Below are 115343 nucleotides of genomic sequence, written 5' to 3'. Positions count from 1 at the left end.
CAGCGCCACCGGCAGCTGACCGCGCGACCGCCTGGTCCCGGTGCCGCGCCGCTTCCCCGTCGCGCTGGGGCTCTGACCCGCGTCTGCTCGCCCTGGACATCGCAGCGGCAGGCAGCAGGTGGGGACTGCAGGAAGTCACCTGGCAGTTCCACTCGGCGTACGCGGCACTGCTGCGCCGCACGCCGTTCACCGGAGAGCGCATCTGCTTCAGCAGCGGAGACAGCGCGGCGCGCAACACCCTCGCCCCGCCGTGGGGCATCTACCCGTTCCGGCCCGCGCGGTGCGCGGGCCTCATCGCCGAGGTCCTGGTCTTCAGCGTGACGCTCTCGTCCGACAACTTCATCGAAGAACTTCGCAAGGCCGGTCTGGACGCCCACTGGGTCCTGCCGGACGGCGCCGACCTGAAGCCGGATCAGCCGTCGTGGCCATCCAGGGCCACGACGCCGCGTCCTGGTGGCCGGGGCGGAGCTCGAGCGGATTCTGCTGGAGCTGACCGACCTGCCGACTTGGGCGAGCGGCATGGACGAGCTGCTAAGCAAGGGCACAGCCGGCTGGCAGCCGTGGCTGTACTTCACGGACGAACACAGGGTATGGGCCTGACCCGGTCGGTGAGGCTGCGCGCGGGGCGCCCTCTGCGAGATGGGCTTTCTCCCGAGCCGCAGGGACGCAGTTTGTGAGAACCGGGAAAGTACGCCCAATTCTGGCGTTGGTCCCCATGAGACAGCCTCTGACTTGGGAAGCGGCAGATCCTGAGAGCTGAGCCGAAGCACGATAGTTGACACCTTCGTAACAGTGAGCTGGCCTCAGACGCCATCCGCTTATCGATCACGGGGATGGCCTGGTCGAACAGGGTTGCTGATCGGGTGATCGCGCGAGGGTCGGCGCATGACAGCAGGGCCTCTTGGTAGTTCGGGGGTGCGATCCCAACCGAGTACCAGGAGGCCCTGTTGCCGCAGTCTTTCGCGCTCGCGTGCCTGGAGTCCAACTCGCCCTCCCTGTCGTGTGACTGTCTCGCGCACAGGTTCGGCAACGCGGCCGACCAGCCGGACCACACCCCGTGCTATGGCTCCGACATGAGGGAGGCGGAGTGGCGGGTCATCCGGGCCGTGCTGCCGGTTCCGGCCTGGTTGGAGGGGCGAGGCGGGCGGCCGGAGGGCTACTGCCACCGGCAGATGATCGACCAATGCCACGAAGTTAAGCGCTCGGCGGCGGTGTCAAGGGTGGGCGAGGTACGGGAAGGGCCTCTGCTATCCAGGGGATCGACCAAGATCTTCCTGAGAAAGCAGAGGCTCAGTGGCCCACTTTGTCACGGGCGGAACCGGTGACGTGTTCGCGCCCGGTCACATCGGTGAGTTAACCCAGGTCATCCCACCCGAGTTGGTCGATGCGGTACTGGACGAGGCCGGGGCGCGCGAGCGACGACTTCGGAGCCTCCCCTCTCGCGTCGGGGTGTACTTCGTGCTCGCGCTTGGGCTGTTCGAGCATCTGGGCACCGGACTGGTGTGGGGCAAACTCGCAGCCGGACTGGCCGCCCGGGTGCCGCAGCCCTCGGAGAAGGCACTTCGCGATCTGCGTCGGCGGGTCGGGGTGGCCCCGCTCAAGCGGCTGTTCGACGTGCTGGCCGGCCCGCTGGCCCAGCCGTCCACGCCTGGAGTGCGCTACCGCCGCTGGCGCACGGTCGCCTTCGACGGCTGCGGGAGCCTGTCCGTCCCCGACCACGAGCGCAACCGGTCCTGGCTCGGCCGCACCGAACGCCGCTACGGCCCGACCGGCTACCCCCGGCTGATGCTCATGACCCTGTGCGAAACAGGCACCCGCGGCCTGATTACAGCGGTCTTCGGCCTCGCCTCCAAGGGCGAGACCCGACTACGTCGGCGACCTGGTCGGCCACCTGACCTCGGACATGCTCCTCCTGGCGGACCGCGCCTTCGACAGCAACGAACTGCTCGCAGACATCGCAGCTCAGGGGGCGCAGTTCTTGATTCGCGCCACCAGCACCCGACGACCGCCGGTGCTGGCGCTGCTGCCCGACGGCTCCTACCTGACCCGGATCGGTGGCCTCCCGCTGCGGGTGATCGAGGCCGAGATCCACGCCTCGACCTGTTCCGCTGGCACCACCGCTACAACGTCCGACGCCGCCATTCCAGCCTAGGACAACGCAGCCCCATCGCCTACGAAACAGCACTCGCCACAACATCAACTAACCTGGCCCCAGCTGCATAACCCGTGTCCAAGATTCAGGGTCAAGGCCCAGTTTGGCTATGCCTTGAAAACGCCGCGATTGTAGCGAAGAATCCATACGACGATGGCAACGATACCCGCTGTAATGACGGACGTTACTGCGACCGAGCTGATACCGGCGTAAATTCCACCGAACCCGGCCACTCCCAGAGCTGCACCCACTGCGAGGCTGGTTTCCTGGAGAGCTCCGGCACGTGCAACATCCTTGGGTGGAACGCTTCCAAGCAGGTACGCGTCTCCGGATGCCATCGAGACCCCTACTCCTCGGCCGAGCAAGAAGCTGGCTGGCCACAAGCCGACGAAAGCAGCTACTGCAAGGCCGAGGGTGCATGTAGCCAGGCTGACCTGCAACATGTGCACTGGAGTGAATCGAGATTGCAATTTGTGGAAAGCGAATCCTCCGAGGGATACCCACAATGCCAAAACTGAGACTGGCAGGATAGACAGCAGTGAATTGGCCTCTGCGCTAAAAAGAAAGACCGATCCTGTGTAGCACGCCGAACCGACGACGAGTGCAAGCGAAGGGGCTCCCAGTCGGGAGAAGTTGAGCATTCGTACATCGATGAGCGGGTCGCGGGAGCGGAGTTGGCGTATGCAAAATACCGCCAGGATGACGCATCCGGCGACAGTCGCTAGGACGCGTCCGAGTGCCTCACCGTGACTTTGCAGACCTGCCACGAAGAGCCCGAATCCAAGAAAAGCCAGGGCTGAAGAAGCGACATCGATTTTAGTCGACGAAGCCTGCCCCAAATTGATACCGCGCAACAGCAGGGTTGCAAACAATGCACACAATAGAGCGATTGCAGCTGGCAGCCAGAACACAGAGTGTACGCGCCGACATCAACAAACGCCCGGCCAATCAGTGGTCCTGCACCAGCTCCGATGCTGTACGTGGTGATCCACAGAGAGTAGCCCAGTGTGCGCTCTGCAGTGTGAGGTAACCCTCCGAGTGACCGAGGCAACGCTGGAAACGAAGGACGCTGTTGGTTAATCCGGGGCCTGCGTGACGTCGGCCTTCAAGACCTGGTTGTGGTCTTGAAGGCCGACGTTGTCGTATGGGGTGGGTGCCGGGTGTCGTTGCAATCGAAGGGGTCGGGGGAGATCCCGGCGGAGACGGTGCGGGTGGCTCGGGCCGCATTCCCGAAAGGGAGCTTGGCGATTCGGGTCCGGGACGAGCTGGGGCCGTTGTTCACGGACGTCGAGTTCGCGGACCTGTTCCCGGTTCGGGGTAAGCCCGCCTGGTCACCGGGGCGGCTGGCGCTGGTGTTGGTGTTGCAGTTCACGGAAGGGCTGACCGACCGGCAGGCCGCGGAGGCGGTGCGGGCCAGGATCGACTTCAAGTACGCCCTCGGCCTTCAGTTCGGCGATCCCGGTTTCGACTTCACGGTGCTGACGGAGTTTCGCGACCGTCTGCTCGAAGCTGACGGTGGGCGCCGGGTGCTGGACGGCATCTTGGCCGTGGCCCGGGAGAAAGGACTGCTCAAGACAGCGGGCAGGGCCCGCACCGACTCCACGCATGTGCTCACGGCCGCGCGGAATCTGAACGCCCTGGACATGGTGGCCGAGACACTGCGCACGGCGCTGAACATGCTGGCCCAGGTGGCACCGGACTGGCTGAGGGAGATCGCCGAGCCAGACTGGTTCGACCACTACGCCACCCGGGCCGAGAACTCCCGCTTCCCCAAGACGCAAGCACAGAGGGACGAAGTCCGGCTGAGGATCGCCCGGGACGGAACGCGGCTCCTGACGGCCCTTTGGTTGCCCACCTCTCCCGAAGAACTGCGAGCTCTGGAGAGCGTCGAAGTCCTGCGGCAGGTCTGGGTGCAGCAGTTCCACCGGGTCGAGGGGGATGTGGCCTACCGGTCCCCCCAAGACCGTCCCCCGGGCGCAATGCGCCTGGTCAACCCCTATGACCCCGAGGCGCGCGGCAGTATCAAACGGGACACCGTCTGGCACGGATACAAAGTCCATCTCACCGAGACCTGCGAGGCAGACGCCCCGAACCTGATCACGAACGTGGCCACTACCGTCTCCACCACCCAGGACCAGGTGATGAGCCGCAGTATCCACGCCGAACTGGCCGCACGGGACTGCCTGCCCGCCGAGCACTGGGTGGACGCGGGGTATCCCACCGCGTCCCAGGTCGTGGCCGCCCGTCTCGATCACGGGGTCGCGCTGTTGGGGCCCATGGTGGCCAGCACCGCCGCCCGGGCCGGCACACCCTTCGGCCAGGACGCGTTCACGATCGACTGGGATCACCAGCAGGTGACCTGCCCGAACGGTGCCACCAGCGCCCAATGGCACCAACGGCAGTCGCAGCACGGCCTGCCGGTGATTCGGGTCCGCTTCGCCTCCGTGGACTGCCGGCCTTGCCCCGACCTGAGCAAATGCGTCAACTCCCCGAAGGCCGAATCCCGGAATATGAACCTTCGCCTACGGGACGAGCACGAGGTGGTCCGCAGAGTCCGCACCGAGCAGCAGACCGATGCATGGAAAGACCGCTACAAGATCCGGGCCGGGGTCGAAGGCACCATCTCTCAGGGGGTCGGGCGCTGCGGCCTGCGCAGATCCCGCTATCGCGGGCTCGCGAAGACCAGTCTCCAGCACCAGCTCACCGGCGCGGCGATCAACCTCGCGCGCATCGACGCTCACCTCACCCAGACACCCAGGGCGATCCAGCGGGCGGACAAGGAAATGCGACATCTGCGGTAGACCAGATCTCCCGCGCGATCTCCTGCAGCTGTTCTCTCTGTCATGCATCACTGTGAGGCCCCCGCGGTGGAGTTCGGCACCCCACCACCTCTGCCACTTTCGACCGCCAGCGCGCGAAACTTTGACCCGGCTTTGTACAACCGTGTTGAGTGTCACGTCCGTTGGCTCCAGTTAGGGACGAACGCCCCAGTTCACGGTCTTGAATGGCCCTTATGACCACGCCTAGACAAGAGGCGGCGCGACCAAGCCGATCCATCCGATCAGCCCTGCCCCTGGGGAACACGCGGGGTAGGGCCAGAGGGGAAACATCTCTTGTCTGGAACTTCCAGAAGAAGTCGCATCCTGTCCCGCTTAGCCTGCGGCGCCGCCACCGTGCTGCTCCTGGGATCCGGCGTAGCGACCACCGCATCCGCCGATACCTTCGATCCGAACCCCGACCCCAACGCCGCACCGTCCACACGGCCGGCCGCAGGCCCCGAGAGAGAAGTCAGGGCCGGAGCCCGCCCGGTGTCAGGCAAGAAGCCGTCCGCCGGACCGGCCTGGAAACAGGTCGACGAGGGGCTGGGCACCTGGAGCGTGAACACCCGAAAGGTCCAGCTGCGGAACACCGTCACCGACGCCGACGGCGACAAATCCACCCTCACCTTCGAGGTGTGGACCGTCGACTCCGGCGGCAAGCCCAATACCAAAGTCAAAATCGAGGACAACGAGTACGGCGTGAAGGTGTCCGGTTACGTCAACTCCGGCTCCGCAGCCACGGTGACGGTCGACCCCAAGTGGTTGAACCCGAACGTCGACTACGTCTTCCACACGAGCGCCTACGACGGCTCCCTGTATGAGACGTCGTGGTCGCCGTGGGCGAGGCTCCGCATCGAACTGCCTGTGGACCTGGCGCTCCCGGCGCCGGTCTATGACGCGCCGAACCCGGGCTTCACCACTGCACCCAACAGCAAGCAGACCAAGCCGCTGGCCTCCGGTGGCGTCACGCGCAGCACCTACAAGGCCCAGAAGCAGTGCGGTCCGACCGCCAAGGACGGCCGCCAGCTCTGCATCGCCCCGACCCCGGACAAGCCCGCCGAGTCCAAGAGCACGCGGGACGCGGGCTGGTGCGAGAACGGCGCCATGGGGGCCTACGCCGACCGGTTCAAGGAGTGCGATACCCGGCCGGTCACCTACTACCTGGGCCCCGACGACGACCCCATCGCGAAGGCTGATTTCAACTTCACCCGCACGCTCCGCCTGGACGGCCCGGACAGCTTCACCGAAACCCTCACCATTAAGGGCGTCAACATTCCGGCCGATTTCGACGGTGGCATCAGCCTGTCCGCCTTCAACGGTCACATCTGCCAGGGCTCGTGCAAGCCGATCGAGCCCCAGGGCGGGGACTGGACAGCTACCCCGACCTGGAAGCCCGGCGACACGCACACGGCGTCGCTGACCACGAAGTACACATGGGATGCGTCCGCAGCCGACATGACGTACCGGTACAAGCCGGACGTCAAGATCGAAGGACAGGTCCACTCGCCGGGCATGGAGCAGAAGGTCGACTACCAGTGGAGCAAGGGCTACTGGCAGGACACCCCCGACCTGGACCAGATCCGCTGCGACACCTTCAAGACGAAGTGGGGGACCACGGGCTGTGTCTTCGTCAACTCCGCCCCTACGTACGTCTTCAACGCCAAGAGGTACCCGCAGGCCGCGGCGCACGGATGGCTGATCCAGACCGTGCTGCCGAACCACGCCGGCTCCGAGGTAGACAACAAGCCCCTGTACTACATGGGCGACAGCGCACAGAACACCAGGAACCGAGACCGCATCTGCCCCGACAAGTGGGCTGCGGAAAACGGCGACGCCAGCGCGCTGGACGATGCGACGGACAAGCTGAACTGTGACGAGTTCGCCTTCGCCTCCTCCTACAACAGCGGTGGAATGAAGAAGAGCGAAGGCGGCCTGAACGAAGCCGTCCCCACCGGCAGCACCACCGGCACCCCGAACGGGAGCGCCTGCGTGCAGTTCTTCGCCAAGAAGCACGGCACGAAGATTCACCTCTACAACATCGACAACGGCAAGGTGCCGACATTCCACGAGGTGTGCGGGCGCTCGTCCATCTCCGGCATCCACAACCAGGAGTCGATGGGCGGAAACTTCACCAACTTCATGAAGCAGATGCGCATCATGGACAAGGACGCCTACTGGCTCAACACCCGCATGACCGGGAACTGCGCGGCCACCGACGCATTCGGCAAGCCGGTCAACCCTGTCATCTGCACGATGACCGCAAAGTAGCGGCCACCTAGCAGCCGGTGGGGGCGCCCCAAGGGGGGCGTCCCCACCGGCCGGCAGGTCACATCGCCGGCGCGGGGAGAATGGCCAGCGGGAGCAGGCCGGCCTCCACCGTGGCTCGGTCGATCGTGAGACCGCAGTAGCGGCCAACACCGGTGAACACACGCGCAGGGATCTCGTGCGCATGCTCCTCGTAGTACACCTCCACCTCCTCCTCAGTGGACACGCCGTCGTACAGGGACGGGAACACAGCCCCCGCCGCCCGCAGCGCCGCGTCCAATTCCGGCGACCAATCCGCGCCTGAACGAAACTCGGCCTCCCACGTCCGCCCCTCGTCTCCCGGGGCGTGGAGGATCAAGGAGGGGGCATCGTGGCGGTTCAGCGTGAGGCAGATGATCTCCTCACCTACGAGCGGCGCCATCTCCGGCACGCTCCGGTAGCCGAAGAACCAGGTAGCGGCGAAGCCGTCCTCCAGGACGTACACCCAGTCCCCGCAGGTGCCGTACATCGCACGGCTGACGTGCGTCATGTCCACACCGGAGGGCGTAGCCAACTCATCCCGGTCCTTGTACAGGTCCTGGCAGTCAAGCTGTTCGGGGTCGCCTCCGAGGCGTACCAGGAAGTCTTCCGTCTCCACGCCGCGGGCTGCTGTCAGCGAAATGCTGCCACGCATCCCGGGCACGCCGCCCTTCGCATCCTCGTAGGCGTGCTCACCAATCCATCGAATTCCGTCAGACATCCCGCCAACCTACCGGCGGGCAGAAGCGAGCGCACCGGGGAAGCGAGCTGCCCGGGCACTGGAAAGGGTTCTCACCCGACCGGAGCGACGCCCACCAGGGACACCGCCTGGTAGTCGATGGCACCCCGGCTTGCCAGCGCTCCGGCCGCGCGCGGTTCCGCAGGGCCAGAGTCCTAACCAAGCCTTCAGGAAGAGCCATTGACGCGGACGTGGAGCAGCCCGGTCTGTCCACGACGGGGGACGCGGACAGACCAGGCTGTCGCCCCCGGTGGCCGTCGGTGATGGCCACGGAGGGGGAGGGACCCCGCCCCCTCGACCGGGACGGGTGCGGAGGAGGGGGCAGGGGGATTAGCGAGGCGATTTGCAGGCCGGATCTCCATGAGGATGCCGGAGCTTGTCGGGCCGGGCACCGCTCGCAGAGAACTGCTCAATCTTCTGCGCCTTGCCCGTGATGGGCCTGTCACAGATGCAGCAGAAACGGATGCCGCTCATCGTCATCATGACCGTTGTACCTCCTGCGGGCAGCACGGGCCCGCGTACACCTCGATGTCGAGAACATGCGCACCCATACGGCCGCGCGCTGTGCCGACGCTGCGCGCGGCGGTAGTCAGGGGCTTGTCGCACCAGACGCAGGCCCGCCCGGCGTACTGTTCCCAGCTGAGGTCTTCGGCGGAGGGCAGTGCAAGCGCGGACGTGGCTGGCGCGGTCATCGGGCGGCCCTGCAGCGGGGGCAGCGGCACGGAGATAGGGCGAGAGAATCCGGAAGTCGCTCGGGGTCGCCCTTGGGGACGGTGAGCCGCCATGTCTCACGCCGTTGTCCGGACACGGCATCCACGCGGTACACCTTGATCGTCATCATCGGGCCGTCCCCCGTCGCATCGTCAGAAGCGTTGTCGTGACCGTAGGGAGCGGCGCCTTGCAGCGTCCACTAAGTTGCACCGGATTACAGAAGAGTTGGTGATAGCAGGTCGTGGCTAGTACCTGCTCTTGACCGCGTCCCTCCAGGAGCGTGACTGTGGTGCAAATCGTTGTAACCGGCTAGCGCGGGAGGTCAGCCACCATGAACATTCGGTTTGTCGGGATCGACCCCGACACGGACGACGACGGATGCCCAACCGTGTGGGTGGACACGGACACAGCTGATCTGCTGATCCAGAGCTACACGGCCGACGACGAGTCGGCCGCCCGGTGTGACTCAACGTCTCCGGCCAGGGCGCCCATCCCGCCGACCGAGACGGTCATCAGGATCCCGAGGCGCATGGTCCCGATCATCAGGAAGGCGTGTGATGAGCTCGATTCCGGAGTTCGGTGAGCTCCTTGCTAGAGCCGAGCGGTCAGCCGTCCACCTGGAAACGAGGGACGTCTACTACAGCAACCCGCGCTTCGAGGCCTGGCAAAAGGGTGAGCGCACCGACTGGGACGACCGGGGGACGTGGTGGCGGCCGTTCCACCAGCAGATCTCCGACGCTGTGGCGCGAGGGGTGGATGTGCGTCGGGCACGGGTTGTGTCCGAGCCGGTGACCGAGTACATCCGTTGGGAGCATTACGTCACCCAAGCCAATGTGGCCGCGGGCGAGCAGGTGCGGTGGCTGCCTCGGCGGCAGGCCACGGACTTGCTGTTGCCGGTCAACGACTTTTGGGTCTTCGACGGCCGGCTGATGCGCGTGCACCACTTCTCCGGTGACGGGGACTGGTTGGACAAGGAACTGCGCGATGATCCGGGGCTGGTGGAGATGTGCTCCGCCGCGTTCGAGAAGATCTGGGGGTGCGCCATCCCGCACGACGAGTACGAGATCAAGTAAAGAGGCCATGCCCCCTTTCCCCATGTCCAGCGTGCAGGAAGCGCGCGCAGCTCTCGCCGAACGCCTACGAGAGCTGCGTCTGGACGCGGGGATCACGGGCAAGGAGCTGGCAGCACGCTGCGGTTGGTCCGTCGCCAAGTCGTCCCGGATCGAGAATGCACACACGGCCCCGTCGGATGCGGACATACGGGCCTGGTGTGTGGCCTGCGGGGCAGACGGTCAGGCGGCGGATCTGGTCGCGGCGAACCGCCAGGCTGACTCCATGTATGTCCAGTGGAGGCGGCTCCAGCGCACGGGCATGAGGCACCTGCAGGAGGCGTCTACGCCCTTGTACGAACGGACACGTCTGTTCCGTGTTTACGCATCCCATGTCGTACCCGGCTTCCTTCAGACGCCCGGCTATGCGACAGCACTCATGGGCACGATCGCGGGCTTCCGCGGTACACCAGACGACGTGAGCGAGGCGGTCGACGCCCGCATGCGCCGCTCGCGCGTCGTCCACGAAGGGGACCACCGCTTCGCGACGCTCGTCGAGGAAAACGTCCTCCACCACCACGTCGGGGATGCAGAGGTGATGGCCGGCCAACTCGGCGCCCTCCTTGCTTCGATGGCGCTGCCGTCGATGTCTGTGGGGATCATCCCCGCGGAGGCCCCCCGGGAGCAGATCATGTGGCCTCTGGAGCAGTTCACCGTCTTCGACGACGCGCGCATTCACGTGGAGCTGCTCGCGGCTCGCGTGACAGTCACAGCCCCCGGCGAACTGGACATCTACCTACGGGCCTTCGCGAGGCTCACGGACCTTGCCGTATACGGGCAGGCGGCGCGGACCCTGATCGTGAAGGCCATCGAACGGTTGAGCTGACTGTTGCAAAGGGAGGAGCCATTTAGCGACATCTGCCGCGAATGGCCACAGCCGCAGTATCAGAGCATTGCGTTCGCGAGTTCGGATATGCCGCTTCGTCGACAAACTCGTCGTCGACATGAGTGGGGAGGGCATTCTGCCTTCTCGTGGGCCGGTCCCGGCGGATCGAACTCCGCTGACCCGTTCTCGCCGGGCGGAATTGTGATGGTTCATGGCCCGCATGCCGGGCTCAACTGCCGTAACCGGCCGTGTCGTTCGAGAATCCTTGCGTAACGTAGGAGGCCAGGCCAAACACCTGCGGCGGTTGAGGAGCATGCCAGTCAACTCGGTATGGCATCCACCGCGGGTGTACACCGGCTAACGCAAACACACGGGGAGGCGCCCTCGCCGTCCACTTCCGTCATCTGCAGGAGATCGCCGTTCACGGCGTCCTCGCCCGTTCTGCCCGCGCCAACCTGCTGCTCGCCTAGATGCAATACCGGTGACTTTGGGGTTTTCGGGTCGTTGGGTGTGGTGTGCCAAGGCCCGGACAGGTGAAGTCGTCGTCGGATGACCGATTTTCGGATCGGATCGCGATTGGGGTGCTGACCCGCGCGTTTCCGCCGGAGTTGGTGGATGAGGTGGTCGCGGGATGTGGCCGGGTCGAGCAGCGCCAACGGCTGCTGCCCGCCCGGGTGGTGGTCTATTTCGTGCTGGCGATGTGTCTGTTCTCCGGGCAGGGCTATGAGGAGGTCGCCCGACTCCTGACGCACGGACTGGAGCGGATGGGCCGGTGGAAGGGGACCTGGCAGGTGCCGACCACCGCGGCGATCGGCCGGGCCCGTCTGCGACTGGGCCCGGAGCCGCTAAAGGCACTGTTTGCCCGGGTGTGCCGGCCGGTGGCGACCGAGGACACGAGCGGGGCCTGGTATCGGGGGTGGCGGCTGGTCGCGGTGGACGGCACCACCTTCGACGTGCCGGACACCGAGGCCAATGCCGCCTTCTTCGGCCGCCCGGGAGCCAGCCGCGGACAGGAGAAGAGCGCCTATCCGCAGGTGAGGGTGGCCGCGCTGGCCGAGTGCGGCACCCACGCTGTCTTCGCGGCGGAGGCGGGACCGCTGGCTGTCCATGAAACCGAGCTGGCCCAGCGCCTGTTCAGCTCACTGACGCCGGGCATGCTACTGCTGGCCGACCGGGGCTTTCGCGGCTTCGACCTGTGGCGGGCCGCCGCCGCAACCGGCGCCGACCTGCTGTGGCGGGTCAGGAACGACGCCGTACTCCCCGTCCGGGCCCTGCTGGAGGACGGCTCCTACCTCTCGGAGATTGTTGCGGCCCGGGACAAGAACCGTCGCGCGGACCCGGCCCGGGTCCGGGTAATCGAGTACACGCTCGGCCGCGACGGCAGCGACACGGTGTACCGGCTGATCACCACCATCCTCGACCCGAAAGCCGGCCCTGCCGCCTCGCTGGCCGCGCTGTACGCCCAGCGATGGGAGATCGAGAGCACGCTGGATGAGATCAAGACTCATCTCGGAGGCCCCCGCCTCGTCCTACGCTCCCAGCACCCCCGCGGCGCCGAGCAGGAGATCTTCGCCTTCCTGCTGGTGCACCACGCACTGCGAGACCTAATGCACCAGGCCGCACAGCAATCCGAGCAGGACCCGGACCGGATTTCCTTCACCCGCACCCTGCGCGTCGTCCGCCGCCACGTCACCGACCAGGCGGCATTTTCCCCCCTCCCGGCTGGCCCGGGCACTGGTCACGGCCCTGCATGAGATCCGCGAACGGCTCTTGGCACCCCGGCGGTTGCGCTCCAGCCCCCGCGTCATCAAACGCAAGATGTCCAACTGGAAGCTCAAACGCGCCGAGCACCACAATCCGCCCCGGCCGGACACTCCCCGCGTGACCCTGGTCGGGCCGACCAAGGCCAGACCGACCCGCCGGAAGACAACCTAAATCACCGGTATTGGGTCTAGTCCGCGATGGCCTTTCGGACCACGCCTTGGCCATCGCCACTTTCGTCTGAAAGGCGATCGTCCTGACTGCCGGACCGACGGCAGCGTTCACGGTCGTCCGTCCATGGAGTGGGCAGATACAACCGCGCCAGCTCGGATCCCCATCATGACCAGGCGGGCGGGCCCCGGCGGTTCGCACACCTACCCGTCACCGTGGTCCGGCGCAGTGACCGAGCTGGCAAGGACACCAGGTTGCCTCCGTCCGGCCGTTTCGGCGACGGTGTGTGTCCGAGCTGGACCAGCAGCCCTGATATCGCGGCCTGCACGATAACTCTCATGCTGTCTTTGCTCGCAGACGGGTGGCCTGTTCACGGGCCAGCGAGATGAACCCGTCCGACGCCGTCCAACCGACCAATGCGCCTGCGGGCACCGCGCTCACACGCCGCAGCCCCGGGCCGCCGATGTAAGCGCTGGGGGCAGACGCCACCGTCAGCCCCCGCTCTCAGGTTGCACCGCCTTGTGGGCCGGGGGCTTTGCGCGGGATCATCCCCGCGTGTGCGGGGAGCAGTCATCCAACGAGGTCGCTCGACCCCAGCCGAGGGGACCATCCCCGCGGGTGCGGGGAGCAGGTCGACAGAAACACGAACTCCATATGCAGACAGGGACCATCCCCGCGGCTGCGGGGAGTAGTTGTCCCAGATCGCCATCGGCGACCTGGTCACGGGACCATCCCCGCGGGTGCGGGGAGCAGCTGGGCTTGTGGCCGATGCGCCAGCGGCGCGGGGGACCATCCCCGCGGGTGCGGGGAGCAGTTGTGGGCCTGGCCTGCGGAGTGGATCCAGTAGGGACCATCCCCGCGGGTGCGCGGAGCAGAACTCGCCGGGTCGATCGCGCTGACCAAGGCTGGGACCATCCCCGCGGGTGCAGGGAGCAGCGAGGCGTGCCGATCGCGGCGTACAGCTCGTCGGGACCATCCCCGCGGGTGCGGGGAGCAGGGGGATGTAGGCGCGGGCGATCGCCGGGACCAGGGACCATCCCCGCGGGTGCGGGGAGCAGACGGACCGGTTGGGCGGCATGGCGTCGGCGGCGGGACCATCCCCGCGGGTGCGGGGAGCAGCCGGCCGTTGCGCGAGAGTTGGCGGTCGGGGTGGGACCATCCCCGCGGGTGCGGGAAGCAGTACCTCAGCATCCAACAGTTCGCACTGGACTGGGGACCATCCCCACGGGTGCAGGGTGCAGGGTGCAGGGAGCAGTGGCCGGTGGCCGGTGGCCACCTGGATGTCGTAACCGCCGGGACCATCCCCGCGGAGGCGGGGCAAATCCACGAACTGGTGCAGGAGCGGACCGGCTGGGGACCATCCCCGCGGGCGCGGGAAGCAGGCCCAGGCGGCTGGCGACGTGCGCACGGTCCGGGTACCATCCCCGCGGGTGCAGGGAGCAAACCCAGTAGTTGAGCCGCATGCCCTGGGAGTTGGGACCATCCCCGTCCAACGGGACTGGTGGGGACGATACCCGCGGGTGCGGGGAGCAGTTCTTGCCGACGTCGGTTCCGGTCAGTTCCGGGGGATCAATCCCCGCGGCTGCGGAGAGCAGTTGATGTCGCGGAGCAGCAGCTCCATCATGTCAGGACCATCCCGCAGGAGCGGGGAGCAGTGGCCCGTGTTGACCAGGGACAGGGTCCGGTTGGGACCATCGCCGCGGGCGCGGGGAGCAGTGCGTGTCGGGCCGGTAGTCCACCTGCATGTGGGGACCATCCCCGCGGGTGCGGGGAGCAGGCCATGCCCCTAGTCTGCGCGGCGTAGACGACGGGACCATCCCCGCGGGTGCGGGGAGCAGTTCCCGGCGAGCCTGGCCTTGATGGAGCCGGCGGGACCATCCCCGTGGGTGCGGGGAGCAGATAGACCGGCCACGCGCGGGCGATGCCGTTCGGGGACCATCCCCGCGGGTGTGGGGAGCAGTGCTACGGAGTGCGCGACTCTGGCGATGCCGGGGGACCATGAACTGGTGACGAAATGCGTGGTCTGGGGTGACGAAAGACGGGCCCGTTCATTAGGCGGGTGTACTACGGAGCCGCTGATTCGGGCGGTCGGGCGTCGATGTCCGGCCTGGGCTGGAGTTCGGCGCTGAGTACCGGGTTGGTGGTCAGATCGGCGTGGGGGAGACCGACGCCGAGGTCTTCGGCGAGGCGGAAGAACAGGCCTCGTGGACCCAGCGGGCCGTAGTCCCCGTTCCCGGGCGCGGCATCCAGCGCGCGCATTGCGGGGATGAACCTGTGTGGGTCGCAGCCCGTGTAGTGATCCGGGTGGAGGCCCATCACGGTGTTGATGCCGGTGATCAGGTGCCCGTTCTCGGCGTAGCGGAACTCCACCATGGGCTTTTCGTTGGCGTGAAGTACCAGGGCCTGCGTCCCCATCGAGACATCGCAGACCAGCCGATCGTCAGCGACACACTGCCAGCTGTCGTGCTCCCACGCCCATGCCCACTCCCCGTGCCGGCCCGCGCTGACGACATACGAGTCCTCGGCGTAGAGCAAATCACCGAACTCGTCGTCGAAGTCCTCCTGGCTGCGCAGGGCCAGGCTGTCATCCGCGCCCATCCGCTCCAGCAGCTCTCGCGCAGTGAGGCCACGCGCGAAGGTCAGACTCAACAGCGGAAGATCCCGGCCGTACATCCAATCGAGCCCCGTCACCTGCGTTCCTCCTCGCTCTGGTGCTTATCTCTTCGAGCACACTAGGGGCCGACTGTGACATCCGCTGCGCTGAGTGGCTGGAGCCCGTTTTAGGGAATCTCCAGATTCCGTTACGGGACCGGTCACCTATATAACGCCAGAAAACCGCAGACACTGAGTTTCGTCGGTGGCCCGATCCAGCGGGGACCATCCCCGCGGGTGCGGGGAGCAGGTCAACCAGATCACCAGCGAGCAGGCGGACCCGGGACCATCCCCGCGGGTGCGGGGAGCAGCGCTTCTACGCGTACACCAAGAGCGTGTCTCTGGGACCATCCCCGCGGGTGCGGGGAGCAGACTGCAGGGGGTGCTGGGGTAATGGCGCTGGAGGGACCATCCCCGCGGGTGCGGGGAGCAGTCGGGTCAGCGACTCCACATCTGACGGGTCCAGGGACCATCCCCGCGGGTGCGGGGAGCAGTTCATTCGGTACACGGCCCCGGCGACGGCATCGGGACCATCCCCGCGGGTGCGGGGAGCAGCACTTGCCGACGTGGCGAGTCGCCCCCCGCCAAGGTCACCGTCCGGCCCGAGATCTACGTCCCGGTCCCGGCCGCGCCCGCCGACGACCAGCCCCACACCGCCTGGATGGGCGAACTGCCAGGTCGCGGTCAGCGCCCATGCCGTTACCGATGCGGCATCGTGCAGCTCGGCCACGAACAGCCCCCTCACCTTCTTGCTCGGCAGCACACCGTTCAGCTCGACTGCCCGTCGGTGTCTTCGGGCCCGAGTGCCTGGATTACGTTCGTGACTGATGCGTCGTCAAGGTGGAGGCTGAGCAGCCGATGAAACGCTTCATTTCCCACCTGTCGGCGCTGGCGCTTCAGCAGCGACAGCACCTCACGGATTTCTGGCGGTGCCTCCAGACCGAGAAAGATTCCCAAGCTGACCAGGGCATGGTCGATTGCCTGCTCGGTCTGTTCTCGTCTGGTGAAGAGGTCTGCCAGGCCGCTGTGGGCGCGTCCGATGCCTAGTTGGTAGTGCTCTTCTTCGAATACGGTGAGCGCCTGCTCGAAGTAGCGCAGCGCCCCGTCGTAATCGCCGGTGAGGGTGGCGAGCACTCCGAGGTCTCTGTGGCAGTTGGCCATGCCGATGAGGTCGCCGAGATCCTCCCGTATGGACAGTGCCTGCCGTAGGTGCGTCCGAGCCGAGTCCATGTCTCCCCGGTGGCTGGCGACACCACCGAGACACATGTGCATGCGCGCGACGCCGAAGCGGTTGTAAAGCCCTGCGTGGATCCTGAGGGCCGTCCGAAAATGCTGAGCAGCGCTTTCGAGGTTTCCTGTGAGAAGGTTGGCATTGCCTAGTTGGTGGTGGCTGTCTGCGATGCCCTCGTGGTCGTTCTCTTCCTCGAAGGTGTCCAAAGCATGCTGGATCCGGAGCCGCCCCCGGTCGTACTTTCCTCGCATGAGGTCGATCCGGCCGAGCTGATGATGTGCGTGGGCGATCCCCAACGGTAGGCGGAATTCTTCCGCGACTGCCAGGGACTGCTCGTAGTGGGCTACGGCATCGTCCAGGTCTCCGCGCCCTTCGGAGATTCGGCCGATCTGGTGGAGTACCGCGGACGTTCCGGCTCGGTCACCCGAGCCTTCAAGGACGGCCAGGGCCCGCTTGTAAAGGGCCAGGGCCTGGTCGGACCTTCCCTGGTCCTGGGCGAGGATGCCGAGGTCGTTGAGGAATGAGGCGGCTTCCGCGTCATCCGGCGGCAGCCAGCCGAGAGTCTCTCTCAGCAGTCGTTCTTCCCAGTTCCATGCTCCCCAGGTGTGCAGGAGATGACAGACTTGGCGGGTGATGACGGCGGCGGTGTCGACATCACCGGCCGCGTGGAAATGGAAGCGGCCCTCGATCGCATCGGCGACGTTCTCCGTCTCGCCAGAGGCGCTCCCCAGCCGTGCCTTGATACGCCCGTGCCAGTGCTGCGCCGCTGCCTGGTGGGCAGCGCGGAGGACTTCGGGTTCGAGGAGCCTGGCAAGGGTGCCGGCCGTCCACCGGTGGACGAGGAAGACGGAGGGCGCGTCCAGGGGCTGCCCGGCTGGCGTGATGCGGCTGAGCAGGCCGAAGTCGGTGAGAATGTCGATCACGTCATCGAGGTGCACCGGCTCGGCGTCCGGCGGATGCATGCCGGGCTCGGCCAGTGGCCCCGCCAAGGCCCCCTTATCCACGGGCAGTCGGTAGACCGAGGCTCTGGCCAGCACCCCCAGCGCGAACGGGCTGAGCAGGCCGATTAATTCGTGCAACAGGGCGTCGTCGACGGACAGCGTGATGCTCGCGGCCAGGGCGCTGTCCAGGTCGGAGCCCGCGGTGCGCAGCCAGCCACGCGGGTCGCCGACGCCGCGGCTCTCGAGAAGGGCTTCGATGCGTTCGGATACATCCGCGAAACGGGCGCGGCCGCCGCGCAGGAGCGCGTCGAGGTATTCGAACGTGCGGGGATGTCCGCCGACACCGGCATAGGCCCGCTCCTGATCACACGGGGAGAGCGCGTCCAGCGCCGGAAGGCGCCACATCAGCTTGCGGGCTTCGGGCCAGGATAACGGTCCGAGCTGATGCCCGGTCAGCCGACGGTCGGCGCGTCGCGGCAGGGGAAAGGGATAGCGGCTGGTGACGAGCAGCCGGTGCCTTCCTGGGGTGCGGATCCAGCTGGCGAGGAACTCGGCGAGTTCCTGGTCCCGCACTTGCCAGCCCCCTTCGGCCGAGCGCAGGTTGTCCTCGAAGTTGTCCAGCAGGAGAGTCACCCGGGTTTGCCCGAGCAGCGGTCCGAGCTCCCTGAGGCGGTTCGGCCAGGAGTGTCGCGGTTGGCGTAGCAAGGAGGCGACTCGTCGAGCCTCCTCGTCGTCGCTTGTTCGCACGAGCGCACGTGCGAGATCGTCGAGGATTTGGTCCACGGACGTCTGTCCGATCGCGGACACGACACACCCGGTGTCATCTCCCAGGCGGCGCAGGAGCTGGGCTGCCAGCGTGCTCTTACCGATTCCCCCGATACCGTGCAGGACCACGCCCGGTGTGTCACCGCGCAGCGAACTCGACAGCGTACGCAGCTCGCTGCGGCGCCCGACGAACTCGCCGACCTTGCGCAGGGGCACTCCGTCCGGGAACTGCGCCTCGGCCAGCGCGGGAATTTGCTCGAAGCCGCTGTCCGCGCCGACCAGCGGCAACGACGGCCCGCGCAGGAACAGCGCGGGGGTGGCCCACTCCGCACGCGAGTCACCCTTCTGGCCGCTGGGCAGGTGGCGGCGTTCCTCCTCGAGCAGGCGGCGTGCGTCGCAGAAAGCCGGAAGCACTTCCGGCGAGGCACGGAGGCTCAACTCGCCATAGAGTCGTCCGGTCAGCGCCGTCGCGTAGGAGTCGGTGACCGCCGCGGTCATGGCGAGTACCGCAGGCACCCCGGCGGCCGACAGCCCGCGGGCAAGGCTTCCGAGCGACTCTTCCGGCGCGGGCCCTCCCGCCCTGGCGCGGGCCGTGGAACAGCCCGAGAGCACCATCAGCGGCACGCCTCGGTCGGGCGGAAGCGCCTGCCGGACGAACCGGTCGGAGTCGACCCGGTCCGTTCCTCCTGCTTCGTCCTCCATCAGCAGCACACCAGGCTCGGCGTGACAGGAGACGTGGAGCACATGGTAACGCTCTTGGAGGAGCGCTGTCCGGACGGCCGAGAGCGTGCCCTGATTCAGGATGCGTACATGGGCGCGGTGGCGCGCGGACTCGACAGCGTCGAGGATCTTGGCGAGCTCCGCCTCAAGATCCAGCAGAGGCCCTCCGCCGGCCCCCTCGGGACTCGCCACCGCCACGAGGATGCGCAGCGGCCCGGGAATGGCTATCCCCGGAGTGGCCTCCGCCGTGGTCCGGCGGTACATCTGAACGCGCGGATGCAGTGCCAGTGGTGTCGTGCAGCCGGGGACGGCAAGGGTCTCCCATGGCAGCTCGGACAGCTCGCCGTCGACCTCGAGCCCCAGGCGCAAGGACGCATTCATCGCCTCGGCCCTCGCCACTTCGCAAGCCAGGGCTTCCCCCGCCCGGCCGGAAAGGAAGAGTCTGCCCAGTTCCCGGCCGCACTCGGTCAGCAGCGTCTCTGGTCCGCCCTCGCCGCTGGCGCTCTGGAATGGGCGTCCGGGGTTTCGTAGCGTGTTCTCCAGGCGCCATACCAGGTCATCGAGGCGCGGGCCGGCCACGGACGGTTCGTGCTCCGACGCGACACCGCCGTCGGGGCCGAAGGTGACCTGGTCGACGCCGAGCCGGAGGACGAAACGTCGCGGGCCTTCCGGGCGCAGCCCGCTCCCGGGGACCGGACGCGGGGAGGCCGTCTCGTGCTCCGATCGCTCGCCTCGAATCGCACTGACTAGTGCGGCAACGCGCCGCTGGTACTCATGGCCGTCCACACCGCGGAAGTCACAATAGCGGCGATTGGCAGCGAACTCCGGCAGCTCGACGTCCTCGAGCATGACGGGGATGAACCTCTGCTCCCCGGCGATGGTGCGGCGCATCAGCGTGGCGTACTCCTCGCGGACCCAGGAGCTGGCCTGAGCGGCAGCGCTGAAGATCAGCAGACCGGTGGCCGTGGTCCGGATCGCGGCTTCCAGCCCGTGCACGACGACGTCGCCAGGGCCCAGGACGACCTCGTCGTAAGCGACTTGGAGGTCCGCTTGGCGGAGCCGGTCCGCCAGCGCGTGTACCCACGCGGTGTCGTCAGGAGCGTAGGAGATGAACACGTCAGGCATCGTCGCCTCGCAGGGCCCGGGCGATCTCGTCCACGCGCCGCTGGTACGCGCGGCCGTCCAGACCGCGGAAGTCGCAGTAGTGGCGATTGGCAGCGAACTCCGGCAGCTCAACGGAACCGATCAGGACGGGGATGAACCTTTGACCGGTCTCGATGGAGCGCTGCATCAGTGTGGCGTACTCCTGTTTGGTCCACCCGTCGTCCATCGAAGCCGGGCTGAAGACGAGAAGGCCATGTGTCGCGCGTCGGATCGCCTCTTCGACGGAGTGGATGAGTACGTCCCCCGGCCGCAACACGATCTCGTCGGACGCCACCCTCAGCCCCGCCCCCTGAAGTCGTTCGACGAAAGCTGTCACCCACTCGGCGTCCTGGCGGCTGTGGGAGACGAACACGTCGTACTCCGCCGGATCGCTCCGTGCGTCGGCTCCGCTGCTCAGGCGGGGTGGCGCAGGGAGCGACCGCCGTCTTCTCGACAGCTGGTGGCGGATGGCCACATAGGTGAAATAGGCACTGATGACACCAGCGATGGTTCCGATGGCAGTGAGGGCAAAGACGACCGCGTCCACAACTGCCAGACTACGGAGGTGATATGGCTCAATACAACCAGTAGCGGATCTACGCACGACTCGGCTTCCGCTGTGTGGGCACGGCACTGATCGCCGACCCCTTCGAGTAGTAGCTCGGGCTGGACGGCGGCGAGGGCCTGGGCGACCTGCTGCTCGTACGCAGGGTGTTCGGTCCGGAGATCCTGCCGCTGTGGCGATGGAAGTCCGGCTCCGACGTCGCCGGCGGCGACCGCGTCGCGGAGGTCCGCCTCGGTCAGAAGTGCCTCGCCTTGCCCTGCGCACCGACGTGGACGGCGAAGGCGACGTCGGATTCGACGTGAGTGCCTGAACGGAAAATCCCCCAGGTCAGGGCATGCTGAAGCGTTCGTTGGCCTGAGCTTTGGGGAGTTGGCTGGTCAGGCTGCGGGAGCGAGGGTGACGTCGTGGCCGAGGGCTTGGAGCTGGCGGACCAGGTCGCGGGTTCGCCGGGTGGGGTCGACGAGGTGATGGTCGTGGCCGAGGTCGGTGTACGGGTCTCGGGGTCGTTCAGCAGGTGCCAGACGATGACCAGGAGCGAGTGGCCGACGGCTACCAGGGTTCTCTTGCGGCCTCGGCGCTTGACGATGCGTTTGTAGCGGGCGCCGAGGAAGGAGTTGGAGCGAGGCGGATAACGCGGCCTCGCCGATGGCGCCCTTGGTCCAGGGGTTGCCTTTGCCGGTGGGCGCGGAGGTGTTCTTCCTTCCGGACTGGACGGTTCGTGGGGCGAACTCCGCCCTGAGACGAGGTGGTCGGCGGTGGGAAAGGCGGTCATGTCCGGGCCGAGCTCGGCCAGCAGCATATGGGCAGTCCGCTCCCCGACGCCCGGAATGGTGACTCGTGCCGTATCAGACAACGTTCGCCCTGTTGACGACTTCGCGTAAGTGCTCGTCCTGGACGTTCTTGTTTCGCCAGATGATGTAGCGGCGGATCATGCTGCCCTGTTCCTTGTGGCTGGAGTGGTCGGTGCCGTCGAGGGTGAAGTAGCGCAGGGCGGTGAACTGGGCCTCGATGCGGTTGAGCCAGGAGCTGTTAGTCGGGGTGTAGGCGATCTCGACGTTGTTGGCCTCGGCCCAGTCCGCGACCCGACGGCAGCGCTTGGTGGTCAGGTGCGGGAAGAAGTTGTGGCAGACGATGGCGATGCGCACGTCGGCCGGGTGGAGACTGCGCAGGTAGCGGCAGAACTCCAGGAACTTCGAGCGGTTCTTGGTCTTCTTGACGTGGCCGTAGAGCTTGTCCTTCCCCAGGTCGTAGGTGGCGAACAGATGCCGGACGCCGTGGGGTCGGGTGTAAGTCGCGCGGCGGCGGGGCCTAGGGTCACGGTCGGGATCCTTGTGCTTTCCACCGCGTTCGGCCCACTGCCGCCCAGGGTGGGGCTGGAGGTTGAGCGGGCCGAACTCGTCCAGGCCGAAGACGACCTCGGGCTCATCTGGCTCGGGTATGACCTCGCCGTCGGCGATCGCGTAGAGGTGCTCGACCCGGGGCTTCTTCGCCGCGTAGTCGGGGTCTCGGGAGGCCTTCCAGGTCTTCACGCGTTGAAAGGAGACGCCCTCCTCGCGGAGCAGGACCCGAAGGCCCTCGTGGCTGATGTCGTCGACCACCCCCTCGGCGACCAGGAAGTCGGCCAGCTTGGCCAGGCTCCAGGTCGAGAACGGCAGTCCGTGCTCGGCCGGCTTCGACTTGGCGATCTTCTTGATCTCGCGCCGCTCCGGAAGGGTGAAGGTCCTCGGGCTTCCGCCTTTGTACTTCGGGTAGAGCGCCTCAAAGCCGTCGGTGTTGAAGTCATGGATCACATCGCGGACCCGGTCCGGGCTGGTGAACGTCACCTCGGCGATCTTCGTCACGAGCGTGCCCTGGGCAGACAGCAGCACCATCTGCGCGCGCCGCCACGTCACCACCGAGCCGGTGCCCCTGCGGATGATCCGCAGCAGCCGCCGGCCCTCGTCATCATCGATCTCACGAACCCGTACTCGATCTGCCACCCGCATAGCTTGACGGGCCAACACCGAACCGGTGATCACCAGGGCAACGCGTCACTGTGACCGAGCGCTTCGGTTGGCCACGCTGAGCACCCCCGTAGACCGCCCCGGGCCAACGGGTCGAGTGGTTCGTTGAGCCGAGCCACGGTAGTTGGAACCTGGCCGTGATTCTTGGAACCAGCTGATGCCATGAGAGCCGGTCAGGCGTTCGTGTGTGATAGGTGGTCGGGGAGGTCGGTGAGCCGTTCGATGCGGAGCACCGTCTCGTCTGCCGTCGGCGATGGTCCACCGGTGACGAAGTCGATGCCGCGGTCCAGCCAGATGCCGGTGAGCCCGGCGAGGGCGGCTGCGTTTGCATCGCTTTCCAGCATGTCGCCCACGTTGACCGCCTGCGCGGGGTCCGTCCGCATCCGCCGGCAGGCGGTGGCGTAGGCGCCGGGCTTGGCCGCACCGAGCTCGGTCGGGGTCAGGACGGCTTCGAAGTATTCGAAGAGGCCGAAGCGGGCGAGCTTGGCGCGCTGCTGCTCGGGGTCCCCGTTGGTGAGAACAGCCAGACGTGGTCCTCGGGGAAGCCGTTTCAGGGTCTCCAGGCATAGCTGGACATCGGGATAGCACCGCCAGGACTCCTCGAACACGGTGAGGTAGCGCTCGGCGATCCAGGCGTCCAGAAGGCCGGGACTTTCAGGAACCGGCTCGCCCAGCATCGGCAGGAAGGAACGGAGCCTGCGTCGGTGGTGCTCAGCGAAGGAACACTGACCGGCCAGGTATTCCCGCATGTGGCGCGCCTCCAGCGTCCACCACAACGTCACCAGCTCCTCCGGTGGAGCCGTCGCGTTCGGCGCAGCCTCGACGATCTGGCCGATCGTTTCGAAGACCGCGCTTCGGTGATCGACCAGGGTGCCGTCCAGATCAAAGAAAATCACATCTGCCATTTGATGATCATCTCGTGACGCCTGTCCCTGACGCCAGAAGGCAGGTATCGCGACCTTCCCTTCGGGATGGTTGTCCAGGCGGTCACAACAGGGCGAACGTTGTCTGATGCGGCACTAGGGCCTGTTGCGAAAGTGCTGGTCAAAGCCATTCGTTGATGGCTGCGACCAGCACGGTGGCTTCGTAGCGGACGGCGAGTTTGTCGTACCTCGTTGCCACTGCGCGATGTCTCTTGAGGCGGTTGATGCCGCACTCGACCGCGTGGCGTTGTTTGTAGTCTTCCCTGTCGAACTTCGGTGGTCTGCCTCCGCGGGAGCCGAGGTTCTTGCGGTTGCGGATCTGGTCCGCCTTCTCCGGGATGGTGCAGGCGATCCGGCGTCCGTGCAGGTAGGCGCGGTTGGCGCGGGATCCGTAGGCCTTGTCGCCCCGGACCTTGTCAGGTCTGGTTCGCGGCCGTCCGGGGCCTGGACGGCGTACTCGGATCTTCTCCAGGACCGGGCGGAAGTAGGGACTGTCGTGCCGGTGGCCGGCGGTGATGAGCAGTGACAGTGGTTTCTGTCCCTGCTCGGTGGCGAGGTGGATTTTCGTAGTCAGACCGCCGCGGGAACGTCCGAGGGCGTGGTCGTCGGGCTCGGTGACGAAGCCGCCGGGCGGTTCCTTTTGAAGGTCCCCTTTTACGTGCCCCGGCGGCGTGCTGATGAGCACGGCAGACCGTGGAGTCCACGCTGACGTCCCACGTGATCAGGCCCTTCGCATCGGCATCGGCCTGCAGTTGCTCCAGAATCCGGTGCCAGGTGCCGTTACGCTGCCACCGGCGGAACAGGTCGTAGACCCGGTCCCACGGCCCGTACCGCTCGGGCACATCCCGCCACGGCGTTCCCGCCCGCGTCCGCCACCGTATGCCGTCTATAAGCTGCCGCCTGGTCCAAACCGGCGGCCTCCCGGCCTTCTTGCCCATCGGCAGCAGCGGCTCCAGCCGCGACCACTGTGCATCTGTCAGATCTCCACGCGCCACAACGCATGATCATCACCGATCAAGATCCACTTTCGCAACAGACCCTAGGTGGTGGGGGCGTTCCACGTGAAATGGGCAATGTCAGGGCCATGTACAAGGGCGAAGCCGGCGCTGGTCGCCGCCACGGCGTCGATGAACGTGGGGAGCTGCAGAGGCTGCCAAGGCATTTCGCCGGAGGTCAGGTCCCAGAACATGACCCGCGTGCCGCTGCTGATGATGGCGAGTGGCCGATCGCCGCGCTTCCCCACGGCGACCCCGGACACCCAGCCGACGTTGCCGTGGACAGTCCGGAGTCGCTGGGCACTGGCCAGGTCCCACATGACGACGCGTCCGGACCAGTCGCCGGTAACGGCGATGCTCCGGCCGTCGGGAAGGGACGCCGTGGCGAGTGCGGACACGCCGTCGTGGTGTCTGGCAAGCGACTGAGTCAGCTGATGGGTTGCCAGATCCCAGATGAACAACTGGCCGTCGGTGCCACCTGTGATGGCGATGTCCCGACCGTCGGCAAGGGTTGCCGTCGCGAGTGCCGATACGCCACCGACGTGGTTCCCGAAGATCGGGGGGAGGTATTCGCCGGACGCCGGATCCCAGACCACGATCCGTCCGTCGGCACCACCGGTCACGGCGATGCTCCGTCCGTTCAGTCTTCCCGCGGCGACCACGGACACACCGCCGACGTGACCGGCGAGGCGGTGGAGCGGGAAGTCGCACTCCGGATCCCACACGATCACGCGTCCATCGGCACCGCCGATGACGGCGGTGTGCCGCGCTTCCGGGAGACGCGTCATGGCGAGCGCGGAGACCGAACTGATGCCAGGGGAGCATGCGGTCGAGGGCTGACCGGTTGACAGGTTCCAAACGTTGACCTGCCCGTCACGGCGCCCGGTGACGACTGCTTCGTACGGGCCGTCGAGGTAGGCCGCGACGTCGGACATCCCATCGGACTGATCGGTGAAGACGCGGCGCTGTCCGCCGGTTTCCACGTCCCACAAGAGCAGTTCGCCACCGTGGCCACCAGTGATGGCGACACATCCCTCACCGGGTGGGTGGGCCACGGCGACGGCGGAGAGCCTTTCGCTTTGACCGGCGAGTGGGCGGATCTCCTCACCCGAGGCCAGGTCCCACACGATCGCCTGTCCATCGCCACCGTCGAACACCGCGATACTCCGCCCACCGAGCTTGCTGATCGCTACGGCGGAGACCTCGTAGCCGCGGCTGGTGAGAGTGCGGATCTGCTTGCCGGACGACAGATCCCAAAGGACCACCCGCCCGAATCCGCTACTGCCCGTAACCGCGATCGGCTTCCCCGCAAGTTCGCCGACAGCAACTGCCGACACTTGGTCGTCGCGTCCGCCGAGCATGTGCAGGCGCTCTCCGGATGTCACGTCCCACACGACCGTCCCACCACGGTGGCCTCCGCTGGTGACCGCTACGCTCCGTCCATTGGTCTCACCGAGGCCGGCCGAGGAAACCCAACTCCGGTGAGAGTGCAGAATGCGGATGCGTTCGCCGGTAGCCAAGTCCCATACGACCACTCGCCCATTGCCGCCGCTTCCCGTCACGGCGACCGGCCTGCCGGCCAGGCACCCGAGGACGATGGTGGACACGCGGCCCGTGTGCCCCTCGTAGGTTCGTAGGCGTTCGCCGGATGTCAGATCCCACATGATCAGGTGACCGCCGACGTCACCGGTGACGGAAATACTCCGTCCGTCGGGAAGGAACGAGGCGGCGAGGGCGGTCACTTCGCCGGCCGGACTGGCGAGGTGCCTGAGGCGTCTGCCGGACGCCATGTCCCATACGGTCGCCCCTTCGCCGGAGCGGCTGGAGAGAACCAGGGCACGGCCATCCGGAAGGGATGCCGTGGCGACAGCGAGCACCGCCTTCCCTCGCCGCTGCGAGTCCGGCCCGGCGTCGACGGACGCACTGTGCCGGGTGGCCCATTGGGGAGTGGCGGGGACGATCTGGTGGTTGAGGGGGGTGGTGGTGAGAGTGCGGGCCAGATGAGAATCGTGCCACACCGCAGCGTCAAGGGCCAGGAAGCTGCGACGGGCCGCCAGGCTGTGGCGACGGCCGTGGTGGGCGACGGTGGTGCGGTACATGCGACCTCGCTGGACGGCCTGGGAACTGCTGGCGTGGTGGAGGTTCGCGGTGAGGTGATCGGGGTCGGCGTACAGAAGAAACATATGGTCTTCTTGAAGCGGGTCGAGCGCCCCGGGCCCGGCGGCCGCGGCATGGGTGGCGGCGTGGCGACGCAGGTAGAGGTGTGCCAGCTCCCAGCGACGGACGCCACGCTCGTCGGCCGCGGGGACGGTGTCGAGGAGGGCTTCGAGCGTGGTCACGGGGTCGGTGGCCGAGGCTGTGTGCTCGACGAGCGCTTGGTGAAAGTAGCGATAGAGAACGCGTTGATCGATGTCCAAGGAGGTGCGCAGGTAGAAAGCGGCCATGGTGAGGGCGTCGCGGGTGTCCTGCAGGGTCAAGGGCAGTGGCCGCTCGCGCAGTTCCAGCGGCGCATGGGCGAGAGCTACTGCGTGGATGAGGTCGAGGGGCATGCCATGACCTCGGGCTTGTCCCAGAGCGGCAAGCACAGGTCGGATCCACGGGTTGGCACGGGCAAGCGTGGTGGTGTGCAGGTCGAACATCTCCGTGATGCTGCAGGGCAGGCCGGTTGCGATCTGAAGGTCGGGGACATGTCGGCCTGCGGCGTGTTCGCTGAGCAGATGGTCAGCATAGAGGGCAGCGATCAGAAACGCTCCGTGTTCGGTGGCGTGGGCGAGTTTGTGAGCGATGGCGTCTGTGGTGCTTTGCGGATAGTGGGGGTACATGAAATCGCTCAGGTACTCGGCGAGGTCGTGTGTCAGGTCCTCTGTCAGGTCCTTGCGATGTTGTGTATCAAGGTCCAGGCGCGTGGCCGGCCTGGCGGTGGTGACGCAGTGCAATTGTGGCAGAGCGTCCTGCCACAGCCGAGTTCCGACCATGACTCGGCAGTCGCGTACGGGATCCTTCTCGCCGTGCCCGCTCAAGGGCAGCAGGATTTCTTCCAGAACACTGGCGGGATCGACGGCCTCGTCGAGCGCATCAAGGATGACCACGATCGGTCCTGCGTTCCTCATCGAGTCCGTCAGTCGGCCGATGTCCGCTGAAGTCGCCTCGGGGTACGCCCCGGAGGCTGACGGATCCGTCGGGTGCGGCCCGTGCGAAGTGGCGCTGCCTGCCGGGTCGGAGATCTGGTCGGCGAGCTGCTTCAGCAGGGAGCCGACGATTTGCCGGGTTGTGAGTTGTCGAGCGTGCACGGCCAGTACCTTCGCCCGAACGTTGGGACGGAAGCCGCGAACACGACTGACGATGCGGCGCTTGAGCGGGGCGAACACAGGATGGGTGACGCATACCGTCACCCCGAGCAGGGCGGATTTACCCGAGCCCGGTCCGCCGGTAATCGCCAGAAGCCGCTCCTGGTCACCTTCCCTGTCATCCAGCCAGTCCGCGATGCGCTGCAGCTGTGCGGTACGACCGCTGAACAAGCTGGTGTCCGCGCGATTGGTTCCGGCCGCGCGGGTGGCGAAGTGCATCAGGTCCAGCCCCGGGTCGCTCTCAATGGCGAACTGCCGGAGCGCGGCGTCGGTACGGGCCATGAAACGACTCGTCGCATCACTTCCGTACACCGGATTGCGGAAGAAGGGCGGTGCCTCCGAGGCCGCCTTCTCCTGCGGAGTGCGGACCACCGACTGTCCGACGCGGCCGGCCAGCCGGTCGGCGCAGGCGAGTTCGCGGTCGATCTCCGCGGCAAGGGTGTCGATCGGTATGTGTTCCAGCGCCGGCGACAGGTCGAGCCATCCCCGGGCGAGCCGATCAAGCACCGCGGTAGTGGCGGTGGTGAATCTGGCCTCGTGCGTGACCTCGTCATCGGCGCACGCTGCGATCAGCCACGCCCGCCTACCCCGTCCGGACAGCTGGTGCGCCAACTGCGACGTCAACGCGCGCCCACCGCCGCACACATCCAAAAGGAACAGCACCGGGCCGCCCGACCCGCCCTCCACATCCCTCATCAGGGCGTCGACCTCGATGCTGGTGGCTCGCACCCGGTCGAGCTCTCCTTCGCTGTCCCGAACAACCAGGTACAGCCCCCCGTCGGCGCCCACCGTCCCGTGGCCGCTGAAGTGGACCACCAGCGGCTGGTCCGCAGCCTCCTCCTGGATGCGTTTCCAGCGTGTGAGCATCTCGTGCCGGTCCGGGTCCAACAGGGGCGGGACGGCCGTCATGCCCACCTTCGCCAAGACACGGGCCAGGTCCGTAACCGCTTCTGCCACGCTCGGCAGTGACGCGAACAGGATCCTCCCAGCGGCCTGGTCCTCCTCGGACACGACCTGGGCGGGAAAACCACCCGCGCCCACGACCAGTGAGCGTCCCGCCATAGAAGCTCCCACGCACTTGTCCGCCGTATCGCGCCGCCGGCTATCCGGCGGCGCCGCAGAATGGACGACCAGATGAAGACGAATTAGGAAGAAAGGTAGGGGGCGATGGCGGCGGCGAGCGCCCCATTGGCCAGATAGCCGCCCAACGTGTGCGGATCGAGCAGGCCGATGTCCACGGTCTCGTGCACATCAACGGGGAACGCGTCTCCCAACCGTGGCGGAATCGCGACGACGTCCCCGCTGTCAGCGATGTTAATCCACCGCCGGATCCCCTCCGGCCGGGCCCCGCGGCCGTCACGCGGCTCCGGTTCCAACCTCCGCATCATCGCTGGCAGCCCCAAAGGGGAACCAAGGGTCACCAAGAGCTCCACCTCGAGATCCGGAAATGCGTGCAGCGTCTCGTACGCGACCACTGACCCCAACGAATGCCCTATCACCGCCCGGGGTCGCTCCCTGCGAATGACGTGCGCCACGGACTCGCGCACCGCCCGTCTGCGTCCCGGGCGCGACGCATAGGCATCCATGTCCTGAACCAGGGCCACGACCAGCCGAGAGAGGCGCTCCGTCAGTTGCTGTCGAACCCGAGAGCTCAACCCGTCCCCCAGGCGGTGCTGGACCAGCCATCCCAGCCCCTGCCTCACCGGCATCAGGTACGTGGCCTGTGCCTCATTCAACTCGGGCACACCTGCCGCTACCAACCACTCCCAGACCTGAGCCAACTGAGCCCGCGACAGGCAGTGCAATCCGTCGCGGCCATCTCCCGCCTGCTCTTCAGCCAGGTCGTCAGCCAGCAGATGCGCGTAATAGGCCATGGACACGTCCGGTACGGGGACATGGAACAGGCCTGCGACAGAGAGGCCGTGCTCCAGGCGGGCCCTGGCGTTGCTGGCCAGTCCCAGCGCCGCTTCCGCAGGCGTCAAGCCGCGCTGTCTGTTCCAAATTCCGTGCACCAGCACCACCGCTGTCAACCGTTCCTCCTGCGACTTCGCCGACGCGTTCAGGCTCACACCGACCAGTGTGGCCTGGCCAACTGTCGCCGCGCACAACGCATAACGGTTCGGCCATTTCATTCTTGTACGGACCGGGCCGAGGACGTGGCCGAGTCGCCGCGGAGGTACGGCAGGCCATCAGTGATCTTGAGCCTCACCGCCACCAGCGCGGCGCTTGCGGTCAGCCTGGGCTCGGCGGCCGACGTGGCCGCAAGGCCGCGGGAACATGCGGCGAGCAGCGCGGCGAAGCCGGCGGCGAACACCACGCCTCGGACGTGCCTGAGACGACGCGCCGACCGGCGGCTAGGCCAGGCACGGCTCGCCGCGCGCCGCAGATCTCCAGCCCCTAAGGTGACGCGCCATGACGGCCTTTGATCACTCAGCTGCCGGGCCCGCTTCCGCTTCCCCTTCGTTCGCTCTAAAATTCCGGACGCCGACCTCGAGGCCGAGCCGTTCGACCCCGATCAGCCAGTCGTTACCGGCAGGGTCATGTGGGAGTCCACCGCAGGTGCGGGGAGTAGTCGACCCGCGCGGTGATGCGCTCGGCCATTGTCGGGATCATCCCCGCCGCGGCATGGGCGCCGCTTCCCTCCCCGAGCACGTGTCGATGAGACCATCCCCACGTGTGCGGGCTGGTGACGAAATTGCGTCGTCTGGGGTGACGAAAAGCGGGCCCCGGTCACTCAGCGGGCGTGCTACGAAGCCGCTGATTCGGGCGGTCGGGCGTCGATCTTCGGCCTGGGCTGCAGTTCGGCGCTGAGCACCGGGTTGGTGGTCCTGATCACAGACCTTGTGCAACACGCTTTAGCACTGAGATGCCGCATTTCTGCGAAGGCGGCTCCTTCAAGGCGGGTTGATCACCACGGGGAGGTTGGGGTTCCGTCCGGGTTGAGTCCGAAGGGCCACAGGCGCCCGGAACGGCCCACCTTCTTGTCCCTCCGATTGAGAGACAGCCAGACAACGACGGCCGAGTTGCCCGCGTTGGCGGCCTGAATGGCGAGGCGCTCGGCTCCTTGCTGGTCGCCTGCTCCCTCTCGCATTTTCACGAGTTCTTCGAGGGCGCGTGTGTTGCCGGTGTCGGCAGCCTGGAGAGCGAGGCGCTCGGCGCGTTCATGGCTCCCTGCCTCCTCCTGCAGCTTCGCAAGGTCGAGCAGAGCACTGGTGTTGCCAGCGTCGACGGCTTGTTGCAGTAGGGCTGCAGCTCTGCCGTCGGGTTCGCGGAGGCTATGGCGAGCGAGACTTTGCAGAAGGCCGCCAGAATCAGCGGCTTGAAGGGCGAGGCGCTCCGCCCTCTCGTGGTCGCCGGCTGCCTCCCGTCGCATCACAAGGTCATGCAGGACGTGCGCGATGCCAGCCTCTGCGGCTTGGAGCACGAGGCGTTCGGCTGCCTCGAGGTCCCTGGACTCATCCCGCGTACGGGCAAGCCATTCCAAGGCCGCCGCCTGGCCGTCAGCAAGGCCTTGAAGGGCGAGATTCTCAGCCTGTTCTCGCTCGCCGACCTTCTCGCGTAGCCGAACGAGGTGGGGTCTGATGCACGATCGGGTGACATCTGAACTGGCTTGCCCTGTGGGGTGGGTGGGAAGGATGTTGTTGTGCCGAAGCCGTATCCGGAAGAGTTCCGCGAGGATGTCGTGCGGGTCGCGAGGAACCGCGGCCCGGGTGTGACGCTGGAGCAGGTGGCTGCCGACTTCGGTGTCCATGTGATGACGCTGTCGAAGTGGATGCGCCGCACAGACATCGACGACGGGATGAAACCCGGAACCACCAGGCAGGAGAACGCGGAACTGCGGGAGGCGCGTCGGCGGATCAAGCTGCTGGAGCAGGAGAACGAGGTCCTGCGCCGGGCCGCGGCCTACCTGTCGCAGGCGAATCTGCCGGGAAAAGGATCTACCCGCTCGTGAAGGAGCTGACCGCGGACGGGATTCCCGTCACGGTCACGTGCCGGGTCCTCAAGCTCGCCAGGCAGCCCTACTACCGCTGGCTCAGTCACCCGGTGGCCGATGCCGTCCTTGAGGAGGTCCTTCGCGCGAACGCGTTGTTCGATGCCCACCGTGACGACCCGGAGTTCGGCTACCGCTTCCTGGCCGACGAGGCCCGCGGCTCGGGGGCTGCCATGGCCGACCGGACCGCGTGGCGAATCTGCCGGGACAACAGCTGGTGGAGCGTGTTTGGGAAGAGACGCAGCACTGCCAAGAAGGCCGGCCCGCCGGTGCATGACGACCTCGTCCGCCGTGACTTCACCGCAGACGGCCCGAACCGGCTGTGGCTTGCGGACATCACCGAACACGTCACGGGCGAAGGGAAGTTGTACCTATGCGCGATCAAGGACGTCTTCAGTAAGAGGATCGTCGGCTACTCCATCGACACGCGGATGAAATCCCGTCTGGCCGTCGCGGCCCTGGACAGCGCTGTTGCCCGGCGCGACGACGTTGCCGGGTGCGTTCTGCATACCGATCGTGGATCGCAGTTCCGGTCGCGGAAATTTGTCCAGGCGCTCGACCGGCACCGGATTGCCGGATCCATAGGGAGGGTCGGGGCTGCAGGCGACAACGCAGCAATGGAGTCGTTCTTCAGTCTGCTGCAGAAGAATGTCCTCGACCGCCGTTCGTGGGCCACCCGTCAGGAACTGCGGATCGCGATCGTGACCTGGATCGAACGGACCTACCACCGACGCCGCCGACAAGCCTCGCTCGGCCGGCTGACCCCCGACGAATTCGAAACCGTCATGACCACACCGGCCCTCCGGGCTGCGTGACCGAACCTGTCACCCAAGCCTGCATCAGACCCCAGCGGTCGTGACAGAAACTCGTTAACGTCCACCGTAGAAACGTAGCTGTACAGCAGTGCCGTCCCGCAACCCCAGCAACCGTCCTCGTCCCCTACCGTCCCTCTGGGGCTCCGAAGCGACGGGTATGACCGTCGCTGACCGATCTGGCTGGAGCTACGGATCAGAAGGTTCGGCGCACCGATCTGTCCTGAAGCGCATGCGGGGCTAGGATCGCAGCCGGGCGAAGCCGTAGCGCAGAGGTAGTCGCGCGCGGTCTCCAAAATCGCGAGGACGCCGGTTCGAGTCCGGCCGGCTTAGCCTGCCCCAGTTTTGTGCGTCCAGGACGAAGAGCGACCGTGCCAGATGTGCGCCAGAAATGCCGGCGACCCGCGGTCTATCCCGGTCACTCCAAGGCGCTGTGTCGGAGTGACCGGGCCCGCAGTCGGTGAACAACGCCATGGCCAGCACGAAGTAGACCGCCACCCGGGCCGGCAGCAACCGGGTTTCTCCATGCGGCCTGTGACCAGCTCAGCGGTAGATCCATGACCCGGTAAGAGACCCGCCCCGGGGCAGCCACCAGGTCGCCAACCCGCTCAGCTGGCCGCCCCGGGCCTGGGCAACCCGCCGCTGCCGCTCTGCCTCGCGGTGATGCTCCTTGACGCTCCGGAAACCGAGCTGCTCGCCGGATCAGCCGGACTCCTGGATCGAGTTCAACGACAGTGCGAGCGAGACGGACGAGAACCTCACCAAGACGGTCCGCTCCTTCGCGGACGGCAACTTCTCCCGCCTCACCCTGATGATGAGGGCCAAGAACGAGAACGATCCGGACGCGTGGAAGCGGTTCAAGGAGAACGCCGAGCTGCAGGTTGTCTACGTCCTCAAGCCCGGTGCCGTGACGGATGACGGTGTCATCCCCGGCAACGGCATAGTTCAGGGCTGCTCGACTTCGGACAGCACCCCCGTTGTCGCGACACGCTCCGACCCGATGCTGCAGGCCCGGGCACAGACCGCGGTGAAGCCGGTGGGGGACGACGACCAAGGCTCGCTGAAGGTCCATTTCTGGGTCGAGCGCAAGTTGCCAGGCGGGACATGGACGACCGATCCGGCCGTCCAGTTCAATGTGCCTTCAACCGGCTACATCGTGGACGACGCATTGGCCAAGCAACGCCTGGCCAATGGAGTTGACGGTGCGCTGTACCGGGTCAGGTCATTGGTTCAGACGTTCTGGACGTATGAGGGCGTGACCACGGCGATCTCGTCCGGGTACAAGCGGTGGTGCTACTTCAAGCTCGATTCGACGGCGCCCTTGGAACCGCAGATCACGTCGAACGGGCCCTACACCCAATGCGCGACTCTGTGTGAGCCCAAGGGCGGGCCTGGAGTGGAAGGTTCCTTCACGATCAAGCCCAACGCCGCCGATACGGGCATCACGGGCTACCGCTGGCGGCTGCTGACCGAGTCTGCCGCGAACACGCACGTTGAGAACAATCTCGGAGCCGGGTCGAGCGTAACCATCAAACCGGTGCCCACCACTGCCGGCATCCAGGTGCTGATCGTGGAAGCCATCGACACCCCCGTCGGGATCCCCAACGGCCGGGAGGGAACTCAGGCAGAGTTCCACTTCAAGGTGCAACCGGGCACGACCGCAGTGGGTCGCTGGCACTTCGCCGAAGCGACCGGCACGACAGCAGCCGATACGGCCACCGAAGGCCCCACCCGGCACGAGATCACGCTGCACCAGCAGGCCGGAACGGCGGCGACCTGGTCGGATCGCGGACGCCGCGGCACCGGCGACCTCTCACTGCGCCTGAATGAGGACGTGGCCGATCCGGCCAAGCAGCTCGGCTACGCCTCCACGGCAGCAGTGCCCATCAATACGAAGGACTCGTTCACCGTCTCCGCATGGGTTCTGCTGACGGATGGGTCCAAGACCCGGGTGGTGGCGTCCGCCCCGGGAACGGACAAGTCCGCCGCGTTCAACCTGTTCTACTCCCTCTCAGCGAAGAAATGGGTGTTCAACCGGGCCGTCGCTGATTCGGCAACACCTGCCTATGTCAGCGCTCTGGCCGACACGCCGAATCCGCCGCTGAACGTGTGGACACACCTGACCGGCGTCTTCGACGCCAAGAACGACGCGGACAAGAGCAACGACACCATCCAGCTCTTCGTCAACGGCCGCCCGCAGGGCACGCCGGTAACTCTGGCGACGGCCAACCCCGCTTACGCCCCGTGGACATCGTCAGCCGGCATGACGGTGGGCAGCTCCAAGGCCGGCGAGTACTTCATGGGCAGCATCGATGAGCTCGCCGTGTGGCAACGGCAGCTGAGCGCCGACGAGGTGCGCCTGGAGAACCGGCTCGAGGACGCCAACGGGATGCCGGCGGCCGAGCTGGTCGCCTACTGGGACGCAGCTGACGCGGCCGGTGGCAAGATCACCGAACGCCTCCCGTACGCCGCGGACATGACCCTCTCGCCCACTGGGGCCGTGGTGGAGCAGGTGGTGGACTCGGAACAGAAGCAGGTCCGGCTCGACGGCACCGGCTACCTGTCCACGACGGGCCCGGTCGTCGATGAAGCGGGCTCGTTCACGGTGACGGCCAGCGTCCAGCTGAACGGTGCGAAGTTTGCGGAGATGCCCGTTGGGGCGAAGGCGCAGGTCTTCGGCCAGGAGGCCACCACCCCGAACGGCAAGGAGTCGTCGTGGGCCCTGTGGGTGGAGAAGGTCTCCGACGAGGGGGGCTGCCTGTGGCACTTCAGCCGTACCGCGACCGACGCGGCAGGCACCGTCGTCGCCAGTGCCTCAACAGAGTCGATGGACGCAGCTGCGATGGACACCCCCGTTCAGGTGACCGGAGTTTTTGACGCCACCGAAGAGGCCGGGTCGGGTCACGGCGTGGCACGCCTGTTCGTGGAGCTGGATCCTCAGGCCTACTCGGCCTTCACTGTGGCGCAGCAGGGCCGCGGCGAGCTCGCAGCCGGCCGCGGACCGACGTCCGCCGGCCCCGGCAACTATCTGCCTGCCGCGCTCACGGAGATGCGCATCTGGGCCGGCGCGATGACGCAGGATCAGATCGGCTCGAAGGTCATGGGCGAACCCGGCGTCGAGTAGCCCCCGGCGGCATACCGGGTGGCAGCGCCTGCTGTGCGCTGCCACCCGGGCCCTCACTCCTTTTTCAGCTCCCGGCCCAGGCCGTGAGCGCATCAGCGCATGCCGCCTGCGGGGCGGCCTCAGCGAAAGCGGAAAACATAAATGAAGCGGTTCTCACCGCGGGCCGACAGGCGCGGCCGTCGCAGAACATGGCCCGTGAGGTCCTTGGGCACGATCGCCGTGCTGTCTCTGATACCCGGGCTGCTGGCCCCGGTGGCGTTCGCCGCCGACGTTGAGCCGCTCGGCAAGCCGAAGCTCAAGGCACCCCGGTCGGTGGATGTGTCCCCGTTCACCGCCAAGGTGGACAAGAAGACCGCGGCCGCCAGGGCCAAGGCTGCGGCTGCCAGACGTGCGGACATCGCGCGCGCCAAAGCCGACCAGAACAAGAAGGTCACCTGGCCCAAGGCCGGAACAGCGACACTGACGGTCCCTGCCGCGGGGAAGGCGAAGGCCACGCCGGGCACCCTTCCCGTTACCTTGGCCCCGCCGAAACCGGCCAAGGGCAAGAAGGCGCCCCAGAGCGCTGGTGCGGTCACGGTCAATGTTCTGGATCAGAACAAGTCTGCCGCGCTGGGCGTCAAGGGCATCGTTCTGACCGTCACGGGCCCCGCCACGGGCGGACAGGCCGCACTCGGAATCAACTATGCGGCGTTCGCCTCCGCCTACGGCGGTGACTGGGCGGGCCGTCTGCAGGTGCTGCGCCTGCCCGACTGTGCGCTCAGCAATCCGTCGGCAGCCAAGTGCCGTACCCGCACAGCGGTCGAGTTCACCAACCACCGCAGGAAGCAAGACCTCAGCACCGAGCTGGCCTTCCGTGCTGCGCCGGGCACCGCAACAAGGTCCACGGCGGCCCGCTCTGCCGGCCAGACCATGGTCCTGGCGCTCGCCGCCGGCACCAAGTCCGGCAACGGTGACTACAAGGCGACGCCTCTTGCTTCCTCCTCCACGTGGGAGGCGGGCGGCTCCTCCGGCACGTTCACCTGGTCCTACCCCCTGCGTGTCCCGCCGTCGGCAGCCGGCCCGAAGCCGGACCTGAAGATCTCCTACGACTCGGGCAGCGTGGACGGCCGGACCGCGTCCACGAACAACCAGGGCACGGTGATCGGCGAAGGCTTCGACATCACCTCCTCCTACGTCGAGCGCAAATACGGCTCGTGTGACGATGACGGCCAGACCGATAAGTTCGACCTGTGCTGGAAGTACGACAACGCCTCCCTTGTCCTCAACGGCAAGGCCACCGAGCTCGTCAAGGACGACACCACCGGTAAGTGGCGGCTGAAGAACGACGACGCCTCCACCGTGACCGTTGCCACCGGGGCGGACAACGGTGACGACAACGGCGAGCACTGGACCGTCATCACCGGAGACGGCACCAAGTACGTCTTCGGCCTCAACAAGCTCGACGGCGCCGGTGCCACCGACCGCACCAACTCGGTATGGACCGTGCCGGTCTTCGGCGACGACGCGGGCGAGCCCGGCTACGCGGATGGCTCCACCTTCTCCGGCCGGTCCAAGACGCAGGCCTGGCGGTGGAACCTCGACTACGTCGAAGACACCCACCAAAACGCCATGACCTACTGGTACACCGCCGAGCAGAACCACTACGACATGCTCGGTGACGACAACAACGGCACCGCCTACACCCGCGGCGGCTACCTGACAGAGATCCGCTACGGGCAGCGCGCCGGCGCCCTGTTCTCCGCCACCCCTGCCGCGTCGAACAAGGTCGCCTTCGGCTACGCCGAGCGCTGCATCACCGGGGACTGCGGCTCCCTGACCGACGCGACCCGCGACAACTGGCCCGATGTGCCGTTCGACGCCGAGTGCAAGGCGGACCTGAAGTGCACCGGCAACACCGGCCCCAGCTTCTACACCCGTAAGCGCATGACCGGCATCTCCACGCAGGCATGGAATGCGGCGGCCGCGACCCCCGCCTACGAGTCGGTCGACTCGTGGGCGCTCACGCAGAAGTACCTCGACCCGGGCGAGACCGGGGACTCCACCGACCAGTCCCTGTGGCTGGACGAGATTCGCCACACCGGTAAGCGCGGCACAGATCTGACGCTGGACCCGGTGAAGTTCAGCCACGAATTCCGGCCGAACCGGGTCGACGGCGCGACCGACGACATTCTCTCCCTGCAAAAGCCGAGGCTGCGCACGATCACCTCGGAGACCGGGGCGCAGACGATCGTGACCTACATGGCGGAGGACTGCCTCGCCGGGCAGACCATGCCGAAGGTCGACACGAACACCCGCCGCTGCTACCCGGTCTACTGGTCGCCGAACGGCGAGAAGGACCCGCTCCTCGACTGGTTCCACAAGTACCCCGTCTGGACGGTGTCCACCAGCGACCCCCAGGGCGGTGCCGAGTCCGTCGAGCACACCTACACCTATGCGGGCGCGGCCTGGCACTACGACGAGGACCCGCTGGTCAAGGAGAAGGAACGGACCTGGTCCGTCTGGCGCGGCTTCGAGAAGGTCACCCACCTCACCGGCCGGGCCGGTGAGACCCAGTCCAAGACCGTCGCCGTCTACCTGCAGGGCATGAACGGCGACCGCGTCCTGGGCACCGACGGCAAGACCCCGGACCCAGACGCGCGCAAGGCCGCCCAGGTCACCGGCATCAAGGCTCCGACGATCACGGACGCCGACCAGTACGCCGGATTCACCCGCGAGAGCGTCACCTACAACGGCGCCCAGGAAGTCGGCGGCACCGTCAACGACCCCTGGTCCAAGCGCACCGCCACGCAGCACAAGTCCTACGCCGACACCGAGGCCTACTACGTCCGCACCGCCGGCACCCACACTCGCACCAACGTCACCACCAGCGGCACCCCCACCGACCGGGTCCGCTCCACGGCGACCACGTTCGATGCATATGGCATGGCCGAGACTGTTGAGGACAAGGGCGACGACGCAGTCAGCGGCGACGAGACATGCACCCGCACGTGGTACGCCCGCAACGACACCCTCGGCATCAACTCCCTGGCCTCCCGCACCCGCACGGTAGGTAAGCCCTGTGCGACCACGGACGCGTTGCTGGACCTGCCAGTTGATGCCACGCGTCCCGGTGACGTCATCTCCGACACCGCCATCGCCTACGACACCACCACCTGGACGGCCACACAGATCCCCACCAAGGGCGAGCCGCTGTGGACGGGCCGCGCCAAGGGATACGGCGCGGACGACCAGCCGGTCTGGCAGAAGCTGGCCACCACCACCTACGACGTGCTGGGCCGTCCGCTGACGGCCAAGGACACCAACGACACCACCACTGCCAAGATGACCTACAACCCGGTGGCCGCTGGGCCGCTGACGTCGTCATCGGTGGAGAATGCCAAGCTCCAGAAGACCATCACGCTCGTCGACTTCGCCACCGGCGCCGCCCTCAAGGTGACCGACCCGAACAGCAAGGTCACCCAGAGCGAGTACGACAGTCTCGGCCGCGTCACCAAGGTCTGGCTGCCGAACCGCTCCAAGTCGCTGGGCAAAACCCCCAACTACGTCTACGCCTATAGCGTCACCGCCTCCGCCCCCTCCTGGGTTTCCAACGGCGTCCTCAAGGCCGACCAGATCGGCTACAACACCACCTACGAGATCTACGACGCCCTGTTGCGCCCCCGTCAGACCCAGACGCCCTCGCCCCTCGGCGGCCGGTTGATCTCCGAGACCCTCTACGACGAGCGCGGTCTCGCCGTCTCCGCCCTGTCCGACAACTGGGACCAACTGAGCGGCCCCACGGGAGACCTCGTCGCCACCCATGGCAGCGAAGCACCGGTACAGGTCGACACCACCTACGATGGCGCCGGCCGCGCCATCACGGCGGAGACCAAGGCCAAGAATGTCCCTCTCTGGACCATCGACACCGCCTACACCGGCGACACCGTCACCACCACGGCCCCGGCCGGCGGGCAGGCCACCGCGGTCGTCACCAACGCTCTCGGCCAGACGACTCAGCGCCGCGAGTACGGCGGCACCCAGCCCACCGGCAGCGACTACACCACCACCAAGTTCGCCTACACGCCTGCCGGCCAGCAGGCCAGTGTTGAAGGCCCCGATCAGGCCAAGTGGACCTACACCTACGACCTGTTCGGCCGCCAGGTGAGCGCGAGCGACCCGGACAAGGGCACGTCCACCACCGGCTACAACGAGCTAGACCAGGCCATCAGCAGCACCGATTCCCGCCCCGGCAAGTCCCTCATATCCGAGTACGACATCCTGGGCCGTCAGACCGGCCTGTGGGACGGCACCAAGACCGACGCCACCAAACTGGCCGCCTGGACCTTCGACACCCTTGCCAAGGGGCAGCAGGACTCTTCAGTCCGTTACGAGAATGGCATCGGCCAGCCCACGAGCAAGGCTTATACGCAGAAGGTCACCAGCTACGACTCGCTCTACCAGGTCACCGGCAGCCAGCTGATCCTGCCCGCCGGCGACCCGCTCGTCGCTGCGGGCGTCCCGCAGACGCTCTCCTTCTCTACCTCCTACAACGCCGACGGCACCGTGGCCAACTCGGGCATTCCCGCTGTCGCCGGACTGCCCTTGGAAACCGTCTCCAACACCTACAACGAGGTAGGGCAGCAACTCACCGAACAGGGCACCAGCCAGTACCTCCAGGCCACGGAGTACTCCGAAACCGGTGACGTGCGTCAGCTCACCCTGGGCATGAGCGGTACCGGCGCGAAGGCCTATCACGTTTTCAAGTACGAGCCGGGCACCCGCCGCCTCACCGGCTCTTACGTGACCGACACCGTCCACGCCTTCAAGCCGCTGGACCTGACGTTCACCCAGGACAAGGCCGGCAACGTCACCTCGATCTTCGACGGCGACCAGGGCGGCACCGCGAAGGCCGACTACCAGTGCTTCACATACGACGGCCACCGCCGCATGAGCGAAGCCTGGACGCCCAAGACGGCCGACTGCTCGGCATCCGGGCGCACCACGGCCAACCTCGACGGCGCGGCCCCGTACTGGACCGGCTACACCTACAACGCCGCCGGGCAGCGCAAGTCCGAGACCGAGCACACCACCTCGGGCGACAGGACCACCAACTACACCTACGGGACGCCCAAGAACCAGCCCCACCCGCTGGCCACGACCACGGGCGCTAAGGCCGCGACCTACGCCTACGACGACGCGGGCAACACCACCAGCCGCCCCGGCACCCAGGCCCAGCAGACCCTGACCTGGAACACCGAAGGCACGCTCGTCGGCAGCAGTGAGCCGGCCGCAGGCACCAAGCCCGCGCTCGGCACCAGCTACCTCTACGACGCGGCCGGTGAACTCCTCATCCGCCGCAACACCACAGCCGACGGCGACACAGTCCTCTACCTCGGCGGCACCGAAGTCCGTCTCACCACCAAGGGCGCCACAAAGACCCTGACCGGCAGCCGCTACTACACCGCCGCCGGCCAGACCATCGCCCTGCGTACCGCAACGGCAGGCGTCACTGGCAGCAAGCTCACCTTCCTGGCAGGCGACCACCACGGCACCTCAAGCCTCGCCCTCGACGCCACGACCATGGCGGTCACCAAGCGCTACACCACCCCCTTCGGCGCACCCCGAGGAACCGCACCCACGGCCTGGCCGGACGACAAGGCCTTCCTCGGCAAGCCGGCCGACACGAAAACGGGCCTCACCCACATCGGCGCCCGCGAATACGACCCAGGCATCGGCCAGTTCATCAGCGTCGACCCCGTCCTGGCTCCTGACCAACATCAGTCCCTCAACGGCTACGCCTACGCCAACAACACCCCCGTCACCTCCGCGGACCCCACCGGGCTGTTCTGCGACGGATGCAGTGCCAACGCGGACAACTCTGCGTGGGAACCATCCCACGGCGCCGGCTGCACTACCGAAGGCTGCTACGACCCTTCCGGCAACATCAGCCCCGGCACCGGCGGAGATGGTGGGACCGCCGGCCAGGTCAATGATCTAGGCGATGGAAAGCCGGGGCTTCCACCGACAGAAGCTGTGAAGCTTTATTGGGGGAAGAATGGAAAGAATCCGACCGTTGGTCAGATGCGGTATTGGGGCACCTACGTCCCCGGAATGAGCTACGAACTCAATGCCGAGTTCTACTTCCGGGAACGTTGCAGCTACAGCTTTGACGTAGGTTGTTCCGAGTTCCGAAAGTACTACAAGGGATGGAAGCATGTTGACAAGCTAGAGACGGTCAACAATTGCTTGGTATGCTCAAACGTTGGATTTGAGCTGGTCCTGGCTATGTACGGGACTTGCACGAAGTGCTTCCTTGCCGGCACCGATGTCCTGATGGCCAACGGTTCGACCAAGGACATCGAGGACGTCAAACAGGGTGACGAGGTCCTGGCCACAGACCCTGAATCCGGCGAAACTGGCAAACGTAAAGTCACTCGCCTCATCGTCACCGAGGACGATAAGCACTTCAACGAACTGACGATCTCGACACAAGACGGCCCGAAGAAGCTCACGGCCACGAACGAGCACCCCTTCTGGTCACCGTCTGAGAAGAGGTGGGTTGAGGCCGGCCAACTCCGGCCAGGCATGACACTGCTCACGGTGGACGGATCCCGTGCCTCCGTAGAGGCGAACCGGGCTTACAGCAAGCATGCCCGCACCTACAACCTCACCGTCGACGACCTGCACACGTACTATGTGCTGGCGGGCGAGACTCCGGTGCTGGTTCACAACAGTAATTGCGACCTACCCAAGGGGTATACGTCATCTCCGGCACTTAAGGGAGATCCGTACCATCCGGATTCAGTTGCTGGTCGGAGTGCGCAGAATAGGGAACTCTACGCTGGAAGTGTCGGCGACAGGGCTGGTGGGCTTGGATACAGGACCAGAATTCCCGCGCAGAAGGCCCCTTTCGACTCGCACGGGCAAGTGGTTTTCTCCAATGGGAAGAACTACATCACGCCCGATGTTGACGGCCATAATGTGACGGGTGGTTGGAAGATGTTCAACCGCAGAGGGCAACGGATTGGTACCTATGACCCAGATCTCAACTACCTCAAGGAGTAACGGCTTCGAGATTGAGGTAGTCGATAGTGCCGCCTCGGAGGATGTGAAAGCCTCCGAGGCGGTGGGCAGGATCACGGTCGGAGAGTTCACGGAGACGTTCCGTATGGATCTGAGCTTCTGGAGCGTGAGCGACTATCGCAGGAGTTGGAAGCGTGCATTGCAGGTGCTCGCAGACGATGAGGCCGCGGTCTCGTGCCTGATCTCCTCAATCACCGACCCGGAAAACAGCAACTTCATATTCTGCTGGCCGCTCTATCGCAGCGGGGAAGATGTCTACGTGCAGAACGCGGTCATATTTCTGGACGAGCTGGACGGTAGATTCGATCCCGAAGAACCCTGGCGTTTCGTGGGTCCGCGCTGCGCGATCGACGATGACGGGAATCGCATCTCTGAATGGTCGACCGGAATGGCAGAGCTGACTCTATTCCTTGAGTCGGCCAGGGAAAAATAAGGTACGTGTCGTTGCGCCAAAGAAGTCCCACCGGAGGTTCCCGGTGGGACTTCTTTGGTTCTTGACGGCAACGGTGACGGCCACGTCAGCGGACCGATGCTGTGGGTGCCGCAGACCCTTGGGGGGTCAGCCGCTTGGTCATCACGGTGATGAGCGTGTTCAGATGAGCTTCCGAATGCTGAGGGAGCCGCTCACAGTCCCGGTCACGGAGCAAGTCATGGGCGGTCTAGCTGGTCGATCATGGTGGCCTCAGTTCGCGTTTCGCAGTGACATGAACCCGTGTTGGCCAGTGTCGCCTTTGTCGAACCTCCTTCTGCTGGCTCTGGCGGGTGCTCGCTTGAGCATGCAGGGGCAGCCGCTTGGTGAGGGCTTCTTCTGTGCGGCAAAGTCGCGGTGACACGGGCTTGTACTCGTGGAGCAAATCGGATCCAGTGCTCAGTGCCTTCAGTAGTCGTGAGCGGCTGCCTTCTGGGTCACGCGGTTTGCAGAGGAAGCCCAATATCGCGTGCGGCGTTCTGGAGGAATTTCTCGTGCTTCATGGCGTAGCTGAACGGGTGTTCGTAGTGCGTGAGGCATTCGAGCCGACCTGCTCTGAGGACCGGCTGGGCCCATCGCGGCATCACATGCAGTGCGCACTGCCCGTGAAAGTCGTAGCCGACGCCTCTATGTGTCTTGAGAAAGTCGCCAGCTACGGATACGTCGCAAGTTCGTGTGTTGGAGAGTGTGCGTAGACCAAGGCCGGTGACAGTTGCGGCCGTCAAGATCGCTGCAATTGCAGGGTCGGCGATCTGCAGCAGGCCAGCGACAACTTCTGGGCTGGGTTGCATCCGCAGGTCGTTCGGGCGTGACGGAGAATACTGGATGGTGTCGGCGCCTGGACAGAACGGCTTATCCATGCGGCCGCTTAGCGCTGCGTGTCCTGGAAGGGCGTCGGAGAATACAGGCTCTGGCAACGGCCGGCTTGCCGCTGTCACCTTCAGTGATATGTCTGTTGGGCAGGGAGGTTGTGGCGTATTCAGCAAGGCCGCCCGCGCGGCGGACCGGGTCCTGATCACCCGGTGCGGCACGCGTGCCAGGTGTGAGGTGCCGCTCCAAGGCTGGTGCCACAGTGCGGTAAGACGCAAGTTCGCGGATTGGCGCAGCGCGAGCAGGGCTTCCCAGGCCCGGTCCCACTGACTGTTGTGGGCGCGACAGAAGATGACATGCCTGATCCCCATCGCGGCGATCCAAGTAAAGACCTGCCCTCGCAGCGTGCCAGCGGCCTCGGTGCGGGATCCCCGAAACGGATGCTTGCCCAGTTGGGTAAGCATCTGTTGAAAGAGTAGGCGTGATGGATATCGCGAGGGGGCAAGGTGAACGGTTATCCGTCCCTCTTCTGGTGCATGGGCCAGCAGCGCCGCACGCATGAGCGCGAGGTCGTCCACGGGGTCGACGATGACCTGGACCGGTGGAGGAGCAGGGAGCGCAGGTGTCCCATGTGCCATCGACGGCTGTAGACAGGGCCAAGGGCTACGGACAGCCATGGGCGTTCCCGCGTCCCTGTTAGCGAGTTTGGTGCATGTACTGCCAGAGAGGCACTCCATGCAGAGCAGTACAGGCTACGGGGAAGAAATCCGGAAGGGCGCCCTTGGGGGCAGGGCCTGCACCGGCCTGGCCATATCACGGGCATCAAATAGCGCATGTTCTCACTGAGTGAGGGCGGAACGGCCCAGAGCCCACTCGTTCCAGTGACAGCCTCCTCCACTTCGGTCGCGCCGCATTTAGCCTCAATCCAGACTGTGCGATACCCCACCGTGCCGCCCTCTGTTCCCTCTGTCGTGGAGGCTGTACTTGAGTACCGTCGTTCTCCACTCCAGCTCGCAAGCGTTGTTGACCGTGACGGCGGAGTCTGCGTCTGAGACGGAGGGGGGCCTGGGGCGGGACCGCGGCGAATTGCGGGTTGCCGCGGTCCGTCAGCTGATGAGGCTGCGTCAGTCCGGGGAGCTGAAGACCGCTCACGTGAAACTGGTCGCCGAGTCTGTGGGCGTGAGCAAGCGGCAGGTGTGGCGCTGGCTGGCGCAGGCCGAAGAGACCGGCACGGTGGAGAAGCCAGAGCGTAGGCGGTTCCGGATCACCGAAGAGACTATCGACGTCCTCGCCGACTACCGCGGCAACGTCAAGCGCACCCACGAGCATCTGGTGCGCGAGGCCAAGAAGGCGGGGGAGAAGCCGATAGGGCTGACCACGCTGCACGACGCCATCGCCCGTGACCTCGACCCGGGCTTCATGGCCGGCCTGCGGGAGGGCATCCCGGCCGCCCGCGGTTTCGACCCTGCCTTCCAGCGCCCGGCGGTCGCCCGCAACGAGGTGTGGGAGGGGGACCACAAGCAGGCCCCGACCGTCGTGATGATGCCCGACAACAAGCCGTCGAACGTGTGGGTGACGTGGTTCGAGGACCGTGGTACCAGCAACGTGATGGGCTGGGCGGTCACCGCCGGCTCTGCGCACCGCGGATCGGTCCTGGCGGCCGTACGGGCTTCCGTGTTGCGTGAACCTCCTTACGGGCCCGCTGGCGGGCTGCCGCACCTGGTGCGGGTCGACGGCGGCTCCGACTTCATGTCCAAGACCGTCCGGCGGACCTTCGGCCTGCTCAGTGTGCCGATGCACAAAGTGCGCAGCGCCCGCCACAAGGGCGGGATCGAGCGGCTGAACCGCACCAGTATGACCCGGTTCTTCGCCGACCTGCCCCGCTACACCAAGGCGCCCAAGCTCGACCACCGCCGCCGCGTCGGTGACCAGGACCCGCCGCTGACCTTCGAAGCGTTCGTCGACCTGCTGCGCAAATGGGTCGACGAATACAACACCCAGCACGTCCTCAAACGCACCGGGATGACACCGCTCCAGGCCTGGCTGAGTGACCCCACCGAGATCCGGCCCGAGCCCAGCCCGCAGGAACTGCGCGCTCTCATGCTGGAGAGCGACAACAAGGTCCACAAGATCACCAGTCACGGGGTCGAGTTCAACAAGCGCTACTACATGCCCGAAGACGGCGTCGGCCGCATCGGGCTGGAATTACGCGTGCGCTGGATGCCCCACCACGACCACGAGATCGACCTCTACACCTACCGCGGCAACCGCTACCTCGGCCGGGCCTTCCTCAGCGACGAAGCCAGTGAGGACCTGCGCACCAAGGTTCTCAACGACCGTGACGAGCACAGCGCCGATCTGCGCCGCGCCCTGAAAGCCTCCGGAGAACGAAAGCGGAAACGCCACCTGCCCTCCACCCAGCCCGAACTCCCCGTCCGCGCGAAGCGCATGACGGAACAGGAGGCACGCGCCGAACTGGAAGGCACCACCCAGCCCGCCCCTCCCCGCCGACGGGCACAGCCCTACCAGCCTTTGACCCCCATCCCGCCCACCTGGACGCGCCCCAGGCAGACCCCTGCCACTTCAACGGAAGACGAGGCGTCATGACCACCGCTCCGAAACGTAAGCACATGCCCAAACGCCGCACCGAGCCGACAGCGGGCCAGCCCGCCACGGCACCGCGCCGTCGGCCCGATCTGCGCCCGCAGTTTTTCCTCGACCTTGAGGACTCCACGCTGGTCGTCACCGACACGCTGCTGCAGATCAAAGACACCGTCGTCGACACCGTCGAGTCGAGAGCCATGTGCGTGGTCTACGGCGAAGCGGGGCTCGGCAAGAGCTTCAGCACCCGCGCCACGATCCAGGAAATGAACCCCGACCTGATCCTCCCGCTGGACTTCGCTCGCTCCCGGCCCGGCCCGAAGGATCTGCGCGAGGAGCTATTCCATCAGATGAACCTGAGCTGCAAGATGCCGGGCACCCCCACCGCGTTCGACAAGCTGCTGCGCGAGACCCTGCCGCGTCGCCCGTATGTGATCGTGTGCGACGAGGCTCAGCAGTACCGGCGGGAGAACTTCGAGTTCCTGCGCAAGCTGTGGGACAACTGTGCTCCCAAGCCCGCCATCTTGTTCGTCGGCGGGCGTGAGGCATACGAGACCCTGCAAAGCGACCCGGCGCTGGCCTCGCGGATCTACATCCGCCTGGAGATCCTGGCCATGACCGAGGACGAAGTCCTCCAGGCCGTACCCGACTCCCACCCCGTATGGCAGGACGCCGACAAGGCCTTGCTGAAGCGGATTGACACCCAGTACACCCTCGGCTCCTTCCGCGAGTGGGTCAAAGTCACCAAGCACGTCCTCAAAGGTATGGAGCACTTCGGCGCCGAGAAGGTCGACGACCGCATTGTCGACTGGGCCCTGGCCCGGTGCTGACCGCCACCACCCCGCCAGTCCCGGCGGCCACGGAGTCCTTCACCCTCGCCGACGAACCCGCGACTCAGGCACTGCACTTCCTCAGCCTGGCCGGGGCACGCACCGTCATCACGCCCGGCCTGACGGCCGTCGGGCACGCGCTCGTCGACGCCTACCAGCAGCAGCGCTTCCTGTGCGTGTCCGGCGACGCCGGCGTCGGAAAGACCTTCGCCGTCCACACCACCGCCCTCACCCGATTCCCCAACGCGCATCTTCTGCTGCGTCTGGGAGCCCGGCCCGGACCTGCCGACCTGCGCGCCCACCTGCACCACACCCTGAGGCTGAAAAATGACCCGCCGCGCGACCCGGCAGCCGCCGACTCCCTCATCCGCCGCGCGCTCGGTGCCGGGCCGCGCATCGTGCTCGTCGACGAAGCCGACCGGATACCCGACTCCTGCTTCGAGTATCTCCGTTTCCTGCACGACGACCGTCCCAGCGGACTGTGCGTGGTCCTGATCGCCGGACAGGGCGGTGAACGGGCCCTGCGCGCCCAGCAGATGCTCCACACCCGCACCGCAGCCTGGCTCACCCTCCAGCCGCTCACCCGCGACCAGATCCCCCAGGCCATTCCCGCCCTGCACCCGCTGTGGCACACCGTTCCACCTGATCACCTCTGGACACTGGACGGCCACTTCGCCTGCGGCAGCCTGCGCCGCTGGGCCCTGCTCACCCACCACGTCCAGCGCGCCCTGACGGCCACCGGCATCGCCCGCCCCGACGGCGGCCTGCTGCGGCAGGTCATCCGCCGCATCGACACCTCCCGCCGCCCATGACCTCACCCACCGACCCCGCCACAGGAGCAGCGGCGCCGCCCGTCACGCTGCTGCTGGACACCCACGACGACCGCACCATCCACGCCGCCGCCTACCAGCGCGCCCGCCCCGACCGCGGCCGCATCACCACCGACCCCACCCCACACACCAGCAGCCTCGCCTACCTCGCCCTGGACCTGCTGCGCGCCATGGGCCGCGACAGCTTGAGCGCAGGTCGGCGGGCCTCAAGGCATGGGCCTCGTCTCGTGCAGGCCGTCCTGGTCCCGATCCGTAACGCGGTTTTCATGAACTCCCTTGCGGTTTCGGGCAACCTGCAGCTGGGTCGGCCGGGGGGTTCTTGCCTTTCTGAGGGGGGCCGTTGGGGCGGGAGTGCCCTGGCTGGACGGCTATGAACACCCTTGCCCCCGAGTGGGAACGTGTGATCTATTGCCTGGCCTGTTCTGGGCTGGCGCGTGAGTGAGCTCGGCCAACTCAAGAGCGGTGGTGACTACTTGTGGGTAGGTTGTGACGCCTCGCATGGGGAGTGCGGGGTTGATGAGTCCTGGTGTGACTCATCAGGGGGACTCTAGGGGGCGCGGTGCGCATGCGCGGCGAACGATTCGGGGTACGGCTTCCTTTCCGCGGACGGCTGTTGACCGTGGGCACACTGGTGCTGGCGTTGGCGGCTGGCACGGTGTCGGCGCAGGCCGAGTCACCCATTCCGGCGCGCTCCGGCCGCGCTTCGGCCAGCCCTTCAGCCTCGTTGCCTGCTTCCGGGGCGCCGAAGCGAGGTGACTCCGCGCCGCTTTCCGGCCAGCGCGGGGACAAGCCGTCGGTGTCTGGGACGGTGGCGGAGCCGACGACGGACAACGCGGTGTATGCCTACGACGCTGCGGGTCGTCTGGTGGGTGTGACGGACCCGGGCGGTGAGACCGCCCGGTACCGCTACGACGCGGCGGGCAACCGGCTGGGCGTTGACCGGTTCGCCTCCAGCCAGCTCACGGTGCTGTCCCTGGTGCCCCTGCGGGCGGCCGCCGGCGGGACAGTGACTCTGTCCGGTACCGGCTTCTCCACCACCGCGACGTCGAACATGGTCACGTTCGGATCGAAGACGGCCGAGGTGATCTCCGCATCGGCGACGCAGCTGAAGGTGAAGGTCCCGGCCGGCGCGGAGGCCGGCAAGATCGCGGTCACCATCGGCGGGAAGACCGCGCAGTCCCCGGAATCGTTCACGCTCGCACCCGCCGGGCCGAGCGTGTCAAAGCTCGCGCCGGCCTCCGGGACGGTGGACACACAAGTGGTGCTGTCCGGGAATGGGTTCGCCACCGCTGCCACCGACAACGTGGTGCGATTCGGCGGAGGAGTCGTCGCCGAGGTTGTGACGCGTACTGATACGGCGCTGACGGTCAAGGTACCCCCGGGGGCAGTGAACGGCCCAGTGTCAGTGGAGACACCCGACGGTCAGGCCCGCTCGACCGCTGCATTCCAGGTCACGCCCGCTCCCGGCGGTCAGTTGGAGTCGTCGGAGATCACCTCCGTGGCCGATGACACCCCGCCTCGGGTCTCCGTCACCACTGTCGGCAACTTTGCCGAAATCCGTTTCGAGGCGGACCAGAACGAGGACATCAACTTCGGCTTCACCCAGTCGACGTTCACCGCGCCGGTACGTCTGCGTCTGATTGACCCGCAGGGCAAGGAGATTGCCTCCTCAAGCGTGCTCGGGCCGCAGGCCTCCGGAGAGTGGGCGTACGCCAATCTGCCCGTCAGTGGCCAGTACGCGCTGATCCTTTCGCCGGGAGGCAGCAACATCGGTGCGGTCACGGTCACCGTGTCGAACCCGGCGACCGGCGACCGGCGAGCTGGATCCGACGACGCCGCCCACGTCGCTGACCATCGGCCGGCCGGGCCAGAACGGCATCGCCCGCTTCACAGCACAGGCCGGTCAGCGACTATCCCTAGGCGCCACTACTGCTGGATTCCCCTCCCACAACACGCTCACCCTGCGCCGCCCGGACGGAACGACGCTCAGCACGCTCCTCGTGCCCAACAATGCCCCCGAGGAGTGGGACAGTGCCCCGCTGACCGCGGCCGGAACCTACACCGTCGCCATCGACCCCAACGGAGTCGGCACCGGCACCCTGACCCTGACGCTGTCCCTCTCCGCCGACGCAGGCCAACTGTCCACATCAGCGGAGCCCACAAGGGCGGACGTGGTGCGTGCCGGACAGAACGCGGAGGCGACCTTCCAGGCCGACGCCGGCGCCGACCTGTCCTTGGGGATCACCAGCAACGCGTTCCGCTCGACCGTTTACGCCAGCGTGATCGCGCCGTCCGGAACAGCCGTGGTCGACAGGTCACCCCTGTTGGCCGGCGCTGCGGCCACCATCGGTCTGAGTGATCTGCCCGCGACCGGTACGTACCGCATCGTGATCGATCCGTACCAAGGAGCCACCGGGTCACTGGCGTTGAGCCTGTCCGAGGATGTCCGGACACCGATCACCGCCGACAACCCCTCGATCGGGGTGGCGTTCGCCCGCCCGGGGCAGCGGGTACGGGCCGAGTTCACCGCGCCGGCAACCAGGTCGCTGGGCTTCGCCGTGACGGGCAACAGCGTTGCTCAGCCCACCGAGGTCTACCTGCGGCCCGAGGGAGGCACGAGCCAGTACATCGCCACCATCTCCCCGGCCACGGACGGCGTTGCCTACATGCCGGGACTGACACCCGGCACAAAGTACGCGGTTCTGCTGGTGCCTACCGAAACGGCGACCGGCCATATGACGCTGTGGCTGTCGAAACCCGTCGCGGCCGGTGCGCTGTCGACGACCAACCCCTCCGGCATGGGCGAGACCACCCGACCTGGCCAGGAACTGCAGTTCACGGTCGAGACGGTGGCCGGCGACGGCACGGTCGTGCGTTTCACCGACAGCACCCTCGACGGGGACATTTCCCTCGTCACGCCCAGCGGCGTGCTGCAATCCAAGGCATCGTCGCTGTTCGGGAGCACCGGGGAAGCAGATCTCCGGGCACCTCTGTCCGCCGGCACCTGGACCGTACTGCTCCATCCCTTCCGGACAGCACCGGGCAAGGCCACAGCCGCCTTGGTTCCCGACGTGGTGGGCGGCACCCTGACAGTGGGCGGCGCCAAACAGCAAGCCACGATCGCCTCTGCCGCACAGAACGCCCGCTTCACCTTTACCGGCACCACAGGACAGCAGCTCACCCTCGCAGTGGATGCACCCCCCTTTGCCTGGTACGTATCGGTGTACGGGCCGGACAACAAGTGGCTCGTCAACGGCCGATACATGAGCAAGACGGCCCTGTCCACGGCTCTGGCCGCACTGCCGAGCGACGGCGTCTACACCGTCACCGTGGACCCCGACGCCCAGGCCACCGGAACCATCAGCCTCGGCGTCAAAACCACTGGTACGACCAAGGCACAAGCGCTGACTGACGGCCACACGGCGACAGCCACCCCTGCCCAACAGCCTTCCCCACCCGGCACGATGCCGACCGGGCCGGATGCCTGGCAGCCCGGCAAAGCGAACCTGCGTGGCGACGACTGGATCACCCACCACGACACGGCGCCGAAGACGCCGCCCCAGCTGCGGGCACCGCCCGGAGCGACAGCGCTGACCGGCCGGGTCCTCAAACTCGACGGCACGGCACTGGCGAAGGTCACGGTGTCGGTCGGCAAGAAGACCACGCGCACCGACAGGACGGGTCGCTTCCTGCTGGCAGGCATCAGCCCGGACGCCACGACGGTCGTAGTCGACGGATCGAGCGCGAACACGCGCCAGCGCTCCTACGGCCGCTTCGACATCCGTATCCACCCGGTCCCGGGGCGGAGCGTGGACCTCAGCTTCCCCGTGTGGATGACCCCGCTGGACACCAAGCACACCTTGCGATTCGAGGCCCCGGCCAGGACCGATCTCGTCCTCAAGACACCGCAGATCCCCGGACTTGAGGTGCGCCTGCCCAAGGGCTCGGTGGTCCGCGACGAGCACGGCAAGACGGTCACCGAACTCGGGATCACGGCTATCCCGATCGACCGGCCGCCGTTCCCGCTGCCGGACAACGGCGTGGTGCCCGTGTACTTCACCGTGCAGCCGGGCGGCACCTACGTGTTCCCCAAGGGCGCGCAGCTCATCTACCCGAACTACACCCACGAAGCCCCCCGCACCCCGGTTGAGTTCATGGACTACGACCCGAGGAAGAAGGGCTGGTACGTCTACGGCCGCGGCCAGGTCTCCGCGGACGGTCGTCAGGTCGTCCCGGACGCCAAGACCCGGGTGTGGGCCTTCCACGGCGCCATGTTCAACATCGCCGATCTCGTGCCCTGGGACATGTCCTGGTTCAAGGACGTCGCCGACTGGCTGTCCGGTGACCCCGTCGAGTTGAGCACTGGCATGCTCACCGACTCCCGCACCGATCTGGCCGTCTCCGACGAGCGCGGCTCCGTCGAAGCCACCCGCACCTACTGGCAGGGCGACACCCACAAGCGGGCCTTCGGCATCGGCCGGGACCTCATGTACAACGCCTTCCTCAACTCCAAGCACTCCTGGCAAGAAGTCGACCTGTACCTCCCCGGCGGCAGCACAGTCCACTACGTCCGCACCTCGCCGGGCACCGGCTATCCCGACGCCGTGTTCGAACCCAAGGACACGCCGTCCGAGTTCCGCGGCTCGAAGATCTCCCACACCAGCAACGGATGGGAACTGCGGTTCCGCGACGGCACTGTGTGGATCTTCCCGCAGTACGCGCCGCTGAAGCAGATCAGAGACCGGCACGGCAATACCATCACCATCGTCCGCCGCGACGGAGCCCGCGGCGACGTCACCCGTGTCGTGTCCCCGGCCGGCCGGTGGATCAGCTTCGGCTACGACGCCGACCACCGCGTCACCGGAGCCCGCGACAACGCCGGCCGCACCACCACCTACACCTACGACACCTCGGGCCGGCTCGCCACGGTCACTGACCCGGCCGGCAAGCCCAGCAGCTACACGTACGACGGCACGTCGAACCGCATCAAGACAGCGACCGATGCCCGTGGCGTCACCTACATGACCAACACCTTCCATCCGGATGGGCGGGTCAAGGAACAGACCCTCACTGAGGGCGCGAAGTACAGCTTCGCCTACACACAGACCGGCACCGGACAGGTCACCTCCTCTACGATCACCGAGCCGGGCGGCGCGGTGCGGCGGGTGGAGTTCGACGCGGCTGGCTACGGTGTCAAAGACACGCAGGCATTGGGATCCGCGCTCGCCCGCACGACGGAGTACGAGCGCGGCAGCTACCACCGCGTCGATGCGATCAAGGATCCGTACGGGCGGCGCACCACGCTCACGTACGACGCGAACGGCTACGTCACCCAGGCCACCGAACTCGCCGGCACACCACAGGCCCGCACCACCGGCACGGCTGCCTTCAACGGCCCCTACGACCAGCCCACCACTGTCACCGATCCGCTGGGCAACCCCACCAACCTCACCTACGGCGCCGACGGCAACCTCGAGAAGGTCACCGACCCGGAAGGCCGGGCCACCGCCTTCCAGTACACACCCCAGGGCCAGATCAAGACGGTCACCGACGCCGCAGGTGCGGTCACCGACTACGCCTACCGCAACGGCGAGCTGGTCACGGTCAAGGACGCCGAGGGCCGTGCCGCGAGCCAGTTCACCGACGCGGCCGGCCGCCCGACCGCATTCACCGACCCCGCAGGCGCCGCGACCACCATCGTGTTCGACAAGCTCAACCAGACCCGCAAGGTCGCCGATCCACTCGGCCAGCCGATCACCTTCGACTACGACGACAACGGCAACCTCACTACCCTGACCGACGCCCGCAACAACACCACAACCTGGGCCTACGACAACGCCGACCGCCCGAAAACGGTCACCGACCCGCTCGGCGCCAAAGCCCAGTTCGAGTACGACGCGGCAGATCGCCTGACCAAGGCCACCAGCCGCTCCGGCAAGGTCGCCACCGCTGCCTATGACCTTCTCGACCGCCCCCAGAGCGCGAAATACGGCGTCAACACCACCGGGCAGGCCGAATCGACTGCCACCTACGGCTACGACGAACTCGACCTGCCCAAGTCCATCGTCGACACTCAGGCAGGCACCGAGACCTTCACCTACGACGCGTACGACCGCCTGCGCTCCACCACCGGCCCAACGGGCACCGTCAGTTACGGCTACGACGACTCCGATCGCCGCACAGAGATGACAGCAGCTGGCCTCACCACCCGCTACGGCTACGACAAGTCCAGCATCCTCGCCTCGATCACATCCGGCCCGCAGAACGTCACCTTCGGCCTGGACACCGTGGGCCGCGAAAAGACCCTGACCCTGCCAGGCGGCATCACCCGCACCACCGGCTACGACAAAACTGGCACGATCACCTCCATCGGCTACGCCCGCGGCGGCACAACGATGGGGAACCTCGCTTACACCCGCGACGTGCGCGGCCTGCAAACCGGACAGGCTGGCAGCCTCACCAGTGTCGCCCTCCCGGCGGCGGAGACCGGCGCCGTCTTCGACAAGGACAACCGCCTCACCACCCTCGGAGGCCGTTCCTTCGACTACGACAAGGACGGCCAACTCACTGCCGACGGGCAGCGCACTTACACCTGGAACGCCCGGGGACAGCTCATCGGACTGGCCAAGACCGACGGCACGAACTCCGCCTTCGCCTACGACCCGCTCGGCACCCGCACCACTTCAACCGTCAGCGGAACCACCAGGAAGTCCCTCACTGACGGCTCCAACCCTCTGGTCGAACAGACCCAGTCCGGCCAGACATCGGCCACGGTGGCCACCGCGGGCCTGGACCAGTACCTCACCCGCACGGAGGACGGCCAGACCCAGACGTACCTCACCGACGCACTCGGCAGCGTGGTCGGACTGGCCAACGCCGACGGCACGGTCGCCACCCGCTACACCTACGACCCCTACGGTCAGCCCACAACAGAGGGCACGGCGTCTTCCAACCCGTACACGTTCACCGGACGTGAAAACGACAGCACCGGCCTGCTCTACTACCGCGACCGCTACTACGACCCCCAGACCGGCCGCTTCATCTCGCAGGATCCCAGCGGCCACGCTGGGGGCCCCAACCTCTACCAGTACGCCCTCAGCTCGCCCACTGCCTATACCGACCCCACCGGCAACAACCCCATGCTCGTCGGCTGCGTCATCGGTGGTGCGCTCGGAGGCGTGCTCGACTGGGGGGCGCAACGCCTGTCCGGCCGCAAGGTCAACTGGGGACAGGTCGGAGGAGCGGCTCTCCTGGGATGTCTGGAAGGCGGACTGGGAGGAATACGCTGGGGCGAGCGCGCCGTCAGAGCAGCCCGCGATGCCGCAGACACCGCGGCGGCCATGTCGTCGAGACTCCGGCCCGGTGTGTCCGAGGCGATCGAACTACCGAACTCGGGACGGGTCATCGCGAGCACCAGCATCAAGGGACCTGCCCCTGCACTGCACCCAAGGATCCAAGACATCCTGGACAGCATTCCGAAGTCGCAGCGCGGAAGTGGTCATGGAAAATGCGGACTTCCGGTGTGTCTGAGTCAGGCCCTTAACTCGGGTGCTGACCCGACCGGCTCCAAGGTGGCAGCATTTGTCATCCGGGCCAGCACGAAGCATAAGAAGCACGGCTATCCGGTAGGGCCATGCCGAAGCTGCCAGTCTTTGGTCAAGAGATTTAAGCTCGACTTTCTGACAGGGAAATAATGATGGCGCGATTCTCACAGGAGACCGAGAAGGTCCTCCGATCGTCAGGATGGAAAGACGGCCGTCTCGTGGATGTCTCCCGATGGCGCTCCCACTTCGAGGCCAACGGCATTACGATGCATGATGCCGCGAAGCGATTCCTCTCAGAGTTCGGCGGAATCACCGTCAAAGTGAAGGGCCCAGGAATTACACGGGCGCGAGAGCCCTTCGAGCTGAATCCACTCCTTGCTGAAGGGGAGGAGGAGAGGTTCCTGGAGTGGGGCGAGGAAATCGGCGTGTCCCTCTTCCCTCTCGGCGAACTGGACGACGGAAGATACTTTCTCGGGATCGACGAGGAAAGCAGAATCTACATCGTCATCGACTGGGTATCCCGGTTCCGGGCCGGAGACGATGCGCTGGAGGATCTGATCCTCGGGATGGAGGCCGAGCACGTCGCCGGCTGATGAGAACGACTCATCAGCCCCGGCGACCTGGCCAACGGCTGCCCTCTTGGTCCGCCTCTGGCGGGTTGCGAGGGCGGCGGCCACCGGCCACGATCAGTGAAGAGTGGAAATGAAGCGACGCTCACTCCTCCTGGGAGCCACCCTGGCCCTGCCCGTGGGGGCCGTCGCTGTTGTCGCGGACTCTGGGGCAAGCGATGAAGAGGCCCTGCGTGATGTGCCGGAACTCCTTCGAAACTCCTTGCCGCAGCCCCACCAGGTCCTGGTTGCGCTGGATCTGAGGCCCGGTATCAACTCTCCGTCCCATGCTGCGCGGGAGTTGAGCCGAGTTTTGAGGCAGAACCGCAGGGACGGCACGCGTATGGGTATCGGGCTCGGACACGGCTTGTTTGCCGATGCCTCCCGGCGGCCGCGACAGTTGACGATGATGCCGTCGTTCGCGGGCGACGTACTCAACCCAGCTCAGAGCCATGGGGATGCCCTGATACAGATTGCGGGATCCACACACCAAGAGGTGCAGGCCGCGCGGGAGGATGTGGTTGCAGCCCTCACTGCTTGGCAAGCGAGGTGGCAGATAGTTGGGTTCCGGGCAGAGAATCGGACCGAGTACGGCAAGCCGCTGGCGATGAATCCGTTCCACTTCCAGGAGGGATTCGGCAACGCCTCCGGCGATCGGGGGATCGCGGACCGCGCTTTGGTCCGTGCCGACCAGAACGAACCCGCGTGGGCCGTTGGCGGCAGTTATCAGGTCGTACGCATCATCCGCCTGGCCACCGAACTGTGGGATAAAGACCCTGTCCACGAGCAGGAGCGAATCATCGGACGCCGTCGCGATGGACGATGGCTCGATGGCACACCTACCGGCGACGAACCGAACTTCGCTGCCGACCCGGCCGGCAGACTCACGCCGCTCGACTCCCATGTGCGCCGTGCCGCGCCCGACCGGCGCAATCCGCCGCCGATCGTACGGCGCGGCTACAGCTACGACCGGGGCCACGGCGACAGAGGGCTCATCTTCTCCTGCTTCCAACGGGATCTGGCCGCGGGCTTCAAGACGGTACAGAAACGCCTCGCAGGCGAGGCCATGGCCAAGTACCAGCTCACCACTGGTGGGGGTTACTTCTTCGTGCCACCCCCCGGCGACGCGTGGATCGAGGCGCTCTTCCCCGCCTGATGCCAGCCTTTGGCCGCGGCACCTGCGGCGCCCCCGGCCACCTGGCTCCCGGACCGATCGAGACAGCGGGCATGCCGCGCCTGTGTCTTCAGTCGCCCGGACATACGGGAGGGGCGGGCGTGGGGTGGGGGCGTGTTGTTGGCTGCGATGGTGTCCAGTGGAGTTCGTCGGTGGCGGGGTCGCAGGTCCATGACGTAAGCGTCCCGGCCGCGAGGAGTTGGTCGAGCAGCGTGCCGAGGCCGGAGGAATGGAGACCGCAGGCGCGACGCAGGCGGTCGGCTTCGACGCCGGTCCGTGCGTGGCCGGGGGAGTGGTGCGCTGCCAGTGCCAGTGCGCTCAGCCGCGCGTTGGCCGGCAGAGCCCTGAGCGGTGCTGCGGCGGTGATGCGTAGTGCCCAGTCGGCGGCCTGGAGACGGTCGGGGCGGCCGGGCGCCCGGCTCAGGGGGTCGATTAGCTGGGCGGTGAGGGTTCGGACGTGCGGGAGTGTGGTGCCGGGCTGCAGGACGCGGAGCCAGCAGTGCTGTTCCAACTCCGTCCAGAGTGCGGGGTCGTGGGCCAGGCGCAGGCTGCGCAGAAGTCCGATAGGCATGCGGACCTGTCCGCGGTTGTCGGCGCGCAGGGCGCACTGAACGGCCAGCAGTCGGGCTTCGGGGCAGATGCCGACGGGAAGTGCGGATGCGAGGTAGCTGAGCATGTCCTGGACGCGGACCTGCTCGGAGGGGCCACGTCGTCGCCTGGCGCGCTTCCCGCGGCCGGAGCCGGGACCGTCCTCGGATGGATGCTGTGCCGACGGGGCGGTGAGGGTGGTGTCGGGGACGACGGCTGCGTTGGGGGTGGCTGTGGCGCAGGAGGCGCAGATGTCGGCCAAGCGCCAGGTGCGGCCGCCGTGTTCGCGGGTGAGGACGAGCAGGACGGGTCCGGCGCAGCCGCGGTGGCGGGGGTGCCAGCGGCAGCCGCGTTCGTGGCACTGGCAGGTGCGGAGGTGGGCGGGGAGGGCGTCGCTGCGGGCGTGCCGGGCCAGGTGTGCCAGGGCTGCGGGCCGGGCGGAGGTTGCCTGCAGGGCCTGGCCGTGCGGTGAGCAGCGTGGGCAGTAGAGGGCCGGTCCGCCGTGTTGGGGGCGTAGTTCCACGGTCCAGGTGCGGGGCACCGGTGGGTGCATGGTGCACAGCCTCATGGGGCGCGCGTTCCTCCTGCCGTCGGCGCGGGGCCGGTCCGCTTCCAGTCCCCTCACCGATGGGGGAGTGGGGTGTTGGCCGCAACGTAGTGCAGACCTCTGCCCTGTCGCTGGCGCGGCCACCTGCGGAAATAGGGCAGAGGTCTGCACTGACAGGGCAGGGTTCTGCACCGTCGGATGGTGGGGTGACGATCTTCCCGCCCGACCCGACCCGAACCTCACCGCGCTGCGTCTGGAGCTGGCGCGGCTGAGGAGCGAGCGCGGCTGGACCTATGACGAACTGGCTAGCCGCAGCGGCCTGGCCAGGCGCACTCTCATCGAGATCGAGCAGGGCCGCACCATCGGATCCCTCAGGACCTGGCACGCCCTCGCCCACGCCTTGAGCGTGCCCGTCGACCACCTCTTCGCCACCCTCTGCGACGGGCACACGCCGCCCGCCGAAGCCGCCAACTAGGGTCTGTTGCGAAAGTGGATCTTGATCGGTGATGATCATGCGTTGTGGCGCGTGGAGATCTGACAGATGCACAGTGGTCGCGGCTGGAGCCGCTGCTGCCGATGGGCAAGAAGGCCGGGAGGCCGCCGGTTTGGACCAGGCGGCAGCTTATAGACGGCATACGGTGGCGGACGCGGGCGGGAACGCCGTGGCGGGATGTGCCCGAGCGGTACGGGCCGTGGGACCGGGTCTACGACCTGTTCCGCCGGTGGCAGCGTAACGGCACCTGGCACCGGATTCTGGAGCAACTGCAGGCCGATGCCGATGCGAAGGGCCTGATCACGTGGGACGTCAGCGTGGACTCCACGGTCTGCCGTGCTCATCAGCACGCCGCCGGGGCACGTAAAAAGGGGACCTTCAAAAGGAACCGCCCGGCGGCTTCGTCACCGAGCCCGACGACCACGCCCTCGGACGTTCCCGCGGCGGTCTGACTACGAAAATCCACCTCGCCACCGAGCAGGGACAGAAACCACTGTCACTGCTCATCACCGCCGGCCACCGGCACGACAGTCCCTACTTCCGCCCGGTCCTGGAGAAGATCCGAGTACGCCGTCCAGGCCCCGGACGGCCGCGAACCAGACCTGACAAGGTCCGGGGCGACAAGGCCTACGGATCCCGCGCCAACCGCGCCTACCTGCACGGACGCCGGATCGCCTGCACCATCCCGGAGAAGGCGGACCAGATCCGCAACCGCAAGAACCTCGGCTCCCGCGGAGGCAGACCACCGAAGTTCGACAGGGAAGACTACAAACAACGCCACGCGGTCGAGTGCGGCATCAACCGCCTCAAGAGACATCGCGCAGTGGCAACGAGGTACGACAAACTCGCCGTCCGCTACGAAGCCACCGTGCTGGTCGCAGCCATCAACGAATGGCTTTGACCAGCACTTTCGCAACAGGCCCTAGAAGCCGTCATCCGAACTGCCGAACTCATCGGCGGTGATGCCGCTTTGACGGTGATAAAGAGGTTCCGCACCAACGTCCACGTGGCATGGGCACTGTCGAATGCCTGGGACGGCTTCGACAGCCACGAATACGCCCGCGAAGTCCTCGCGCACATCCCCTGCGACGTCGGGGTGACCGTCCGCTCGCAAGAACAGCTGACAGAACTGTCCAGCCTGCAGACTGTCAAGGTTGCTTTCCGGGGGTCGTTCACGGCAGAGGAGATGGCCGCCCCACTAGCTTCGCGGGATCTGCAAGTGCTGAACATCGACTCCAATGCCGAACTGTCCGGGCTGGATTTCCTGCACCCGTATGCACAGCTGCTACGGCTCGGCCTTTTCAACTGCCCTCACGTAACGGACCTGACCCCCCTTGCCGCTGTGCCATCACTCGTCACCCTCGAACTTGATGACTGCAAGGGAATCGACATTGAAGGTCTCAAAGCCCTGCCGAGGCTAGGTTTCCTGAGTCTCAACATGGCCGTGCCTCATCAGGACGTCGGTGCACTGCCAGTCGGCACAGATCTCACCAGGCTGACCCTCGGAGGAGCCGCATGTGAAAGCCTCACCCTCGACGGCATCACCCGCTGGCCCAATCTGACCTGGCTATCCCTGGGAGGCCACATCGCTGGCTTTCCCCAAGCAGCCAAACTGCTTAAGCTCGAAGACCTCATCCTGGCGGACGATGCCAGTCTTTCCATGCTGAAGGAACTGCCGACCGTTCCACAGGTCACTGAGCTCTGGCTAGGGTCCTGGCATGACGAGGACGATCTCGCACTCGTGCGCAGCAAACTCCCGAGTCTCCGACGCGTGACCGTCTGGGCGCACGAGCGGGACACCACTGTGGACCTCACCCCGCTTCGCGATATGGTGGATCTCACCATCTATGTCCATGGAGCGCCCAGAGTCCTTGGTGCTGAACATTTCCCGGTCGGCGCCGTCATACGCAATCCTCGCCCCCGCGAGTGAGGGGGCTCCAGACCGGCCGGACCACGGCGACGAGTGGCACTACGCGCTGGGCAGTCCGCGAACGACGGGCACTGGTGGCTGCGCTGCTCCCGGGTGCGCGGGAACCGGTGAACATCGCCATTGCCCCCACAAGGAATGCGCAAGAAGACGCGGAATTCCCGGAGCCCAACTCGACGGTGCCCCCTGCAGCCCGGCTGCGAGGCGGCAAGCTCCTGCAGCTCCACCCGGCCGCTGGCGATCGGGCCCGCCGCGGTCCAGAAGACCGGCCAGACGGTACGAGTGCCGTACGCATAATGCCCCTTCCAGTTGGGCACCGTTACAACCCACTCGCGCTGCCCGCCGTCGCCGCGGTCAATGCGGATGTTGGCCATACAGCCGGGCCTCGCGCGCTGCCCTACGCTTCGTCAGCTGCTTGTGTAGCCACCAAGTCAGCTTCAGCATCATTCCTGCTCCCACCAGGCTCGCACCGCCCACTGGACCGTTCAGCCTGGCCAGGTAGAAGAGTCCGAATGCTGTACCAGCAAACGAAGTGATGACCGACAGCAGTATGGCGTTACTGCGGAGCCAGTCTCCAAGGAGTGAGTGGATCTCGCGCTGCATGTCGCCTGGGGCTAGGGGAGGGGTTTGCGAGGACCAGTTGGTCATGCGGTCACTCTTGCGTTGCCGAATGTGCTTTTGCACTGCCCGCGAAACGGGGGCGAACACGCCAGCGGCCCCGAGTCCGCCGACGGCGACCGCGCCGTTCAGCCGGAGCAACCAATACGCTCCGAACACGCCGCTTGCCCCGGCGATGATGTACCCGCAGGCGAATGCGAGGGTGCCAAGCACATCCCCTACGTGAGCTCGAGTCTGCTTCCGGACCTCGTTCAGGTCCATGGCCTTCCTCCTGGTCCCTCCATAGGAGGATATGAGGTGAACTCTCAGTTCTACATATGTAGAACCAAGGAGAAGAGGATCCTGCCAACACAGGAGCGCAGAGTCCCCTACAACGCTCCCGTGCCCGATCGGGCACGGGCTTGGTGCCTCCAGTCCGCGAAGATCATCCTGACTTCTCCGACTGCCTCTAGAGCACCCGCAGCGGTCAGACCACTGAAGAACAGGCCCAGAGCAAGGAGTTGCAGACCGTTCATTTCGGCGCCAAACACGAGGAGGCTGGCGAAACCAGCGCCTCCGAGGAGGATGCCGCTGCAGAGAGCGAGGGATTCGCCGATAGCTACGAGGGCTACTAATGCCGTCATGACGGTGGTCTCGATGGTTCGGCCCGCAGTGCTCACGGCATTGCGGAAGGTAGGACGGGACGAAGGGCGAGTTCGACGGGTAGCTCGAGAGTGCAGAGCCAGGCTGAGTGCGAATCGCAGAGTGGTGATCGCGCGCAGCAACCGCGAGAGCTTCTCCTCGTCTAAGGCGATCGCCTCGGCTTCGCTCGTCCATTCCATCTCACGGTCAGCCCGTTCGGCTTCGGGCAGTGCCCGACATGCCGTACGGATCAGAAACGTGGCGCAGCCCAACGCCAGTGTCGGCTCGTTATTGTCCTTCATGTACTGCGCCCTGGAGCGGGCCGGGCGATACCGACAGACCCAGGTGAGTTGTCGAGAGTGTGCTGGGCAAGCTCAAGCCGGGCCGTACGCACGCCTTCGCCGGTGAGTTTGTAGTAGCGCCGGGGTCGTTGTCTCTCCTCATTGGGAGTCTCCCACTCGGCGGTGACCATGTGCTCGCTCTCCAGCCGGGTGAGCAGTGGGTACAGAGTGCCGCTGGCCAACTTCGTCGCCTTCATCAGCTCGTACCCGTACCGCGGCTCAGTCGGCTTCTCCAGAAACGCCCGCAGGACGCTCTCTCGCTGGGGTGTCATCTTCGCGTCCATTCTGTCAGTCTCTACATATGTAGGGCTTGGCGCAAGCCTCCCGGGACCTTCCAGAGGTGCCTGGGGACCGATTGGGTGATGGGGGCACGAGTTGCGAGGCTCATCCGGACGAGTCGGCGACCGGTGCCTCGGCGTTAGTGTCGCTGATCGGGCAGGCTAGCCAGGGTGGATTCGCAGGACCACCACCGTCCGGGGCTCCTCGTCTGCGTCGAGTGGTGTTGCTCTCCAGGCGGTGGCGGTCTCGAGGCTGATCCCCAGCGACGACGGCCTCGGCGAGGCCGACTTGGACCAAGAAGGGCTGGCGCGGGGTGCTGGTCATCGAACGTGAGCGCACCGGCTGAGGGCCCAACTGAGGGAACGATAATGACCCTTACCCTTCCCTTCCTCCGATAGGCTGCCGCGCACGATCCGCAGGGGCGGACCGGCACTGAGGAGGAAGGGTGGTGGACCGGGAACTCATCGCGGCCATAGGGGCGGCAGCGGTGAGTGGTGTCGCCGCAGTAATCTCGGTCTGGCAGGCCCGGATCGCCAAGGGCGCCGCTCGCTCCGCTGAGACTCAGGCTCAGGCGGCCCAGGAACAGGTTGCCCTGATGCGGAGGCAGATCGAAGGCGAGGAAGAGGCCCGGCGGGAGGCCCGCGGGCCGAGCTTCTCCCCCTCTTACGAGAGGATCAGAAGGCACGCCGCCCTCCGGCAGCCGGTCGCCACAATCAAGCTGAAGCAGAACGACGGACCAGGCCTGACGTCCGCGAGGGTCAGCGTGAGCGGCGATGGCATCATCGGCCTCTACGTTCCGCCCGAAGTCCTCAGCGCAAGCGGGCCTGGAGAAAATCTCGGGCCCATGGCTCCGGGGGCCACGAAGGAAGTTCGGGTCGTGCTCGAACCAGCCGCACGAGTGCGGGGCACCACGGTCACATTCAACCTCCACTGTGAAGACGGGGGCGGCGCCATGTGGATCCGCAGTTACTCGTGCGACATTCCGCGGCCTCCCCGCGCGTCCGGCATCTAGGGGATACAGATGACCGAGCTGCAGAGCCGCCTCGATGGTGCGGTCGGCACCGTTCGGGTTGATCAACGTGACGACTGGCCGACCGAGGCCCGTGTACTGCGTGGTGAGTTGCTGGAACGGTACGGCGAGCACGAGCGCTGCCGGACGTCGCCGGTGGCTGGATCCCCTGTTGGCCCTCCGTCAACACCCACCGCACCTATGCCCGCGGCTTCCGGATGTGGGAGGCGTATGTGCGCGGACGCGGCGGGCACGTCCTGACGGCGGGCTTCCCGCTCGCCGATGCCTTTGCCCGGCACCTGGAGACCGAGCCGACGCTGCGCCGGGTCAAGGGCGGCCGGTACGGCGAGATGGCACTGACCGGCAAGCCGCGCTCGGATGCGTCCCGGGCGAACCTGCTGCCTGCCTGCCCCAGCTTCTACGGCTACGCGGTCCGCGCCCGCGCCGCCGAGACCGACCCGTTCGAGGCGGTACTCCGCCCTCTCGTCGACCCAGACGAATCCCCTACCGAGGGCCTGACCGAGGACGAGATGGCCAAGCTCATCGTGACCGCGACTGCGTGGTCGGCGCGCACCGAGGCATTGGTGAAACTGCTCTACCTGATGTGGCCGCGGGTAGATGAAGTCCTGGCCCGCGATGCCGACCAGCTTGGCTACGACCGCGGCCACCACGACCTGCCTCTGCGGGTCAAGGGCGGCAAGATCCGGCCCAAGCCCGTCGTGCCGCTCGCCCTGGACGCCCTGCAGGGCTCCTCGACGGCCGCACCACCGGTCCTCTGTTCGCGACAAGGGCCGGGGCGCGGCTGCGCGAGCCGGAGGTGTGGAAGCTGCTGCGCCGCCTCGCGGCCAAGGCCGGCCTGCCGCAGGCCGCCTCCATCAAGCCGCACGTCCTTCGGCACGGCTTCATCACCGACTCCCTCTACGTCGGCGTGCCGCTCCAGGACGCGGTCAACCACAAGGCCCCCCGTACCACCCAGCGCGACAACTGACGCCGCCGACGCCACGAGGCCCACCCGGGTCGGAGCCGTATCCCGGGCATCCGGGATAGCGCACGGCAACAGTATGGGGGTGAGGCCTCACTTAACAGGGCGTACTGCGGGGCGCGAGGGGGTCCAGTGGAGTTCTTCGGTGTGGGGATCGCAGGCCCACGCTTTGATCGTCCCGGCCGTGGCGAGCTGATTGAGCAGTGTGCCGAGGCCGGAGGAATCGAGGCCGCTTGCGCGGAGCAGGCGATCGGTTTCCATGCTGGTTCGTGCATGGCCGGGGGATTGGTGTGCTGCCAGTGCCAGTGCGGTCAGTCGCGCGTTGGCTGGCAGACCCCTCAGGGGTGGGCTTGATGTGGCGCGTAGTGCCCAGTCGGCGGCTCGGTGGCGGTCGGGCCTGCCGGGTGCCCGGTTCAGAGTGTCGACCAGCTGGGCGGTGAGGGTTTGGTCGTGTGGGCAGATGGTGCTCTGCTGCGGCGCAAGGTGGAGCCAGCGGTGGCGTTCCAGTTCGTGCCAGGGCGTGGGGTTGTGGTTCAGGCGCATGCTGCGCAGGAGTCCGGAGGGTAGCCGTACCTGGCCGTGGTTGTCGGCACGCAGGGCGCACTGAACGGCCAACAGCCGGGCTTCGGGGCAGATGCCGACCGGAAGCGCGGAGGCGAGGTAGCTGAGCACGTCCTGGACGCGGACCTGCTCGGATGGACCACGTCGTCGCCTGGCGCGCTTCATGCGGCCGGAGCCGGGACCGCCCTCGGGCAGACGCTGCGTCGACGGGGCAGTGAGGGCGGTGTCGGGGACGACGGCTGCGTGGGGGGTGGCGGCGGCGCAGGAGGCGCAGATGTCGGCCAGGCGCCAGGTACGGCCGCCGTGTTCGCGGGTGAGGACGAGCCGGATCGGCCCGGCGCAGCCGCGGTGGCGGGGGTGCCAGCGGCAACCGCGTTCGTGGCACTGGCAGATGCGCAGGTGGGCGGGGAGGGTGTCGCTGCGGGCGTGCCGGGCCAGATGCGCCAGGGCTGCGGGCCGTGCCGAGGTTGCCTGCAAGGCCTGGCCGCCGGGGGAGCAGCGGGGGCAGTAGAGCACTGGTCCGCCGCGGTGGGGGCGCAGTTCCACGGTCCAGGTGCGGGGCACCGGTGGGTGCATGGTGCACAGCCTCATGGGGCGCGCGTTCCTCCTGACGTCGGCGCAGGGCCGCTCCGCTTTCCGCTCTCCTCGATGGGGAGCGAGGGTCTTGGCCGCACCGTAGTGCAGACCTCTGCCCTGCCGCTGGGGTGGTCACCTGCGGAAATAGGGCAGAGGTCTGCACTGACAGGGCAGGGGTCTGCACCGTCGGATGGTGGGGTGACGATCTTCCCGCCCGACCCGAACCTCGCCGCGTTGCGTCTGGAGCTGGCGCGGCTGAGGAGCGAGCGCGGCTGGACCTATGACGAACTGGCCCGCCGCAGCGGCCTGGCCAGGCGCACCCTCATCGAGATCGAGCAGGGCCGCACGATCGGATCCCTCAAGACCTGGCACGCCCTCGCCCACGCCCTCAATGTGCCGGTCGACCACCTTTTCGCCACCCTCTGCGACGGTCACGCGCCTCCCGCGGAGGCCGCCGACTAGCCCCGGCTGCACCGCTGTCGACAGATCACCCGATCTGGTCACCGAACTCACGCACACGTGCGACTGATCGCGCATCCGTTTCAATGAACTGGGCCGTTCGCGGGACCTTGACCGCGCGGGCGCCGTGTTAGCGTCGCGTCGCCTGTCACCTTCGCGGCCATGTGCTCTCTTACCACCGCGTCCGGCCGCCGCTGGGACGGCACCACCACGACGCCCTGGCGCCTGCGTTCCCTGCGGGTTCATTCAATGCGTCGCCCAGACCCGCCGGCGCCACCGCTGCCCCCACCCCGTCCTCGCCGCCGAGGGCCCCGCAGGTGTCTGGTTGCTCATGCTCGCCACCGCCGCCCGCGGGCAACTGGCCCTGCCCGCAGCCGACATGGCCGTATACGACCTCACCCGCCTGCCGTACACGGAGCAGCTGCGCTGGCGCACCCAACGCTGCACCGCCCACGCCACCGCGCCCCAGGCCGCGGACCTGGCCCTGGCGGACTGGGAGGTCTTCGACCCGCTGCTCCACCACCAGCACATCCACGCCCGCCTGCCCCTGCCCGTCAAGCACCGCCGCCAGGAGCAGGCATGAGAACAGCGCTCCAGGGTGTGGCAACCGCGGGAGCCGGTGTCATCGCCGAGACGGCGCTCGCCGTGCCCGCCCCACGCCGCCGGCCGTCGCCCGCACGCCGGTGTTCCTGTTCGCCGCGGAGGGGGTGAGCGGTGCGACACCATGCCCTTGAGATCACCCTGACCCGGCAAGCTACGCGAGCCGAACTCGCGCGTGCCGTCCGCGTCATGCCGCTCGCCGCCAACCACGACCGCACGCGCCTGATGACCCTGGCGAAGGCCAAGAACCCGGACCGGGCCCTGAGCCGCGTTCACCACCGACTCGCCGGCCTGCTGCCGGTGGATGTCGTGGCCACCCACTACCCGGACGCCGACCACTGCGTCACGCTCGCCGTCGACTTCAGCCCGGACACCGACAGCGTCATCCGCCGCGCCGCCAAACAGGCGGGCCAATCGCCCAGCGCCTTCGTCGAGCAGAGCATCCACCGTGCGCTGGCCCGCCACGCCCGTCAGGAAGCCGAACACCTCGACCACGCCCTGCAGGTGCTGCTCGCCCGCACCACCCCCGCCCGGCTCCTGGCCGCCGCCGGGCGCGCCCTCGCCCCCACCCCCGCTGGAACGTGACTGTGCTGAATCCGACTGACGAACAGACCGCAGCCGCCGACGTCTTCCGCGCCGGCGACCATCTGGCTCTCCAGGCAGGAGCCGGGACCGGCAAGACCAGCACGCTTGTGCTGCTGGCCTCGGCCACCCGGCGTCGAGGCCGCTACATCGCCTTCAACAAGGCCATCGCCCAGGATGCCGCCGCCCGCTTCCCTGCCACCGTGGCTTGCAAGACCGCCCACTCCCTCGCCTACGCCGCGATCGGCCACCGATATGTCCGCCGCCTGAACGGCCCACGCCAGGCCGGCTGGAAGACCGGCATGGCCCTAGGCATTTCAAAATCCGTCCGCATCGGGGAACGCGACGTGACGCACAAGGCCCTGTCCCACGCCGTGCTGCGCACGGTGACCCGCTACTGCCACTCCGCCGACCGCACCCTCACCCGCCATCACGTCCCGCGCCTGCGCGGCCTCGAGGACCCGGACCTCCATGCCCAACTCGCCTATGTGATCCTGCCGTTCGCCCAAAAGGCCTGGGCCGACCTCCAGCACCCCGACGACGGTGTGGTCCGCTTCGACCACGACCACTACCTGAAGATCTGGTCCCTCACCGACCCGACGATCGACGCTGATTTCCTTCTCCTCGACGAGGCCCAGGACACCAACCCCGTCCTCGAACAGGTCTTCACCGCCCAACGCGCCCACGCCCAACCGGTGATGGTCGGCGACTCCGCCCAGGCCATCTACGGATGGCGCGGCGCCCGCGACGTCATGACCGGCTTCGACGGCCACGCCCTGACCCTGTCGCAGTCCTTCCGCTTCGGCCCCCGACTCGCAGAGGAAGCCAACCGGTGGCTGGCGATCGTCGACGCGCCGATCCGCCTGACCGGGACCGAGGCGGTCCCCACCTCACTTGCCTCGGTCGATCGTCCCGATGCGGTGCTGTGCCGGACCAATATCGGAGCCATGACGGAAGTGATGGCACACCTCGGCGCCGGTTATCGCGTCGGGCTGGCCGGGGGAGGGGAGGGCCTGCGTGCCCTGGCCACCGCTGCCCGCGACCTTAAGGAAGGACGCCGCGCCTGGCACCCGGAACTGCTCCTCTTCCCTTCCTGGGGAGAACTGCAGGACTACGCCGAACACGACCCCGCCGGCGGTGACCTGAAGCCGTTCGTCGACCTCATCGACCAGCACGGCCCGGATGCCATCCTCACCGCAGTCGACCAACTCACCCCTGAAGCCCAGGCCGACATCACCGTCTCTACCGCCCACCGCGCCAAGGGCCGTGAATGGGGGACCGTCAGAATTGCCGACGACTTCACCCCGCCCAAGGCCACCGACCAGCAGGACGCGAACGGCCGCCCGATTCCCGGCCCGATCGACGACGGCGAAGCTCGTCTCGCCTACGTCGCCGTCACCCGTACCCGGGAGCGGCTCGACCTCGGCGGCTTGTCCTGGATTCACGACCATCCCGAGGGCCACATCCAGCGCACCCCACAGCCAGCAGCGGCATGATCCGCTCCGAAGCGACGGGGGAGCCGGGCTCAGCAAGACGCCCCCAGGAGTTCATTGCCAAGTGCATCGCGGCAGTTTGCCGGATACGAGCGAGGCACCGAGGCGTTCCGGCTCGATGTTTGCCTGGTTCACAGCACATCCGAGGTCGATTTCCCGAATCAAATAGAACTGGCGTTCCCTGTTCTCGGTGATCACGATTCGGGGATGGATTGGCCTATTTCTTATTGACTCTTACGGAGGTGGAATGCCCTGGCGCGGGCTTCTATCGTGGCCCTTCCTGGGTGGTTCCCGCTGATGCCGAATCCTTCGGCACGACCGAACGTTGCAGGTCAGATGGATGCTTCCGAAGGTCAAGCGCGCGATTCCAGGGAAGCGTAGCCGGGTGCCCGTCCACCCGCTCTGTGGCACCTGTCTCATAGCCCAACAATCCGGAATGAGTCAGTGCGACGTTAAACGATCTTGCCGAAATCGTCTCGCGCGCAAGGGATTTCGGTGTCGTTGTCAGTGGCGGTGGATAGCTTCAAATGCGTTGTGGAAGCTCCCGCGGAGCGGATCGACGCGGGAGTTTTCGGTTGGGGGAGGACTCGCCCGTTAGGCGGGCGGGGTGTCGGCGAGGGGGCATAGGCGTGTCGAGACCGCGGATGTGGTGGCAGGAGGTCGTACCGGGGGACTGGTACGTGTTCGGGATGCCCGAGGACCTGGTGCGCGAACGGTACCTGGCGCTGCTGGCCGCCTTGGAGGAGCTGTCCACCCGCGGGCCGATGTCGACGCTGTCCGACATTGCCACACAGGTGAAGACCGTTGGCTACCATGATCCGCTGCCTGAGCCCGAGTTGCGTAACTCGCTGGACCAGTTGGCGAAGTGGGGCTTTGCCGAACCGTTTCGTGATTACGCGGCCCCGGTGCGCAGTTTCCAGGGCTTGGTGGTGCGGCAGGAAGCATGGGCGCTGACTCGCCGGGGGCGGGGGGTCGTTGCTGCGGTTCGCGCAGCAGTCGTTGATGTGGTGCGCGCCCTGCAGCTGCCCAGCCGTCTGCTGGACGGCGTGGGGCGCACGCTGCGGGACATCCTCGAGCATCTGGGCGGCGACCATGGTCTGCTGCCGGGTGATCTCGAGGATGTCCGCACCCGCATCGATGAACTGCAGCGGGTCACCGCCGACTTCTATGCGGCGCTGGCGAAGATGGTGCAGTCCGACGTCACCGACAACGAGGTGTTCGGCGAGAACCGGGACCGGGTCGTCGAGGCGCTGCGCCAGTTTCCCCGCGAATACGGGCGGGGCCTGCCGCGGGTGGAGACAGCGCTGGCCGAACTGCGTGAGGCCGGCTTCTCCCGGGCGGTTGAGGCGGCGTCCGAGCATGCCGGGCTGGTGGATGCGGCCGATCAGCAGCACTGGATCGACGAGCGGGTCCGCCGCCTGGCCGACCTGGAGGCCTGGTTCAAGCCGGACGGCACCGTGCACCGGCTGATCAGCTCGGCCAGCGGCGCCGTCCACACGCTGCTGGTCGCCATCGACCGCCGCTACATGGCCCGCCGGCGCGGCAGCGACCTCGGCGTCGATTTCAGGGCTCTGGCCTACAGCCTGCACCGTCAGCCGGACGACATCGATGCGCGCCGGGTGTACGCGGCGGCGTTCGGGGACTGGCCTGCCTGGCACGCCGTCATCCGCACCGGTGAGGAGGACGTCGCCCACGGCACGGCTGCCCGGGCCGGCACCAGTCGCCATCACGTCGAGGTGACCTTGCGGGAACACGAACGGCACGGCCCTTCCACCGGCCGGCCCCGCAAGGTGCCCGACACCACCGCCAGCCGTGCCGCCGCCCAGGCCGAAGCGCAGGCCGCCGCGAGACGCCGCCGCCACCTGACCGGGTTGCTGGCCACTGAAGGCGAGGTCGGCCTCGAGCACTTCGCCGGGCTGCCGTCGGACGCGGCCGTCGTCCTGCTCAACGCTGTTGAGGTCGCACTCAGCCAGTACGACCCCGAGGCCGGCTGCGGGCGGGCCGAGGTCGATGACGCAGGCCTGCAGGTGACCGTGCGGCCCGGCCGGCCGCAGACGACGGTCACGGTCGCACTCGCCGAAGGCCGCTTGTCCGGACCCGACCTGAGGGTCTCCGTTACCCCGCTGGGCCAGAGCACCGCCGTGCACAATCCGCCCGCGGCCCGGGCCGAACAGACCTGGAGCGTGGCATGAACGAGGACCTTCTGCTCGCCGCCGACCTGCGGGAGAGCGCCCGCCGGCTCGTCGCAACCGGCCGTCTGAGAGCGGAGAGCGATCCCGAGGAATACCGGACGGCCGTCAAAGCCCATCAGGCACTGGCGGAGTTCTTCCGCACCGAACTGAACTGGACCCTGGAAGTCCACGAGGTCGCAGGCCTTATCCGCCTCCACAAGCGCCGCATCGACGCCCCCGCCGACCGCGGGCCGCTGCTGTCACGCGAGCGGCGTCCGCTGGCGTCCGCCACCGTGATGATCCTGGTCTGTCTGGCCTGCGAGCAGCTGTGGCGCCGCCCGCGCATGAGCCTGCGGGAACTCCTGCAGGCCATCGCCCAGGTCTGCGCCGCCGAGGCCCCCGAGGGACGGCTGCCCCGCTTCCCCGTCGTGGCCTCGCAGGAGGTGAGCAAGAAGGAGGCCCGCGAGCACCGGCAGAGCCTGGCCGATGCCCTCAAACTCCTCGTCGCCGAGGGCACCGTCACCGTCGACGCCGACCTGGACCGTGCCCTGGCCGACGACGACGGCGATCTCGTCGTCACTGCCTCCCGCGACCGCCTCGCCGCCAAGTTCTCCTCGCTGTCGCCCACCCTGCTGGAACTGAACGACCTGCCTCCCCAGCAGCACGCCGCAGCCCTGTCGGCCGAGTCCCTCATGGACCACACCCTCGAAGGGGCGGATGCGCCACCCACGCTGGAACAGCGGCGTCTGAGGGTCATCCGCCGTCTGGTCGACGACCCCGCCACCGACCCGCTCGACGACGACACCGACACCACCGCATACCTGCACACCCTGACCGGACGCGAACGCGCCCTCAACGTCACCGCCGCCCTGGGCCTTGCCGCCACCGTGCGCCGCGACTGGTGGCAGACCACCGATCCCACCGGCCAGGCCAGCGGCATCGACTTCCCCAACGGCCGCCGCATGGAACGCCAGGCGGCCCTCGCCCTGCTGGCAACCCTCCCGGGCCGCGACGATCCCACCGCGGCTCTGACGCTCACCGAAGTCACCGACCTGTTCACGCGCGTGCGGCACAGCCAGCCCCGCTGGGCCGCCTCCTACGACCGCATATCAGCGCTGGCCCGCGCCGCAGCCGCCGAACTCACCAGCGTCGGACTGCTCACCCCCGACCCCGAGATGCCCGACCAGTGGCAGCCCACCCCCGGCGTGCATCTGTGGCGCGTCCGCGTCCACCAGAGTGCCCCGGCCGCGGCCCGCCCCGACATATCGCCTGCTGCCCCGCCCCGGTTCGAGCAGCAGGCCCTGGCCGAACCCACGGCTGAGCCGGACCGCTCGCACGATGCCCGCCAAGGAGACGAAGGATGAGTATCACTGAACACCCCGCCCAGCATCTGGTCCCGGCTGCCGCCGGCGAACTGGCGCTGGGCGTGCCCGGTGCGGACGGCCGCTGGCAGCCCACCCGCGCCGGGATCGTCAACTCGTGGGCCTGGGCCGACGAACAGCTCTGGTTCTCCGACGGCTGGCTCGCCCTGGTCGGCCCCAACGGATCCGGCAAATCCCTCACCGCCTCCATGCTGATCACTGTCCTGCTGGACGCCGACACCTCCCAGACCGCCCTGTCGGTGTCCGGGAAGGCCGCAGGAACCCTCACCAGCCGGCACACCGACTGGAACGACCGGGAAGACCGCGTCGGCATCTGGTGGCTCGAGTACGGGCTGCGCGACGCCGCCAGCGGTCACACCGAATTCCTGACCACCGGCCTGTGGCTGAGGGCCACCGGAGGACACCTGCACCGGGCATTCTTCATCGCCCCCGGACGGGTGGGCAGCGAGCTGACCCTCGAAAAGGACCGCGAACCCGTACGCCTGGACGCTCTTGCCGGGCAACTGGCCGACTGCCACGGCGAGCTGTTCGCCGACTCCAAGGCCCTGCGCGGCTCCCTCACCCAGGTCACCCTCCAGGACGAGCGCTCCTACCGGCAGGCCATCCGCACCCGTCTGTTCGCCCCGCTCAACGAGGTCCAGTTCGAAGCACTGCTCGCCGTCCTGCGCAGCCTGCGCACCGCCGAAGCCATTTCTGCCACCCGGATGCGCCAGGTCCTCACCGACGCCCTGCCCGCCCTCGACACCGAGAACCTCACCCTGATCGCCGAGGCGATGGAGCGCATCGCCGAACTCGAAAGCAAACTGCAGCGCACCCGCCAGGAAGCCAAACTGCTGGAGAGCACCGACCGCAACTACCACCGCTACCTCCACACGGTCGCCCAGGCCGAAGCCGCAGCCCTGACCGCGGCCAACACCGACTTCGACAACCAGGCCCGCCGCACCAGGGAAGCCACCGACGAACTCGACGCCGCCGAGACGGCTTACGAGGACGCCGGCCGGCAGCAGGCGCACACCCAGACCGAGATCTCCGAGCTCAAGGGCCGCCTGGCCGCAGACGAGCTGCTGCTGCGCGACCATGCCGGAGCTGAATTGCCGCACAAGGAGGAACGCGCCCGCGACCTTGCCGCCGGAGCCGAAGCCGCCGCCGAACGGGCCGACGTAGCAGGCGCCGACGCCGACGAAGCGGCCCAGAAAGCCGACCACAGCTCCAGCGCCGCCCAGGCCGCGCAGCAGCACCTCGCAGGACTCGCGGATGACCTGCGCGCCGGCGTCACCGACCTGGGGGCCGAAGCCGCCTTCGAGAACCTTCTCGCCGCATCCGCAGCCCTGACCGCGGCCCGCTCCGGCGCCGATACGGCCCTCGACACCCAGTGGCTGTGCAGCCACCCCCTGTCCTGGACGGAAGACCGCATCCGCCAGATCCAGGCCGTCGACCGTGCCCTGGGCAAGCACCAGCACACCCAGGGCACCCAGAGCGATGCGGCAGCCGAACGACGCAGCGCCGAGGAGCAGGAAGACAACCGCCGCGACGCGGCCCGCGATGCCACTACCGGCCGTCGGCACGCCGAGGAAGAGCTGGCCGCCTGCCTGGAGACCTGGCAGGAAGACGCGCCCCAGCTCGGCCCCGTGGCGGCCGAGCTGATCGGCCCCGGCCAGGACAGCGCCGACCGTACCGACACCGGCCGTCTGACCACCTGGCTGGCCTCCGCAGCCGCTGCGGCCCGGACACGGATCGACCTGCCCGGCCATCAGCTGGCCGCGGCCACCGATGCCGCACTCGCCCAGGCCGCGGCCCGCCGCGCAGATGAGGCCCGCGCGGATCACACCGCCGCACAGGACACCACGGCCGAGGCCGCCGCCGCGTATCAAACCGCTCAGCAGCAGGCGGACGACGAGAGCGAGGCCGACGAACGCCGGCGCATGGGCGCCCACCAGGCTCACCAGCAGGCCCAGAGCACTGCCCAGGCCGAACTCGACGAGGCCGGCCAAGCCCTCAGCGACGCCGCATCCGCAGCCGTCCGGGAGGCCGGTGACTGGACCGGCGAGATCCACTCCTGGCGCAGCCGGCTGGTGCACCTGGCCACCACCGACCTTCCCCTGCCCGACCGGTCATCGCCGGCAGCCCAGCTCGATGCCCTGCAGCCCGCCGACCTCGAACTCACCGTTGCCCGCGCGCACGCCCAGGCCACGGTGCGTCTGCAGCGCCGTGCGGATGCCGCCGGCCAGCAGGTAGAGGCCGCGGCCGAACAAGTGGCTGCCGTCGAAAGCGAGCTGGAAGAAAGCCGCCAGGCCGCACCGATACCTCCGGCACCCACCTGGCGCACCCGCACCCCCGAGGACGGCGTCCCCCTGTGGGCCCTGGTCGACTTCACCCCCGGCCTGCCCGCCTCGGAAGCGGACCGCCTCGAGGGCGCCCTCCTCGTGGCAGGTCTCCTCGACGCCCTGGTCGCCCCCGACGGCCGCCTCGCCAACGGCGACCTCACCTTCACTCCCGGAGCGCCGGCGCCAGGACGCACGCTGGCCGATGTGCTGGTCGTCGAAGCCGAACCCGCCCCAGGCACCGACCGGGTGCGCGAAGTCCTCGCCGCCATTCCCGTGGACGCCCCCGGCAGTGACGTGGCCGCAGGCCGACTGGCCCACGGGGTCCTCACCGCCAGCGCCCCCGACGGCTACCAGGCGGCCTTCATCGGCCAAACCACCCGGGAGAGGGCGCGCCAAGAACGCGTAGCACGCCTCGAACAAGACCTGGCAGCGGCCCGCGACCTCCTCGACGGCGCACAGGACGAACTGACCCGCCGCCGCCAGGACATCGCAGCCGCGGACACAGAGCGCGACAGCGTCCCCCCGGCCACCCGACTCCTGAACGCCCGCGACCACGTCGCCCGCCAGCGCCAGGCCGCCGACGCCGCCGAGCACCGCACCGCACAACTCCTGGCCGATGCCCGCCTGGCCCTGCAGAGCACCCTGGCCGCTCTGGACGCCGCCGCGTCCGCGCGCACCGCCCGCGTAGAGGCCGCCGCACGCGAACACCAGCACGCCCACCAGGCCCAAACCCAGGCCGCCGCCGCGGCCGAGGACGCGCAGGCCATCTGCACGGAGCAGATGGCCGCGGCCCGGCACAGCGAGCAGGCACAGGCGAACGCCGCCGCTGCCCAGAAAGCCGCCGACGCAGAACAAGCCGCCTTCCCCCGCCACGCGATCGACGTGGTCCAGACTGCTCAGCAGGCCGAGGACATGGCCGAACAGGAGCTGACCCAGGCCCGCACGGACGTCCTCAAAGCCACCCACCGCCACCAGGAGGCCGGCAAAGCCGTCAGCGAAGCACTGCGCACCCTCAACCGGGCCGCGGCTCTGCCCGACGGCAGCCTCCTGCCCACCGAGCCGCACCGTCTGGAGACCCACCAGGCAGCCGTCAACCAGCTGACCGGACACATCCAGACATGGGACAACGCGGCGCGCCGTGTCACCGACCTCTTCAAGCGCGCCGACGACGACCGGCAGCAGGCCGACACCCGCCGACAGCGCCGCACCCTCGCCCGGCAGGAGGCCGACAAGGCGCTGCTGAACGCCAAGGAAGAAGCCGCCTCCGTCACCGAGATGCGCGCCCTGTACGGAGCCGAGTACGAAGAGCTCATCACACACCGTGAGACCACCGCCGAGGCGCTGAAGCGAGCCGAAGGCAACGCCGAGGCCCTGCGCAGCCGACAGGAGACCGCCGGCCAGGCCGCCAGCGCCGCACGGGCCACTCTGGAGACCATCACCCCGCTGCGCCAGGCTGCCGAGGACAAACGCGACGCTTGCCTGCGCCGGCTCGGCCGGCTGGTGGGCGAACACCTCGCCACCGTCCCCGACGACGTGCCCACCGACACCACCGGCCGCCCCGCCCACCTCACCGCCGGACTCACCTGGGCCAGGCGCCTGCTCGCCGACGCCGCAGGCGGCACCGACCGCCAAGCTGCCCTGACCCGGCTGCGCGACCGCCACCTGACCGCACTGGAAACCAGCGCCCGCACCGCCAGTACCGCTCTGGCCCGCTTCGACCGGCAGGTCACCCTCGTCAGCATCGAAGACACCCCCTGGCGGCGCGCCGTCGTCGCCGACCCCGCCGCCGTGCGCGGCGAAGACGTCCACACCACCGTCCAAGCTCTCAACGCCACCGCCGCCCAGCTCGAGGACGACCTGCGCGCCGACGTCAAACAGACCCTCAAAACAAGCCTGTTCACCCGACTGCAGCGCGACATCCAACTGCGCCGGGAAGCAGCCTGGGACCTCGTCGGCAAGATCTACACCACCCTCAAAGGCGTCCGCACCGGCGTCGCCGACGTCGGAGTCCAGGTCGACTGGGGCGTCCGCGACGACCCGGACGCCCAGCGCATGGTGCACCTCATTGAACAGCCGCCGTCCGACGACACCTTCGAGCAGATGTATGACGTGCTGCGCCAGCGCATGAACGAAAAGGCCGGCGAACCGTGGCCCGACCGCGTCGCCCACACCTTCGACTACCGCGCCTGGCACGACTGGAAGATCTCCGTCACCCACGCCTCCTTCGAAGCCGCCGGCAAGGAGAAATTCCGCGAAGTCACCGCCCGCTCCAACCCGCTGGAAGCCCTCTCCACCGGCGAACGGCGCCTGGCCACCATGCTGCCGCTGCTGGCCGCCGCCTGGTCGATGTACTCCGCCACCGGCTACCAAGGACCACGCCTGCTGTCCATCGACGAGATCGACGCCGCCTTCGACGACCCCAACCTGCGCCAAGTCCTCGCCCTGCTGCGCTCCTGGGACTTCGACGTCCTGGCCACCGCCCCCTTCATGACCCCACTGATCAAGAAGGAGACACGGCACGCCGTGATCCACCAGGTCGTCACCACCGGCCGCCACCGCGTCACGGTGCCCTGGCTGTGGCAGGGTCACGGCGAACCCCAGCCCCTCAGCCTCGACCTGACAGCCCCTCAGCCCCAGGACACGCTGTGACGGCAGATCTGAACCTCATCGCTGAGGACCCCGACCTCGCCCCGCTGTGGCACGCCGTCCACGACCGCCTCAGCGCAGGCAAGGCCCCGGCCGACATCGCCACCGTCACCGTGCCCGCCCTCTCCCCGGGCGCGGTAGCCGCCTTGCGGTCCTGGCTCGACACTCCCGCCCAGCGCCGCCGCGGCCGCACCTCCGTCCCCCATACACCCGGCGGCGTCAAGGTGCCGCTGCGCGCCCTCCTGGGTGCGCTTGGCCTCTCCACGGAGCAACTGCAACCGCTCGTCGAGCGCGTGGTGGGGCGCCAAGTCGTCAACCGCAGGGCCGACCGGCTCAAGTCGGCCGTGCTGCGCGAGGAGTTGTGGGACTACGCCGCGACCCAGCTTCCGCATCTGCCGATGCTCCAGGCCCGGCTCAAATCCGCCGGACTCGAAGACACCGCAGCCGCCGGGATGCGCCGACTCATCGACGCCCTCGCGTCGCTGACACGCGAGCTGCCCTACAAGCCCCCGCGTGCGCTGGCCAAACTCGCCCACGACCACACCGGAGACCCGCACTATTTCGACCTCGGAACGCTTCCCGGCCAGCGCCTCGTCACGGCCGTTGCCGAGCTCGCCAGCCAGCCAGAACCCACCCGCCCCGACCACATACGCGCCATGCTGGCCCGACACGGCGTCATCGCGGACCGGCTCTCGGCCACCGTGCTGCTCTACCGTGTCAACGCCCTGGGCGACGGGCCGATCGACCGGCGCCTCAGAGAATCGACCGCACCCGTAGCCCTCACCCTCCTCGACCTCACGCTCACCCCGCCCCTGCTGGCGCCCCAGCCGCTTACCGTTGTGGAGAATCCCTCCGTTCTGGAAGCAGCCCTCGCCTGTGCCGGCAGCGCGTCGCTGGCCTGCACCAGCGGACAGCTGCGGGCCGTCGACCACACGCTCCTGCAACTCGCGGCGGACCAGGGCGTGCCCCTGCGCTACGCAGGGGATCTCGACAGCGCGGGCCTGCAGATCGCATCCGTCGTGCAGCAGCTGTACGGCGCCGAACTCGTGGCAATGGACGCGGCCACTGCGCAGGAGGCGGCGATCAGCCCTTCCGCGGTTCCCCTCGAAGCGCTGCCCGACTCCTACGCCAACACGGAGGTGGGCGAGACGCTTCTTGCCGGTGGCCGCAACGTCTATCAGGAACACGACGCCATCCTGACCCGGCTCCTTCGGGGGGACGCGCACCATCCGGATCCGGAGTCGCCGGAGAGGCAAACGACTTCGCTCCGCGATGAGCCGCCCGTTTGCAGATGACTGGATTGAGCCGTTGCAACAAGAACATCACCCTTCTGTCAGCCAAACGGCATACGCATCGTGCACGGAGCGTTACGCTTGCCGCAGCAGTCTCCTGACATGTGCTCAGCATCCCGCCCTGCGGCAAGCGTTCACGCTGAGAGACGCTACGGACGCGCGCCGGCTCCGACCGCCGGGCGTCACCTGGGTGCTGATGATGCTCAGCGGATGAGCGTCCGCTCAATCACGTGTGGGGTGCGAATGTCGGGCGATTTCGCTCAGCTTGTTGTCGAAGAAGCCATTTTTCACCTGGTGCCACAGCACAGGCGGTCGGATCCGGTGCAGCCGGAGGTCCAGCTCAGCGAAGCGGTGTGCCAGCTGACCGACGACGTGCGCACCGCGCTTCAGGCCAACTTCCGCGGCTTCCTTGCCTCGTTGGGCCGCGAGATCGTCGAGGAGCCTGAGGCGAAGTCCGCACTTCCGGACTACGTCCACGAGTACTTGACGCACAAGCGCGACCTCGTCGACGTGTCCGGTGACCTGGCACATCTGCTGTGGAACAGCCAGACGGGCAACAACCCCTCAGGTCTCCTCTTGGTTGCCTCCGCCCGGCTCGCCGGAGAGCGAGCCCTCCTGATGGTCAAACTGGAGCAGGAAGCGGGGATGCAGGCGAAGGAGACCGTCATCGACGGTCTGCGCACGTTCGACATGCGCTACTTCGCCGATCTGCTGATGACGGAGAACAACAAGGTGTACAAAGCGGCCTTGTTCTCCGCCGCTGGCATCACCGAGGCCGGCCTGGAGGGATGGGCGGCCGACAAACAGCTGTCCGGCTCGAACAAAGCCATCGCGACGTTCTTCCTGCAGGCGTTCCTAGGGTGCCGGCAGAAGAAGGACCCCCGTGAACTCACTAAGGGCTTCCATAACGCTGCTGTCGACTGGGTCGACAACCACGCAGTCGCGGACCGGCGTATCCGCTACCTCATGGCCGTGCTGGTCGAGCTGCAGAGAGCCTCGCCCACGCTGGATCCCACCGGGTTCGCGGCAGACCATCTCGACCTCTACGACCAGGACAGCTTCCTCGAGTTCCTCAGCGGCCACAACGTGCCGGTCAGGGTGTTCGACAAGGACACCGCAGACATCGACAACCGCCTCAACCAGCTCCGTCTTGGCTTCGACAGCGGCATCTTCATCGTCGCCCCCGTGGAGACCGTCCGGGAGGACATCACCGTCGAAGACCACGACGACGGAACCTCGACCGTCACCATCGACGGCGTCATCACCTCGACGCGCAGCTACGCCGGCGGTCGGCGCAAGAAGGATGCCCGGTCGGCAGACGGCAGCGCAGCACCGGACACTCCGAGCGCGTGAATGCCGTCAACGAAGCCTTCCATCGCTACCGCGTGGAGCGGCCACGCATCGAGAAGGCAGCCCAGCTCACCGCGGCACACCTCTGGCGGCGTGCCGCCCGGGCCCGCATCATGTGCGAAGTCTCCCACCGGGCGAAGGAAGTCGGCAGCTTCGTCACCAAGGCCCACCACAAGCGGTACACCGACCCCTGGGCCCAGATCACCGACAAGGCGGGCGTCCGCATCGTCGTCCAACACCGGGGACTACTGGACCCCGCTCTCGGCCTTGTCAAGGAGTGTCTGACCCTCGTCGGCAAACCGGAGGACAACCGCGACGCACCCGGCGACGAGGACCGCCTGCAATACCCCCGTCTGCACGTCCAGGTGCAGGCCTACGGCGACCAGACGGGCGACGACGGATACCCCTATGAGTGCGAGATCCAGATCCGCACCGAGGCAACGGACTTGTGGGCTCGTATGTCCCACAAGCTCATGTACAAAACAGGCGCCACCGCCGTACCCCCCGATGTCAGACGCTCGCTGTACCGTTTGATCGCCCTGGTCGAACTGTATGACCTCGAGGTCGAACGGGGGGTAGACGCCTTGGCACAGCACCCCGATTTCACCCACAGCAATCGTCTTCTGGCCGAAGCAGAACACATCTACCGCACCTTCACCGACCATCATCACCGGCGCGACCTGTCGGAGGACGTCGTGGACGTTCTTCTGCGCACCATCGACGGGGAGCCGAACTACGGTGACCGCCTAGCCCAGTTCGCCGAGCAGCGGCGCGAAGACCTCGAACGCGCCTACGAAGATTACGGGCCCACCAGTGACCACTTCTTACGCCACGGCCGCTACGTACTTGCCAGCCAGCCCGAAAGCCTGATCATCTTCGAGCGTCTCAGCACTGTCAAAATGCTCCTGCGGGGCATCTGGGAAGACCATCTGCCCGAGACCATGCTCAAAGACATGGCAGAGATCTGGGGAGTCCATCTGTGACCCGACCGCCGCAGCCCGAACCCTCTGCTGTCGTGGCCGCCACCGCCATGTTCGTCGAAGTACTGGTCGTCGGCATCGGCTTCCTCACCGGCCTCGGCGTTCTGGCCGCGGCTATCGCCGGCCCCGACAACAGCCGCCAGTTGGCGCCTGTGGCCGGCACTCCCCTCGCAGCCGGCGCAGCTCTCGCGTTCGCCTACGCCCTGGGCATCCTGATCGACCGAGCCGCCGACACCGTTCTCGCCCCCGTCCGTCGCCGCTTGCGCACTCAGTCCTTTCCCACCTCCAGCGCCTACGCCCAGGCACGCCTCACACTCACCGGGATTCCGGCCCTGGCTGCCCGGGCCGACTATGCGCGATCCCGTCTGAGGATCTGCCGCGGCTGGATGTTCAACAGCATCCTGCTCACCGTGGCGACCGATCTCGCGCTGTGGCGGTATCCCGTTGAGCACCGATTCCTGCTCCTTGCCACGGCAACCGTCCTGGGGACCCTGGCTGCTGTCGGCTTCTACCTCTCGTGGCACACCATCACAGCCACGGGATACCGCAAACTGGCCGCGCAGACCGCCCCCGCTGCCGCGCAGACCGTGCCCTCCCAGCCGCCGACACCCGCCGCACAGACTCCCTGACAACGCGCTGGCATCCCAAAAGCCGCACGTGTCCTGTGGGACAGGCGGTGACGATGGGGGAGGGCTGAGAGAATCGGTGATGCGTCCGCCCCTGGCCTGCTGCGCATTGCCCGGAGACTGCTCATGGAATCGTCCTCGCCCCCAGCGCCTGACCACTGTGAGTTCTCACCCAGGTTGAGGTAGGGCCATCCTTCCGGGCTGCGGTCCTGCAGAAACGCTGAGAGGCATCAGGTGCTAGAGAACACGCCTCTGACCTGGAGTACCGCATGTTTGTTGAGGCTGCTGCAGATGTCATGAGAACGCTTAGGCGGCAGACTGGACAGTCGCCACTGCCCGGTCCGTACTGCGTTGGTAGCGGTCGTCCGCTGACGGCGAGTTCGCGGATCGGGTCCACGAGCAGGGGCTCGGGCGCGGCTTCGGTCAATTAGCTGCGTGGCAGTTCGGAGAACCGGTCGTAGTCGGCGTCGCCGGGGGATACGACGGACTCGATCCTCTGGGGAGGGATCGGTGCCTTGTAGAAGATGTCAGCGTCAGCCGTTTCGTGGCCGAGGGCCTTGCCGACGAACACGTGGACCACCGAGGGGAAGACGCTGTGAGTCACTGGTCCGGGGGCGCTGAGGTCGAGGAGCGCGGTGACGACCACCGGCGTCCCCAGGCTCCGGAGCTTCGCGGCAAGACTGGGGGCGCCCTTCGCAGTGCTGCCAGTAGATGGCTTCGCCGCCCCAGTAGGTCAGTAGCCGGTGGATTCCACCGATGTTGTAGGTCATGGGCGCGATTGACATGGTCAGGCACACTTGGTCCTCACGTCTGCCCCAGCCGCGATGCTCGGGGACCGTCTCGTTCACCGACCGCAGAGTCTCGTACTCCGCGTCCGTCAGGTGACCGAGGTCGTGGGCCTGGTCCAGACGGTCGTTGACGAGTCCGGCATTGAGTAGCCGCAGCCCCTGAGCGCGGATTGCATCCTTCTCATGGTCCAGAAGGCGAGTGCTGTGGCGGGCCCGGACGAGATGCCCTTCGAGGTGCTCGAGAACGGCGTTCTCGAGCGACAGGATGTCGAGGTCCTGGTAGTACTCCGGAGCGTGCCCCGTGTGGCAGGCATCGTCGACGAGCCGGTCGACGAGGTCAGCGAGGGGCCGGGGCCAGGTCGCACGGACATCCGCGTCGACGATCGGCAGGGCAACCGGTTCCATAGTCATGCCCGACAGTGTGAAGCTGTTCGACGCAATCCGTCCCCCTGCTCCGACCGCTGCGGGCGCGCAACAGAGCAGCAGGGCAGGGTTCAAAACGTCCAGCCGCAGGGGCACACCTGCATGTTCCGGCCAGCTGCTTCACGCGCAGCCACAGTGTCTCCGGCGGCACCAGACGGCGGCGGCGGTCTCGGTGTAACCACCCTGTGGCATCTGCTCGGCGGTCAGTGCAGGGCCCGCACAGGGTCCGCATCCACACTGACACTCAGGCCCTTCTAGGACGGATCCCGCTGCCCGTCTCCAGCGTCGGCGCCTTCCTCTCCGCGCGTCGGCTGCCGGCTGTTTGCCTGATGCCAGGCCGTGTACAGGACTCCTGCAGCCGTGCTGACGGCGATGATCTGCTCGGAGGGAAGTCCCAGGGCGATCAAAACCACTGCCGCCGCAACGATGAGGGCGAGGGCATAGAGGTTCACGTAGGTCTGACGCATCAACTTTCCTTCACGTACTGGGGTTTTGGCGACATGGCCAGCTTGCCGGGCGGGATGGTCAGCGAGGAAGTTTGATCTTTTGATCGAGTGAATCAAATGCCATACTGAGGTGATCAAATCAAGGGGGAGCCGTGGGTGGCGGGCGGAGGCGGGGGCACCCGTGGGCACCGATCGAAGATCTGAGCCCTCCCATGAGCAGCATCGTTCTGCTGCTTCGCGAGGTGATCGATGAAAGCGGAACAGGGCTGCGCGGCTTGGCGGAGAAGCTCAGGGCCGAGCACCGGGAGGGTCCGCTGCCCCGCGGGTACCAGACGCTGTCGAAGCGACTCAGAGGCATAGGCCTGCAGAACGAGCCGCACCTGATCCACGCCATCATCTCCACGTGCACGGAGGGGGATCGCCGGCAGCACGTTACGGCGCGGGTCACGGAGCTCCTGGCCGACGCCCGGAGCGCCGCTGCCACCGCCGGGGGTACCCCGCGCAAGCAGCCGACTGCAACGGACCGGCAACTGGTCGACGCTCTGGCCGAGATCAACACGCTGCACAAGAAGATGGAACGGCTGCGGAGCAGAGCTGAGCGGGCCGAGAAGAAGCTCACGAAGGCCCGCGAACTGCTCGCTGCAGGCAGCCGGGAGACACCCGTGAATACGCCCCTACCCAAGCGCACCGTCGGAAAATCCGGCACTTCCTTCACCAGCGCGCCACAACCGCCCGCAGCAGTCGTCCCCGTTCCACGCGAGACCCCGGCGGCGCAGGCCGTACCTGCCCCACTACGCCGGAAGGACAGCGCGAGCGCCGAGGAGGTCATCACCTTCTTGAACGCGGTCCCGGGCCTCCAGCGGCGCACAGCTTCTTCGCTGCGAGCAGCCTTCGACAGCGTGCTGGACGGCGAGAGGACCGGCCGCTACGACCTCGCCAAGCTGAACAAAGCCGAGAAGACGTACTTGGGGAGCAGGGTCGAGCACTTCCTCTGGCAAGCCTGGGGGCTCAATAAACGCAACGCCGACAGCCGCCTGCGCCACGTACCGCTGCGCTTCACCTGGACCTCCACGTGGATGCTGGGGCCGGAGCACGTCGGGCGCGTGTGCCTGCTGGTACGTGCCAGCGACAGCGAGTCCCGATGTAGCCTGGGGGTGCTAGCCGTTGCACCCGAACATCTCAATCGCCTCAACTCGAACCGGGACGGGAAGACGACTTTGTCGGTCGCCGGCAGGAGCGCCATCCATTGGCTCTTCGAGGACGACACGCTGCCGGAGAACGCGTTGCTCCACCTCGACCAGCCCACTTTGGCGCAGGTCTTCTCGCCCACGGACGATGCGGCCGCGGACCACGCCCAGGGCCGCACGAACAACCTCTTCCGGGCCGTGCAGGGGCGACTGCTCGACCGCTCCGCCATACGCACCGTGGCGATGGACCCGGACAGCCCGAGACGCGTGCGCGAGGCCCGCAGGAACCTTCTGGCTGAAGGCATCCTCCTGCTGGGACATCAAGGGAACCAACCACGGATCGCTACAGCACTCGGGCTGCCTCAGCCAAACAAAGGCGAGTGGGTCAGCGTCAGGGTGGCCCGCCGGCACCCCGGCGACGGCGACGCTCCGTTCGTCGAGATCGACGGCGAGGAGTGGAGAATCGCCGCACCCGACGACCCCGTCGAGAGCGCGCCATACGTTTACTGAGCAGTGCCACCATCTACAGCGAGCGGAACGCCGGAGACGCCCAGGGCCTGTCAGTGACCGAATCTACGCTGAGCCCATGACGTCACCGACAGCTTCCAGTGCCACAACCAACAGACCTAAGAACGTGCCGTCCGAGCAGGAATGGCTCGACATCGTGGATCGGCTTCACGAGCTGCTGCTCCCCATGGAGTGGGCGGGTTTCGAGCTGCCCGAGGTGTGGGACAGCGAGTTCGATCCGCAGGCGGGAGCGCTGCCGTACTCCGATCTCTGGCGTGGTGACGGATGCGTGACGGCCGAGTACTGACCGCACGAGGGAGTACTGGCCCTGCAGCCATTCGACGACGTCACGGGGGATCACCCCGACTCCTACACCTTGCTCGATGACCAGCTGGAGATCGACGTCACGGCCTCAGGTCCGGCCGCGGTGAGTGCCGTGGAGCACGCCGCGGCCGGGCGGGTCTGCTCGATGCCACGCACGTCCGCGTCGCTGACTCCGCCCCGCACTACGCTCAGCAGGACTTCGAACTGCGGCGGATCCAGCGCATCTTCACCCCGGCGGCCGGCTACCGGCAACTTCCGCTGCCCGACATCTTCCGGGAAGTCAGCGAGAACCGCTGGCTGAGCACCTTCCTGGAGATGGTGGTAGGCATGGTCGGCCGCGATGGCGCACCCGACGTCGTGCCAAAGGCCGCAGCGCTGGGAGTGGCCGCATGGTGCTGGCGCAACAACACCGCCGTCGAGGACCACCACCTGTACACGGACGTGTTGATGGCGCGTACGAACATCGCGGTCACACGCGTCGCCCGGCAACATGTGGACCCGAAGAGGGCATCGACTGGGACGGTATCGAGACCGCACTCATGGACCCGCAATGGCCCTGCCAGACGGCACCACCATCCACTCCCTGTTCGGCAACGGCTGGGCAGAGGTCGCCGACACCGTCACCGCTGAACTCGACCGCTGGAGGGACACAGACCACAAGCTCCTCGGCCCCCACACCACCCTCATCCTCATGACCATCGCAGGCTCCACCAGCTACACAGACTCCTGGTGGGGCCAGGGACGCTGGCACACCGTCTGCCGCCACATCGTCGAGAACGCCATCGCCGCCGGCCTTTCCCTTCCCGCCCCCTACGACCAGCGCGGCGCCGAGCTCTTACTCACCGACCTCGATGATCCGGACTTGCTCGCAGACGACGTCCTGGACTGGATCATCGACCTTCCCCAAGCGGGCATCGACGGCCCCCGCGGGCTACGCTTCAACACCATCACCAGGCGGCCGCACCGTCACTGGGATCCCTACTGACTCCCAGACGAGCAGGCTTGAGATCTATACGCACGCGGCGCTGGACGACAGACGTGCGCATCTGTGACGCCGCGGACACCACGGCGACCAGGTCGTGACTCCTCCCCCACTTGGCGGCTGAGGCGAGCCGGCGGTCAGCGGACTGAGCGACTGATCCGCGCGCGGGGTTTTCAGCCCTGCAGCCAGTGGGCGATCGCCGCGGATATCTGTGACGCCTCGGGATCGGGCAGAAAGAGCCACTGCCCGCCGGGATTGAGATCGATGAAGTACGTGCCACTTGCTGTCTCGATCCAGTCCTGGCTGGAGTACCTGACGGACATTGCTGCCGACAGGTCGACTGCCCGTTGTTCGATGTCTGGTGCCTTCAACGGCCGCCACGATGTGTGCGCGGCGGCGCTCCTGCGCCAGTCCAGGGGGATGCCTTCTGCCGGGATCTGGAAGGCCCAGGCCTCATCGCGCACCGTCACGACCCGCAGATGTCGTACGGCCCTGACGCGTTCTTGCAGAATGAATGGTGCGCCCGCCAGGAGTTCTGCGACCGACGGGTCTTGCGTGTCTACTGGGGCCGCGAAGACGATCCGGGGATCGCCCTGCTCGAGCCAGTACTGCGGGGGGCCGAGGGGTTTGGCGACGAGATGCCCCGGCAGAGACGACACCTCGGACGGGTCGTTGGTGACTATCAGCGGGGGCACGTCGATACCTGCCCCAGTGGCGGTCCGGCACTGCACGATCTTGTTCTCGGCGGCGAGCAACGCGTCCAGGGACGTCAGCCACTCGCAGGCGGGGTTGCGCAGCAGCGACACCAGCAGCGTTCGCCACGCGCCCTGCACCGCGGCCTGTTTGCTTCCCCATCTCATCCCTACGTCCCAGTCGGCCGGCGCGGGGCGCCGGATCCAGCCGCGGTGGGCGTCCTGGAGGTGGGCGGCTCCGTGACCGTTCGTGGTCTCCACGCCGAGGCGAGTTGCGGAGACCACGAACGGGATGCGCTGGACACCGGCTGCGTCGAGGACGACCAACGGGCGGAGCGAGGAGATGCGATCCGCCACCTCACGTACGTGGGGGTCGGATTCCTCACCGATGATCACCACTGGGGTGCGTGGGCCGGCGTGAAGGCGGCCCGCCGGGCCGCAGGATTCGTTCACCGCCCGTGCCACAGCGCATGCCCCGTCAGCTGAAGGTGAAGGGGTCATTGTCCGTCGTCTCGACCGACATGGTCGTCGTCCTGCCCGGAACGTCGGCGAAGTCGACGGCCTCGGCCAGCGTGTCGTAGAGACTCGGCGGGAGCTGCCGCTCCGCGGTCACGGGTGCGTCATCCAGTCGATCGGCGTTCATAGGGTTGCCTCTCTTTCCTTTTGATCCCGGGTCGTGCCGATGTGGTGCGAACGGAGCTGGATAGCGGCTGACCCCATGGGAGGTGCAGCCGGGGGTGCCTTGGCCGGGCCTATGCGGCCGTCAGGGACCCCGATCCGCCCTCCGTGCGGTCGTCGAAGATGTCGTCGGCGAAGACGAGCAGGGACGATCCGATCCCCTTGATGAAGGCGTAGTTCAGCGTTCCCCCCACGACAGCCCCCACGAGGGGAATGAGCCGGCCCACCACGCGGGCGCTCAGCCGCTTCAGTACCTCCTGCGCCACCTTGCTGACCAGGTACTTCAGGCCCGTGGCACTGGCTTCCACGCCGACCGACAACGCGACGATCTTCATGAACTCCTCGAAGCTGACCGCGTACCGGCCGGTGCGGTGGTAGATCACCGCCAGGGTGACCTTGAACTGCTGGGCCACGGTGTTGGCGATGTCCGCCGGAATGCCCAGTGCCAGGGTCAGACCCCCGCCGGACCCGGCAGCGACACCCGTGGCCGCCGCCAGGCGGGCACAGTGGTCGATGTACCCGTGGATGCCCCGCTTGTCGACCTCCTGCTTGATCTTGAAGGAGTCGAGGTTTTTATGGATGAACTCGAAGGAGCTACCCAGTGGTCCAAAATCTTCTGCGCCCATCAGCCCTCCTGGCAGCGGCATTCGCAGGTTTCCTGATCGCTGTCATGAGGTTGCCGGTTCCTTGGGCGCGCCGTCTCCATCAGAAGACGGAATCGCGGCGACCCGGTGCGGTGGCGACTACGGCCTCCTGTTTCCCAGCTGCCGGATCGCGGTGCAGTCGGGGATCTCGATCCACCGGTATCCCGTCCGGATGACACCGTCCTGGGCGAGCGTGCGCAGGGCACGGCTGACACTCACCTCGGCGGCTCCTATCAGCGTGGCCAACTCGTACTGCGTGAGCCCGACGCGGCAGGGAGTCTGGCTGCCGTTCTCCTCGCACCACTCCGCCAATACCCGGCACAGCCTCACCTGTACGGGTACGCCTGCGAAGTCGACCCGTCGCCGTGTGGCGGCCCGCAGCCGCTCGACGACTTGCCGACTGACGGCGGCCGCTGCCAGCGGGTGCCGGTGCAGGAAGGTCCGGAACTCCTGCTGGGAAATGGCCTGGACCTTTGCAGTACCGACAGCCGTCACTGTGGCCACGCGAGGCCGCCCGTCGAGTGCCGCCATCTCTCCGACCAGATCGCCGCTGTGACGTACTGCCAGCAGCGTCGACCGGCCGTCCGCGGTCGTGGCACTGACCTTGACGGACGCGTCGAGGAGCAGGATCGCATGTGTGGTGCTGTCCCCTTCCGTCAGCAATTGCTGCCCGTCCGCATAGCGGTGCCGGGAGCCGAGGGTGAGCAGAGCATCTCCGGTTTCCGCGGGAAGTGCGTACATCAGACTGTTAGGTGGCCACGGTCCACGCCGGCCAGATGTGCTGGAGCTCGACAAGGCCAACGCCCCCTCTCGTTACCGCCCGTGGGCTGATCCCTTCGACTACGCTATGACAGGACTTCGGCACAATCGGACACTTCTGCCGTACCGCAGATCGTCCTACCGCCAGGGGGAGGGGTTATGGACGACGGTGTGGCCGACCGTGCCTCTCGACTCCTGCAGCACGGCGCGGAACTGATGGGCCGGGATGCGCTGATCGAGGCGGAGATCGCGCTTCGCAAAGCTGCCGGCCTGTTCCCCGTGGACGACCTCCGACGGTCCACCTGTCTGGAGAAGCTGGGCAAGATCCGCGTTGCCCGCGGCAAGCTCGAACAAGCCGCGGCCTCCTTCCGATCTTCCTTCATCGTGGTGGCCGCCAACGCGTATCGTGCGTACACGGGCTCGCTGGAGGTGCGGCGTAATGCCGCGTCCTGGCTCGGCGAAGCGGTGGGCCTGTCTGTGTCCCTGGCGCTGATGGCGTCCAATCCGAAGATCACCGCTTCTGCCATGCGGCAGGTCATGACCTGGAAAGCGATCACGGCTGCACTCACCAAGGTCGAACCGCCGCGAGCCGGCCCGCTGTTTCCCCGTCTGTCGGAGACCTGGAGCCGGCTGCCGGCCGATGGCGTCCTCCTCGAGTTCTTGCGCTACGCGCCTCACGACTTCACCGCCCCGCTGGAATCTGCGGGGCAACTGCCCGACAGGTACGCCTGCTTCGCGCTCGGAGGCTGGGCCGACGACCGTCGGGTCACCCTCGTCGACGTCGGGCTCGCCAAAGAGATCGACGACTGCGTTGCAGACGTGCGGGAGGAAATGTCCGGGCTGGCCTCCTATCACGGCGGTTGCGTCTCCATGCCCGTCGCGGAGATGCGTCGCCTGTTCGAAGCCGAGGACGACGGGTCCGACGGGCCACCCGTGACCGCACAGATGCAGGTGACCTACAGCCGCTCGCATCAGCTCATCGAGCACACGGTCACCATTGACGCCGTCTCGTTCCGGCAGTTGATGTGGGACCTCAGCAACGGCACGAGTACGTTTCCGCAGGAGCAGTTGCATCGCTTGTACGGACTTCAGGCATCGGCCGGCAAGACCGAAAACCCTGACCCTCCCCACCTCCCGGAGCCGCCCTCCAACGTGAGGGGTTGGGCATCATGTGCTCTGGCCGCAGCCGTACTCGAGCCTCTGCGCCCCCTCGTGTCCCGGGCCCGCCGAGTCATCATCGCTCCCGATTCCGAACTGTGGCTGGCACCGTTCGCCGCTCTGCCCAATACCGACGGCAGTCCATGGCTGACCGATGCCACCCTCACCTTCGTCAACCACGGTCTGGAACCGACGACGGACGACTCGCCGGCGGTCGGCGCCGGGGATCCCCTGGTCGTCGCGGACCCGGCTTTCGGCGCACCGGACGGTAAACGGAAACGGACAGTCTTCGCGCCGCTTCCCCACGCCCTCGAGGAGGGGAAGATCGTGGCATCACTCCTCGGAGTCGCCGTCACGACGGGCCTCGACGCCACCGACATGCTGCTGCGCAATGTCCGGTCGCCGCGTGTTCTGCATCTGGCCACCCACGCCTTCGCCGTCCGCCGTCGGGAAGTCGCCAGTAGGGGTCTCCCCAACGTGAACCACCTCGGCCGATTCCGCGGATTCGAGCTCCTCACGCACTCGGACAAGCCGTGGCATCGCTGCGGAGTGGCGTTGGCCAACGCGGCGCTGTGGGAATCCACGGGTGAGAGTCTGCCGAAACCGGGTGACGGCCTGCTCCTGGGATCCGACATCGCCGGACTCTCCCTGAAAGACACGGCTCTGGTCGTACTCAGCGCATGCGAGACCGGACTCGGCGAGGTCGGGGCGGGCGATGTGCCCTGGTCGGCCGGTCACGCCTTCCGCCAGGCCGGAGCCAGAGTCGTCGTCATGAGCCTGTGGCGCGTTCCGGACGGAACGACCCGGACGGTGATCCAGGAGTTCTACCGCCGCCTTGCTGCCGGCGCCTCGCCGGCGCACGCGCTTCAGCAAGCGCAGAGGAAGGCTTGGTCGGAAGGACTGCACCCTCGGCACTGGGCCGGGTTCGTCTGTCTCGGAGTTCCTGCCCATACACTTCGCCCCTTCGCCCTTGTACCGTCCCAACACCGTCACTGCCGTGGAGTGGCCAGACGCCGGAGGGGGTTCCGTGGACCACGTGGCTGAGGTGGAACTCGTCCTCGTCGACGACAGCAGCCGTTCGTTCGACACGGCTCCCCAAAAGGTCGACATCGGCGCCGTCAAATTTCAGGGCTGGCAGATCCATGCCGTCACGCCGGTGCCCGCGGATTTCCGTGACCATGACGTCTACGTCATCAAAGTGAACACCGACCTGGCCTTACGTCCGTCCTCCTCACCGCCACAGTGGATGGAGTTCGGGTTCACATTCGAGGACAGCGGAGTGTACGTAGCCGACATGGTGCCGAAGGCCGTCGGCTTGCCCGAACCCGCCCGCAGATACGCAGTGACCAGACATCTCGCCTTCATCGCCAATCCCGATGCCACCTCCCGGACCGGCTGCTCTGGTGACATGGTGATGAACGACCTTGTCGTTCCGGCGCTCACACCGACCATCGAAGCGCTCGGAATCGGCAGCACCTCAGTACGGTGGCGCCACACAGGAGACACCCACGGGGTCCCTATTGGCTCGCGCAGCGGCTGGCTCCTGCTGCTGGTCCCCTCCGGCCTGCGTGAACTGAAAGTACGGTCCGACGCCGCTTACGCTCTGACACCGTTCCAAGACATGGGGTTCTCGCCGAAGGGCAGACCCGCAGCGTTCGTCGTCCAACTTCCCCTCGGCAGGCCCCCCGAACCCCGTCCGGCTTCGGCTGACGTCACTGGCCGGCGTCAGATCAGGCTTGGCTTCGCCCTCGACGTCGAGGGCTACAGCACCCGCTCCGGCCCCCGGCAGAACGAGGTACAGGACCGAGTGGCCCAACTCGTCCGCCAAGTGCTGCACGAGGCCGGCGTTCCCGATGAGCGGACAGACGTCCAGCCCACGGGTGACGGCATGAACGTGGTCCTGCCTGCCGAAATGGACTGCGTCGATCTCCTTCCCCGGCTGATGACTGGCGTGGCCGGGCATCTGGCCAGGGACAACAGTGGCCACGCGGACAGAATCCGATGCCGTATGGCGTGCGACATCGGGCCCGTCGCCCGCTCGGCGCTTGGCTTCTCCGGCCCCACGGTGGTGAGGTTCTGCCGCCTGGTAGACGGCCGACAGCTACGGGATGCTCTGGAGAACAACGAGAAGGCCGACCTCGTCGTGGCCGTTTCCGACTGGCTCTACGAGAACGTCTTCCGCCCCGGATATGCAACCGCCGACCGCGGTCCCCTCGACGACCGCGCCCTCCGCGACGGCACCCCTGGCGAAGGCCCCTTCGACGAAGAAGCCTTCACACAAGTCCTCGCCGTGGCCAAGGGCTACCAGGCCACCGCATGGCTGTGGAGCGCAGACTCCGCCCGGCAAGTCCTCACGGACTGATCCTCAACGGGTCGGATTCCTCAGCATCCATTCTTCCGCTGGACGACCGCCTCCGGCTCGTGCACCTCCGGCGGCGGCGGTGGTGCTGGCCTGGTGGAGTACGTCGGTGGCCCCTGGGACCGGCCGCGTGTGACCCGTGACGCCGGAACCCTGGCGTGGCGCCAGGCCCTCACGGAGGCTGCCCAGGGCGCAGGAACCACTGCCCGCCGTTCCCCGGGGGACCAGGGTGCGGCGGGCAGGGGCAGCGGCAGTCTCAGCGATCGGCAGCACGCGTGGGTACGTTGCGGAAGCCCTAGAACCCTTGTCCGGCCTCGGCGCGTCCGGAACAAGGTTCCGGTTGCTGGTCGGCGCGGATGCGGAAACGGCTGGACGTGTCACGCCGAAGCCTCTGTTGGGAGCGAGTCCTGCTTCGACCTGCCAGTCGACGACGCCTCGGCCCTCCTTTTCGTCGCCTCAGGTTGTGTCGGAAGACTCCAGATCGACGCCTCGTATCTCTTCTGCATGAATGCGGCAGCTTCCTGCTGAGTCGGCAGTGTGGGCTGCGCGGGGGGCGGCCAGGGCTGAGACGAGATGTGTCGCAGGGCCAGCGCGGCTGTTTCGAGGGGATGGCCAGTGCCGTTCACCGCTTGCTCGTGTGCTTCGCGGCAGGCGTGAAGCAGGCTCTGTTCCAGCCGCTGGAACTGCATAGGGTCGAAGATGGCCAAGGCCCTGCCCGTTGTATACGGGGGCGCCAGCCGCAGCCCGATGTGGCCCGCGTGCGTGATCAGTGCCAGAGAGTCGGGTGCGTCGCCCGCCGCGGCAGCGAGCACCTTGCTCCAGTTCTGCGCCAGCAGCCATTTCTCGATGGCACGCGGGATGCCGTCCGGGCCGCTCACAGGAGTGGAGGTGGTGACGTGGTGAATCACGCTCCAGTACTCCTCCTCCGCGTCGAGGCGGGCGTGACCGAGATTCTTCATGAAGCTCGGCAGCACCGGTGCCGGCAGAACGATGCAGACGAGCTGCCCGTCGTCGCGTCCCGCGCGCATCGTCAAGCTGCCGTGCGCGGCACCGATTTCGAGCATGTCGGCCACCACGGTCCGGCGGCCGGTGAAGCCTGCCCTGGACTGCCGCCCGGGCTTCTTTCGCTTGCTCACAATGAACTTCCTTCGCTTCCGATACGAATGCGGACGGCACAGTGCGCGCCTTAGATCAAGGGCTGACGACCGCCTGCCACCTTTTCGAGGGGCACGGTCGGGGCTTCCAAGTGCTGGCACGGGAGCTGGCATCACAGATTCAGCAGCGCGTCGTCGAAGCGGACGACGAGCTGGTTGTCGGCAAGCTCCGCGGTGATGGTCTTGGCGCCCGGATGCCAAACTCGCGGCCGCTGCGGCCTATCCGGGGGTTGGTGCAAGGCGGGACAGCACCGGGGTCACGCTGTCTCGGCCGACGGCTGGGTAGGCAAGGGCTCGATGCGCACCATTCCCGGGTACGGCGGTTCGGACGGGGCCAGGTGGACGGCTGTTGCCTGCTCGCCGCTGCAGAAGGCTGTGTAGTGGGGCGCCAGTGTGGCTAGGAATTTCCCTGCTACTTCCACACCCGCGCGATAGCCCCACGGGTCTGGGCCCCAGTCTCCGTCGTCGTCAGAGCGTAGCCATTCCTCATAGTTGATTTCCTGGCTGAACGACGGGAACAGGTGCAGGAGCAGCCGGTTGCTGTCGGAGATCCCGACCCACACCTTGTGCTCTGGGTCGTGGAAGAGCTGAGCGATCAGCTTCGTCGCCTTCTCGGCCTCATCGTGGGCCCTGAGGAGTCCGAGTACCTCATCCTCCGGAATCCGTCCGGAGACTCTCTTGACGAGGATCTCCGCTGCTTCCCCTGCCCGGTACGCGGCGCGAGTCCGGCACCTCAGGTCGTTCCGGACTTCGTCGAACCCCCGCACCGCAGATGCGATCCGTGCGCTTCCTGTTCGCGTCTGATGGCGCACAGTGAAGGCGCAACGAGCGGCCTGAGGTGCCGGAAGCGTTCAGCCCACCCGTCGTCGGTGGGTATCCGGTCGACGACAACCTTCAGCGTGTCGAGGTCAGGCCGCAAACTCTCGGGGCGCCGGTCGCGGTCGTGCTGCTGGACGTCCACCTCGATCACGGAGTACTTCGCGAACTGGCTCTCCTCGGCCAACAGCCGGTAGGGGACCGGGAACAGGCGCACTTGCCGGGGTGTATCCAGGTCGAGCCGGATGCCGGCCACGCAGCTGGTTTCCCGGTACTTCGCGGACAGTTCCGGATACGTCTTGACGGTGATCATGATCCGGGCGCGTTGCCGTTTTCCCGCCACGGACTCCCCTTCTCCGACGAGGCACTCCTGGTCAGATTGGAAGAGAAGGGGCCTTCCGGCGCAAGAGGGCATACGTGACTGCCAAGAGCTCAGGCCAGCGGGAGAACGGACACCCCAGCGGCCCGCCCGACGACATCCAGTACCACCTTGCGGTGACAGCACTGCTCGTCCTGCTCGAAACACAGGACCGCAACCCGCGACGACCGTGCCCGCTCAGTCAGGTCAGCCAGGTTCTCAGCAGCGGCGTCCGCGCGCAGCAGGCCACGGAAGGTGGCGCGACCCTCCGCCACGCGTCCCTCCCAGAACGGGGCGCGATTCTCTTTCGGATTCCCCAGCCCGCGCAGATGCGTGTACTCGATGCCTGCTGCTGCCAGGGCGTCGCGCAGACGCGTCTTGCTGAAGCCCGGCTTACGGCTGATCGGTGTCAGCCGGACGTCAGCGACGGTATCGATCTGTGCATCTACCAGGGCTGCGACGAAGGAGTCGATGCTTCTGCCTTCGTAGCCCGCCGACCACAGTCCAGGTTCCAGCTGTGCCGTCCGCAGGAGATCATCGAGCGAGACTTCTAGCGCCTGGGCGAGAGCTCCTACAGTGAAGAAGCCCGGCTGGATCGGGCCTTCGCTCTCCAGCCGTACCAGGGTCCGCGTATGCAGCCCGGCTTCCTTGGCCAAACGTTCACGTGTCCACCCGCGAGCTGTGCGCAGGGAGCGGATCTGTTGAGCCAAGGCCCGTGCGCGGGCTCGTTCCTGAGGACTTGCTGCTGGTCGACCGGCCATGGGCCGCGATCCTAACTTCCATTTGAATGGAAGTGCTAATCGCCAAGGCCCACGCCAGTGCGGCACGCGTGCTCCCAACTCCAGTGCTTTCCCTGCGAATCCCAAATGCTTCGTGTCCAGGGCCGTTGTCGGTGCCGCACGTACCAGTGCCGACCGTCGGCCGCGCTCGCGTCTGTGCCAAGCACAGAGGGGACTCGGCGCCCGGGAGGTCGCAGACCGGATAGGTACTCAACGGTGCCTGTCGATGAGGGAGCGTAGGGCGGGCACGCTGGGGCCGGCCCCAGTGAGGCCAGCCAGCACAGCGACCGCGATTGGGGCGTCGGCAAGCGCGGTCAGGCCGCCAATCACGAGCCCGATGACGAGCGCGGTCAGCAGGACGACGGCGGTGTGCAGGGAGACGAACGGCGGCTCCGGCGCGGAGCTGTTTGCAGTGTCGGGGTTCGCCAGCGGCGGCGTCATTTGCGTCATGCCTTTACCTTGGCCTCGCGCAGGTCGCTGACCTGCACAGGTCGAACAGTCCCGTCGAACTTCGACCAGTGGGCACGCGGTTTCGAACAACTGGCATCGTGTTCCGCAGTGTTCAGGTGAGTTCCGCGCTGTTCAGCGCCAGCGGTCCTACTGTGTTGTCCATGGGGAGAAGGGGGCGGCATGGCACTTATCGGCGCGGACAGCGATCACAGGTACGAGGGCGCGCTGCGGGAGCTGGGGCAGGAGCTCACCGACCTCAAGCGCCGGCGTGGTGCCCCGTCCTACGACCGGATCCGGGCGCGTGGGGAGAGGCTGTTCGGGGCGCGGTGTGCAATCTCGAAGGGGTCCATGAGCGAGGTGTTCGGGGGCCGGCGGGGCCCCTCGTCCCTGGACCGACTGCTGTGGCTCGTGCGCACGGTGCTGTCCTACCGGGATGGCGAGGAGGTAGACCCGCCCGCGCGCCAGGACCCGGCTTTGGAACCGTGGCGGGGACGCTGGGTGGCACTCGAGGAAGTTCGCGCCGCGCGCCGACGCACCGTCGCTGATGGGGAACACACCATGCCCCGACAAGTGTTTGAGTCGGAGACGGTCCCGTCCTGTGCCCACGCGGAGCCCGGAGCTCTAACAGACCTCACGGGCACGTCGCCTGAACCGGCTGGAATTTCTCAGTCGCCACTGGAATCAAGCGCTGGCTTCGTCCTGGCTGACACCTTCGCCAGTTGCGATGCGGCGGTCATGTCAGTGGTGTTCTCCCCGGACGGGCGGTCGCTCGCCACCGGCAGCCACAGTGGAACCGCGCGGCTGTGGGATCCCCTCACCCGCGCTCCCCTTGGCGCCCCACTTATCCAGACCGGCAATGACACGGCGGTATCGCTGGCGTTCTCGCCAGACGGGCGCCTACTGGCTACTGCCGACTATCGAACTGTGCAGTTGTGGGATCCGGTCACCCGTACCCCGGTCGGCGACCCTCTTACCAGCCACAGGGCAGTGCTATCGCTGGCGTTCTCTCCGGACGGGCGCTTGCTTTCTACCGCCTTGGGGGACGGGAGTGTGCAGTTGTGGGAGCCGATCACATGGGTACCCGTCGGTGATCCCCTCACCGGTCAAGGCAAGCTGGTCTTGTCACTGGCGTTCTCCCCGGACGGACAACTGCTCGCGTCCGGGGGCCAGGACGGAACGGTGCGGCTGTGGAATCCGGCAACCTGCGCCCCTGTCGGCGAGCCCCTCACACGCGCCCCCCGTGCCGACCACGGCGAGTGGGTCGAGTCGCTGGCGTTCTCCCCGGACGGGCGCTTGCTCGCCGTCGCCCACTCGAACAAGACCGTGCGGTTGTGGGATCCGGTCACCCGCATGCCCGTCGGCGAGCCCCTCCACCACGAGCAGGTCGTGTGGTCGGTGGCGTTCTCGCCGGACGGGCAACTCCTCGCCGTCGGGGTCCATGGTGGAACGGTGCGGCTGTGGGATCCAGCCACCCGCACCCCTGTCGGCGACCCCCTCAGCCACACAAGCGACGTCCGCTCGGTAGCGTTCTCGCCGGACGGACACCTCCTCGCCGCTGGCAGCGTCGACGGAACCATGCGGCTTTGGCACGCTGCTGGCACGCTGCCGGGAAGGCACGACGCGATGCCGCTCGCCGCCCGGGCGGTCCTCCACGGCATGCGACACGGTCGTTCCCTTGAGCTCGCCCCGCCACTCGAACACCGAGACGGTGTTCGGGACGCCGCTTTCTCTCCGGACGGACGCCTGCTCGCGACCGGCAGCGACGAGGGACTCGTACGGTTGTGGGACCCGGCGACCCGCACCCTGATGGCACCTCTCACTGGACACGACGGGCGCATCTGGTCCGTGGCGTTCTCCCCGGACGGACTCATCCTCGCCACCACAAGTGAGGACGGGACCGTGCGGCTGTGGGACCCGGCGACCCGCACCCTGATGGCACCTCTCACTGGACACGACGGGCGCATCTGGTCCGTGGCGTTCTCCCCGGACGGACTCATCCTCGCCACCACAAGTGAGGACGGGACCGTGCGGCTGTGGGACCCAGCCACCCGCACTCCCATCGGCGACCCTCTCACCGGACACGACCAGTGGGTTCCGTCGCTGGCGTTCTCCCCGGACGGAGGCATCCTGGCCACTGTAGGCATCGATGCGACCGTGCGGCTGTGGGACCCAGCCACCCGCCTCCCCGTCGGCGACCCCTTCACCCACAAGGCTCCAGTTTGGTCAGTGGCGTTCTCCCCCGACGGGCGCACCCTCGCCACCGGTCACGCGAACGCGGCGCTACAGCTGTGGGACTCGGCCAGCCGCATCCCCATTGGCGACCCCCTCACCCATATCGGGGGCGTCTCGTCACTGGCGTTCTCCGCCGACGGACTCATCCTCGCCACCACAAGTGAGGACGGGACCGTGCGGCTGTGGGACCCAGCCACCCGCACTCCCATCGGCGACCCCCTCACCGGACACGAGGGGAGCATCTCGTCCGTGGTGTTCTCCCCGGACTCCTCCCTACTCGCCGTGGCCAGCGGAGGGATGGTTGTGCTGTACGCCTGAACGCCGTCGAGGCTCGCCGACACCGACCCGGCGGCGCCGGCGAGCCGACCCACCACTCGGTCGGCACCGGCCCCTCACCCACCGCTATGGTCGACAGGAGGTCACCAGCGACATCAGACAGGACGTGTACGGCCTGGCCTGCAGCCTGCGAGGCCCTACCGCCTCATGCACCGTCCTGCGTTCGGCGTCCCTGTCACGGTCGGCGTCGGACATTCCAGGGCCCGGCGCCGACTTCAGAGTCCCATTCCTCCTCCTCCGAGATGGTGCGCTCGGTGGGCTCGTGGATCCTTTGGAGGAGGCCGTCCTGCGAACGGCCCGGGGCTTGCCCGCTGACGGCCTGGGTTTGCGCAGGGGCCAGCAGGAAGACCCGAGGCGCCACGCGGTCGAGGGAGCCGTGCAGGCCGAAGGCCAGACCGGCCACGAAGTCCACCACGCGCTTGGCGGCTGAGGTCTCCATGGAGGTCAGGTTGATGAGGACCGGAACGCCATCCCGGAACAGCTCACCGATGGCGCGGACATCGCTGTAACTGGTGGGCGACAACGTGACGATCCGATGCCCCTCTTCCTGAGCGGACTCGGAGGCAACGCGAAGCTCATTGCGATCCGGCTCTGCGGGATCCTCCAGTCCGGATCCGGTAGCCGCCGAAGAAGCGCGCTTGGGTGCGGAACGAGGTGTGACGTCGCCCTCCGGCGCCTTCATGAGCTTTCGCCGCAGCCGTTCCAGACCTTTCTGCCGTTCACCCGGCCCGGGACTACGAATACCGCCTTCAGCCTCCGCAAGGATTCGCGCCAACAGGGCGTCGTCGTCCGCTGGTCTCTCAGCCATCGTCGCCCTCCTGCCGTGTCCTGTTCAGTATGAAGGCCCTCGCCTGCTCCACCAGACTCCGCACCGTCCCGCCGTCTACACCCATGATCTGCGCCGTTTCCGCAGTTGAGTAGCCGGCAATGAAACGCAGGACCACGGCTTCCCTCCGCCGTGCTGACAGCTGCCCCAGTGCCGTGACCACTTGCCTCCAGGACTCCTTGGCTATCACCTGGTCATCGAGAGGGGCATCGGACGCGGGCCGATCGGTGTCCTCGAGCGAAACCACCTCCCTGGTAGGGCGCGAGCGCAGGGCGAACCTGACGGCTGATCGTCGCAGCCAGGCACCCCAGTTGTGCACTGGCGGGCCGTCGGGAGAGAGCATCCGCCGCCAAGCCTGCTCGAATGCTTGATGGGTGGCATCCCACCCGTCGCTGCGCGACCCGAGCGATGCCAACGTGGCCGCCCGCAACACTTCGCCGACATGCGTGTGATACACGTCCTCGAACTCTTTCCATGCCCGCGCCAGCTCAGGTGTCTCTTCCGGCCCAGATGGCGGGAGACAGTCGTCAGAGCCTGCGCTCATCCCGGCTCTCCTTCGCCATCGTCACATCCCACTCCGCAACAGCCCGTCCCGCCCGGTCCAGTGACCGGTACCGCACCCGAGTGCCGCCCCTGGCCGTGTGAATCACCCTGAGGAGACCGTCCCACCGAGAGCGCTCACGCAACCGGTAGGCGCACGCCGCCACCATCGTGCCCACCACTGGCCCCGCCGTGAAGAGCACCCATCCAAGCCACGACTCCTGCCCCACGACGTCTCCCGCCAGCCGGTCCGCTTGCCTGATACCCCGTAGAGGCTCCCGTGCCCGAAAACGTCCAACCACGCCAGAAGATCGGCGCTTGACGCGACGTCACGACAGGAGAGGAGGGACCCCGTCTTCGCCCCTGCGCCGTCGGCTGGAGAAGACGTTTGACCCTCCCTCGGCTATGCCACTAACGTACATACCGAATCAGATATCTGATTACGGTTGAAGAATGGGGGTGGTTGAGGTGCTGCTGACGACGGGGCAAACCGCTGAGGAACTCGGCTGCGCCATCACGACCTTCCGCCGCCTTGTCCGCGCGGATCTGCTGCCTGACCTGTCCCGACGTGGTGTGCGAGTGATGGTGCCGCTCGAGTCGGTCCATGCCCTGCGTGACCGGCCCACCGCCGCCCTGGAGCACCTGCCCGCACGCGAGATAGGCGTGCTCCGCGTCGACGCGGCCCGGCGCGTACAAGAAGAGGACCGTCAGTGGATCGGCTTCTCGACTCGGCTCCCTCCTGCTGATCTTCTCAAGGCGCTGCGCGGCTGGTGGCGTTGCGATGCGCCGAGCGTGGCGGCCGCCGGAGTCCTGCCGGTGACCCTGTCGGGCTACGTGGTGGCCGTGCTGACCGGCCTGGAAGTCTGGGAGAAGAACGCCCAGGGCCGCTATGCCTTCCCTCACGCGCGGCTGGCGGGCTACGTCACCGACCTGGCCACGCCCGTCCATCACGTGACTGCCTCCTCTCAGGCCGACTGGATGCTCGCTGATCTGCTGCTGGGCAGCCGGCTTGTCTCACACTCGGGCGGCACCATCGCCTACGTCAACACCCGAACCCGCTCCTGAACCCCGCCCGGAGAGACCGTGATGGACGCGAAGACCTACACCACCGCTCTCGCCGAGCTGCGCACCTTGCGCGACGAGGTCAAGAAGGCACAAGCCACGCTTGCCCGGCTCGAGGCGCAGCGGGACAAGCAGATCTTCGCCCTGGCCGGCTACGAGAAGGCCAAGGCCGAACGCATTGCACCTGCGGCCGGGCTCAGCCTCGCCGACATCGTCCGCATCGCCCCCCACCTCGCCCCGCAGCCGCTCACCGCCAGCTCCGGTCCGGCAGGCACAACTGTGACTGCACCGGTCAGTGACCACCCCGCGGCCGTTGACGTGCCCGCCCCAACTGCCGAGCCTGCCACGGCTGTCGCGGTGCCGGGTGCGCTCGCCCCGGCCCTCGACACCCGCTCCTCCACGCCGGCCGTGACGCCTCCGCCGGAGCCCGCACCACCGGCCCACCCTGAGCCGGCACCGGATGCCCTGATGGCGCAAGCGCAAGAGCCACGCACCCTGCCCTCGATCCCCGAAGGGCCTGAGGGGGACGCCTGGTTCGCGCACACGCCGAACCTGGCCTCCACTCATCCCAACTTCACCCAGCAGGCCCGCTCCACCGTCTTCCTGGACACAGAGACTGGTGTGCTGGTCCACCGGGACCAGACGATCCGGCTCGATCTGCACGCGGTCACCGCCGCCGCAATCCTGGAAGCCGTCTTCAACGTCATCCCCGACGGCGTGGAGCGGATCTACATCACCGCCGGGGATCCCTGGCACGCCCAGGCCGGGGCTCACCCGTTCCTCCGGGACGCTGTCGCCGCCTGGCTCAACGCCCCCATCCCGGGCTGGCGCACCGACACCGGCCGCGGCAAGGACCGCATGGCCGGACACTTCGTCCACGCCCGCAACCCCGTCGGCCGCTACCAGCGCGAAAACGGCGAACAACATGTCGAGATCCGGTCGGTGGGGGAGTGGTTCGACGCCCAGGGCGCCGCGCCGCCGATCGTGCGGGACGCGTTCGTCCTGCTGTGGAAGGCGCTGCGCGCCCACTGGCCCGACGCCGTCCTGATGGGCTCACCGTCCCAGACCGGCCGCGACCTGTGGACCCGCACCATCCCCACCAAAGGCCAGTTCGCCGACGGCTACCCGGTCCTCTCGGAAGAGCTCCGCGGCCTGCTGCACGCCACCGCGGGACAAGGGCGCACCGAACTGATCACACCGCCCGACGTGCCCGAGCAGCTCCCCGGCCTGGTCGAGTACGACCGCACCTTCGCCTACGCCAAACACACCTGGAAGAGTGGCGTCGGCACCCCTGAGCGGGTCACCGCCGCCCGTTTCGCCGCCTGGAGCGAGAAGGAACAGACCAAGGCCCTCTTCGGCTGCGGCCACTGGCACGTCCGCGTCACCGTCCCCGACACCTGGAACCACGTCGGCATCCTCCCCGCCCCCGCCCCCGGCGAACGCGCCTGGCACTACCCCCGCACCCCCAAAACCACCTTCACCACCTGGGCCGGCGGCCCCGAAATCCACACCGCACTCGCCAACCCCATCCAGCCGTGGAAGATCGAAATCCTCGACGGCCTCCTCTGGGCCGACGGCAAACCCCTCGACGACTGGTCCAGGAAACTCAAAGAAGCCTGGAGCAGCCTCGCCGCCCAAGCAGACCTCCACGGCGATGCGGACCAGCGCACCGCCGCCCACCTCGCCTCCCGCGCGGTACGCGCCCTGCTCCTGTACGGCATCGGCTCCTTCGCCCAACGCCCCCGCATGGTCACCGGCACCACCCCCCGCACCATGGAGCGCGACGTCCCACCCGACGCCGAAATCATCGGCTTCGACAACGACACCATCACCTGGCAGCGCCCCACCGGCTTCACCCGCGACCCCAACGCCCACCCCGAATGGGCCGCCAGCATCTGGTCCGGCGCCCGCGCCGCCCTCCTCTCCCAGCGCATGCGCGAGGACAACACACACGTCGGCGCCCTCCACGCCCCTGCGGGCACCATCGTCGCCTTCCGCACCGACGCCGTCTACCTCACCCAGCACCACAACTGGCCCTACCACGGCCAACCCGGCGACTACCTCCACAAAGGCCAGCTGAACGGCCCGGTCCCCGCACCCACCACCGAAGACGAACTCCTCACCCTGCGCGACAGAGGCCGCGCCGCCCTCCAGCACACGCGCACCACCGGGCAGGCATGATGCCGCCCCGCAACCGCCGCCCCACAGCACGACAGCTGAACGAGGCCGCACGCCTCGCCGACCAGCTCCAGGCCGCCGGCCTCACCAAGCGGGACATCGCCCGCATCATCAACCGCGACCCCTCCCTCGTCTCCCAGTTCTACACACGAAACAAAGGCGCCGCCTTCGTCCCCGCCCTCACCCACGTCCTCGCCGCCGTCCAGACCGCCGGCATCACCGACGTAGGCGAACTCGCCGACATCGCCGCCCCCCGCATCACCCGCCGCACCACCGCCTCCGGCACCCGGGCACGCGTGCGCACCAAAGCCGTCCTCATCACCCCCACCGGCACCGGAACCGGCCGCGCCGGCGCCCAAGCCATCGCCTCCGGCTCCGCCCGCCTGCGCCCCCTCATCGCCGAAGCAGCCCGCCAAGGCCTGCGGTTGGCGTTCACCGTGCGCATGCCGAAAACGGGCTACATCCTCGCCTCCGGCAGCCGTACCGACTCACCCGGCATCCGCCGCGACGTCATCCAGCGCGCCGACCACACCGAAGAACGCTCCTATGGCTCCGCCTCGACTGGGGGATTCGACGCCGCGGACTTCGCCCGCCGCGTCGATGCAGCCGCCGGCGACGTCACCGCAGCCGTCCAACAGTGGCTCGTTGAGACAGGCCGCATCCACGAAGGCGCCCACATCACCCACCTCGAGATCCGCACCTGGCGTCCCCGCTGAAGGTCGCCGTCCGTCGGCACCGTTTCGCCGCCACGGCCGGAACTGAGGGCGTGAGGCTGCGAGTTTGGCTGCCATCTGCATGTCCGGCGGCGCACTGAGTCATTCGGACGGCGGGAAGCCTTCGTCAGACATGCACTGCGTGAAGGCCTTGTCCCGCATGGCGGCGATGTAGCCGTCGGTGAGGGTGTCCATGTTCTCGTCGGAGTCGTCCGAATCGGGCCAGGCCTTCGTCGACAGTTCTGTGCAGTACACGCGGGCTGTCATCAAGGCAGTCCGTCCATTGGGCGAGCGTCATCGAGGGGAGTTTGCTGCACCATGGTGGTCCCGTCCTTGCCCGGTCGCCCGGCGGCTCCCTGCGCTCCGCTAGGCCCGGGGCCCCGCAGGACCTGCGGGGCCGGGCTCCTGGGACACCTCCTGCAGGTTCTGGATCTGCTGTTGCTGGACGATGATGGCAGCGGTCTGGCCAGCGACGACTTCGCATGCCAGCAGGAGGCGTGCCGTCGTCAGACGTTTGCGCTGAATAGGAGGCTGCGGTGTCAGGATTTGTCGCCGGGTGGGCGAGCTTGGCTGGCTGGTGGTGGGCAGTGGGAGGGTCTCCGAAGTCCAATGGTCAGATGAGTGGCGTTTCCTCCATTGATTTCCAGGTCGGAAGCCCTGTCGGCCACCCGCGGGGCAGTTTCCCCTTCCTCAGCAGCAAGTGCAGGAACCCGGTCACGCTGCCCGGGATCAGCTGAATCTCCGGACACTGCCGGAAGGCGACCGCCATGGCCCAGTCCTCGTCCGTCGACGGCGGGACGAGCAGGCAAAGATCTCCATTCCAGTCGTGGTAGGCCCATGGGATCAACCGGTCCCAAATATCGTCCGGGAGCCCAGACTGGCTCCGCTGACCGTCGAATGCCGCGTGGAAGTCCCGCCGCTCCTCCTGCATGAAAGCGAGAAGTGGATCACCGCCTTCCGGATGCGGAAGGAACAGGTGCCCGAGCAGGATGGCGTCGCCGTAGCCGTCCACCAACTCCTTGTAGTCACGCGGAAGCTCCAGTCCCAACCAGTTTTCGATAGTGGCCCACGATGCGGGACGAGCCGAGCGGAATCTTTCACGTTCGCCGAGAAGCTCTTCGAACGAGCAGGGCACATTGATCACACGTCCGTAGTCCCGTGAGGAGCACGCGGAGTCTGTCGGTGCACGCTTCGGGTGTGGGCCATTGTTTGGGGTTGGTCGATCGAGGGCCGGCGGCCGCACCGCGACCGCAGTGCACCGTTGCTTGCGCCGGAGCCGACAGCCACGCGGGGCCGCCCGCTCCATGCCCTCCCTACTCCCCGAGGGACACCACTGCTCTGTCCAGCTTGAGCGGCTGCTTGAGTGGGGAGCCTGGGGTCCTTGGGAGCGCACCGGTCACCCCTCAGGCACCCGACCTATAGAACGGCCTTTCGATCAGGTGTGCCACGGTGAATTCTTCGAATTCAACATCGGTCAGTACCCGGAAGACGAACTCCGACATCGGCATGGAGAATTCCTGCCACGCCCCGATTTCCTCACGCGCCACGACGGGCCACTTATCAGGCGGCCCTCCGTTCACGAACCAGCAGAAGTCGGACGCGTTGGCGCTCCCTCCCCAAGAGAGCAACCCTTGGCCCCCCGGGGTGTAGGTCCCGTAGGGCGAGAAGGTGTCGCGCGCCTCCGGGTACTGCTCCAGGGTCTGGAGGACTCCTTCGAGCCAGTTCACCACCTTGAGGGAGGATCCACCCGAGGAGGAGTAGACCTCCAGATATCCGCTGAACTCCCCTTCCCCGAACGCCTCGCACAGTTCCTTGAAATCACTCGGAAGGTCGGTGCCGAGCCGGGTCTCGACATCGCCCCAGGCGATGTCGAGACCCGCTGGCTGCCAGCCGACCGCCTCCACGATCCTCTGAACCCACGTCATGCTGCTTCGTCCCTTCCAGGTCCGGCTACCGCGTGTTGTCGATCACGGCGTAGCCAGGGCCGCCGTGGTTGCCCACCCAGCCCATATGGAGCCGGACCGGCACCGAGCTGGTGCCCCTGTACTCCGGTGTCACGCTGTAGTAGATCGTCTCACCGGCTTGGATACGGTCAGCCAGTCGGTCCTCATGGTTTTTCATGACGACTCGGTTGGCCACAGGGAACAGCGGCACCAGATTTCGCAGATCCTCTCCGGAGCCGCCCAGCTGACCACCAAGCAGATGCCCGCGGTCCATTCCCTTGCGCCAGCCTTGAGGCTGATTCTCCCAGCCAGTGTGCTTGTCGAGCGGGAATTCCGTGCCAGTACCGACGATCGAGGTCGGGTCGGTGTCGAATGCCCAGTTCCCCTTACCGTTTACGTAGTTGTAGTCACCCTTGTTCAGGCAGGCCCGAACGCCCTGGGCGCGCCCCAGGTTGTCAAGAGGCATGTAGTAGACGGCCGAATTGCCCTTGGCGCACCCTCGCCGGTTCACCGGGGAGTCCGCGGCTGGTTCAAACTCGTTCTGCGTCTCTGGGGTGACATGGAGCGATCTGCTGTAGTCAGCGTCGAATGCTGAGGAGTCCGGTACGAACTCGTTGCCGACCAGCATGTCCAGAAGTGCCTGTGCCGTGATCGTGCCCGCGACGCCCTTGCTGGGGTCCCATTTACCAACGCTCGGATCCCAGTCGATCTTCGCTGGAGGGAGGGTAGGGGCGGGTTTCGGGTTGGGGCCATTGTTGGGGTTCTGGTCGATCGGTGGTCTGGGCGGAGCGATGATGCAGCTGTTGCGACAGCCGCCACCGCGTCCCGAGTTCCCGTACGCCGAGCCTCCGTAGGTCGCCGCCAGCACCGACCTTCCGGGCCCCTGGACAGGGTTCCATCTTTTGGCCTGAGCGTTTGCTTGTGCCCGGATGGCAGCGGAGAGGCCTCCTCCGGAGCTCCAAAGGCCGGTCGGGTAGTAGGTCTCTACCATCTCGAAGTGAAGCTCCCGGTAGAGACCGCCCAGACGACCCCACGGCCCGAGGAAACGGCTGAAGCCGAAGTATCCCGACCGCGAGCCAGTGGATCTGATGGAACGAGACTGCTCGCTCGCCGGGGCTGACCGCTCGCGCGCTGGGGCTGGTGGCGCCTTGAGATGGCCACTGGGATCGATGCCGTTGAGCGGGTCGGCGTTTCCGTAGACGTGGCGGTTGCCCTGCACCGAAGGACTCGGGTCGAGTTGCCAGGTGTCGCGGGAGGCGAAGGCTCCGGTGTTCGGCTGGTACCAGCGGGCGGCCATGTTGACGTCGCCGGACGTCGGGTCGGTCCAGCCCGATTGGTAGCCGAGCGGGGTCGCGGCGCCCGCGGTGGCGGTTACTGCGCCGAAGGGGGTGTACGCCTTGGAGCCCGAGATCGTCTTGCCGTCCGGTGAGAGGCCAGCGACGAGGTCGGTGTGCTGGTCGGTTATGGACCATTGCTTCGAGCTGCCGTTGTCCATCGCTTGCAGGTCGCCCGCGGGAGTTCGGGTGTAGCGGTTGGCGCCGTTGCTGGTCAGGTTGTTGGAGCCGCCGTCGTATGCGAACGTCTCCTGGCCTTGCTGGCGTATGCGGTCGAGTGAGTCGTAAGCGAAGGTTGAAGGGCCGTCGCTGATCTTGCGCTCGAAAGCATCGGAGGTCAGCGTCCGCGGGCTCCCACCCTGAGGCGTGACCGCGGAGATGGTGCCGCGTGCTGTGTAGCTGTAGTTCGATGTGCCGTCCGAGAGCAGGCGGTTGCGAGCGTCGTACGAGGAGATCGCGGTACCCGCCTTGGTGCGGTTGCCCGCGTCATCCCACGCGTATGCCGTGGTGGTGCCGCCGTTTGCCCAGGACGTCAGGCGGCCTGCCTGGTCGTAGCCGTAGGTGTTGTCGGCGGCTCCTGCCGTGCCCTTGGTGTTCTTTTTGATCAGGTGGTCGTCGAGGTCGTAGTCGTAGGTGAGGGATGCCGTTTCCGAGGAACCGGCCGGGTCGGTGATCCTGTCGCTGGTGAGCCGGCCAAGCCCGTCGTAGCCGTACGTGCGTCGAGCCGATTCAGCCCACGCGGGGGCTCCTTCCGGCTTGGTGGCGTAGCGCTCCAGGGTGGGGCGGCCTGCCGCGTCGAAGTCGTACCAGATCTCGCTGCTGGTGATCGAGTCCCATGTCCAGTCCGGTCGGCCGGCGCTGTCGTAGCCGTAGGTTGATGTTCCTCCCGCGGTTACGCGCTTGGTCATGTTCCCGTCGGCGTCGTAGCCGTAGGCCGATGTGCCACCGGGGCCGTCGCTGGAGAGGAGTTGGCCTCTGTCGTCATACGTGTACGTATTGCGGTCGAGTACGCCGTCTGTGCCCACGGAGATGAGTTGGCCGGCCAGGTCGTACTCCAGTGAGCGTGTCGTCGTGGGAGCCTCGGCACCCGTTCCGCTCTCGCCTGTCAGCCGGCCCAGGCCGTCGTAGGTGCGTGTCCGCTTGATTCCGCCGGGCAGCGTCTCGGCGACGTTCTGGCCCGCGGCGTCGTACACGGTGGTCCAGGTACGGTCGCTTGCTGCCGGATGTGCCGCGGTGGCTGGTTCGATGGTCGATTCGGGCAGATTCCACGGGGTGAAGGTGTAGGCGGTGGCGTTGCCTCGGCCGTCGGTCAGGCGGGTGCGGTTGCCCGAGGCGTCGTAGCCGAAGCCGGTGGTGATCGATTTGGTGGCCGTGGCCGGCTCGACCTGCTGGGTTATGCGGCCCAGCGCGTCGTAGGCGTAGGTGCTGCGGGCCTGAGTCGCGGACGTGGCGGCGATGCGGTTGCCGTCGGCGTCGAATTCCGCGGAGACGGAGCGCAGGGCGGTGGTGCCGGTGCCGTAGTCGGTCGCCGCGGTGATGTTGCCCAGGGCGTCGTAGGTGGAGGTGCTTTTGCGGCCGGTGGCGTCGATGGTCTCGATCTTGCGGCCGAGGCCGTCGTAGCTGAACTTGGTGATGCCGCCGATCGGGTCGGTGACGGAGACCGGCTCGCCCGCCGTGTTGTAAATGGCGGAGGTGGTGCGATTGCCGGGGGTGGTCGACGCGGTCTGGTTGCTTGCGTCGTCCCAGGCGTAGCGGCTCGTCAGGTTCTGCAGGGTTGGGTAGCGCTCGACCGTGGTCGCGGTGAGCTGGCGGCCGAGTTCGTCGTACGTGGCCTCGCTCTTGGCGCCGGTCGGGGCCGTGGCGGTCAGTTGCAGGCCGGTGGGCGTCCACGTGTAGCGCGTGACGCCGGCACCGTCGAGGTTTGTCTCGGTGGTGTTGAGCGTGCTGGGCTGGGCCTCGGAGAGGTTCGGGAGAGCGGTGCCCGCGATCGGGTCGGTCTTCTGGGACAGCTGGCCGAACTGGTCGTATCCGTAGCGGGTGGTGCGGCCGAGGGGGTCTGTGGTGGTGGCGATGCGGCCGGCCGCGTCGTACTCGGTCCGCGTGACAGCGGTGATCTTCGTGCCGCCTGGCGGGGTGTAGTCCGGCAGGGTCACAGCCACGGACCTGCCGAGCTTGTCCACCTCTGAGCGGGTCACCGCGCCTCTGGGGTCACGGGTCTCGGTTGCCTCGCCGTACGTGTTGTAGCCGGTGAGGGAGGTGGGCTTGACGGTCGTCGCAGTGCCGCCGCTTTCCTCGGTCTGGACGGGCGGGGCCGTCTGCTGCACCTGGTGGCCCAGAGCGTCGTAGCGGTAGGTGGTGGTGTACGCGGCAGGATCGGCGCCGGTCACGTTGCCACGGGGGCTGACGGTGGAGGTGAGCAGGCCGCGGTCGTCGTAGGCCTGGCTCGTAACGCGCGTGCTGGAGCCGTCGGTCAGTGTCGACTTGGTGGGGTTGCCCGCCGCGTCGTACTCGGTCGTGGTCGTCAGCTTCTTGCCGGAGGTGTCGATCGACTGGGTCTGTTCGGTCACACGGTCGTCTGCGTCGTAACCGTAGGTGGTCACACGGTTCAGGCCGTTCGGGTCGAGCACGCTGCGCGTGGTCCGCCCGGTGGCGTCCACCGTCTGTGTGACTGTGGTGCGGCCGCCCCCCGTGGTCTGCTGTGTCGGGTTTCCGGCGCCGTCGTAGGAGTCGGACTCCATCACGATGTTGCGCTTGGTGCCGTCGGCCCGGGTGACCTGCTGGGCGATGGTGGTAGCCGGTAGCCCGTCGTCGAAGTACGTGAAGGCAGTGGTTGCGCCCATCGCGTTTGTCGTCGACGCCGGCCGGCCCGCCGGGTCGTAGGCGTTGGACACGACGACCAGGTCCCGGGTCTCGCCGGTGGGGTCGCCCGTCCAGTTCTTCAGCACCGTTTCGGAGTGCTGCCCGCGAGGCGTGTACGAGTAGGTGAACTGGTTCCCGGACTGGTCGGTTTCGGCCTTCACCCGCCCCAGGGCGTCGTGTTCGGACGTGGTGACGTTGCCTTCGGCGTCGGTGGCGCTGTCGTTGAGGCCGAAGGAGTTGTAGTGGTGCTGCGTGGTCCGCTTGGCGTCACCGCCGGTGGCGTCCTCTGCCGATTCGGTCAGCAGATTGCCGTCGTCGTCGAACGTACGGGTGATCCTTGCGGTGTGGGTGGTACCGGTTATTTCGTTCTTCACGCCCGGGCCGGTCTCGGAGGTCACCTTGGACAGGCCGTTGTAGGCGTAGCTGGTGGTCACGCCGGCGGGGAAGCTGTCCGCGACCTGGGTCTCGGTGATCTTCCGGCCCACGCCGTCGTAGGTGAAGCGGGTGACGAGCCCGGAAGGTGCGGTCACCTGAGCCAGATCGCCGTTGGTGAAGTACGCGTAGGCCGTGGTGGCACCGCCTGGAGTCTTCTCGGACGCGACAAGGCCGGCCGGCACGGTGCCGCCCCCGATCGCTGACTCGGTGCCCCCTGTGTACGTCCTGCTCCCGGTACGCCCGTCGGCCAGCGTGGTGACAGAAGGCAAGCCGAGTTCCGTGTAGCTCGTCGCGGTCCGGTACCTGGTGTCCGTCGGGCTCGCGGAGCGCGCGTCGCGCACCGCGACCGGCTTGTCGTTGCGGGGGTCCAGCGGGTCGGCTGCATTGAGGTAGTACTCGGTGAAGGAGGTCCAGCACGAATTGGCGTCTCGGCAGGTGGTGCGCGAGACGGTGTTGCCGCGTACGTCGTGTCCGGTGACGGTGGAGTGCCCGTTGGGGTCGGTCACGGTGTTCAGGAAGCCGCCGGTGTCATACGCGTAGGTGGTCAGGCCGCCTTCGGCGTCGGTGCTGGCGGTCCGACGCTGTCCGTGCAGCGCGTCGTAGGTCGTGCTGGTGGTGAACCCGGCGGGATCCGTGACCGCGATGGAGGAGGCGAGACCGGAGGAGCTGGTACGTGTCCGGGCTCCGTAGTGGGAACCGACCTGGGCCTCGGTCAGCCCGTGCTGGTAGACGGCGACTTCGTCGAGCTGGCCGGTGAAGCGGTAGGTGCCGGCCGTGGCCACACCCATCCAGTCGGCGTTGGCGTAGCCGCCGCCCAGATAGGCATACCCCCCGGACAGGTGACGGGCCGCACGATTGAGGGTGCCCACCTTGATGCCGTCGAGGTAGAGCGCCTGACTGGTGCCGGACGCGCTCAGGACGGCGTGGTGCCATTCATTGTCGGTGACGGTGACGGCCGACTTCATCGGGGTGGCGCCGTTGGGCTGTTCGGCGGTCCAGAACTGGCCGCGCAGCAAGCCGTCTGCCCCGACGTTCAGAACGGGCCGCGCATCGGTGGGCGTGCTGCCGATCGCCGCGTTCTGCAGGCCCAGCAGTACCCCTTCCTTCGTCGTGCGGAACCACAGCTCCACCGCGACATCCGTCGAAGCAGTGACGAGACTGCTGGGTACGGCGATCTGGCCGGTGCCGGTGAACTGTGCGGCGTGGCCGTCCTCGACGCCGAAGATGCCGGTGGTGGCGAGAGTGGCGTTGGTGTAGGTGCCGGCGCTGTTGTTTGCGGCTGTTTCGCTGACCGCCTTGGTTGCTCCCTCCGGCTCGTCCAGGCGCCAGAAGGAGGCCGGGGCGTCACCGGTGACGGCTCCGCGGTAGTGCAGGCCGTCACCGGCTATGAGAGCGGTGCGGGCCCGGTAGTGCTGGCCGGCCCCGCCAGCGCCAAGAGCCGTGGTGTAGAAGGCTGCTTCGTCGATCTGGCCGGCGAAGTACTTGGTCGCGGCGACCTGGCCATCCCAGGGGGTCGTGACATATCCGCCGCCGAGATAGGCGTTGGGCAGCGTGATCGGCTTGACCGCGCCGGAGAGGGTGCCGACCCGTACGCCGTCGAGATACATGGCCTGTCCGCCGCTGTAGCCGGTGAGCAGGACGTGGTGCCACTCGTTGTCGGTCACGACGGTCGTCGACGCAATCGTGGTCCCGGCCTGGCTCTTGTCGAGCTGGCCACGGAGTTTGCCGCCGCCGTCGATGAGGAGCGCCGGGGTGATGGAGGTAGGGGTCTGCCCCACTTCGGAGTTCTGGAATCCGAAGAGGACGCTTTCGGGCTTGGAGGTGCGGAACCACAGTTCCAGGCTCATGGCGGTGGCAGATTCCAGCGGATCGCCGGGAATGTTCACCGCGCCCTCGGTGCCGTCGAGTTCGACGGAGGTGTTGTCGCCGTCCGCGAACACACCGGGATTGCCCAGGCTCACCCCGTCGCGGTACGAGCCGTCCATACCCGTCCCCGCGGCGCTGAAGGCCTGAGCGCCGCTGCGCTCACCGAGGCGCCAGTACCCCGCCGGGGACTGCGCCATGACGGCGTCCTCGTAGGCGCCGGAACCCGACGAGTACGAGGGGTCCGACACCTTCCAGGTTCCGCCGTTGGCATCGGTGGTGCTGGTGACGCGGCCGCTCGCCGTGTCGTAGGCGACCGTGGCGTGTGTCCGCCCGGACGGCAGAACGACCTTGGTCATACGGGCCGTCTTGGCCCGGGCTGCGTAGTGAGCGGCGACGGTCCCTGCGTCCAGGGCTTGGTGGTAGACGGCGACCTCGTCCATTTCACCGGTGAAGTGCCGGACGCCGGCTGCCTGTCCGTCCCACGCCGGGCTGGACCAGCCTGCGCCCAGGTAGGTGTTGGACTTCTCGTAGTGGTCGATGGGGCCGGTCAGGGAGCCGACCGCTGCGCCGTCGAGGTAGAGAGTCTGGGTGGTGCCTGCTCCCGAGAGCACAACATGGTGCCAGGCGCCGTCGGTGACCGTTTTGGTCGAGACGAGCGGAGTGACCGCCTGGCCTGTGATCTCGTACTGGCCGCGCAGCTTCCCTGCCGTGTCGATGGCCAACGGACTGGCGTACTCCGGCTGGCCGTCATCGAGGTCTCCGCCCTGGAAACCCACGAGGACACCGGGCTTGGTGGTCTTGAACCACATCTCGACCGAGAGGAAGGCCGAGGTCCGCAGGGTGTTCTCCGGGACTTCGGCGTAGGAATCGGTCCCGTCGAAGCCGGCCGCCGTGTCACTGGTGCCCTCGATCACACCCGACTGGCCGAGCAGGACATCACGGTAGGCGGCATCATTCAGACCGGTGCGGGAGGGCGCCCGGCTGACACCGGTGGACCCCTCCTTCTCGCCCAGCTGCCAGTAGGCGACGGGGTTTTCGTCCATCACCATGGAGCGGTACAGCGAGCCGTCCTCGTACGTGTAGAGCGTGCAAGCGCTTGTTGATGCGGGCGGGCAGACCTTGGTCAGCGTGTCCCCGGTGTAGTGGTACGTCCATGCCAGCCCCGGCGTACTCGGGCCGATGGCGCTCGTGGTCACCGACGTGATGTGCCCGTCGGTCCAGGTGAAGTTCAGCGACCGTCCGGAGAGTGTGTCGGTCACCGACACCAGCGGTCCACCGTCCTCGTCCCGGTAACGCAGCATCTGGGTCCGCCCCGCCGCGTCCCTGATCTGCGCGAGCAGGCCGGCGGCGGTGAAGTGGTAGGTGGTACCGGACGGTTCCCGCAGAACCCACCCCTCGGCCTCGCGCTTCAGCGTGGTGGTCACCCCGGACGGCCCGGCATACGTGCCGTCCGCGTTGGTACCGAAGCGGATCCTCGACCCGCCGTCCAAGGTGACCAGAATGGTGTCGGTCTGTGGTTCCTCACGCAGCCCCATGTCCCAGCGGGTCGCCCAGCCTGTCCCGAACGCGGTGTCGCGGCGCGGGTCGAGCGAGTTGTAGGTGCGGCGCACTGCGAGCTCAGGGCCCACGGTGGAGATGGCGGCATCGGTGGCAGAGGTGGCGTAGTTGCCTGCTCGCGCCGAGAACTCGTGGCCGTCATCACCCCCCAGATGCGCCGTCACCACAGGCTGGGGGACCTGCGTGGTGAACAGGGCCGGGTGCGGGCGCGCCGAAGTCAAACCGGTGTCGAACACGTACCCGTACCAGGCGTAGGTCTTCCCCCACACCAGCCATCCTGAGGGCACGGCCCACTGCCGTGCTGTAGTGCGGGCGCTCGAGCGGCAGTTCTTGCGGGTGTCCTTGCCCTCGACCTCACAGACCTCGAAGGTGTACAGGAGGGGCTTGCCCGGGTAGTGGTCGCTGTCGTTGCCCTCGGCATACAGGGTAGGGGTGAGCGAGTTCAGTACCGCTCCGCTGGCGGGGGATTCCTTCGTCAGCTGCGGAGGCACGTTCACTGCGGCGAACTTCACCGCCACACCCGGAATGCCCTCACCGGTGAACCGGGAGGCGTTGTTGGCCATCGTCCACTGGAGGGTGTAGGTGCCCGGGGACAACGGAGCGATCTTCGCTTCGAGGGTGACGCTCTCGCCCGGCGAGACATCGGTGGTCATGGTCGTCCAGCGGATCTTCGACGAATCAGTGATCGCCTTGCCATCCGCGTCGAAGAGGTTGTAGCCCAGCTTGAAAGTGCCGCCCTTGGGCCAGGTCTCCTGCCCCTGGTTGGTCACCGTGACCTTCATCGAGCCTTCGGCGGTCGC

Annotated in this window: 78 protein-coding genes, 1 tRNA gene, 8 pseudogenes and 3 CRISPR repeat arrays (1 of these 90 only partly in view); of the genes and pseudogenes, 49 read left to right on the top strand and 38 right to left on the bottom strand. The window is 67.2% G+C overall.

What is annotated here, in order from left to right; all coding sequences use genetic code 11:
* Nucleotides 1–453 precede the first annotated feature (453 nt).
* Nucleotides 454–600, top strand: a complete 147-nt coding sequence (locus OG966_RS00640; RefSeq protein ID WP_326647318.1) for a hypothetical protein — start codon at nt 454–456, stop codon at nt 598–600.
* Between the two features lie 693 nt (nt 601–1293).
* A pseudogene (locus tag OG966_RS00635) lies at nt 1294–2101 on the top strand (transposase domain-containing protein); the annotation flags it as partial.
* A 158-nt stretch (nt 2102–2259) separates the two neighbouring features.
* Here OG966_RS00635 and OG966_RS00630 read toward each other — a convergent pair.
* Nucleotides 2260–3063, bottom strand: a complete 804-nt coding sequence (locus tag OG966_RS00630) for a hypothetical protein (protein ID WP_326647317.1) — start codon at nt 3061–3063, stop codon at nt 2260–2262.
* Between the two features lie 255 nt (nt 3064–3318).
* On the opposite strand from OG966_RS00630, the gene OG966_RS00625 reads away from it, so the two are divergent.
* Both OG966_RS00625 and OG966_RS00620 read left to right on the top strand, forming a co-directional pair.
* Nucleotides 3319–4953 (top strand): IS1182 family transposase, encoded by a 1635-nt coding sequence (locus OG966_RS00625; protein ID WP_442806797.1) that lies wholly within the window; start codon nt 3319–3321, stop codon nt 4951–4953.
* A gap of 507 nt (nt 4954–5460) precedes the next feature.
* Entirely contained in the window at nt 5461–7239 is a 1779-nt protein-coding gene (locus OG966_RS00620) for a hypothetical protein (RefSeq protein ID WP_326647314.1), read from the top strand.
* A gap of 58 nt (nt 7240–7297) precedes the next feature.
* On the opposite strand, the gene OG966_RS00615 is transcribed toward OG966_RS00620, so the two are convergent.
* On the bottom strand, nt 7298–7975 hold the full coding sequence (locus OG966_RS00615; RefSeq protein WP_326647313.1) for a hypothetical protein: 678 nt from the start codon (nt 7973–7975) through the stop codon (nt 7298–7300).
* A gap of 1286 nt (nt 7976–9261) precedes the next feature.
* On the opposite strand from OG966_RS00615, the gene OG966_RS00610 reads away from it, so the two are divergent.
* The 3 genes from OG966_RS00610 to OG966_RS00600 all read left to right on the top strand — a co-directional run bounded on the left by OG966_RS00610 (nt 9262) and on the right by OG966_RS00600 (nt 12393).
* Entirely contained in the window at nt 9262–9777 is a 516-nt protein-coding gene (locus tag OG966_RS00610) for a DUF6879 family protein (protein ID WP_326647312.1), read from the top strand.
* A gap of 7 nt (nt 9778–9784) precedes the next feature.
* Complete coding sequence (locus OG966_RS00605; RefSeq protein ID WP_326647311.1) at nt 9785–10639, top strand: helix-turn-helix domain-containing protein; 855 nt, start codon at nt 9785–9787, stop codon at nt 10637–10639.
* Between the two features lie 515 nt (nt 10640–11154).
* The gene (locus tag OG966_RS00600) at nt 11155–12393 is read left to right on the top strand and encodes an IS4 family transposase (protein ID WP_326647309.1); all 1239 of its coding nucleotides are present in this window, start codon (nt 11155–11157) and stop codon (nt 12391–12393) included.
* 200 nt (nt 12394–12593) lie between these two features.
* Here OG966_RS00600 and OG966_RS40600 read toward each other — a convergent pair.
* From OG966_RS40600 to OG966_RS00585, 4 genes and pseudogenes are all read right to left on the bottom strand, one after another.
* Nucleotides 12594–12719 (bottom strand): annotated as a pseudogene (locus OG966_RS40600) (IS701 family transposase); the annotation flags it as partial.
* A gap of 393 nt (nt 12720–13112) precedes the next feature.
* A CRISPR array of direct repeats spans nt 13113–13812; the repeat unit is 29 nt; unit sequence GGGACCATCCCCGCGGGTGCGGGGAGCAG.
* A gap of 445 nt (nt 13813–14257) precedes the next feature.
* Nucleotides 14258–14531: a CRISPR direct-repeat array (repeat unit 29 nt; unit sequence GGGACCATCCCCGCGGGTGCGGGGAGCAG).
* 104 nt (nt 14532–14635) lie between these two features.
* The gene (locus OG966_RS00595) at nt 14636–15262 is read right to left on the bottom strand and encodes a DUF6461 domain-containing protein (protein WP_326647307.1); all 627 of its coding nucleotides are present in this window, start codon (nt 15260–15262) and stop codon (nt 14636–14638) included.
* Nucleotides 15263–15443: 181 nt separating this feature from the next.
* Nucleotides 15444–15778: direct repeats of the CRISPR family, unit length 29 nt; unit sequence GGGACCATCCCCGCGGGTGCGGGGAGCAG.
* Between the two features lie 213 nt (nt 15779–15991).
* Nucleotides 15992–19996 (bottom strand): tetratricopeptide repeat protein, encoded by a 4005-nt coding sequence (locus OG966_RS00590; RefSeq protein WP_326647305.1) that lies wholly within the window; start codon nt 19994–19996, stop codon nt 15992–15994.
* Between the two features lies 1 nt (nt 19997).
* The gene (locus OG966_RS00585; RefSeq protein WP_326647303.1) at nt 19998–20570 is read right to left on the bottom strand and encodes a toll/interleukin-1 receptor domain-containing protein; all 573 of its coding nucleotides are present in this window, start codon (nt 20568–20570) and stop codon (nt 19998–20000) included.
* A gap of 113 nt (nt 20571–20683) precedes the next feature.
* Here OG966_RS00585 and OG966_RS00580 point away from each other — a divergent pair.
* Nucleotides 20684–20889: pseudogene (locus OG966_RS00580) on the top strand (ATP-binding protein); the annotation flags it as partial.
* A gap of 447 nt (nt 20890–21336) precedes the next feature.
* Here the strand turns inward: OG966_RS00580 and OG966_RS40595 are convergent.
* The 7 genes and pseudogenes from OG966_RS40595 to OG966_RS00550 all read right to left on the bottom strand — a co-directional run.
* Nucleotides 21337–21441 (bottom strand): annotated as a pseudogene (locus tag OG966_RS40595) (transposase); the annotation flags it as partial.
* The gene (locus OG966_RS00575; protein WP_326647301.1) at nt 21434–22567 is read right to left on the bottom strand and encodes an IS630 family transposase; all 1134 of its coding nucleotides are present in this window, start codon (nt 22565–22567) and stop codon (nt 21434–21436) included. The gene OG966_RS00575 and the pseudogene OG966_RS40595, both read right to left, overlap by 8 nt.
* 197 nt (nt 22568–22764) lie before the next feature.
* Nucleotides 22765–23496, bottom strand: a complete 732-nt coding sequence (locus OG966_RS00570; RefSeq protein WP_326647299.1) for an HAD family hydrolase — start codon at nt 23494–23496, stop codon at nt 22765–22767.
* 139 nt (nt 23497–23635) lie between these two features.
* A protein-coding gene (locus tag OG966_RS00565) for an IS5 family transposase (RefSeq protein ID WP_326647296.1) occupies nt 23636–24509 on the bottom strand; the annotation gives its coding sequence in 2 pieces (ribosomal slippage) (nt 23636–24119 and nt 24118–24509; 876 coding nt in all).
* Between the two features lie 44 nt (nt 24510–24553).
* A complete protein-coding gene (locus tag OG966_RS00560) occupies nt 24554–28918 on the bottom strand; it encodes an AAA family ATPase (RefSeq protein WP_326647295.1) in 4365 nt (1454 codons plus the stop codon).
* Between the two features lie 83 nt (nt 28919–29001).
* Nucleotides 29002–29925 carry a hypothetical protein gene (locus OG966_RS00555; protein WP_326647294.1) on the bottom strand — a complete coding sequence of 308 codons (924 nt, stop codon included), beginning with the start codon at nt 29923–29925 and terminating at the stop codon, nt 29002–29004.
* A 59-nt stretch (nt 29926–29984) separates the two neighbouring features.
* Complete coding sequence (locus OG966_RS00550) at nt 29985–30173, bottom strand: hypothetical protein (RefSeq protein WP_326647293.1); 189 nt, start codon at nt 30171–30173, stop codon at nt 29985–29987.
* Between the two features lie 95 nt (nt 30174–30268).
* On the opposite strand from OG966_RS00550, the pseudogene OG966_RS40590 reads away from it, so the two are divergent.
* From OG966_RS40590 to OG966_RS00515, 8 genes and pseudogenes are all read left to right on the top strand, one after another.
* A pseudogene (locus OG966_RS40590) lies at nt 30269–30417 on the top strand (cupin domain-containing protein); the annotation flags it as partial.
* A 503-nt stretch (nt 30418–30920) separates the two neighbouring features.
* On the top strand, nt 30921–31100 hold the full coding sequence (locus OG966_RS00545) for a hypothetical protein (protein WP_326647292.1): 180 nt from the start codon (nt 30921–30923) through the stop codon (nt 31098–31100).
* Between the two features lie 33 nt (nt 31101–31133).
* Nucleotides 31134–31418, top strand: a complete 285-nt coding sequence (locus OG966_RS00540; RefSeq protein ID WP_326647291.1) for a hypothetical protein — start codon at nt 31134–31136, stop codon at nt 31416–31418.
* Nucleotides 31419–31499: 81 nt separating this feature from the next.
* A protein-coding gene (locus OG966_RS00535; protein ID WP_326647290.1) for an IS3 family transposase occupies nt 31500–32662 on the top strand; the annotation gives its coding sequence in 2 pieces (ribosomal slippage) (nt 31500–31784 and nt 31787–32662; 1161 coding nt in all).
* A gap of 254 nt (nt 32663–32916) precedes the next feature.
* Nucleotides 32917–32992 (top strand) — tRNA-Trp (locus OG966_RS00530).
* Nucleotides 32993–33329: 337 nt separating this feature from the next.
* Nucleotides 33330–35783 (top strand): LamG domain-containing protein, encoded by a 2454-nt coding sequence (locus tag OG966_RS00525; RefSeq protein ID WP_326647289.1) that lies wholly within the window; start codon nt 33330–33332, stop codon nt 35781–35783.
* A 141-nt stretch (nt 35784–35924) separates the two neighbouring features.
* Nucleotides 35925–42827, top strand: a complete 6903-nt coding sequence (locus OG966_RS00520) for a polymorphic toxin-type HINT domain-containing protein (protein WP_326647288.1) — start codon at nt 35925–35927, stop codon at nt 42825–42827.
* Complete coding sequence (locus OG966_RS00515) at nt 42796–43278, top strand: hypothetical protein (RefSeq protein ID WP_326647287.1); 483 nt, start codon at nt 42796–42798, stop codon at nt 43276–43278. The genes OG966_RS00520 and OG966_RS00515 overlap by 32 nt, the downstream gene beginning before the upstream one ends.
* A gap of 473 nt (nt 43279–43751) precedes the next feature.
* Here OG966_RS00515 and OG966_RS00510 read toward each other — a convergent pair whose 3' ends face one another.
* Nucleotides 43752–44702 carry a hypothetical protein gene (locus OG966_RS00510; RefSeq protein WP_326647286.1) on the bottom strand — a complete coding sequence of 317 codons (951 nt, stop codon included), beginning with the start codon at nt 44700–44702 and terminating at the stop codon, nt 43752–43754.
* Between the two features lie 535 nt (nt 44703–45237).
* Between OG966_RS00510 and OG966_RS00505 the strand changes: the two genes are divergently transcribed.
* From OG966_RS00505 to OG966_RS00470, 8 genes and pseudogenes are all read left to right on the top strand, one after another.
* The gene (locus tag OG966_RS00505) at nt 45238–46731 is read left to right on the top strand and encodes a Mu transposase C-terminal domain-containing protein (RefSeq protein ID WP_326647285.1); all 1494 of its coding nucleotides are present in this window, start codon (nt 45238–45240) and stop codon (nt 46729–46731) included.
* A 23-nt stretch (nt 46732–46754) separates the two neighbouring features.
* Nucleotides 46755–47555 (top strand): ATP-binding protein, encoded by an 801-nt coding sequence (locus OG966_RS00500; protein WP_326647284.1) that lies wholly within the window; start codon nt 46755–46757, stop codon nt 47553–47555.
* Nucleotides 47549–48367: an ATP-binding protein gene (locus OG966_RS00495; protein WP_326647283.1), complete on the top strand. Its 819-nt coding sequence runs from the start codon at nt 47549–47551 to the stop codon at nt 48365–48367. The genes OG966_RS00500 and OG966_RS00495 overlap by 7 nt, the downstream gene beginning before the upstream one ends.
* Complete coding sequence (locus tag OG966_RS00490) at nt 48364–48759, top strand: hypothetical protein (protein ID WP_326647282.1); 396 nt, start codon at nt 48364–48366, stop codon at nt 48757–48759. Before OG966_RS00495 ends, OG966_RS00490 begins: the two co-directional genes overlap by 4 nt.
* A gap of 191 nt (nt 48760–48950) precedes the next feature.
* Nucleotides 48951–49808: pseudogene (locus tag OG966_RS40585) on the top strand (IPT/TIG domain-containing protein); the annotation flags it as partial.
* A 577-nt stretch (nt 49809–50385) separates the two neighbouring features.
* Complete coding sequence (locus OG966_RS00480; protein ID WP_326647280.1) at nt 50386–56079, top strand: RHS repeat-associated core domain-containing protein; 5694 nt, start codon at nt 50386–50388, stop codon at nt 56077–56079.
* Between the two features lie 2 nt (nt 56080–56081).
* A complete protein-coding gene (locus OG966_RS00475) occupies nt 56082–56522 on the top strand; it encodes an SUKH-3 domain-containing protein (protein ID WP_326647279.1) in 441 nt (146 codons plus the stop codon).
* Between the two features lie 109 nt (nt 56523–56631).
* A complete protein-coding gene (locus tag OG966_RS00470; RefSeq protein WP_326647278.1) occupies nt 56632–57693 on the top strand; it encodes a Dyp-type peroxidase in 1062 nt (353 codons plus the stop codon).
* An 88-nt stretch (nt 57694–57781) separates the two neighbouring features.
* Here the strand turns inward: OG966_RS00470 and OG966_RS00465 are convergent, their stop codons facing one another.
* The gene (locus OG966_RS00465; protein ID WP_326647276.1) at nt 57782–58852 is read right to left on the bottom strand and encodes a hypothetical protein; all 1071 of its coding nucleotides are present in this window, start codon (nt 58850–58852) and stop codon (nt 57782–57784) included.
* Between the two features lie 241 nt (nt 58853–59093).
* On the opposite strand from OG966_RS00465, the gene OG966_RS00460 reads away from it, so the two are divergent.
* The 3 genes from OG966_RS00460 (at nt 59094) to OG966_RS00450 (ending at nt 61269) form a co-directional block, all read left to right on the top strand.
* Entirely contained in the window at nt 59094–59321 is a 228-nt protein-coding gene (locus OG966_RS00460) for a helix-turn-helix transcriptional regulator (RefSeq protein WP_326655030.1), read from the top strand.
* Between the two features lie 44 nt (nt 59322–59365).
* Nucleotides 59366–60240 (top strand): IS5 family transposase gene (locus tag OG966_RS00455; protein WP_406730098.1). Its coding sequence is split into 2 segments (ribosomal slippage): nt 59366–59755 and nt 59758–60240, totalling 873 coding nucleotides; the frame shifts between segments, so codons are not numbered across the junction.
* 105 nt (nt 60241–60345) lie between these two features.
* Nucleotides 60346–61269: a hypothetical protein gene (locus OG966_RS00450; RefSeq protein WP_326647274.1), complete on the top strand. Its 924-nt coding sequence runs from the start codon at nt 60346–60348 to the stop codon at nt 61267–61269.
* Nucleotides 61270–61620: 351 nt separating this feature from the next.
* Here OG966_RS00450 and OG966_RS00445 read toward each other — a convergent pair whose 3' ends face one another.
* From OG966_RS00445 to OG966_RS00435, 3 genes are all read right to left on the bottom strand, one after another.
* Nucleotides 61621–62145: a hypothetical protein gene (locus OG966_RS00445; protein ID WP_326647273.1), complete on the bottom strand. Its 525-nt coding sequence runs from the start codon at nt 62143–62145 to the stop codon at nt 61621–61623.
* A 107-nt stretch (nt 62146–62252) separates the two neighbouring features.
* Entirely contained in the window at nt 62253–62807 is a 555-nt protein-coding gene (locus OG966_RS00440; protein WP_326647271.1) for a hypothetical protein, read from the bottom strand.
* Nucleotides 62804–63130: a PadR family transcriptional regulator gene (locus OG966_RS00435; RefSeq protein WP_326647270.1), complete on the bottom strand. Its 327-nt coding sequence runs from the start codon at nt 63128–63130 to the stop codon at nt 62804–62806. The genes OG966_RS00440 and OG966_RS00435 overlap by 4 nt, the downstream gene beginning before the upstream one ends.
* Before the next feature lie 1779 nt (nt 63131–64909).
* Between OG966_RS00435 and OG966_RS00430 the strand changes: the two genes are divergently transcribed.
* A complete protein-coding gene (locus tag OG966_RS00430) occupies nt 64910–65122 on the top strand; it encodes a tyrosine-type recombinase/integrase (protein WP_326655029.1) in 213 nt (70 codons plus the stop codon).
* Between the two features lie 87 nt (nt 65123–65209).
* On the opposite strand, the gene OG966_RS00425 is transcribed toward OG966_RS00430, so the two are convergent.
* Complete coding sequence (locus OG966_RS00425; protein WP_326647269.1) at nt 65210–66253, bottom strand: hypothetical protein; 1044 nt, start codon at nt 66251–66253, stop codon at nt 65210–65212.
* 198 nt (nt 66254–66451) lie between these two features.
* Between OG966_RS00425 and OG966_RS00420 the strand changes: the two genes are divergently transcribed.
* The 11 genes from OG966_RS00420 (at nt 66452) to OG966_RS00370 (ending at nt 82161) form a co-directional block, all read left to right on the top strand.
* Nucleotides 66452–66715: a helix-turn-helix transcriptional regulator gene (locus tag OG966_RS00420; protein ID WP_326647268.1), complete on the top strand. Its 264-nt coding sequence runs from the start codon at nt 66452–66454 to the stop codon at nt 66713–66715.
* Nucleotides 66716–67043: 328 nt separating this feature from the next.
* Nucleotides 67044–67295, top strand: a complete 252-nt coding sequence (locus OG966_RS00415) for a hypothetical protein (RefSeq protein WP_326647267.1) — start codon at nt 67044–67046, stop codon at nt 67293–67295.
* Between the two features lie 131 nt (nt 67296–67426).
* Nucleotides 67427–67897 carry a hypothetical protein gene (locus tag OG966_RS00410; RefSeq protein ID WP_326647266.1) on the top strand — a complete coding sequence of 157 codons (471 nt, stop codon included), beginning with the start codon at nt 67427–67429 and terminating at the stop codon, nt 67895–67897.
* Between the two features lie 5 nt (nt 67898–67902).
* Nucleotides 67903–69390, top strand: a complete 1488-nt coding sequence (locus OG966_RS00405) for a UvrD-helicase domain-containing protein (protein ID WP_326655028.1) — start codon at nt 67903–67905, stop codon at nt 69388–69390.
* 686 nt (nt 69391–70076) lie between these two features.
* Nucleotides 70077–71579 carry a DUF2397 family protein gene (locus OG966_RS00400; protein WP_326647265.1) on the top strand — a complete coding sequence of 501 codons (1503 nt, stop codon included), beginning with the start codon at nt 70077–70079 and terminating at the stop codon, nt 71577–71579.
* A complete protein-coding gene (locus tag OG966_RS00395) occupies nt 71576–72922 on the top strand; it encodes a DUF2398 family protein (protein WP_326647264.1) in 1347 nt (448 codons plus the stop codon). The genes OG966_RS00400 and OG966_RS00395 overlap by 4 nt, the downstream gene beginning before the upstream one ends.
* On the top strand, nt 72919–77913 hold the full coding sequence (locus OG966_RS00390; RefSeq protein ID WP_326647263.1) for an SbcC/MukB-like Walker B domain-containing protein: 4995 nt from the start codon (nt 72919–72921) through the stop codon (nt 77911–77913). Before OG966_RS00395 ends, OG966_RS00390 begins: the two co-directional genes overlap by 4 nt.
* Nucleotides 77910–79205 (top strand): DUF2399 domain-containing protein, encoded by a 1296-nt coding sequence (locus OG966_RS00385; RefSeq protein ID WP_326647262.1) that lies wholly within the window; start codon nt 77910–77912, stop codon nt 79203–79205. Before OG966_RS00390 ends, OG966_RS00385 begins: the two co-directional genes overlap by 4 nt.
* 78 nt (nt 79206–79283) lie before the next feature.
* Nucleotides 79284–80555, top strand: coding sequence for a nucleoid-associated protein (locus tag OG966_RS00380; protein ID WP_326647261.1), 1272 nt, complete (start codon nt 79284–79286; stop codon nt 80553–80555).
* Complete coding sequence (locus OG966_RS00375; RefSeq protein WP_326647260.1) at nt 80552–81535, top strand: RelA/SpoT domain-containing protein; 984 nt, start codon at nt 80552–80554, stop codon at nt 81533–81535. The genes OG966_RS00380 and OG966_RS00375 overlap by 4 nt, the downstream gene beginning before the upstream one ends.
* The gene (locus OG966_RS00370; protein WP_326647259.1) at nt 81532–82161 is read left to right on the top strand and encodes a hypothetical protein; all 630 of its coding nucleotides are present in this window, start codon (nt 81532–81534) and stop codon (nt 82159–82161) included. The genes OG966_RS00375 and OG966_RS00370 overlap by 4 nt, the downstream gene beginning before the upstream one ends.
* A gap of 530 nt (nt 82162–82691) precedes the next feature.
* Here the strand turns inward: OG966_RS00370 and OG966_RS00365 are convergent.
* Together OG966_RS00365 and OG966_RS00360 are read right to left on the bottom strand one after the other, a co-directional pair.
* Nucleotides 82692–83357 carry a hypothetical protein gene (locus OG966_RS00365; RefSeq protein ID WP_326647258.1) on the bottom strand — a complete coding sequence of 222 codons (666 nt, stop codon included), beginning with the start codon at nt 83355–83357 and terminating at the stop codon, nt 82692–82694.
* A 266-nt stretch (nt 83358–83623) separates the two neighbouring features.
* Entirely contained in the window at nt 83624–83836 is a 213-nt protein-coding gene (locus OG966_RS00360; RefSeq protein ID WP_326647257.1) for a hypothetical protein, read from the bottom strand.
* A gap of 191 nt (nt 83837–84027) precedes the next feature.
* Here OG966_RS00360 and OG966_RS00355 point away from each other — a divergent pair, with 191 nt between their 5' ends.
* Both OG966_RS00355 and OG966_RS00350 read left to right on the top strand, forming a co-directional pair.
* The gene (locus OG966_RS00355) at nt 84028–85512 is read left to right on the top strand and encodes a NaeI family type II restriction endonuclease (protein ID WP_326647256.1); all 1485 of its coding nucleotides are present in this window, start codon (nt 84028–84030) and stop codon (nt 85510–85512) included.
* A gap of 76 nt (nt 85513–85588) precedes the next feature.
* Nucleotides 85589–85816: a hypothetical protein gene (locus tag OG966_RS00350; RefSeq protein WP_326647255.1), complete on the top strand. Its 228-nt coding sequence runs from the start codon at nt 85589–85591 to the stop codon at nt 85814–85816.
* A 62-nt stretch (nt 85817–85878) separates the two neighbouring features.
* On the opposite strand, the gene OG966_RS00345 is transcribed toward OG966_RS00350, so the two are convergent.
* Complete coding sequence (locus tag OG966_RS00345; RefSeq protein WP_326647254.1) at nt 85879–86262, bottom strand: hypothetical protein; 384 nt, start codon at nt 86260–86262, stop codon at nt 85879–85881.
* A 121-nt stretch (nt 86263–86383) separates the two neighbouring features.
* On the opposite strand from OG966_RS00345, the gene OG966_RS00340 reads away from it, so the two are divergent.
* On the top strand, nt 86384–86818 hold the full coding sequence (locus tag OG966_RS00340; protein WP_326647253.1) for a hypothetical protein: 435 nt from the start codon (nt 86384–86386) through the stop codon (nt 86816–86818).
* Nucleotides 86819–86988: 170 nt separating this feature from the next.
* Here the strand turns inward: OG966_RS00340 and OG966_RS00335 are convergent, their stop codons facing one another.
* The 4 genes from OG966_RS00335 to OG966_RS00320 form a co-directional block, all read right to left on the bottom strand.
* Nucleotides 86989–87864 carry an ATP-grasp domain-containing protein gene (locus tag OG966_RS00335; protein WP_326647252.1) on the bottom strand — a complete coding sequence of 292 codons (876 nt, stop codon included), beginning with the start codon at nt 87862–87864 and terminating at the stop codon, nt 86989–86991.
* Nucleotides 87865–87985: 121 nt separating this feature from the next.
* Nucleotides 87986–88150 carry a hypothetical protein gene (locus tag OG966_RS00330; RefSeq protein WP_326647251.1) on the bottom strand — a complete coding sequence of 55 codons (165 nt, stop codon included), beginning with the start codon at nt 88148–88150 and terminating at the stop codon, nt 87986–87988.
* Between the two features lie 109 nt (nt 88151–88259).
* Nucleotides 88260–88811 carry a hypothetical protein gene (locus OG966_RS00325; RefSeq protein ID WP_326647250.1) on the bottom strand — a complete coding sequence of 184 codons (552 nt, stop codon included), beginning with the start codon at nt 88809–88811 and terminating at the stop codon, nt 88260–88262.
* Between the two features lie 117 nt (nt 88812–88928).
* The gene (locus tag OG966_RS00320) at nt 88929–89570 is read right to left on the bottom strand and encodes a Crp/Fnr family transcriptional regulator (RefSeq protein ID WP_326647249.1); all 642 of its coding nucleotides are present in this window, start codon (nt 89568–89570) and stop codon (nt 88929–88931) included.
* A 177-nt stretch (nt 89571–89747) separates the two neighbouring features.
* On the opposite strand from OG966_RS00320, the gene OG966_RS00315 reads away from it, so the two are divergent.
* Together OG966_RS00315 and OG966_RS00310 are read left to right on the top strand one after the other, a co-directional pair.
* Nucleotides 89748–91790 carry a CHAT domain-containing protein gene (locus OG966_RS00315; protein WP_326647248.1) on the top strand — a complete coding sequence of 681 codons (2043 nt, stop codon included), beginning with the start codon at nt 89748–89750 and terminating at the stop codon, nt 91788–91790.
* On the top strand, nt 91783–93108 hold the full coding sequence (locus tag OG966_RS00310) for a hypothetical protein (protein WP_326647247.1): 1326 nt from the start codon (nt 91783–91785) through the stop codon (nt 93106–93108). Before OG966_RS00315 ends, OG966_RS00310 begins: the two co-directional genes overlap by 8 nt.
* A 374-nt stretch (nt 93109–93482) precedes the next feature.
* Here the strand turns inward: OG966_RS00310 and OG966_RS00305 are convergent, their stop codons facing one another.
* The 6 genes from OG966_RS00305 to OG966_RS00280 all read right to left on the bottom strand — a co-directional run bounded on the left by OG966_RS00305 (nt 93483) and on the right by OG966_RS00280 (nt 96662).
* Nucleotides 93483–94169 (bottom strand): hypothetical protein, encoded by a 687-nt coding sequence (locus tag OG966_RS00305; protein WP_326647246.1) that lies wholly within the window; start codon nt 94167–94169, stop codon nt 93483–93485.
* A gap of 203 nt (nt 94170–94372) precedes the next feature.
* The gene (locus OG966_RS00300; protein ID WP_326647244.1) at nt 94373–94498 is read right to left on the bottom strand and encodes a hypothetical protein; all 126 of its coding nucleotides are present in this window, start codon (nt 94496–94498) and stop codon (nt 94373–94375) included.
* 18 nt (nt 94499–94516) lie between these two features.
* On the bottom strand, nt 94517–95026 hold the full coding sequence (locus OG966_RS00295; protein WP_326647243.1) for a hypothetical protein: 510 nt from the start codon (nt 95024–95026) through the stop codon (nt 94517–94519).
* Entirely contained in the window at nt 94993–95418 is a 426-nt protein-coding gene (locus OG966_RS00290; protein WP_326647241.1) for a hypothetical protein, read from the bottom strand. Before OG966_RS00290 ends, OG966_RS00295 begins: the two co-directional genes overlap by 34 nt.
* 89 nt (nt 95419–95507) lie before the next feature.
* On the bottom strand, nt 95508–96194 hold the full coding sequence (locus OG966_RS00285) for a DUF488 family protein, N3 subclade (protein ID WP_326647240.1): 687 nt from the start codon (nt 96192–96194) through the stop codon (nt 95508–95510).
* Between the two features lie 228 nt (nt 96195–96422).
* Nucleotides 96423–96662, bottom strand: coding sequence for a hypothetical protein (locus OG966_RS00280; RefSeq protein WP_326647239.1), 240 nt, complete (start codon nt 96660–96662; stop codon nt 96423–96425).
* Between the two features lie 180 nt (nt 96663–96842).
* Here OG966_RS00280 and OG966_RS40580 point away from each other — a divergent pair.
* Nucleotides 96843–97712: pseudogene (locus OG966_RS40580) on the top strand (WD40 repeat domain-containing protein); the annotation flags it as partial.
* A gap of 6 nt (nt 97713–97718) precedes the next feature.
* Nucleotides 97719–99212: a WD40 repeat domain-containing protein gene (locus OG966_RS00275; RefSeq protein ID WP_326647238.1), complete on the top strand. Its 1494-nt coding sequence runs from the start codon at nt 97719–97721 to the stop codon at nt 99210–99212.
* Between the two features lie 286 nt (nt 99213–99498).
* On the opposite strand, the pseudogene OG966_RS00270 reads toward OG966_RS00275, so the two are convergent.
* Together OG966_RS00270 and OG966_RS00265 are read right to left on the bottom strand one after the other, a co-directional pair.
* Nucleotides 99499–99912, bottom strand: a pseudogene (locus OG966_RS00270) (cell division protein SepF); the annotation flags it as partial.
* A gap of 118 nt (nt 99913–100030) precedes the next feature.
* The gene (locus OG966_RS00265; protein ID WP_326647237.1) at nt 100031–100600 is read right to left on the bottom strand and encodes an RNA polymerase sigma factor; all 570 of its coding nucleotides are present in this window, start codon (nt 100598–100600) and stop codon (nt 100031–100033) included.
* A 449-nt stretch (nt 100601–101049) separates the two neighbouring features.
* Here OG966_RS00265 and OG966_RS00260 point away from each other — a divergent pair, with 449 nt between their 5' ends.
* The 3 genes from OG966_RS00260 to OG966_RS00250 are packed head-to-tail and all read left to right on the top strand — an operon-like array spanning nt 101050 to nt 104552.
* Complete coding sequence (locus tag OG966_RS00260; protein WP_326647236.1) at nt 101050–101661, top strand: DNA-binding protein; 612 nt, start codon at nt 101050–101052, stop codon at nt 101659–101661.
* A gap of 21 nt (nt 101662–101682) precedes the next feature.
* Complete coding sequence (locus tag OG966_RS00255) at nt 101683–103839, top strand: hypothetical protein (RefSeq protein ID WP_326647235.1); 2157 nt, start codon at nt 101683–101685, stop codon at nt 103837–103839.
* The gene (locus OG966_RS00250) at nt 103839–104552 is read left to right on the top strand and encodes a helix-turn-helix domain containing protein (protein WP_326655027.1); all 714 of its coding nucleotides are present in this window, start codon (nt 103839–103841) and stop codon (nt 104550–104552) included. The genes OG966_RS00255 and OG966_RS00250 overlap by 1 nt, the downstream gene beginning before the upstream one ends.
* A gap of 99 nt (nt 104553–104651) precedes the next feature.
* Here OG966_RS00250 and OG966_RS00245 read toward each other — a convergent pair whose 3' ends face one another.
* The 4 genes from OG966_RS00245 to OG966_RS00230 form a co-directional block, all read right to left on the bottom strand.
* Nucleotides 104652–104816: a hypothetical protein gene (locus OG966_RS00245; protein WP_326647234.1), complete on the bottom strand. Its 165-nt coding sequence runs from the start codon at nt 104814–104816 to the stop codon at nt 104652–104654.
* 346 nt (nt 104817–105162) lie between these two features.
* Nucleotides 105163–105693, bottom strand: coding sequence for a hypothetical protein (locus OG966_RS00240; RefSeq protein WP_326647233.1), 531 nt, complete (start codon nt 105691–105693; stop codon nt 105163–105165).
* 259 nt (nt 105694–105952) lie between these two features.
* Nucleotides 105953–106474: an SMI1/KNR4 family protein gene (locus OG966_RS00235; protein ID WP_326647231.1), complete on the bottom strand. Its 522-nt coding sequence runs from the start codon at nt 106472–106474 to the stop codon at nt 105953–105955.
* A 25-nt stretch (nt 106475–106499) separates the two neighbouring features.
* Nucleotides 106500–115343 carry the 3' portion of a LamG-like jellyroll fold domain-containing protein gene (locus OG966_RS00230; RefSeq protein WP_326647230.1) on the bottom strand. The gene runs 1377 nt beyond the window's last position, so only the last 8844 of its 10221 coding nucleotides appear in the window; the start codon falls outside the window, past its right edge — the gene reads right to left on this strand; the stop codon is at nt 106500–106502.

This window comes from Streptomyces sp. NBC_01750 (assembly GCF_035918095.1).
In the GTDB taxonomy this organism is placed as follows: Bacteria; Actinomycetota; Actinomycetes; order Streptomycetales; family Streptomycetaceae; genus Streptomyces.
Note: the sequence above shows the minus strand (reverse complement) of the source record. Positions and strands in the feature narration are given on the sequence as shown.

Coding starts and splice junctions, on each gene's coding strand:
- OG966_RS00615 (WP_326647313.1), bottom strand. CDS start 7,975: ATGTCTGACGGAATTCGATGGATTGGTGAGCACGCCTACGAGGATGCG.
- OG966_RS00610 (WP_326647312.1), top strand. CDS start 9,262: ATGAGCTCGATTCCGGAGTTCGGTGAGCTCCTTGCTAGAGCCGAGCGG.
- OG966_RS00605 (WP_326647311.1), top strand. CDS start 9,785: ATGCCCCCTTTCCCCATGTCCAGCGTGCAGGAAGCGCGCGCAGCTCTC.
- OG966_RS00570 (WP_326647299.1), bottom strand. CDS start 23,496: ATGGCAGATGTGATTTTCTTTGATCTGGACGGCACCCTGGTCGATCAC.
- OG966_RS00560 (WP_326647295.1), bottom strand. CDS start 28,918: ATGGCGGGACGCTCACTGGTCGTGGGCGCGGGTGGTTTTCCCGCCCAG.
- OG966_RS00540 (WP_326647291.1), top strand. CDS start 31,134: ATGGCGAGCGAGACTTTGCAGAAGGCCGCCAGAATCAGCGGCTTGAAG.
- OG966_RS00520 (WP_326647288.1), top strand. CDS start 35,925: ATGAAGCGGTTCTCACCGCGGGCCGACAGGCGCGGCCGTCGCAGAACA.
- OG966_RS00515 (WP_326647287.1), top strand. CDS start 42,796: ATGACCCAGATCTCAACTACCTCAAGGAGTAACGGCTTCGAGATTGAG.
- OG966_RS00505 (WP_326647285.1), top strand. CDS start 45,238: ATGAGGCTGCGTCAGTCCGGGGAGCTGAAGACCGCTCACGTGAAACTG.
- OG966_RS00500 (WP_326647284.1), top strand. CDS start 46,755: ATGCCCAAACGCCGCACCGAGCCGACAGCGGGCCAGCCCGCCACGGCA.
- OG966_RS00490 (WP_326647282.1), top strand. CDS start 48,364: ATGACCTCACCCACCGACCCCGCCACAGGAGCAGCGGCGCCGCCCGTC.
- OG966_RS00475 (WP_326647279.1), top strand. CDS start 56,082: ATGGCGCGATTCTCACAGGAGACCGAGAAGGTCCTCCGATCGTCAGGA.
- OG966_RS00470 (WP_326647278.1), top strand. CDS start 56,632: ATGAAGCGACGCTCACTCCTCCTGGGAGCCACCCTGGCCCTGCCCGTG.
- OG966_RS00465 (WP_326647276.1), bottom strand. CDS start 58,852: ATGCACCCACCGGTGCCCCGCACCTGGACCGTGGAACTACGCCCCCAA.
- OG966_RS00445 (WP_326647273.1), bottom strand. CDS start 62,145: ATGGACCTGAACGAGGTCCGGAAGCAGACTCGAGCTCACGTAGGGGAT.
- OG966_RS00440 (WP_326647271.1), bottom strand. CDS start 62,807: ATGAAGGACAATAACGAGCCGACACTGGCGTTGGGCTGCGCCACGTTT.
- OG966_RS00435 (WP_326647270.1), bottom strand. CDS start 63,130: ATGGACGCGAAGATGACACCCCAGCGAGAGAGCGTCCTGCGGGCGTTT.
- OG966_RS00425 (WP_326647269.1), bottom strand. CDS start 66,253: ATGCACCCACCGGTGCCCCGCACCTGGACCGTGGAACTGCGCCCCCAC.
- OG966_RS00415 (WP_326647267.1), top strand. CDS start 67,044: ATGCTCGCCACCGCCGCCCGCGGGCAACTGGCCCTGCCCGCAGCCGAC.
- OG966_RS00400 (WP_326647265.1), top strand. CDS start 70,077: ATGCCCGAGGACCTGGTGCGCGAACGGTACCTGGCGCTGCTGGCCGCC.
- OG966_RS00395 (WP_326647264.1), top strand. CDS start 71,576: ATGAACGAGGACCTTCTGCTCGCCGCCGACCTGCGGGAGAGCGCCCGC.
- OG966_RS00390 (WP_326647263.1), top strand. CDS start 72,919: ATGAGTATCACTGAACACCCCGCCCAGCATCTGGTCCCGGCTGCCGCC.
- OG966_RS00365 (WP_326647258.1), bottom strand. CDS start 83,357: ATGACTATGGAACCGGTTGCCCTGCCGATCGTCGACGCGGATGTCCGT.
- OG966_RS00360 (WP_326647257.1), bottom strand. CDS start 83,836: ATGCGTCAGACCTACGTGAACCTCTATGCCCTCGCCCTCATCGTTGCG.
- OG966_RS00355 (WP_326647256.1), top strand. CDS start 84,028: ATGAGCAGCATCGTTCTGCTGCTTCGCGAGGTGATCGATGAAAGCGGA.
- OG966_RS00350 (WP_326647255.1), top strand. CDS start 85,589: ATGACGTCACCGACAGCTTCCAGTGCCACAACCAACAGACCTAAGAAC.
- OG966_RS00340 (WP_326647253.1), top strand. CDS start 86,384: ATGGCCCTGCCAGACGGCACCACCATCCACTCCCTGTTCGGCAACGGC.
- OG966_RS00330 (WP_326647251.1), bottom strand. CDS start 88,150: ATGAACGCCGATCGACTGGATGACGCACCCGTGACCGCGGAGCGGCAG.
- OG966_RS00325 (WP_326647250.1), bottom strand. CDS start 88,811: ATGGGCGCAGAAGATTTTGGACCACTGGGTAGCTCCTTCGAGTTCATC.
- OG966_RS00320 (WP_326647249.1), bottom strand. CDS start 89,570: ATGTACGCACTTCCCGCGGAAACCGGAGATGCTCTGCTCACCCTCGGC.
- OG966_RS00315 (WP_326647248.1), top strand. CDS start 89,748: ATGGACGACGGTGTGGCCGACCGTGCCTCTCGACTCCTGCAGCACGGC.
- OG966_RS00305 (WP_326647246.1), bottom strand. CDS start 94,169: ATGCTCGAAATCGGTGCCGCGCACGGCAGCTTGACGATGCGCGCGGGA.
- OG966_RS00285 (WP_326647240.1), bottom strand. CDS start 96,194: ATGGCCGGTCGACCAGCAGCAAGTCCTCAGGAACGAGCCCGCGCACGG.
- OG966_RS00280 (WP_326647239.1), bottom strand. CDS start 96,662: ATGACGCAAATGACGCCGCCGCTGGCGAACCCCGACACTGCAAACAGC.
- OG966_RS00265 (WP_326647237.1), bottom strand. CDS start 100,600: ATGAGCGCAGGCTCTGACGACTGTCTCCCGCCATCTGGGCCGGAAGAG.
- OG966_RS00260 (WP_326647236.1), top strand. CDS start 101,050: ATGGGGGTGGTTGAGGTGCTGCTGACGACGGGGCAAACCGCTGAGGAA.
- OG966_RS00255 (WP_326647235.1), top strand. CDS start 101,683: ATGGACGCGAAGACCTACACCACCGCTCTCGCCGAGCTGCGCACCTTG.
- OG966_RS00250 (WP_326655027.1), top strand. CDS start 103,839: ATGCCGCCCCGCAACCGCCGCCCCACAGCACGACAGCTGAACGAGGCC.
- OG966_RS00245 (WP_326647234.1), bottom strand. CDS start 104,816: ATGACAGCCCGCGTGTACTGCACAGAACTGTCGACGAAGGCCTGGCCC.
- OG966_RS00235 (WP_326647231.1), bottom strand. CDS start 106,474: ATGACGTGGGTTCAGAGGATCGTGGAGGCGGTCGGCTGGCAGCCAGCG.